At 56.0% G+C, this 111832-nt stretch carries 115 protein-coding genes, 4 tRNA genes and 2 riboswitches (1 of these 121 running past the window's edge); of the genes, 65 read left to right on the top strand and 54 right to left on the bottom strand.

Going from position 1 to position 111832, the window contains the following annotated elements:
* A protein-coding gene (xth, locus tag KO486_RS10440) for an exodeoxyribonuclease III (RefSeq protein WP_216037163.1) crosses the window boundary here: on the bottom strand, positions 1-379 show its 5' end (the start). The gene continues 422 nt to the left of window position 1, outside the view; 379 of the gene's 801 nt are visible here — the first part of the coding sequence; the start codon lies at positions 377-379; its stop codon lies beyond the left edge, outside the window.
* A 55-nt stretch (positions 380-434) separates the two neighbouring features.
* A complete protein-coding gene (locus KO486_RS10435; protein WP_216037162.1) occupies positions 435-761 on the bottom strand; it encodes an iron-sulfur cluster assembly accessory protein in 327 nt (108 codons plus the stop codon).
* 97 nt (positions 762-858) lie between these two features.
* Here KO486_RS10435 and KO486_RS10430 point away from each other — a divergent pair, with 97 nt between their 5' ends.
* On the top strand, positions 859-1995 hold the full coding sequence (locus tag KO486_RS10430; RefSeq protein ID WP_216037564.1) for a deoxyguanosinetriphosphate triphosphohydrolase: 1137 nt from the start codon (positions 859-861) through the stop codon (positions 1993-1995).
* Here the strand turns inward: KO486_RS10430 and KO486_RS10425 are convergent.
* Complete coding sequence (locus KO486_RS10425) at positions 1992-3086, bottom strand: hypothetical protein (protein WP_216037161.1); 1095 nt, start codon at positions 3084-3086, stop codon at positions 1992-1994. The genes KO486_RS10430 and KO486_RS10425 overlap by 4 nt on opposite strands.
* A gap of 62 nt (positions 3087-3148) precedes the next feature.
* Here KO486_RS10425 and argS point away from each other — a divergent pair, with 62 nt between their 5' ends.
* The 7 genes from argS to KO486_RS10390 all read left to right on the top strand — a co-directional run bounded on the left by argS (position 3149) and on the right by KO486_RS10390 (position 10302).
* Entirely contained in the window at positions 3149-4885 is a 1737-nt protein-coding gene (gene argS, locus KO486_RS10420) for an arginine--tRNA ligase (RefSeq protein WP_216037160.1), read from the top strand.
* Positions 4886-4952: 67 nt separating this feature from the next.
* Positions 4953-6023: an SPOR domain-containing protein gene (locus KO486_RS10415; RefSeq protein WP_216037159.1), complete on the top strand. Its 1071-nt coding sequence runs from the start codon at positions 4953-4955 to the stop codon at positions 6021-6023.
* Positions 6024-7013: a glycoside hydrolase family 3 N-terminal domain-containing protein gene (locus tag KO486_RS10410; protein WP_216037158.1), complete on the top strand. Its 990-nt coding sequence runs from the start codon at positions 6024-6026 to the stop codon at positions 7011-7013. It begins immediately after the preceding gene.
* A gap of 51 nt (positions 7014-7064) precedes the next feature.
* On the top strand, positions 7065-7847 hold the full coding sequence (locus tag KO486_RS10405; RefSeq protein ID WP_216037157.1) for a ScpA family protein: 783 nt from the start codon (positions 7065-7067) through the stop codon (positions 7845-7847).
* Positions 7844-8515, top strand: a complete 672-nt coding sequence (scpB, locus tag KO486_RS10400; RefSeq protein ID WP_216037156.1) for an SMC-Scp complex subunit ScpB — start codon at positions 7844-7846, stop codon at positions 8513-8515. The genes KO486_RS10405 and scpB overlap by 4 nt, the downstream gene beginning before the upstream one ends.
* 96 nt (positions 8516-8611) lie before the next feature.
* Complete coding sequence (locus KO486_RS10395; RefSeq protein ID WP_216037155.1) at positions 8612-8809, top strand: hypothetical protein; 198 nt, start codon at positions 8612-8614, stop codon at positions 8807-8809.
* Between the two features lie 68 nt (positions 8810-8877).
* Positions 8878-10302 (top strand): GGDEF domain-containing protein, encoded by a 1425-nt coding sequence (locus KO486_RS10390; RefSeq protein ID WP_216037154.1) that lies wholly within the window; start codon positions 8878-8880, stop codon positions 10300-10302.
* A gap of 12 nt (positions 10303-10314) precedes the next feature.
* Here KO486_RS10390 and KO486_RS10385 read toward each other — a convergent pair whose 3' ends face one another.
* The 8 genes from KO486_RS10385 to KO486_RS10350 all read right to left on the bottom strand — a co-directional run bounded on the left by KO486_RS10385 (position 10315) and on the right by KO486_RS10350 (position 15829).
* Positions 10315-11391, bottom strand: coding sequence for a 2'-deoxycytidine 5'-triphosphate deaminase (locus tag KO486_RS10385; RefSeq protein WP_216037153.1), 1077 nt, complete (start codon positions 11389-11391; stop codon positions 10315-10317).
* Positions 11392-11457: 66 nt separating this feature from the next.
* Positions 11458-11534 (bottom strand) — tRNA-Pro (locus KO486_RS10380).
* Positions 11535-11598: 64 nt separating this feature from the next.
* A complete protein-coding gene (locus KO486_RS10375; protein ID WP_216037152.1) occupies positions 11599-12366 on the bottom strand; it encodes a MerR family transcriptional regulator in 768 nt (255 codons plus the stop codon).
* Positions 12367-12377: 11 nt separating this feature from the next.
* Positions 12378-12677 carry an integration host factor subunit alpha gene (ihfA, locus tag KO486_RS10370; protein WP_216037151.1) on the bottom strand — a complete coding sequence of 100 codons (300 nt, stop codon included), beginning with the start codon at positions 12675-12677 and terminating at the stop codon, positions 12378-12380.
* Between the two features lie 94 nt (positions 12678-12771).
* The gene (locus tag KO486_RS10365; RefSeq protein WP_216037150.1) at positions 12772-13743 is read right to left on the bottom strand and encodes a beta-ketoacyl-ACP synthase III; all 972 of its coding nucleotides are present in this window, start codon (positions 13741-13743) and stop codon (positions 12772-12774) included.
* An 8-nt stretch (positions 13744-13751) separates the two neighbouring features.
* A complete protein-coding gene (gene plsX / locus KO486_RS10360; RefSeq protein WP_216037149.1) occupies positions 13752-14843 on the bottom strand; it encodes a phosphate acyltransferase PlsX in 1092 nt (363 codons plus the stop codon).
* 30 nt (positions 14844-14873) lie between these two features.
* Entirely contained in the window at positions 14874-15080 is a 207-nt protein-coding gene (gene rpmF / locus KO486_RS10355; protein WP_216037148.1) for a 50S ribosomal protein L32, read from the bottom strand.
* A gap of 185 nt (positions 15081-15265) precedes the next feature.
* Positions 15266-15829 (bottom strand): DUF177 domain-containing protein, encoded by a 564-nt coding sequence (locus KO486_RS10350; RefSeq protein ID WP_216037147.1) that lies wholly within the window; start codon positions 15827-15829, stop codon positions 15266-15268.
* Positions 15830-15918: 89 nt separating this feature from the next.
* Here KO486_RS10350 and bamE point away from each other — a divergent pair, with 89 nt between their 5' ends.
* From bamE to KO486_RS10335, 3 genes are all read left to right on the top strand, one after another.
* Positions 15919-16380: an outer membrane protein assembly factor BamE gene (bamE, locus tag KO486_RS10345; RefSeq protein WP_216037146.1), complete on the top strand. Its 462-nt coding sequence runs from the start codon at positions 15919-15921 to the stop codon at positions 16378-16380.
* A 42-nt stretch (positions 16381-16422) separates the two neighbouring features.
* Positions 16423-17199, top strand: coding sequence for a GNAT family N-acyltransferase (locus tag KO486_RS10340; RefSeq protein WP_216037145.1), 777 nt, complete (start codon positions 16423-16425; stop codon positions 17197-17199).
* 70 nt (positions 17200-17269) lie between these two features.
* The gene (locus KO486_RS10335; protein WP_216037144.1) at positions 17270-19078 is read left to right on the top strand and encodes an ATP-binding cassette domain-containing protein; all 1809 of its coding nucleotides are present in this window, start codon (positions 17270-17272) and stop codon (positions 19076-19078) included.
* Here the strand turns inward: KO486_RS10335 and KO486_RS10330 are convergent.
* On the bottom strand, positions 19075-19341 hold the full coding sequence (locus KO486_RS10330; RefSeq protein WP_216037143.1) for a hypothetical protein: 267 nt from the start codon (positions 19339-19341) through the stop codon (positions 19075-19077). The genes KO486_RS10335 and KO486_RS10330 overlap by 4 nt on opposite strands.
* Before the next feature lie 52 nt (positions 19342-19393).
* The gene (gene mazG, locus KO486_RS10325; RefSeq protein WP_216037142.1) at positions 19394-20212 is read right to left on the bottom strand and encodes a nucleoside triphosphate pyrophosphohydrolase; all 819 of its coding nucleotides are present in this window, start codon (positions 20210-20212) and stop codon (positions 19394-19396) included.
* A 63-nt stretch (positions 20213-20275) separates the two neighbouring features.
* Between mazG and KO486_RS10320 the strand changes: the two genes are divergently transcribed.
* The 7 genes from KO486_RS10320 (at position 20276) to KO486_RS10290 (ending at position 26427) form a co-directional block, all read left to right on the top strand.
* A complete protein-coding gene (locus tag KO486_RS10320; protein ID WP_216037141.1) occupies positions 20276-21445 on the top strand; it encodes a M20 aminoacylase family protein in 1170 nt (389 codons plus the stop codon).
* On the top strand, positions 21446-22408 hold the full coding sequence (gene speB / locus KO486_RS10315) for an agmatinase (RefSeq protein ID WP_216037140.1): 963 nt from the start codon (positions 21446-21448) through the stop codon (positions 22406-22408).
* The gene (gene speB, locus KO486_RS10310) at positions 22405-23352 is read left to right on the top strand and encodes an agmatinase (RefSeq protein WP_216037139.1); all 948 of its coding nucleotides are present in this window, start codon (positions 22405-22407) and stop codon (positions 23350-23352) included. Before speB (KO486_RS10315) ends, speB (KO486_RS10310) begins: the two co-directional genes overlap by 4 nt.
* Positions 23353-23371: 19 nt before the next feature.
* Positions 23372-23818, top strand: coding sequence for a DUF1499 domain-containing protein (locus tag KO486_RS10305; RefSeq protein WP_216037138.1), 447 nt, complete (start codon positions 23372-23374; stop codon positions 23816-23818).
* A gap of 17 nt (positions 23819-23835) precedes the next feature.
* On the top strand, positions 23836-24891 hold the full coding sequence (gene prfA / locus KO486_RS10300) for a peptide chain release factor 1 (protein ID WP_216037137.1): 1056 nt from the start codon (positions 23836-23838) through the stop codon (positions 24889-24891).
* The gene (prmC, locus tag KO486_RS10295) at positions 24888-25706 is read left to right on the top strand and encodes a peptide chain release factor N(5)-glutamine methyltransferase (protein ID WP_216037136.1); all 819 of its coding nucleotides are present in this window, start codon (positions 24888-24890) and stop codon (positions 25704-25706) included. The genes prfA and prmC overlap by 4 nt, the downstream gene beginning before the upstream one ends.
* 187 nt (positions 25707-25893) lie before the next feature.
* Positions 25894-26427 (top strand): DUF4167 domain-containing protein, encoded by a 534-nt coding sequence (locus tag KO486_RS10290; RefSeq protein ID WP_216037135.1) that lies wholly within the window; start codon positions 25894-25896, stop codon positions 26425-26427.
* A gap of 69 nt (positions 26428-26496) precedes the next feature.
* Here the strand turns inward: KO486_RS10290 and rsmA are convergent, their stop codons facing one another.
* From rsmA to lptF, 6 genes are read right to left on the bottom strand one after another with little or no spacing between them, the layout of a single operon-like run.
* The gene (gene rsmA / locus KO486_RS10285) at positions 26497-27336 is read right to left on the bottom strand and encodes a 16S rRNA (adenine(1518)-N(6)/adenine(1519)-N(6))-dimethyltransferase RsmA (protein ID WP_216037134.1); all 840 of its coding nucleotides are present in this window, start codon (positions 27334-27336) and stop codon (positions 26497-26499) included.
* Complete coding sequence (gene pdxA, locus KO486_RS10280; protein WP_216037133.1) at positions 27333-28292, bottom strand: 4-hydroxythreonine-4-phosphate dehydrogenase PdxA; 960 nt, start codon at positions 28290-28292, stop codon at positions 27333-27335. Before pdxA ends, rsmA begins: the two co-directional genes overlap by 4 nt.
* Before the next feature lie 2 nt (positions 28293-28294).
* On the bottom strand, positions 28295-29512 hold the full coding sequence (locus KO486_RS10275; protein WP_216037132.1) for a peptidylprolyl isomerase: 1218 nt from the start codon (positions 29510-29512) through the stop codon (positions 28295-28297).
* A gap of 28 nt (positions 29513-29540) precedes the next feature.
* On the bottom strand, positions 29541-31655 hold the full coding sequence (lptD, locus tag KO486_RS10270; protein ID WP_216037131.1) for an LPS assembly protein LptD: 2115 nt from the start codon (positions 31653-31655) through the stop codon (positions 29541-29543).
* Positions 31655-32749 carry an LPS export ABC transporter permease LptG gene (gene lptG, locus KO486_RS10265; RefSeq protein WP_216037130.1) on the bottom strand — a complete coding sequence of 365 codons (1095 nt, stop codon included), beginning with the start codon at positions 32747-32749 and terminating at the stop codon, positions 31655-31657. The genes lptD and lptG overlap by 1 nt, the downstream gene beginning before the upstream one ends.
* Positions 32746-33879: an LPS export ABC transporter permease LptF gene (gene lptF, locus KO486_RS10260; protein WP_354667493.1), complete on the bottom strand. Its 1134-nt coding sequence runs from the start codon at positions 33877-33879 to the stop codon at positions 32746-32748. The genes lptG and lptF overlap by 4 nt, the downstream gene beginning before the upstream one ends.
* A 144-nt stretch (positions 33880-34023) precedes the next feature.
* Between lptF and KO486_RS10255 the strand changes: the two genes are divergently transcribed.
* Positions 34024-35493 carry a leucyl aminopeptidase gene (locus KO486_RS10255; RefSeq protein ID WP_216037129.1) on the top strand — a complete coding sequence of 490 codons (1470 nt, stop codon included), beginning with the start codon at positions 34024-34026 and terminating at the stop codon, positions 35491-35493.
* A 6-nt stretch (positions 35494-35499) separates the two neighbouring features.
* Positions 35500-35955 carry a DNA polymerase III subunit chi gene (locus KO486_RS10250; RefSeq protein WP_216037128.1) on the top strand — a complete coding sequence of 152 codons (456 nt, stop codon included), beginning with the start codon at positions 35500-35502 and terminating at the stop codon, positions 35953-35955.
* Here the strand turns inward: KO486_RS10250 and KO486_RS10245 are convergent.
* From KO486_RS10245 to KO486_RS10235, 3 genes are read right to left on the bottom strand one after another with little or no spacing between them, the layout of a single operon-like run.
* Positions 35952-36515 (bottom strand): TIGR02281 family clan AA aspartic protease, encoded by a 564-nt coding sequence (locus KO486_RS10245; protein WP_216037127.1) that lies wholly within the window; start codon positions 36513-36515, stop codon positions 35952-35954. The two genes, KO486_RS10250 and KO486_RS10245, sit on opposite strands and share 4 nt — an antisense overlap.
* Positions 36516-36530: 15 nt before the next feature.
* Positions 36531-37154, bottom strand: coding sequence for a MarC family protein (locus KO486_RS10240; RefSeq protein ID WP_216037126.1), 624 nt, complete (start codon positions 37152-37154; stop codon positions 36531-36533).
* A gap of 44 nt (positions 37155-37198) precedes the next feature.
* Positions 37199-39061 carry an ABC-F family ATP-binding cassette domain-containing protein gene (locus KO486_RS10235; protein WP_216037125.1) on the bottom strand — a complete coding sequence of 621 codons (1863 nt, stop codon included), beginning with the start codon at positions 39059-39061 and terminating at the stop codon, positions 37199-37201.
* Between the two features lie 261 nt (positions 39062-39322).
* Between KO486_RS10235 and KO486_RS10230 the strand changes: the two genes are divergently transcribed.
* From KO486_RS10230 to KO486_RS10215, 4 genes are all read left to right on the top strand, one after another.
* Positions 39323-39661, top strand: a complete 339-nt coding sequence (locus tag KO486_RS10230; RefSeq protein ID WP_252734710.1) for an acyl-CoA thioesterase — start codon at positions 39323-39325, stop codon at positions 39659-39661.
* A 162-nt stretch (positions 39662-39823) separates the two neighbouring features.
* The gene (ndk, locus tag KO486_RS10225; protein ID WP_073141126.1) at positions 39824-40246 is read left to right on the top strand and encodes a nucleoside-diphosphate kinase; all 423 of its coding nucleotides are present in this window, start codon (positions 39824-39826) and stop codon (positions 40244-40246) included.
* Positions 40247-40419: 173 nt separating this feature from the next.
* A complete protein-coding gene (locus tag KO486_RS10220; protein WP_216037123.1) occupies positions 40420-40998 on the top strand; it encodes a hypothetical protein in 579 nt (192 codons plus the stop codon).
* Between the two features lie 56 nt (positions 40999-41054).
* Positions 41055-41879, top strand: coding sequence for a DMT family transporter (locus tag KO486_RS10215; protein WP_216037122.1), 825 nt, complete (start codon positions 41055-41057; stop codon positions 41877-41879).
* 5 nt (positions 41880-41884) lie between these two features.
* Here KO486_RS10215 and KO486_RS10210 read toward each other — a convergent pair whose 3' ends face one another.
* Genes KO486_RS10210 through KO486_RS10200 form a run of 3 tightly spaced genes read right to left on the bottom strand, consistent with a single transcriptional unit; the run spans position 41885 to position 43957 of the window.
* Positions 41885-43042, bottom strand: coding sequence for a cation:proton antiporter (locus KO486_RS10210; RefSeq protein ID WP_216037121.1), 1158 nt, complete (start codon positions 43040-43042; stop codon positions 41885-41887).
* Positions 43043-43073: 31 nt separating this feature from the next.
* Positions 43074-43571 carry a transglycosylase SLT domain-containing protein gene (locus KO486_RS10205; protein WP_216037120.1) on the bottom strand — a complete coding sequence of 166 codons (498 nt, stop codon included), beginning with the start codon at positions 43569-43571 and terminating at the stop codon, positions 43074-43076.
* Between the two features lie 59 nt (positions 43572-43630).
* On the bottom strand, positions 43631-43957 hold the full coding sequence (locus KO486_RS10200) for a TfoX/Sxy family protein (RefSeq protein ID WP_216037119.1): 327 nt from the start codon (positions 43955-43957) through the stop codon (positions 43631-43633).
* Between the two features lie 621 nt (positions 43958-44578).
* On the opposite strand from KO486_RS10200, the gene KO486_RS10195 reads away from it, so the two are divergent.
* The 10 genes from KO486_RS10195 (at position 44579) to KO486_RS10150 (ending at position 55052) form a co-directional block, all read left to right on the top strand.
* Complete coding sequence (locus KO486_RS10195) at positions 44579-45769, top strand: OmpA family protein (RefSeq protein ID WP_216037118.1); 1191 nt, start codon at positions 44579-44581, stop codon at positions 45767-45769.
* A gap of 187 nt (positions 45770-45956) precedes the next feature.
* Positions 45957-46451, top strand: coding sequence for a hypothetical protein (locus tag KO486_RS10190; RefSeq protein WP_216037117.1), 495 nt, complete (start codon positions 45957-45959; stop codon positions 46449-46451).
* On the top strand, positions 46448-47707 hold the full coding sequence (locus KO486_RS10185; RefSeq protein ID WP_216037116.1) for an imelysin family protein: 1260 nt from the start codon (positions 46448-46450) through the stop codon (positions 47705-47707). Before KO486_RS10190 ends, KO486_RS10185 begins: the two co-directional genes overlap by 4 nt.
* Positions 47708-47789: 82 nt before the next feature.
* Positions 47790-49325: a di-heme oxidoredictase family protein gene (locus tag KO486_RS10180; protein WP_252734642.1), complete on the top strand. Its 1536-nt coding sequence runs from the start codon at positions 47790-47792 to the stop codon at positions 49323-49325.
* Positions 49326-50294: an imelysin family protein gene (locus KO486_RS10175; protein ID WP_216037115.1), complete on the top strand. Its 969-nt coding sequence runs from the start codon at positions 49326-49328 to the stop codon at positions 50292-50294.
* Positions 50294-51361, top strand: a complete 1068-nt coding sequence (locus KO486_RS10170) for a DUF1513 domain-containing protein (protein WP_216037114.1) — start codon at positions 50294-50296, stop codon at positions 51359-51361. Before KO486_RS10175 ends, KO486_RS10170 begins: the two co-directional genes overlap by 1 nt.
* Before the next feature lie 104 nt (positions 51362-51465).
* A complete protein-coding gene (locus KO486_RS10165) occupies positions 51466-52260 on the top strand; it encodes an aspartate dehydrogenase (RefSeq protein ID WP_216037113.1) in 795 nt (264 codons plus the stop codon).
* 183 nt (positions 52261-52443) lie between these two features.
* The gene (locus KO486_RS10160) at positions 52444-53451 is read left to right on the top strand and encodes an ABC transporter substrate-binding protein (protein ID WP_216037112.1); all 1008 of its coding nucleotides are present in this window, start codon (positions 52444-52446) and stop codon (positions 53449-53451) included.
* 51 nt (positions 53452-53502) lie between these two features.
* The gene (locus KO486_RS10155; RefSeq protein ID WP_216037561.1) at positions 53503-54294 is read left to right on the top strand and encodes an ABC transporter ATP-binding protein; all 792 of its coding nucleotides are present in this window, start codon (positions 53503-53505) and stop codon (positions 54292-54294) included.
* Complete coding sequence (locus KO486_RS10150; protein ID WP_216037111.1) at positions 54294-55052, top strand: ABC transporter permease; 759 nt, start codon at positions 54294-54296, stop codon at positions 55050-55052. Before KO486_RS10155 ends, KO486_RS10150 begins: the two co-directional genes overlap by 1 nt.
* Before the next feature lie 168 nt (positions 55053-55220).
* Here KO486_RS10150 and KO486_RS10145 read toward each other — a convergent pair.
* Together KO486_RS10145 and KO486_RS10140 are read right to left on the bottom strand one after the other, a co-directional pair.
* A tRNA-Asn gene (locus tag KO486_RS10145) sits at positions 55221-55295 on the bottom strand.
* A gap of 64 nt (positions 55296-55359) precedes the next feature.
* A complete protein-coding gene (locus KO486_RS10140) occupies positions 55360-56271 on the bottom strand; it encodes an MBL fold metallo-hydrolase (protein WP_216037110.1) in 912 nt (303 codons plus the stop codon).
* 68 nt (positions 56272-56339) lie between these two features.
* Here KO486_RS10140 and KO486_RS10135 point away from each other — a divergent pair, with 68 nt between their 5' ends.
* Complete coding sequence (locus KO486_RS10135) at positions 56340-57656, top strand: ATP-binding protein (RefSeq protein WP_216037109.1); 1317 nt, start codon at positions 56340-56342, stop codon at positions 57654-57656.
* 184 nt (positions 57657-57840) lie between these two features.
* Here the strand turns inward: KO486_RS10135 and KO486_RS10130 are convergent.
* Positions 57841-57917: transfer RNA gene (locus KO486_RS10130), tRNA-Ile, on the bottom strand.
* Between the two features lie 115 nt (positions 57918-58032).
* Here KO486_RS10130 and purM point away from each other — a divergent pair.
* Both purM and purN read left to right on the top strand, forming a co-directional pair.
* Positions 58033-59079 carry a phosphoribosylformylglycinamidine cyclo-ligase gene (purM, locus tag KO486_RS10125; RefSeq protein ID WP_216037108.1) on the top strand — a complete coding sequence of 349 codons (1047 nt, stop codon included), beginning with the start codon at positions 58033-58035 and terminating at the stop codon, positions 59077-59079.
* Positions 59067-59669 (top strand): phosphoribosylglycinamide formyltransferase, encoded by a 603-nt coding sequence (gene purN / locus KO486_RS10120; RefSeq protein WP_216037560.1) that lies wholly within the window; start codon positions 59067-59069, stop codon positions 59667-59669. The genes purM and purN overlap by 13 nt, the downstream gene beginning before the upstream one ends.
* Here the strand turns inward: purN and KO486_RS10115 are convergent.
* On the bottom strand, positions 59666-60661 hold the full coding sequence (locus KO486_RS10115; protein ID WP_216037107.1) for a Hint domain-containing protein: 996 nt from the start codon (positions 60659-60661) through the stop codon (positions 59666-59668). The two genes, purN and KO486_RS10115, sit on opposite strands and share 4 nt — an antisense overlap.
* A 206-nt stretch (positions 60662-60867) precedes the next feature.
* On the opposite strand from KO486_RS10115, the gene rnd reads away from it, so the two are divergent.
* Positions 60868-62025, top strand: coding sequence for a ribonuclease D (gene rnd / locus KO486_RS10110; protein ID WP_216037106.1), 1158 nt, complete (start codon positions 60868-60870; stop codon positions 62023-62025).
* A 6-nt stretch (positions 62026-62031) separates the two neighbouring features.
* Here the strand turns inward: rnd and KO486_RS10105 are convergent, their stop codons facing one another.
* The gene (locus KO486_RS10105; RefSeq protein WP_216037105.1) at positions 62032-62520 is read right to left on the bottom strand and encodes a hypothetical protein; all 489 of its coding nucleotides are present in this window, start codon (positions 62518-62520) and stop codon (positions 62032-62034) included.
* Between the two features lie 118 nt (positions 62521-62638).
* Here KO486_RS10105 and KO486_RS10100 point away from each other — a divergent pair, with 118 nt between their 5' ends.
* Entirely contained in the window at positions 62639-63040 is a 402-nt protein-coding gene (locus KO486_RS10100) for a SufE family protein (RefSeq protein WP_216037104.1), read from the top strand.
* A gap of 49 nt (positions 63041-63089) precedes the next feature.
* Here the strand turns inward: KO486_RS10100 and KO486_RS10095 are convergent, their stop codons facing one another.
* From KO486_RS10095 to KO486_RS10085, 3 genes are all read right to left on the bottom strand, one after another.
* The gene (locus tag KO486_RS10095; protein WP_216037103.1) at positions 63090-63725 is read right to left on the bottom strand and encodes a DUF1638 domain-containing protein; all 636 of its coding nucleotides are present in this window, start codon (positions 63723-63725) and stop codon (positions 63090-63092) included.
* Positions 63718-64323: a glutathione S-transferase family protein gene (locus tag KO486_RS10090; protein WP_216037102.1), complete on the bottom strand. Its 606-nt coding sequence runs from the start codon at positions 64321-64323 to the stop codon at positions 63718-63720. Before KO486_RS10090 ends, KO486_RS10095 begins: the two co-directional genes overlap by 8 nt.
* A gap of 76 nt (positions 64324-64399) precedes the next feature.
* Entirely contained in the window at positions 64400-65101 is a 702-nt protein-coding gene (locus KO486_RS10085) for a B12-binding domain-containing protein (protein ID WP_216037101.1), read from the bottom strand.
* A gap of 165 nt (positions 65102-65266) precedes the next feature.
* On the opposite strand from KO486_RS10085, the gene KO486_RS10080 reads away from it, so the two are divergent.
* Positions 65267-66346, top strand: a complete 1080-nt coding sequence (locus KO486_RS10080; RefSeq protein ID WP_216037100.1) for a PA0069 family radical SAM protein — start codon at positions 65267-65269, stop codon at positions 66344-66346.
* Between the two features lie 8 nt (positions 66347-66354).
* On the opposite strand, the gene bmt is transcribed toward KO486_RS10080, so the two are convergent.
* From bmt to KO486_RS10065, 3 genes are all read right to left on the bottom strand, one after another.
* A complete protein-coding gene (bmt, locus tag KO486_RS10075) occupies positions 66355-67368 on the bottom strand; it encodes a betaine--homocysteine S-methyltransferase (protein WP_216037099.1) in 1014 nt (337 codons plus the stop codon).
* Positions 67331-69235, bottom strand: a complete 1905-nt coding sequence (locus tag KO486_RS10070) for a phosphatidylglycerol lysyltransferase domain-containing protein (protein ID WP_216037098.1) — start codon at positions 69233-69235, stop codon at positions 67331-67333. The genes bmt and KO486_RS10070 overlap by 38 nt, the downstream gene beginning before the upstream one ends.
* Positions 69236-69416: 181 nt before the next feature.
* Positions 69417-69731 (bottom strand): DUF1476 domain-containing protein, encoded by a 315-nt coding sequence (locus KO486_RS10065; RefSeq protein WP_216037097.1) that lies wholly within the window; start codon positions 69729-69731, stop codon positions 69417-69419.
* A gap of 150 nt (positions 69732-69881) precedes the next feature.
* On the opposite strand from KO486_RS10065, the gene purC reads away from it, so the two are divergent.
* The 7 genes from purC (at position 69882) to KO486_RS10030 (ending at position 78703) form a co-directional block, all read left to right on the top strand.
* On the top strand, positions 69882-70643 hold the full coding sequence (gene purC, locus KO486_RS10060) for a phosphoribosylaminoimidazolesuccinocarboxamide synthase (RefSeq protein ID WP_216037096.1): 762 nt from the start codon (positions 69882-69884) through the stop codon (positions 70641-70643).
* Between the two features lie 58 nt (positions 70644-70701).
* Complete coding sequence (gene purS / locus KO486_RS10055; protein WP_216037095.1) at positions 70702-70932, top strand: phosphoribosylformylglycinamidine synthase subunit PurS; 231 nt, start codon at positions 70702-70704, stop codon at positions 70930-70932.
* On the top strand, positions 70929-71597 hold the full coding sequence (gene purQ, locus KO486_RS10050; protein WP_216037094.1) for a phosphoribosylformylglycinamidine synthase subunit PurQ: 669 nt from the start codon (positions 70929-70931) through the stop codon (positions 71595-71597). The genes purS and purQ overlap by 4 nt, the downstream gene beginning before the upstream one ends.
* 99 nt (positions 71598-71696) lie before the next feature.
* Entirely contained in the window at positions 71697-73436 is a 1740-nt protein-coding gene (locus KO486_RS10045) for an ATP-binding protein (protein ID WP_303435553.1), read from the top strand.
* A 4-nt stretch (positions 73437-73440) separates the two neighbouring features.
* The gene (locus KO486_RS10040) at positions 73441-74775 is read left to right on the top strand and encodes a sigma-54 dependent transcriptional regulator (RefSeq protein ID WP_216037093.1); all 1335 of its coding nucleotides are present in this window, start codon (positions 73441-73443) and stop codon (positions 74773-74775) included.
* Complete coding sequence (locus tag KO486_RS10035; RefSeq protein ID WP_216037092.1) at positions 74768-75445, top strand: HAD family phosphatase; 678 nt, start codon at positions 74768-74770, stop codon at positions 75443-75445. The genes KO486_RS10040 and KO486_RS10035 overlap by 8 nt, the downstream gene beginning before the upstream one ends.
* 465 nt (positions 75446-75910) lie before the next feature.
* The gene (locus KO486_RS10030) at positions 75911-78703 is read left to right on the top strand and encodes an Rne/Rng family ribonuclease (RefSeq protein ID WP_216037091.1); all 2793 of its coding nucleotides are present in this window, start codon (positions 75911-75913) and stop codon (positions 78701-78703) included.
* A 67-nt stretch (positions 78704-78770) separates the two neighbouring features.
* Here KO486_RS10030 and KO486_RS10025 read toward each other — a convergent pair whose 3' ends face one another.
* Positions 78771-78989 carry a sulfurtransferase TusA family protein gene (locus tag KO486_RS10025; RefSeq protein ID WP_216037090.1) on the bottom strand — a complete coding sequence of 73 codons (219 nt, stop codon included), beginning with the start codon at positions 78987-78989 and terminating at the stop codon, positions 78771-78773.
* A 132-nt stretch (positions 78990-79121) separates the two neighbouring features.
* Between KO486_RS10025 and KO486_RS10020 the strand changes: the two genes are divergently transcribed.
* The 5 genes from KO486_RS10020 to KO486_RS10000 all read left to right on the top strand — a co-directional run bounded on the left by KO486_RS10020 (position 79122) and on the right by KO486_RS10000 (position 83862).
* Positions 79122-79877: a cytochrome c biogenesis protein CcdA gene (locus tag KO486_RS10020; RefSeq protein ID WP_216037089.1), complete on the top strand. Its 756-nt coding sequence runs from the start codon at positions 79122-79124 to the stop codon at positions 79875-79877.
* Positions 79878-79927: 50 nt separating this feature from the next.
* Entirely contained in the window at positions 79928-80605 is a 678-nt protein-coding gene (locus tag KO486_RS10015) for a hypothetical protein (RefSeq protein ID WP_216037088.1), read from the top strand.
* A gap of 61 nt (positions 80606-80666) precedes the next feature.
* Entirely contained in the window at positions 80667-81992 is a 1326-nt protein-coding gene (locus tag KO486_RS10010; RefSeq protein WP_216037087.1) for a hypothetical protein, read from the top strand.
* Positions 81961-83304, top strand: coding sequence for a cytochrome P450 (locus KO486_RS10005; protein ID WP_216037086.1), 1344 nt, complete (start codon positions 81961-81963; stop codon positions 83302-83304). The genes KO486_RS10010 and KO486_RS10005 overlap by 32 nt, the downstream gene beginning before the upstream one ends.
* A gap of 309 nt (positions 83305-83613) precedes the next feature.
* On the top strand, positions 83614-83862 hold the full coding sequence (locus KO486_RS10000) for a hypothetical protein (RefSeq protein ID WP_216037085.1): 249 nt from the start codon (positions 83614-83616) through the stop codon (positions 83860-83862).
* Here the strand turns inward: KO486_RS10000 and KO486_RS09995 are convergent.
* The 7 genes from KO486_RS09995 to KO486_RS09965 all read right to left on the bottom strand — a co-directional run bounded on the left by KO486_RS09995 (position 83850) and on the right by KO486_RS09965 (position 89643).
* Positions 83850-84071: a ribbon-helix-helix domain-containing protein gene (locus KO486_RS09995; RefSeq protein WP_216037084.1), complete on the bottom strand. Its 222-nt coding sequence runs from the start codon at positions 84069-84071 to the stop codon at positions 83850-83852. The two genes, KO486_RS10000 and KO486_RS09995, sit on opposite strands and share 13 nt — an antisense overlap.
* The gene (locus KO486_RS09990) at positions 84068-84247 is read right to left on the bottom strand and encodes a DUF4169 family protein (protein WP_216037083.1); all 180 of its coding nucleotides are present in this window, start codon (positions 84245-84247) and stop codon (positions 84068-84070) included. The genes KO486_RS09995 and KO486_RS09990 overlap by 4 nt, the downstream gene beginning before the upstream one ends.
* Before the next feature lie 21 nt (positions 84248-84268).
* Complete coding sequence (fumC, locus tag KO486_RS09985) at positions 84269-85660, bottom strand: class II fumarate hydratase (protein WP_216037082.1); 1392 nt, start codon at positions 85658-85660, stop codon at positions 84269-84271.
* Positions 85661-85746: 86 nt separating this feature from the next.
* Positions 85747-86268 carry a ClpXP protease specificity-enhancing factor SspB gene (locus KO486_RS09980; protein WP_216037081.1) on the bottom strand — a complete coding sequence of 174 codons (522 nt, stop codon included), beginning with the start codon at positions 86266-86268 and terminating at the stop codon, positions 85747-85749.
* A gap of 73 nt (positions 86269-86341) precedes the next feature.
* The gene (chrA, locus tag KO486_RS09975) at positions 86342-87580 is read right to left on the bottom strand and encodes a chromate efflux transporter (RefSeq protein WP_216037080.1); all 1239 of its coding nucleotides are present in this window, start codon (positions 87578-87580) and stop codon (positions 86342-86344) included.
* The gene (locus KO486_RS09970; protein WP_216037079.1) at positions 87577-88374 is read right to left on the bottom strand and encodes a chromate resistance protein ChrB domain-containing protein; all 798 of its coding nucleotides are present in this window, start codon (positions 88372-88374) and stop codon (positions 87577-87579) included. The genes chrA and KO486_RS09970 overlap by 4 nt, the downstream gene beginning before the upstream one ends.
* Before the next feature lie 105 nt (positions 88375-88479).
* A complete protein-coding gene (locus KO486_RS09965; RefSeq protein ID WP_216037078.1) occupies positions 88480-89643 on the bottom strand; it encodes a cytochrome P450 in 1164 nt (387 codons plus the stop codon).
* Between the two features lie 59 nt (positions 89644-89702).
* Between KO486_RS09965 and KO486_RS09960 the strand changes: the two genes are divergently transcribed.
* The 5 genes from KO486_RS09960 (at position 89703) to KO486_RS16535 (ending at position 96601) form a co-directional block, all read left to right on the top strand.
* The gene (locus KO486_RS09960; protein ID WP_216037077.1) at positions 89703-91478 is read left to right on the top strand and encodes an ATP-binding protein; all 1776 of its coding nucleotides are present in this window, start codon (positions 89703-89705) and stop codon (positions 91476-91478) included.
* Positions 91475-92713 carry a sigma-54 dependent transcriptional regulator gene (locus KO486_RS09955; RefSeq protein WP_216037076.1) on the top strand — a complete coding sequence of 413 codons (1239 nt, stop codon included), beginning with the start codon at positions 91475-91477 and terminating at the stop codon, positions 92711-92713. Before KO486_RS09960 ends, KO486_RS09955 begins: the two co-directional genes overlap by 4 nt.
* Before the next feature lie 215 nt (positions 92714-92928).
* The gene (locus tag KO486_RS09950; protein ID WP_216037075.1) at positions 92929-93939 is read left to right on the top strand and encodes a DctP family TRAP transporter solute-binding subunit; all 1011 of its coding nucleotides are present in this window, start codon (positions 92929-92931) and stop codon (positions 93937-93939) included.
* 110 nt (positions 93940-94049) lie between these two features.
* On the top strand, positions 94050-94787 hold the full coding sequence (locus KO486_RS09945; protein WP_216037074.1) for a TRAP transporter small permease: 738 nt from the start codon (positions 94050-94052) through the stop codon (positions 94785-94787).
* 2 nt (positions 94788-94789) lie between these two features.
* Positions 94790-96601 (top strand): TRAP transporter large permease subunit, encoded by a 1812-nt coding sequence (locus KO486_RS16535; protein ID WP_216037073.1) that lies wholly within the window; start codon positions 94790-94792, stop codon positions 96599-96601.
* A gap of 123 nt (positions 96602-96724) precedes the next feature.
* On the opposite strand, the gene tpiA is transcribed toward KO486_RS16535, so the two are convergent.
* On the bottom strand, positions 96725-97456 hold the full coding sequence (gene tpiA / locus KO486_RS09935) for a triose-phosphate isomerase (RefSeq protein WP_216037072.1): 732 nt from the start codon (positions 97454-97456) through the stop codon (positions 96725-96727).
* 65 nt (positions 97457-97521) lie between these two features.
* Here tpiA and KO486_RS09930 point away from each other — a divergent pair, with 65 nt between their 5' ends.
* Positions 97522-98433 carry a 2-oxoglutarate and iron-dependent oxygenase domain-containing protein gene (locus KO486_RS09930; protein WP_303435558.1) on the top strand — a complete coding sequence of 304 codons (912 nt, stop codon included), beginning with the start codon at positions 97522-97524 and terminating at the stop codon, positions 98431-98433.
* A gap of 3 nt (positions 98434-98436) precedes the next feature.
* Here the strand turns inward: KO486_RS09930 and KO486_RS09925 are convergent, their stop codons facing one another.
* From KO486_RS09925 to KO486_RS09900, 6 genes are all read right to left on the bottom strand, one after another.
* The gene (locus tag KO486_RS09925) at positions 98437-98763 is read right to left on the bottom strand and encodes a TfoX/Sxy family protein (protein WP_216037070.1); all 327 of its coding nucleotides are present in this window, start codon (positions 98761-98763) and stop codon (positions 98437-98439) included.
* A 4-nt stretch (positions 98764-98767) separates the two neighbouring features.
* Complete coding sequence (locus KO486_RS09920) at positions 98768-99133, bottom strand: iron-sulfur cluster assembly accessory protein (RefSeq protein ID WP_216037069.1); 366 nt, start codon at positions 99131-99133, stop codon at positions 98768-98770.
* Between the two features lie 45 nt (positions 99134-99178).
* Positions 99179-99877, bottom strand: a complete 699-nt coding sequence (locus KO486_RS09915; protein WP_252734640.1) for a DUF3307 domain-containing protein — start codon at positions 99875-99877, stop codon at positions 99179-99181.
* Positions 99870-100514, bottom strand: a complete 645-nt coding sequence (locus KO486_RS09910) for a hypothetical protein (protein ID WP_216037068.1) — start codon at positions 100512-100514, stop codon at positions 99870-99872. Before KO486_RS09910 ends, KO486_RS09915 begins: the two co-directional genes overlap by 8 nt.
* A 113-nt stretch (positions 100515-100627) precedes the next feature.
* Entirely contained in the window at positions 100628-101002 is a 375-nt protein-coding gene (locus KO486_RS09905; RefSeq protein ID WP_216037067.1) for an SUF system Fe-S cluster assembly protein, read from the bottom strand.
* A 216-nt stretch (positions 101003-101218) separates the two neighbouring features.
* Complete coding sequence (locus KO486_RS09900; RefSeq protein WP_216037558.1) at positions 101219-101878, bottom strand: DVUA0089 family protein; 660 nt, start codon at positions 101876-101878, stop codon at positions 101219-101221.
* 178 nt (positions 101879-102056) lie between these two features.
* On the opposite strand from KO486_RS09900, the gene tgt reads away from it, so the two are divergent.
* The 4 genes from tgt (at position 102057) to lon (ending at position 107537) form a co-directional block, all read left to right on the top strand.
* On the top strand, positions 102057-103187 hold the full coding sequence (gene tgt / locus KO486_RS09895) for a tRNA guanosine(34) transglycosylase Tgt (protein WP_216037066.1): 1131 nt from the start codon (positions 102057-102059) through the stop codon (positions 103185-103187).
* Entirely contained in the window at positions 103184-103732 is a 549-nt protein-coding gene (locus tag KO486_RS09890; RefSeq protein ID WP_216037065.1) for a hypothetical protein, read from the top strand. The genes tgt and KO486_RS09890 overlap by 4 nt, the downstream gene beginning before the upstream one ends.
* A 282-nt stretch (positions 103733-104014) precedes the next feature.
* Complete coding sequence (locus KO486_RS09885; protein ID WP_216037064.1) at positions 104015-104845, top strand: class I SAM-dependent methyltransferase; 831 nt, start codon at positions 104015-104017, stop codon at positions 104843-104845.
* 280 nt (positions 104846-105125) lie between these two features.
* A complete protein-coding gene (gene lon, locus KO486_RS09880) occupies positions 105126-107537 on the top strand; it encodes an endopeptidase La (protein ID WP_216037063.1) in 2412 nt (803 codons plus the stop codon).
* Between the two features lie 77 nt (positions 107538-107614).
* Here lon and KO486_RS09875 read toward each other — a convergent pair whose 3' ends face one another.
* A complete protein-coding gene (locus KO486_RS09875; RefSeq protein ID WP_216037062.1) occupies positions 107615-107806 on the bottom strand; it encodes a hypothetical protein in 192 nt (63 codons plus the stop codon).
* Positions 107807-107997: 191 nt separating this feature from the next.
* On the opposite strand from KO486_RS09875, the gene KO486_RS09870 reads away from it, so the two are divergent.
* Entirely contained in the window at positions 107998-108423 is a 426-nt protein-coding gene (locus KO486_RS09870; protein ID WP_216037061.1) for an HU family DNA-binding protein, read from the top strand.
* A 58-nt stretch (positions 108424-108481) separates the two neighbouring features.
* On the opposite strand, the gene KO486_RS09865 is transcribed toward KO486_RS09870, so the two are convergent.
* Entirely contained in the window at positions 108482-109729 is a 1248-nt protein-coding gene (locus KO486_RS09865; RefSeq protein ID WP_216037060.1) for a D-amino acid dehydrogenase, read from the bottom strand.
* Positions 109730-109781: 52 nt separating this feature from the next.
* A riboswitch (glycine riboswitch) is annotated at positions 109782-109884 on the bottom strand.
* 1 nt (position 109885) lies between these two features.
* Positions 109886-109974, bottom strand: a riboswitch (glycine riboswitch).
* Positions 109975-110067: 93 nt separating this feature from the next.
* Between KO486_RS09865 and KO486_RS09860 the strand changes: the two genes are divergently transcribed.
* Both KO486_RS09860 and KO486_RS09855 read left to right on the top strand, forming a co-directional pair.
* Positions 110068-110628 carry a histidine phosphatase family protein gene (locus tag KO486_RS09860; RefSeq protein WP_216037059.1) on the top strand — a complete coding sequence of 187 codons (561 nt, stop codon included), beginning with the start codon at positions 110068-110070 and terminating at the stop codon, positions 110626-110628.
* A gap of 41 nt (positions 110629-110669) precedes the next feature.
* A tRNA-Val gene (locus KO486_RS09855) sits at positions 110670-110745 on the top strand.
* A gap of 65 nt (positions 110746-110810) precedes the next feature.
* Here KO486_RS09855 and KO486_RS09850 read toward each other — a convergent pair.
* Positions 110811-111578 (bottom strand): polysaccharide deacetylase family protein, encoded by a 768-nt coding sequence (locus KO486_RS09850; protein WP_216037058.1) that lies wholly within the window; start codon positions 111576-111578, stop codon positions 110811-110813.
* Positions 111579-111832: the final 254 nt, after the last annotated feature.

Genomic DNA, 111832 nt, shown 5'->3' with positions numbered 1-111832 from the left:
ATTTCGGTCCCGGTGCTGGATTGCCGTTGGGCAAGTACAGGCCGCAGATGCGGATGGCTTTGTCGCCGATGACCGTCGCCTCGATGTAGCGGGCTTCGATGTCGTCAACGCCTTCGCGGCCTGCACCCTCACCACCGGGCAATCCACGGGTGACGTCTTCGAGCGGGAGTTTGGACAGGATCGCGACCCCGTTGAAACCCTTTTGGCCGTGGGTTTCGACAGTATATCCCATGTTTTCAAAGTGTTCGCGCGGGAAGCCTTCGTCGACGGATTTGATTTCTTGCAAAAGGGCAACGTCTGGCTGCGACCCTTCTAGCCATTCAGTCAGCGCGCCGATGCGCGCCTTGACGCCGTTGATATTAAATGTCGCGATTTTCATGGTGCAGCCCTCGGTTTGTGACGCTGTTTTGCCAGCCTCACGTCAAAGGCACAACCTACATCGAGAAACTGACGCCACAGCCACAAGAGCTGGATGCGTTGGGGTTTTCGATGACAAAGCGTGCGCCGATCAACTCTTCTGTGAAATCGATGGTCGCATCGGTCAGGAAGGGAAGGGAAATACTGTCGATAATGACTTTTTCACCGGCGCCTTCGAGAACCAGATCATCGTCTTTGGGGGTGTCCAGATCGATCTCGTATTGGAAGCCGGAACAGCCGCCGCCCTCAACTGCGATGCGTAGGGCTTTGCCGTCCGCATTCGCGCCGATCTCGGACAGGCGCTCAAAGGCGCGCGAGGTCACTTTAGGGGGAAGAGTCAGCATGATTGCGGCCTTTAGGTTGGATGATGGTTTCAATATAGGTGGGGCAGGCAGAGGCGACAAGGCAGTGTCGTCCATGACGCAACGATTGGGACAGATTATGACGGCGAGTTACGCTTGCAGTCCAGCGCAAACGCGCGGGCGGCTTTACCCTGAAGATGAAAGTGAATTTCGCTCTCCGTTTCAGAGGGATCGCGATCGGATCATTCATGCATCCGCATTTCGGCGGCTAAAGCACAAAACCCAAGTTTTTGTGGAACATGAGGGTGATTATTTTCGCACCCGTCTGACCCATTCGATCGAAGTTGCTCAGGTTGCCCGCACTATTGCAGGCACTTTGGGTCTGAACGGAGAACTGACCGAGGCCGTCGCTTTGGCCCACGACCTTGGGCACACGCCGTTTGGCCACACAGGCGAGGATGCGTTGGGCGAGCTGATGAAGCCTTACGGTGGCTTTGATCACAATGCGCAGGCGATCCGCATCGTGACGTCGCTTGAAAGGCATTATGCCGAGTGGGACGGGCTGAACCTGACGTGGGAGACCTTAGAGGGGATCGCCAAACACAACGGGCCTGTTGGCGAACCGGTGCCTTATGCGCTCGCCGATTATAACGAACGCCATAATCTGGAACTGCAAACCCATGCCAGTGCCGAAGCACAGGTTGCGGCGTTGGCGGACGATGTGGCCTACAATCACCACGATATTCATGACGGGTTGCGGGCGGAATTGTTCAGCACGGATGATCTGTTGCACCTGCCCATCGTCGGGGCCTGTTTTCGTGAAGTGGATGCAAAGTACCCGAGCCTTGATAAATACCGCCGTCGTCACGAAGCCTTGCGGCGCTTCTTTGGGGTGTTGGTTGAGGATGTGATCAACGTCAGTCGTGCCAACCTTGCCGAGCTTGGCCCGCAAACCTGCGCAGATATTCGCGGCGCGGGCCGGATGATGGTGCAGTTTTCACCTGAATTATGGTCTGATCTTAAGGTCGTGCGTAAGTTCTTGTTTACACAGATGTATCGCGCACCAAGCGTGGTGAAGATGCGGGCTGACGTGACGCAAGTTGTCGAAGACCTGTTCCCGCTTTTCATGACCCAGCCCGAGCATCTGCCAAAACAATGGCGCAAAGACGTGGCGGCGGCGGCGGATGAAACTGCTTTGGCACGGATCGTGTCTGATTACATTTCGGGCATGACAGACCGTTTCGCGATTGAGACCCATGAGCGCCTGATGGGTTAGGCGCGGCGGCGCAGGAGCGCCGCGATGACGGTAAGATAAATCATTGCGAAAACGGCTACGCCGATTGAGACCTCAAGGTTGAGAGGTGCGAAGGCGCTCGGGTAGTCAACGTAGTGCGCCGGCATTCCGATCCTGCCCAAGTGAAACAGCGGTATTACCCAAATACAGAGTGATGTGACGATAGTTGTTGGAATGGCCCAGACCTTCCACCGTTGAAGGGGGGCATCTCTCGTAAACAGCAGGAGCGCGGGGAGGGCAAACCATGCAAGCCCCATGGGGAACAGGTACTGAATGGCGATAATTGCCATGGTGCCGTTCAGCGCAAGACCATCGGTTGTCTGTGCGAGGGCGGCAGGCGTTACAGTGATAAAGACAACGCCAAAGGTCATAATAATCAGCCAAGGGCGGCGCTCGGCCATCAATGACAGCGCGGCGCAAACGAGAAATGGAACCACGAGGGCCGCAATCCAAAGCCACGCATATGGCACGGTGATCATATGCATTGAGCGGGTCGTGAGCAGCAAGGCGGCAATGACAGTCACGAGGCCAACGACGCTCATGAACCGGAATTTTGGGAGTGTCGACGCCATCGCGTAGACCCCGAGGTACAGCATGGCATTTGCGGGCAGGGCGATCATTTGCCCGACATGTCCGAGCAAGAACGGGTCGAGGCCGGGAAACATCTGAAGCAATAAAGACGTGGGTGTATAGAGCGGCGGATAGAGGATCCAGCCCACTCCTGCGCCGGGGGATTCAGCGGTTTCCAGTCCGATGGGCGGTAATGTGAGTAAGATCACCAAGACGGTAAGGCTGACGCTAAGAACAAGGCCCAACCACATAAACAGGGCTGATAAGAGCGCGCCTTTGTCACGCGATGCAGATGACAATGCAGTTCCGACAAGCATTACAGCCAGAAAACACGTCAATCTGTGGACCTGTACAAAGGCAAGGTACTGATATCCATCCGGCTGTGCGTCATGGGTCAGAAAAAGCGAAGCACCGGGGGATGCGAGTTCCCAACGGATGACGAATGCGGTGAGCGCAACACCAAGAGCTGCCAAACAAGATAGAGAGAACAAGATACGGGTCATGCAAGCCTCGTTGACGTTTGTTGCCATGGTGCTAAACGGACAGTTCCCAGAAAGGAAGCACCATGAACCTGTTCGCCGATATCCGCAGCACCGTGATTACCTGCCTTGAGGCTATGACGGCCGAAGGCATTTTGCCCGAAGGGCTTGATTTTGCCAACGTTGCGGTCGAACCACCACGCGATGCAAGTCATGGTGATATGGCGACCAATGCGGCGATGGTTTTGGCCAAGCCTGCCAAAGCCAAACCGCGTGACATTGCTGATGCGCTGGCCGCTAAGCTGGCCGCAGACCCCCGTATCGCGGGTGTCGAGGTCGCAGGGCCAGGGTTCTTGAACCTGCGTTTGAATGCGAACGTTTGGGCGGGGGTGGTTAAGGCCGCGTTGAGCGATCCTGCGTTCGGCAAGTCCACTTTGGGTGCGGATAAGAAAATTAACGTCGAATACGTAAGTGCGAACCCGACAGGGCCGTTGCACGTGGGTCACACGCGCGGCGCGGTTTTTGGCGATGCTTTGGCGTCTCTGCTGGATTACGCGGGCTACGACGTCACGCGCGAATACTACATCAACGATGGTGGCGCGCAGGTCGATGTTTTGGCGCGCTCCGTCTATTTGCGCTACCTTGAGGCCCACGGCCAAGAGGTGACGTTTGAAGATGGAACATATCCTGGTGAGTATCTGATCGAGGCTGGCGAGGCTTTGAAAGCCAAGGTTGGCGATGCTTATATCGACAAGGGCGAACAGTATTGGTTGGAAGACGTACGCGAGTTCGGCACCGACGCAATGATGCAGATGATCCGCGATGATCTGGCGTCTATCGGTGTGAAGATGGACGTCTTCTATTCCGAGAAATCACTATACGGCACCGGTCGGATCGAAGCTGCGATTAAGGATCTTGATGACAAAGGCCTGATCTATCGCGGCACGCTTGAGCCGCCAAAAGGTAAGCTGCCAGAAGATTGGGAAGCGCGTGAACAGACCCTGTTCAAGTCCACTGATTTTGGCGATGATGTCGATCGTCCGATCCAAAAGTCTGACGGCGCTTGGACCTATTTTGCACCCGATATCGCGTACCATTTTGATAAAGTTACCAGAGGCTTCGACGAACTAATTGATGTGTTTGGTGCCGACCACGGCGGATACGTTAAGCGGATGAAGGCGGCTGTTGCTGCGTTGTCTGGCAACAGCGTTCCGCTGGATATCAAGCTCACCCAACTGGTGAAGTTGTTCAAGAATGGTGAGCCGTTCAAAATGTCCAAACGGGCGGGCACGTTCATTATGTTGCGCGATCTGGTTGAACAGGTTGGCAGCGATGTAACGCGGTTCCATATGCTGACGCGCAAAAACGACGCGCCGCTTGATTTTGATTTCGACAAAGTCACGGAACAATCCAAAGACAACCCGGTTTTCTACGTTCAATACGCCAGCGCGCGGGTTCATTCTGTGCTGCGCAAAGCCGCTGAGGCGGGGATTGATACGTCTGATCTGGCGGCGGCTGACATGGCGCTTGCGGCGTCCGAGGCCGAGTTGACCCTTGCTGCGAAGATCGCGGAATGGCCGCGCTTGGTGGAAATTGCGGCTAAGGGCCACGAACCGCACCGTATTGCATTCTACCTGTATGATCTGGCGTCTGAGGTGCACGCACTTTGGAATCGTGGCAACGACGATGTGTCTTTGCGGTTCCTGCAAGAAGACGATGTCCCGGCGTCACAGGCGAAAATCGCCCTCATTCGTGCCGCCAGCGTTGTAATTTCTCACGGTTTGGGTATCTTGGGCGTAACTCCAGCGGAAGAGATGCGCTAAAGCGCACGTGTCTGGGGCCAAGAGGCGTTAAATAGTAGCGGATAAATCCGTTCAGTGAGGCAGACACATGGCAGATTTTACAGCGGGCCCAAATGGGGCAGGCTCAGGGACTCCGTCCGGTTTTGGAGCAGGCAAATACGTAAACGTGGCAGCCGCCGCGATTTCGGTTGCTCTCATCGGTGGCGTTGGAGTTTGGGGTTTTAAGCTTTTGATGCGGGATGTGACCGGGGTTCCGGTTGTTCGTGCAATGGAAGGCGAGATGCGTGTCGCGCCCGAAAATCCGGGCGGTGAAATTGCCAGCCATGTCGGATTGTCTGTTAACTCCGTCCCCGCAGAGGGGGGGGCCGCTGAACCCGAGGATCGTTTGGTTCTCGCGCCGAGCAACGTAAACCTTCAGGCCGAAGATATGGACGTCGCACCGACGATCGCAGAGGCAAGCGAAGTCGTTGTGGCCGACGCACCCGAAGCTGTTGACCCACTGGCCCAAGCCGTGCCCGCAACCTTGACCGAAACAACAGAAGTGGAATCTGAACAGATTGCTGCTTTGGCAACGCCTGTAGATCCGTCGACGCCGTTGACTGCCAATGACATTTTGGCACTGGCAGACCAGATCGCGGCAGGGGCCAACCCGATGACAGATTTGGCCGAAGGTCAGGATGTCCCGATCGAAGTCGCCGTGAATGGTGTGACTGTTGATCCCGACATTATTCCTGATGCGGTGCCAGGTGTGCGCCGATCTCCGCGTCCGACATCGCGCCCTGCAAACCGCCCAGTGGCCGCGGCGGTTATCCCTGCAGCCGCAACCGCGACAGCGGCGGCGCCGACAACTACGGTTGTGGCCTCCGCCAGCGGCATAACCGGCCAAGTCACAACAACACCGATCCCTGTTGGCACGAAGTTGGTGCAGCTGGGTGCCTTTGACAGCGCTGATATCGCAGCCGCGGAGTGGGTCCGTATGACGGGCCGTTTCCCGGACTTCTTTGACGGTAAGGAACAAGTTATCCAGCAGGCAACGTCTGGTGGCCGGACGTTCTTCCGCTTGCGCGCAACTGGGTTTGCAGACCTAAGCGATGCACGTCGCTTTTGTGCGGCAATGTCGGCTGAAGGTGCTGCCTGTATTCCGGTTGTGGTGCGTTAAGTGACCTTCGGAGCTGCGATCTTTGGCCCCGAAGGGCCAGAGATAACTGATTGGGAACGCGCGTATTTTCGCGACTATAAGCCGTTTGGCTTTATCCTGTTTGCCCGCAATGTGGAAAATCCAGATCAATTGAAACGCCTTTGCGGTGACCTGCGCGAGGCGGCGGGGCATGATGCGCCTATTTTGGTGGACCAAGAAGGCGGTCGCGTACAGCGGCTGCGTGCGCCTCATTGGCGCCAATGGTTGCCGCCACTTGAACAAATGGAACAGGCAAGCGATCCAATGCGCGCCATGTGGCTGCGCTATAGGATCATTGCAGAGGAACTGCGCACTGTTGGCATCGATAGCAATTGTGCACCGTGTGCCGATATTACGGCGCGGCTGACACACCCGTTTTTGCGTAACCGCTGCTATGGCGGCGATGCTGTGACGGTGATGGATGCGTCGCGGGCGGTTGCGGACGCGCATTTGGCAGGCGGGGTTCTTCCTGTCGTCAAACATATTCCGGGCCATGGCCGTGCGACGGTGGACAGCCATAAGAACTTACCGACCGTGACAGCGACCCGAGAAGAGTTGGATCGCGAAGATTTCGCACCATTCAAGGCGCTTGCCGATCTACCACTGGGAATGACCGCGCATATCGTGTTCGAAGACATCGACGATAGCGCACCTGCAACAACCAGCCGCGTGATGATGGATGTGATCCGCCATGACATTGGTTTTAATGGGTTGTTGATGACAGATGACATCGGAATGGAAGCCCTGTCAGGGGATGTGGCACAACGATCTTCGGCATCTATCGCGGCGGGATGTGACGTGATTTTGCATTGCTGTGGTGATGCTGCAGAAATCGTTCAGGTCGGCGAAGCCGCGGGTCAAATGACTGATGCAGCACAAGCCCGCGCAGAAGCGGCCTTGTTGATGCGCAAATCACCAACGCCCGTTGACATTGACGCCCTGTCAGAGGAATTTGACGACCTATTGAACTAAGCATCCAGTTTGAGGTGCTGGGGCCTGCGTTAGGCCCTTATATGGGGCGTTATGTCGGATACCACAGGCCAATTGACCATGGACGTAAGCGACCGCCTTGCAGCGGAAGCGCTGATTGTGGACGTGGACGGCTTTGAAGGGCCGCTTGATCTATTGCTAACGCTGTCACGGACCCAAAAGGTCGATCTGCGCCAAATCTCTGTGCTGGCCTTGGCGCAGCAATATCTGGCGTTTATCGACAAAGCGCGGGATTTGCGACTGGAACTGGCGGCTGATTACCTCGTGATGGCGGCATGGCTGGCGTTCCTTAAGTCTCGTTTGTTGTTGCCCCCCGATCCCAGCGAAGAGGGGCCAAGCGGCGAAGAACTGGCCGCGCATTTGGCGTTCCAGCTCGAACGGTTGTCTGCGATGCGCGATCACGCAGCAAAACTGATGGCCCGCGACCAATTGGGGCGTGACTTTTTCGCACGCGGCATCACCGAAGACGTGACCCGAACGCGCCGTGTGACATATACCGCGACACTGTTGGATTTGATGCAAGGTTATGCGCGGATCAGAACCAAAGACGAATTCCGCCCCTTCGTGATGGACCGCGACCGCGTGTTCACAATGGAAGAGGCATTGGGCCGTATGCGCGGGTTGATCGGCTTTGCGGGCGATTGGACCGATATTCTATCCTACCTGCCTGAAGGCTGGGAAATGGACCCTGTGAAACGGCGTTCAGCCACAGCCAGCACGTTTGCGGCGTCCTTGGAATTGGCCAAAGAAGGCAAGATTGAACTGCGGCAAGGCGATGTGTTCGCGCCGATCCAGATCAGAAAGAAAGACCGATGAGCGAAGATCAAACGCCAGCCAACATTGCGGAACAGCCCGAAGAAAGCCTGTTCGAAGCCCCGCCAATGGGCGAACAAGAACGCATGGTCGAAGCGATCTTGTTTGCGAGTGCGGAACCTGTGACCGTCAAAGAACTTGCTGGGCGGATGCCCCATGGGTGCGACCCTGCAGAAGCCTTGGTGCATCTCCGTAGACGCTATGAGGGACGCGGTGTGACCCTTATTAAGGTAGGCGATGCTTGGGCAATGCGAACGGCGCCTGATCTTGGGTTTTTGATGCAAAAGGAAACGGTTGAGACCCGCAAACTGTCACGTGCGGCCGTCGAAACATTGGCGATTGTGGCCTATCATCAGCCTGTCACCCGCGCAGAAATCGAAGAAATTCGCGGCGTAAGCGTGAGCCGCGGAACCGTAGACCAGCTGATTGAATTGGAATGGATCCGCTTTGGTCGTCGGCGCATGACACCTGGACGGCCTGTGACCTTTGTTGTCACGCAGGATTTCTTGGATCACTTCGGTCTGGAAAGCGCGCGCGACTTGCCTGGATTGAAAGAACTGCGCTCTGCTGGCTTGCTCGAAAGCCGCCCTGCACCAAGCTTGGCAACCGACGAGGAAAGCGAAGACGGGGACGACGATGAGAACCAGTCCGAGATGTTTGACGAGGCATAAGGTGGCTGTCGCCCTCAAAATGCCGAAATTTCCTGAGAAAACTTGGGAAATGGGCTGATTACGACTATGTAGGTCCCAATGATCGGAGAATGATCCATGGAACGACTTCTGAATATGATCCTGCGACGCCTTATGAATAAGGGCATTAACAGCGGTATGCGGGCGATGTCCAAGCGCGGACAAAGTGACAGTGATGAAAGCCAAGAGGCGCGTAAAATGAACCGCCAAGGCCAGCAAAACACCCGTGGACTGCGCCAAGCGACGCGCATGTTGCGCCGTATCAGTAAGTTCTAATTGCGCCATTAGTGATTTTTTCAGCATCGGCATTGCATAAAACCCCTGATTGAAATCAGGAGGCTGCCATGCCGTTCATTCAAACTGCAAATTCACATCCGAAAACTCGGTGCGATGGATCGGTTACCCTGATCCGTCAAGCATTACGGCTGCGCATTCCGCTGGCCGTTGCCGCGATGACGTTTGCAGGGCTTGGTTTGGTGGTCAATCGACTTGGACCAAATGTCCTTGGCGGCTTTTTTGACGGGGCGGCATCTACCCACCCCATGACGGCCTATTGTTTGTTCGCGCTTGGCTACTGGGTTGTGCGGATGAAACGGTTTGGTCATGTCTCGTTTGGGCGCAACCTTGTCGCGGGGATGGTTTTGATGTTCTGCACCGCGCGGGTGATGAGCGCGGCACTCTCGGCCTTGGCCGGCGCGCCTCCGCTTGCGGTTTTCGGGCCCGCGGGGCCCTTTAGTGGATATTTCAGCGTCGAAGCCGCCATGGCACTCGGGGCTTTTGCGGCAGCCGCCCTCGCGCGCCGCAACCATGGCCGTATTGGCATGGCGTTTCTGATTTGCGGCTTGGGTGTGGTTTACAACACCGTGGTTGAGGTCGCATATGGGGTGACCTTTTTCCGTGGTGAGGTCAGCTTGTTTACCCAGCTGGGGTTGATCGCAGCCGCAATTGCAATGCTGAGCGTTTATGTAAACCGCCCGTTTGTGCGCGTCTCGTTTTTGGTGGGGGATTTGGGCAGTCAAACCCGCATGATGGCAGCCGCAGCGACGGTGGTTCCGCTTTTGGGCGGCTTTGTTCTACATGCCATCATGCCGATTGGTACAAACGGGTTTCCCGCTGAGGCCGCGATGACGTCCGCGGTGACATGGACGCTGTTGGTGATCCTGTTTGGCTCGTCCGCGCGATTGGAAAGCACAGCGGCATGGCGCAGGCGCGTTGAACGCGAAATCGCCATGCAAAGCCGGATCGATCCGCTCACCAAAGCGTTGAATCGGTTTGGGATGATGGAAACCATGGAAGGTGCGTGGCTCAGCCATCGCAGTGCCGGAGAGATGTTTGGACTCATTCTTGTCGACCTGGATTATTTTCAGCGCCTGAATGACACGTTTGGACATGACACAGCAGATGACGCGCTTGCGCGGGTCTCGGCGACGTTGTTGCCGCAACTGCGTGACACCGATGCAATGGGGCGTTGGGGGCAAGGTGAGTTCATGATTCTTCTCAAGATCAAGGAACCAAGCGATCTTAAGATCGTGGTTACACGCTTGCGCCGCGCCATTGAAAACATGGAAAGCCAGTTTGCTGCGGGGCTTGATGGAATGCCAGCTCAGATCACGGCCTCTTTCGGGGTGAGCGAGATTCTTGAAAGTGATCATGGACCATCAGACGCCGTCAGCCGTGCGGATCTTGCCCTTACATGGTCTAAAGACGCGCGTGATAAGGCTCTTGATCGTCAGATCGAACGGCCAACCGCGCACGCGGCAGTTGCTTAATAGAATGTCTTGTTAGGATTTGAAATGTTTAGATAATTTTAGGCCCTGGCCTTGATAGTTTGATTTGATGTCTTGGCCATAAAGCGCCGCAGGTGTCTGAGACATGTGCTCATAGACCAAACGCCCGACGACCTGACCGTGTTCCAACACAAAAGGCGCCTCATGGCAGCGGACTTCAAGAACGCCGCGTGATCCGGATCCTCCGGCGCTGTCCCATCCAAAGCCGGGGTCAAAGAAGCCCGCATAATGGACGCGAAATTCACCAACCATCGCAAGATAGGGAGCCATTTCCGCTGCGCAATCTGGTGGGATGGCGATGGATTCTCGGCTGACCAGAATATAAAACGCACCGGGGTCGAGGATGATGCGCCCCTCAGTCGTGTGCACTTCTTCCCAAAAATCTGCGGGGTCATAGTGGTTCAGCTGCGACAGATCGATGACGCCTGTGTGGGGTTTCGCGCGATACCCGACGAGGTCCCCTTCGTGTGGCAAAAGGTCGACCGAAAACCCGAGGCCGTCGGAGATGACGGCGTCACCGTCTACGATTGGGGTCTTGGCGTGCAAGGCGACGAGTTCTTCATCAGACATAAAGGATTTGCCCTGACGAAAGATGATCTGATTCAACATCAAGCCGGGTTTTACCAAAACAGAAAACGAACGGGGGCAGATTTCTACGAACAACGGGCCGTCATAGCCCTCTGGCACGCGATCAAATTCAACGCCGTTGTCCGTAATGATCCGCGTCAACAGATCGAGCCGCCCAATTGAGGATTTGGCGCTGGCGGCGGCGGTCATGCCTTGGGGCAGGGACAAGCGTTCCATCAGGGGAACGACATAGACGCAGCCTTTTTCAAGGACCGCCCCATCTGTCAGGTCAATCTCGTGCATGGTGAATTGCTCAAGGCGTTCGCTGACATTGTGGCCGCGCCCCGCAAGGAAAGACGCGCGCACACGGTAAGCGCGGGTCCCAAGACGTAGATCAAGGGACGCGGGTTGCACCTGACCGGTCTGAAACACGTCGGTCGCGCCAATTGCGCCCGTTTGCATGAGCATTTCGATTTGGGTGTCAGAAAGAACGCCTGTTTTCATGTCAAACCTTTGATCTTGGTGCAAAAACGCCCACCAACGCAAAAGCGTGGCGGGCGGTTTTGAAGTTGGTCGGGCTAGCAGGACTCGAACCTGCGACCTTCCGTCCCCCAGACGGACGCGCTACCAGGCTGCGCCATAGCCCGACTTGGAGCACGTCATATCGCATATGTGCGGTAGGGCAAGGCGTAAAACGCACCAATCGCACGCCTAGCGCGTCTCGATACGGTCGCGCAGTTTCTGCATCCGTGTAAGCAGTGGCGCAATTTCACCAGCGCGTTTGGACAGGCTATCAGCTTGGGTCTTTTGCAGGAGATGGAAGATCCGCGCGGGCGCTTTGCTGTCGCTGTCTGACGGATCAGACGGGATGTCCAGTTTGACGACAGGGACAGGGGTGGGCTCTGGATCCGCTGCTGGTTCATCGTCTTGTGCTTTGGCTGGTGTGCTCGCGGATAGGTTCAGAGACAAAGCTGGGCCTTTTGTGTCTTCGGCGGCGGGCGGCAGGCTTACGACATTGGTGGTTCCAACGTCCTTCGATTCTGCCTGTGCCTTCTCGGGCTCAGGGGTCGCTTCTGGCTTTGCGTCGTCTTCAGACGTAGCTTCAACCGGAGCGGCGTCTTCGACGGGAGCCGGTTTATCTGGAGCGGCCTCAACGGGGGTCACATCGACCACGTCTTCTTCTTTTTGGGCTTCGATGGTTTCCAAGATGTCTGCGCCGATAGCGGTTACGTGTTTAACGCCCTGTTCACGCAGAGTTTTTTGCGCACCTTTGATGGTCATTCCATCTTCGTGCAGCAGCTTTTTGATGCCAGCCAGCAGGTGCAGATCACCAGGGCGATAATAGCGTCGCCCGCCCGCCCGCTTTACGGGTTTCACTTGGCTGAATTTGCTTTCCCAAAACCGCAGCACATGCGCAGGGGTGTCCAGCGCATCAGATACTTCGGAGATGGTACGAAAAGCGTCGCGGGATTTAGACATCCCAGCGCCCCTTACTTATTGCCCGCTGCGACGCGGTCTTTCATAAGGTGGCTTGGGCGAAAACTCAGCACGCGGCGTGGTGTGATTGGAACCTCTTCACCAGTCTTTGGGTTACGACCAACGCGGGCAGCTTTGTCGCGAATAGAGAATGTTCCAAACGAAGAAATCTTTACGCTGTCGCCGTTCGCGAGTGCATCCGACATATGTGTCAAAACGCTTTCAACCAGATCGGCGCTTTCGTTGCGCGACAGGCCTACTTCTTCGTGGACGGCGTCGGCAAGATCCATACGCGTAAGTGTCTTATCAGTCATCGTGTCCCCCTGATGTTTCAGCAACATTAGGCTAAGGGGAAAAGATAAGTCAATAACAGGGGCTTGCCTGATGTTGGTTACATCGGAAATCTGCTTACCAGCGTAGAACGACCGCGCCCCATGCCAAGCCACCGCCGATGGCTTCGGCGACGGTCAGGTCACCCTGTTTGATTTGGCCTCGCTCAACCCCGACCGACATGGCGAGAGGGATAGACGCAGCGGATGTATTGCCGTGATCTTGGACTGTGACGACGACTTTATCCATGGAGACGCCAAGCTTCTTAGCCGTGCCTTGGATGATGCGGATGTTTGCCTGATGCGGGACGATCCAGTCAACGTCATCGTGGCCAAGCCCGGCTTTCGTGAGGGCTGTATCGGCAGTTGATGCAAGCTTTTCAACGGCTTGGCGGAAGAGGGCGTTGCCTTGCATTTTGATGAAGCCGGTCTGGTTGGACACCATCCCACCGTCCACATATAGCATATCGCGGTAGCGCCCATCCGAGTTGAGGTCGACGCCAAGGATGCCGCGGTCGCTGGAATCGCCTGTTCCTGACACACCCTCGAGGATCAGCGCACCAGCGCCATCCCCGAACAGCACACAAGTGCCGCGATCCGTGAAGTCCAAGATGCGAGAAAACGTTTCTGCACCAATCACCAAGACGCGTTTGGCCTGACCGGAAATAATCATGCCGTTGGCATTGGCCAAGGCGTACACAAAACCCGCACAGACGGCCTGAATGTCGTAGGCAAACCCTTGGGTCATCCCGAGTTTTTGCTGAATCATCGTGGCGGCAGACGGGAATGTCAGGTCCGGCGTAGAGGTCGCGACGACTACAGCGTCTATGTCGTCGGGCTCAAGCCCCGCCATTTCTAGCGCTTTTTGAGCCGCTTTGGTGCCAAGGTCGGACGTGAATTCGTCGTCGGCTGCAAAATGGCGACGTTCAATACCGGAACGGGTTTTGATCCATTCATCAGTGGTGTCGAGCGTGTCTTCAAAATGGCTGTTTGGAACAACGCGGTCAGGCAGGTAGTGGCCTACGCCACGAACGATTGCACGGATGGTCATTGTATTTGTCAGTCCTTTGCCGCGCTCAGGGCGGTTTCTTCCGTAGCGGCATCTTGGGCAAGGACAGCGGCTGATGCAACCCGCGCGGCCAGCTTGTCTGAAAATCCAGACCGCCCGAGTTGTGCTGCAAGCGTTACAGCGGCGGCAACGCCTGTCGCATCGGCACCTCCGTGGCTTTTGACGACAGTGCCGTTCAGGCCCAGGAAAACCCCACCGTTCACACGGCGCGGGTCGATTTTCTTCTTCAATCGGCCCAAGGACGTTGCGGCGAGCAGGGCGGCAATGCGCGAAAAGGGTGTGGCTTTGAATGCGGAGCGTAGGGAATCAGAAATAAAGTTCGCTGTTCCTTCGCCGGTTTTGAGCGCAATATTGCCGGTGAACCCGTCTGTCACGATGACATCGGCGCGGTTTTTGGGCAAGTCGCCGCCTTCAACGAATCCCACATATTCAAATTCACCACGCGGTGCTGCGTCGCCAATCATTTCATGCGCGACTTTAAGCTCGGCGCGGCCTTTGTGTTCTTCGGTTCCGACGTTCAAAAGACCGACTCTCGGCGTTTCAAGGCCAAGGCCATTTCGCGCGTAAGAGGCTCCCATCAAGGCGTAAGTCAACAAGTCTTCTTCGTCGGCGCGAATGTCAGCGCCCGCATCCAGCATCACATTGAAGCCGACTTTGTTGGTGGAAGGCCATAGGCAGGCAATGGCAGGGCGGTTCACGCCTTCTGCTTTGCGCAGGCGGATCATCGACACCGCCATCAACGCACCGGTGTTGCCGCAGGACACACAAACAGAAGCCGCGCCATCGCGGACGGCGTCAATTGCGGACCACATTGACGTCTTTTTGCCGTGGCGCATCACGTGGGACGGCTTATCGGTCATCGAAACCACATCAGGCGCATCTACGATGGTCACTGAGTCTGAGATTTTTCGCTTGGATACCAAAGGTTTGAGCTGTGGCTTCGGGCCGTGCAGCAAGATTTCAACGTCAGGGTTCTTACGCAAAAACTTAGCAAGGCCCGCGACTACTGGCGCGGGCCCTTCGTCGCCGCCCATGGCGTCGACTGATAATACTAGTGGTGACGTGCTGTCAGAGGCGGACATAGATATCCCTTTCTGACCAAAGCCTATGGCTTATGCTGCGTCGTCGTCCAGATCGATTTCGTCTGCTTGCGCAATAACTTCACGATCAGCGTAAGACCCGCAGGATGGGCATACGTGGTGTGGGCGCTTCAGTTCACCGCAAGATGTGCATTCGTTCGGGTTCGCACCATCAAGAGCGTGGTGGGACCGACGATTGTTGCGGCGGGAGGTAGAGATTTTATTCTGTGGGACAGCCATTGTGACAACCTCGGAGTAGTGGGGCGTATCAAGGATAGACCCGTTTGAATTTCGTTTTCGTATGACGTTCGGACGGGCTTTAGGCCATATGGCGCAACCTGTCGAGTGTCATTTGAAGGAAGGCGCGAACATACTGCGATTCCATTATTTGGCAAGTTCTTTTGCGCGGGTGCGCAGGTGGCGGTTCAACTGTCGTCTTCAGCCTTCTTTTCAAGGCTATCACGCAGCGCACCAAGGCCTGCAAAGGGGCGGGCTTGTTCGTCCGTCATTGCGGTTTTACCTGGTTCGGTAAACATCGCCCGCCCGTCCACGCCGGTTTCAGCGCCGTCTTTGCGCGGATATGCGGGTAGGGACAGTGCGAGTGCCTCGAGTGCGACGTCATAAAGGTCCAGAGTCGCAGGCAGCGGATCGGCGGTGTCATCTTCTGAGATTTGAATTTCATCCTCATCGGGGATGTCGATTTCAGCCGTGTAGCTGCGGATCACTTCTTCGTCGATGCGGGTCGTGACAGGGTCCAGTGTTACAACGCAGGCCTGATGGGCAGTCGCGCCCAAGGTCGCCTCAAGGGCCCAGTCGCGTTTGCCCTTTGGAATAAGGGCGCCTTCGAAACGCAACTTGCGCAGGGCCAGCAAATCCAAAGTTTGTGCCAGTGCTTCGCGCTCTGCCGCATCAGGCGTCAAAGTGAACTGTGTGCGCTTGCGTGAAGGTAGGTCTGCAAATCGAATGGGGTGCCTTGGAAGGTCGGTCATGTGTTGAACCCTTGAATAACGTCGCGTGTTGGCTGTAAATGCGTTAAAAGCCGATAGAAGCCAAGGTGAGATCACAGGTGGGAAATATCATGAGCATTACAACACGCAAAACGCGCGCAGTATTGGCGGGCTGTGTTTTGCTGATGTCGGTCGGCTGCACGACGCTGTACCGCAATCATGGCTATGTCCCAACGGATGAGCAATTGGCCGAAATTTTGGTGGGTGTCGACACACGCGACACCGTGGCAGATGTTGTTGGCCCGCCCACGGCGGCAGGAGTCGCAAACGGTGGCGGGTACTTTTACGTTGAAAGCCGATTCCGTCTGTACGGGCCGCTTGAACCCAAAGAGATTGACCGTGAAGTGGTTGCGATCCGTTTTGATGAAGACGGCGTTGTCAGCAATGTAGAACGCTTTGGTCTCGAAAACGGGCGCATTGTTCCGTTGTCGCGGCGCGTCACACAGGACAACATCCGCGACACCACCTTTATTCGCCAGCTGTTCGGATCACTTGGCCGCTTTAACGCCGGTGACTTCCTCGGTGACAGCTAAGGGCCGTGGCCCGAAGCGGCGTCCGGTTTTGGCGCATGTGAGATGACAAAGCGGTCCTCCACACCGTTACTGCCCGCTTTTGAGCGCAACGGTTATGTTGTTCGGTTTGCCGTAAGCGACGCTGATTTGCGGTCCGCCCAAAAGCTACGACATCTATGTTTTGTTGAACAAGCCGGTTTGCCAGCCCGCGCTGATGGGCGTGACACCGATGGTTTTGATGCGTCCTGTGATCATGTTCTGGTTGAGGATTCGCACGGCCAAGTTTTGGGATGTTTTCGGGTGCAGGTGTTTGGGTCGGGTGCGGCGCTTGGTGATTGCTATGCCTCGCAGTATTATGATCTGGGTCGCTTGTCTCCCTATGATGCGCCGATGGTTGAACTGGGCCGTTTTTGCATTCACCCCGCGTCGACGGATGGCAATGTCGTGCGCATGGCATGGGGCATGTTGGCTGCTTTCGTGGATGCACAAGGGGCGGGGATGTTGTTTGGGTGTTCGTCCTTTGAGGGGGTTGAGGGCACTCGCTATCGCGATGCGTTTGATCTGCTGGCGGACAACTACCTTGCGCCAGCTAACCAAATGCCAAAGGTCAATGCCCCTAAGACATTGTCCTTTGCCAACGATGCAAAACCTATTCAGGATCAACGCAAGGCGCTCGGCCAACTGCCGCCCTTGTTAAAGACTTACCTGACGATGGGCGGCTGGGTCAGTGACCACGCGGTGATCGATCATGAGATGAACACCACCCACGTCTTTACCGGCCTTGAAATCGCATCGATTCCCCCAGCACGGGCGAAAGCACTGCGCGCGATTTTGGGGTAGGCGATAATTAGCCGTTAGATGATGCCGAACTGGGCCTTGCGTGTCGCGTGGCGCGGCGGTAGCAAACCCCATGGCACGCGCACCCCTTTTACAGCTTTCCGAAATCGCCCTGACCTATGGCGGCGATCCTGTTTTTGAAGACCTGTCTTTGGTCGTTCAACCTGGCGACCGAGTCGCTCTGGTAGGGCGCAACGGATCAGGTAAGTCCACGCTTTTGAAAGTGATGGCCGGATTGGTCGAACCAGACAAAGGCGCAGTCACTGTCGCTCCGGGGATGTCCGTTGGCTACATGGAACAGGACCCGACGATGGAAGGGCATGCCACGTTGGGCGATTACGCCTCTAGCGGTATGGATGCGACTGACTCTTGGCGGGTGGATGCTGTGGCCGAGGGTCTTAAATTTGACCCCGCTCGTGATGTGAACGTTGCCTCTGGTGGGGAACGCCGTCGCGCTGCTTTGGCAAAACTCATGGCAGAAGCGCCAGGTTTGATGTTGCTCGACGAGCCGACAAACCACATGGACATCGAAGCGATCCGCTGGCTGGAACGCGAGTTGAGCCAGACCCGCACCGGTTTTGTGCTGATTTCGCACGACCGTGCCTTCCTGAATGCGCTGACACGCGCTACGCTTTGGATTGATCGCGGGCAGGTGCGCCGGCAGGAAAAGGGCTTTAAGCACTTTGAGGAATGGCGCGACAAGGCGTTTGAAGACGAAGACATGCAGCGCCATAAGTTGAACCGTAAAATTAAAGAAGAGGCCCGCTGGGCGGTTGAGGGTATTTCAGCCCGCCGGACCCGCAACCAAGGGCGCCTTCGGGCGTTGCAGGATTTGCGCGCGGAACGGTCTTCGCAGATCAAACGCCAAGGCACGGCGGCTATGGCGCTGGCGGGTGGGGCGAAGTCCGGTAAGAAAGTCATTGATGCAAAAGGTCTGACAAAATCCTTTGATGGAAAGCAGATCGTGAAGGGGTTCGATCTGGATATACAGCGCGGCGACCGGATTGCGTTTGTTGGGCCGAACGGTGTGGGGAAAACCACACTTATCAAGATGTTGTTAGGTGAAGTTGAGCCTGATGAAGGCACCATCAAACTGGGTACTAACCTAGAAATCGCAGTATTCGATCAGGCGCGCGCGCAACTCGATACCGAGCGATCCTTGTGGGACAACCTGACAAGCGATCCAAGCATGGCCGTGAGCGGCAAGTCGGACCAGATTATGGTGCGGGGCCAACCCAAACACGTTGTTGGCTACCTCAAGGAATTCCTGTTTGACGAAGGTCAGGTGCGGGCGCCTGTACGGTCTTTGTCCGGTGGTGAGAAGGCGCGGTTGCTGTTGGCGAAACTTATGGCACAGCCGTCAAATGTGCTGGTTTTGGACGAACCGACCAACGACCTCGACATCGAAACACTGGACCTGTTGCAAGACCTTTTGGGCGAATATGACGGCACTGTTATGCTGGTCAGCCACGATCGTGACTTTATCGACCGCGTGGTGACAACCACGATCGCGATGGAAGGCAACGGGCGCGCCGTGACTTACGCTGGTGGTTGGAGCGATTACCAGGACCAAAAGGCCGAAATCGAAGCCAGCGCACCCAAAGAGACGAAGTCCAAATCGAAGGCCGAGAAAACGACCGCCAAGGAAGAACCAACAACGGGGCTAAGCTTTACTGAAAAGCACCGCCTTGAGGCGCTTCCAGCCGAAATCGCACGCCTTGAGGCAGAAATCGGCAAGCTGGGCGAGCTGATGGCCGATCCGGCATTGTTCACGGATCATCCGGTGAAGTTCCAGAAGGCGACGGATGCCTTGCTGGAACGTCAGGCGAAACTGGATGCCGCTGAGGAAGAGTGGTTAGAGCTGGAAGAGAAGGCGGGTTAGTCGCCTTGCTGCCAAGGTGCTGCGAATATGACCATCAAAGTCATATAAAGCGGGACGAATACCAAGCAGATCATAACCAGTGCCGGAAGCCCCCACGTTGCGGTCGCGAGAACGATGAATGTGGCGAGGATGATCAGGAAGTAGTAAATGTTATCCGCATCGCCAAAGGCGACATCGCGGGCCAACCATCCGAGCAGCGGGATTGAATAGAAGGCACGTTGGTGGAACGGCAAGGCGGGCGGGAGGGGTGTCAGAATACTCATATCGTGGATGTAACTTTAAATCCGACAGGTTGAATGCGGCGCGGCGCCGCATCTACTGCTTTTCGATCTGTTTCGCCTCGTCCCAGAGGGCATCCATTTCAGCCAAGTCACTTTCTGACGGTGTTTTCCCACGTTTGGCCAGTAAATCTTCGACGGTTTCAAACCGCCGTTGGAATTTTGCATTGGCGGCGCGCAAGGCATCTTCGGGGTTTACGTTGAGGTGACGGGCAAGGTTGGCCATCACGAACAGCAAATCGCCGACTTCTTCGGTGACTTCTTCGTGTGTCAGGCTGTCGCGCGCTTCGACCACTTCGGCGGCTTCTTCGGCGATTTTATCAATCACATGCCCCACATCAGGCCAGTCAAACCCAACCCGTGCCGCACGTTTTTGCAGCTTGAGCGCCCGCAGCAGCGCAGGCAGGCCGATAGCGACACCGTCTAGTGTGCGGTCCTCATTGCGATCTGCACGTTCTGCGGCTTTGATCTTTTCCCAATCGGCGGTTTGTTGGTCGGCAGATTTATCGCGGGATTCGTCGCCAAACACATGAGGGTGACGCGCGACCATTTTGTCAGACATCGTGCGGGCCACATCGCTGAAATTAAATGCACCGGCATCATCCGCCATCTGGGCGTGAAACACCGACTGAAACAGCAAATCCCCCAGCTCTCCGCGCAGATCATCCATGTCGCCACGCTCAATCGCATCCGCGACCTCATAGGCTTCTTCAATCGTGTAGGGGGCGATGGTTCGAAATGTTTGTTCGATGTCCCAAGGGCACCCTGTTTCTGGGTCGCGCAGGGCGCGCATGATCGCCAAGAGGCGGTCCATTTGCTGTTCGGGATCGGTCGAATAAATCAGGTCGTCGGCCATATTGTGAGTGCGCTCCATAACTGTCAGAGTGACGCTATCCAGCCCGTGAACGAAGGTCCACCCATGCCCATCATCAACCGTATTTCCGCCTTTTCCGAAGACATGACTGAATGGCGCAGACACCTGCACAAGCATCCCGAATTGGGACAACAATGCCATGAAACCGCGGCTTACGTCGTGGATCGGCTACGTGAATTCGGGATTGAGGAGATCCACGAGGGGATCGCCATTTCGGGGGTTGTTGCGATTATCCAAGGGCGCTCTGAGGGGCGCACTATTGGATTGCGTGCGGATATGGATGCGCTGCCGATTACCGAAACCACAGGGGCTGAATGGGCGTCTGTGAATGACGGTAAAATGCACGCATGCGGCCATGATGGACATACCACGATGTTGCTTGGTGCGGCGAAATACTTGGCCGAAACCCGCAATTTCGCAGGCCGCATTGCGCTGATCTTTCAACCCGCCGAAGAAGTCGGCGGTGGCGCTGAACTGATGGTCGAAGAGGGTGTGTTAGAGCGTTTTGACATTTCCGAGGTCTATGCGCTTCATAATATGCCAGGCACGCCCGTGGGCCAGTTTTACACCACGCCAGGGCCGATTATGGCGTCCGTTGACACGTTTCATGTGGACATCAAGGGCGTCGGGGGGCACGGGGCCTATCCGCACGAAACCCGCGACCCGATCACGGCTGCGTTGTCGATTGCGCAGGCGATGTCCACCATCGTCAGTCGGAACCACTATGCGCTCAATGATTTGGTCGTGTCGGTGACGATGATTCATGCTGGGACGGCCGATAACATCATTCCAGAAACCGCCTATTTGGGCGGGACCGTTCGCACGTTCGACAAAGACGTCAAAGCAATGGTGAAACACCGCATGAGCGAAATTGTTGCGGGGCAGGCGGCGTCTTTCGAGGTTGAGGCCACATTGCGCTACGACGAAGGCTACCCGGCAACGATTAACGCGCCAGATCAGACAGCCTTTGCGACCGAGGTGGCCCGTGAGGTCGCGGCAGAAGGGCAGGTTTGCGATACGGCCACGCGGGAAATGGGCGCAGAGGACTTCGCGTATTTCCTTGAGAAAACGCCGGGGTCTTATTTGTTTATCGGCAACGGGGACACGGCGGGACTGCACCAGCCTGATTTTGATTTTGATGATGCGACCGCGCCCTACGGTGCGTCGTTCTTTGCACGCATTGCGGAACGCGCTTTGCCGCTGGAGGGTGCGTAATTGGCTTTGGAAGATGCGAAAGGTCAGATTGATCTGGCGTTCACCCGCGATGATCTGAAGGGTGCTGCGTTCGAGAATACATTTGGCGGTGCGACGTCGTTTCTGCGGCGCAAATACACCAAGGATTTGCAGGGCGCTGACCTTGCGGTGACGGGTATTCCGTTTGATCAAGCGGTCACAAACCGCCCCGGCACGCGGTTTGGTCCGCGCGCGATCCGAGAGGCGAGCACATTGCAGCCATATGATCCGCCCTATGGCTGGGGCTTTGATCCACTAGCAGAATTCGCCATCGCGGATTACGGCGATCTGGCGTTTGATTATGCCAATGTCGCGGGCACGCCAGCCGCGATTGAGGCGCATATCGCCGGCATTTTGGCACAAGATGTGGGTACGGTAACGCTGGGCGGGGATCACTTTATCACCCTGCCAATCCTGAAAGCCTACGCTGCGAAATACGGCCCCCTTGGAGTGATCCAGTTTGATGCGCATTCTGACCTTTGGGCAGATGACGACATGGATCGCGTCGATCATGGGACGTTCATGTATAAGGCGGTGAAATTGGGTTTGGTGGACCCCGCGCGATCTGTGCAGATTGGCATTCGCACGGAATGCGATGACTACCTTGGTATTCGATACCTTGATGCCCGAACGTGCCACGAAAAAGGCACTGATTGGGTGGCGCAAACGGCAAAGGATATCGTAGGCGACGGCGCGGCCTATGTGACTTTTGATATCGACGGTCTGGACCCTGCATTTGCCCCCGGAACGGGGACGCCTGTTTGGGGCGGATTGGCGAGCTGGCAGGCTGCCGCGATCTTGCGGGACCTTGCTGGCATTAACATGGTGGGCGGCGATGTTGTTGAGGTGTCTCCGCCCTATGATCCCTCGGGCATCACCGCCGTGGCGGGGGCGCATGTGGCATTTGAATTGTGTTGTCTCAATTTGTGGAACAAAAGAACATGAATGAATTCAATCAACCTGTAAGCGGTAATGACCTTGCGCGGTTTTCTGGGCCGCAAACATTTATGCGATTGCCCGAAGTCGAAACCGCCGAAGGGCTGGATGTCGGGTTCGTTGGCATTCCGATGGACATCGGTACAAGCTGGCGATCTGGCACACGGTTTGGGCCCAAACAACTGCGCCAAGAAAGCGCGATGATCCGGCCTTATAACATCCAGACGGGGGCTGCTCCGTTTGACAGTTTGCAGTGCGCGGACCTTGGCGACATTGCGATCAATACGTTTTCTTTGGCGGATAGTTTGTCAATTATTCAAAAGACTTACGAAGATATCCTAAAGTATCCGGTCATCCCTATGGGGCTGGGTGGCGATCATTCTATGACGCTGCCAATCCTGCGCGCGATGGCCAAAAAGCACGGACCACTCGCGCTTGTGCATGTTGATGCACACGCTGACGTGAATGACGAGATGTTCGGCGAACGTGAAACCCACGGCACAGTGTTTCGCCGTGCCTATGAGGAAGGTATCCTTGTGCCCAACAAGGTCTGGCAAATCGGCCTACGTGGCACGGGGTACACCGCCGAGGATTTCACCGAGGCTGCAGGTTGGGGCTTTAACCAACGCCTTGCCGCGGATCTTTGGCACAAGCCGTTGGATACGTTGGGCCGCGAAATCGTGGCGTCGATCGGGGACCAGCCGTGTTATTTCACCTATGATATCGACAGCCTCGACCCTAGCTTTGCGCCCGGAACAGGCACGCCAGAAATCGGCGGGCTGACGACAATGCAGGCGATGCAATTGATCCGGAACCTTAAGGGGTTGAATATCGTCGGCGGTGATCTGGTTGAGGTGTCGCCCCCCTATGATACGACGGGCAACACCGCGTTGACGGGGGCCAATATCATGTTCGAGATGCTCAGCATTCTACCGGGTGTGAAGTACCGCTAGATTTACGAAGGACGGCGATATGAAATGGATTGTCTTCGGGCTCCTCTGGGCCCTGCTTGGATCTGTGATCTACATTCGTATGAAACGGATCAAGCCTGAGGTTTGGCATGACACCAAACTGCCTGTCATGAAACCCGGTGAATACCCAAAGGACAGCGGCATTGTCGTGCAACGCCCTTTGGAGGGCGATGGTCTTGCGACACTGGCGGCGCTGGATGAAATCATTCGCGCAACGCCACGCACCCACGCCATCGCGGGGCAGGTGGCTGAAGGCAAGATAACTTATGTCACACGCAGCCGCGTTGTTGGGTTTCCAGATTTTACGACTGTGACGCTTGCTCAGCTTCCGGCCACGCAGACAAGTAGCTTGCAGATTTTTGGGCGGCTGCAATTCGGGCAGAAGGATTTTGGCGTTAACGCTGCGCGGGTTAAGGGGTGGTTGGCCCAGCTTGACGCCACGCGATGAACCGCTAAACCCAAGCTATGATACCTAATGAACGCCTCTTGCAAATCACCGAACGTTTCGAATTCCTAGAAGCCCGCATGGGCGAGGGGCTCGGCGGGGATGAATTCGTCGCCGTCAGCCGCGAGTACGCCGAATTGCGCCCCGTGGTTGAAGTCGTGCGTGAATATCAGGCGCTGACAAGCGAGATTGAGGGGGCAGAAGCAATGCTGTCAGACCCCGAGATGAAAGAGCTCGCAGAGATGGAACTGCCGGACCTACGTGAGCGGTTGCCCGAGGTTGAGCAGGCCGTAAAGCTGGCGTTGATCCCGAAAGATGACGCGGATGGTAAGCCTGCGCTGCTTGAAATTCGCCCTGGAACAGGCGGCGACGAAGCGGCGCTGTTTGCAGGCGATTTGTTGAGAATGTACAACCGCTACGCTGAAAACCGTGGTTGGAAGTTTGAAATTATTGAAGAAAGCCAATCGGAATTGGGCGGCATCAAGGAAGCGACCGCGCGCATTTCTGGGGCTAATGTCTTTGGTCGGATGAAATACGAAAGCGGTGTGCATCGTGTTCAGCGCGTGCCTGAGACCGAAAGCGGCGGCCGGGTGCATACATCGGCGGCGACGGTTGCGGTGCTGCCTGAAGCTGAAGATGTGGACATCCAGATCAACGCAAATGACATCCGTATTGATACAATGCGCGCATCTGGGTCAGGCGGCCAGCACGTGAACACGACCGATTCCGCCGTGCGCATTACCCACTTACCATCGGGTATCGTGGTGACGTCATCCGAGAAATCCCAGCACCGCAACCGCGAGATCGCGATGCAGGTTCTTAAGACACGGCTTTATGATGCAGAGCGCCAAAAGCTGCATGACGAACGAAGCGCGGATCGCGCATCGCAGGTGGGGTCAGGGGATCGCTCTGAACGCATCCGTACCTACAATTTTCCGCAGGGGCGCATGACGGACCACCGGATAAACCTGACGCTCTATAAACTGGACGCCGTGATGCAAGGTGATCTGGACGAAGTCATCGATGGGCTTATCCAAGACGCGCAAGCCACCGCGCTGGCGGAGATGGGCGGGTGAACGAAGCTGCGCTGCTTGCAGAGGCTAGGCAGGTTTTGCAGGACGCAGGCATCGGCGATCCTCTGCGTGAAGCGCGCCTGTTATGGCGGGCCTCCTTCCCAAAGCGATACGAGGATTATGATGACGCAATGGCTGGGGGGCGGATCGCGACATTTCGAGATTTAGTCGCACGCCGCGCAGCGCGTGAGCCGATGTCGCACCTTACGGGGCGCCGCGATTTCTACGAGCATCAGTTTGAGGTCAATGCCAACGTGCTGGACCCACGCCCCGACACCGAAAGTTTGGTCATCGCCGCTTTGGAACAGCCGTTTGAACGGGTGTTGGATATGGGCACGGGGTCGGGCTGCATTTTATTGAGCCTGTTGGCCGCGCGGCCTCAGGCGACAGGCGTCGGATCAGACCTAGCAGACGAAGCCTTGGTTGTGGCCGCTCGCAATACAGCATCGCTGGAGTTGGATCACCGGACCAGTTTGATCGTTTCGGACTGGTATGGTGATGTGGAGGGACCGTTTGATCTGATTGTGTCTAATCCACCCTATATCGCGGCGGACGAAATGGCGGGGCTGTCGCCGGAGCTGTCTTATGAGCCGCGCATGGCGCTGACGGACGAAGGCGACGGGCTGTCTTGTTATCGGACTATTGCAGCGGGAGCGCCGGAGCATTTGAACGCTGGTGGCTGGCTTATGGTCGAGATCGGGCCGACTCAGGCGGAGGCTGTCATGGCGATGTTTAGAGCCGCCGGATTGCTGAACGTAGAGATTCGCCAAGACCTTGATGCCCGTGACCGTGTGATTTTGGGCCAAAAGCCGCTTTAACCGCAGGAAATATTGCCAGATTCAAAGAATCTACTTGCGATTAACCCCTTGTGGGGCATAGTCAAAGGCGTCCGAAGGGCTGGGCTGCTCGCCCCTTTTCGGACTTAGCCAGAACATCGCCGGCACATCATTGCGTTTCACATGAGGTGAGACCAGGCCGCGACAGAGAATAAGCTGGAATTTCTGTATGAAGTCTTCTCGATCCCGTTCGCGGAATAAGAACCGCAACAACAATCGCCCGTCAGGCGGCAATATCGTCAACCGTGTGTTTGACAGCAGCGGCCCTGAGGGGAAGGTGCGCGGCACGCCGCAGCAGATCGTTGAGAAGTATACGCAGTTGCACCGCGATGCGATCCTGTCAAACGACCGTGTGAACGCCGAGAATTTCGCCCAGCACGCTGAGCACTATACGCGCATGCTCGCCGAGGCTCAAAAAGAGATCGACGCAAAGCGCGAAGAGCAAGAAAAGCAGAACCGTGACCGCCAAGTGGAACGGGACCGTGAACGCAATGAGCGTTTGAAGGCCCAAGAAGAAGCCGCAGCCGCGGCGCCTGCGCCCGCAGAGGGCAGCGAACAACCGGCCGTCGAAGACGCGGGCCTGGTCGAAACACCAGAAGAAGCACCCAAACGGCGCCGCACGCGCAAGCCTAAACCAAAGCCCGAGCAAGGCGAGCTTCCCGTAAGCGATGCCCAGCCGGACGCACCGGAAGCCGCAGAATAGCAAAAAGGCCCTCAGTTTCTGGGGGCCTTTTTTAGTTGGGGGCGGGCAGGCTCAAAATGGCCGCTGTGCCTATTCGGATTTGAGGCTGCGTGCCAAGGCGCAGAACCGTTCCACGTCTATCTGTTCTGCTCGATCTGTTGGCTTGATATCAGCGGCGATAAGATGGTCTTCGATATCCGCGCTGAGCCCCTTCAACGAGGAACGCAGCATCTTACGACGTTGGTTGAACGCTGTGGCGGTGACGTGTTGCAACATCTTCGAGTCCGCCGGAAAGCGCGGTTCTGGCAGGGCGGTCAGGTGAACCACGGCGCTGGACACTTTCGGAGGAGGGGAGAATGCTTCCGGTGGGAGGTTCATCACGATCTTCGCATCCGTGCGCCACTGAGACAGAATCGCAAGGCGACCGTAGGCTTTGGACCCTGGTTCGGCCGTGATGCGTTGCGCGACTTCGCGTTGGAACATCAGTGTCAGGCTGTCCCAGAACGGTGGCCACTCTGGCGGCGTAAGCCAGCGCACCAGCAGTTCGGTTCCGATGTTGTAGGGCAGGTTGGCCGCAACGCGGATCGGGGGCGTCAGGTGGTCAAGCGGATTGATGTCCAACGCGTCGCCCAACATGACCGAAAAGCGGTCGGGGTAGGCCGCCTCGACCTCGGCCAATGCGGGCAGGCAGCGTTCGTCTTTTTCGATGGCTAGGACGCGGCGGGCGCCTTCGGACAATAGGCCACGTGTGAGGCCGCCGGGGCCGGGGCCAATTTCCAGGACGTCATGATCTTCGTTGCGGCCCGACAAGCGCGCAATTTTGGCCGTGAGGTTGAGATCGAGCAGAAAGTTCTGCCCGAGCGACTTTTTCGCGGCGAGCCCGTGCGTGTCGATGACGTGTTTCAGTGGGGGTAGGTTGTCGATGCTCATGTGCGGGCCTCACCCATTTGTGCAGCCATGCGCAGCGCGGCAATCATTGATGTGGCGTCGGCTTGCCCTGTGCCTGCGATGTCAAAGGCGGTGCCGTGATCTGGTGATGTGCGCACAAACGGCAGGCCTAAGGTCACGTTCACGCCGCCTGAGAAATCCAGTGTCTTGATCGGGATCAGCGCTTGGTCGTGATACATGCAGATCGCAGCGTCATAGGTTGCGCGTGCGCCTGCATGAAACATCGTATCGGCGGACAGTGGTCCTGCGATGTCCAGACCTTCGGCGCGCAGGGCGTTCAGGGTCGGGGTAATCATCTCGATCTCTTCCATGCCCATCTTGCCGCCTTCGCCTGCGTGGGGGTTTAGCCCCGCAACGGCAAGTCGTGGTTTAGCAATGGCGAAATCGCGGATCAGCGCCGCGTGGGTGATCAGGATCGTGTCCGTCAGCAAGGCCGCCGTCAGTTGTTCAGGAACGTCTGCAACGGGAATGTGGATCGTCGTTGGAACCACGCGCAACATGTCCGAGGCGAGCATCATCACGACGTTGTCGCGCCCTGCCAATGCAGCCAGATATTCAGTGTGACCGGGGTAGGCGAAACCCGCCCCGTCAATCAGCGCCTGTTTGTGGATCGGGGCTGTGCAGACCGCAGAGGCCTCACCGGATTGAACCAGCGCCACGGCATCGGCAATCGCATCAATGACACCTTGAGCGTGGGCAGGATTGGGTTGGCCTGCGACAGCGGTGGGGCCAAAATCCCGTTGCAGAACAGGAAAGCGCGTGGCTGCCGCCGCGTCCGCAACATTGGTGATGGCCTGCCACGGCGTGCCCGTTGGCAGGTGGGTCGGATCGCCGATCCAGACCATCGGAACATCTGCACCGATTGCGTTCCATGCCGCAACGGCGATTTCAGGACCGATACCGGCCGGTTCGCCGCAGCTGATGGCAATGGGGCGCATGGCTATGGGTAGCTGATGTTGGCGGCTGCACGCAGATCTGCCAATAGGGCATCTGCGTAGGTCGTCAGGCGCTGGGTTTGAATCTGATTGCGGATCGTTTCACGATCCACGCCCTCGCCCAATACAGGGGTGCGGCCACACATCATCAAGAACACCAATGTTTCACCGTCAGAGCGGGTCAACACGTATGATGTTTCACCCACGTCCAACTTGGCGAGCTCCATTGCAACATCTTGCGGGATGTCGGAGGGGGGCAGCACGTCCCGTTGCAGTTGTTCTTCTGGCAACCCACGGGCAATGCCGTAAAGGTCATCACAGGTGTCCACACGAGCGTCTACCCGACGGGCCTCAGCAAGGCCGCGGTCGCTCAACCCGCCCGCGATGTAGAATGCGGCATATTCGATTGCGGCGGCTTCGACCGCAGGGCTGGGCACTTCGCGCACACCGCGCATCTGGAACAGGGCCACGCCGTTTGTGATCGGGATCGGGGCGGTGACTTCGCCGGGGGCGAGGTCCAGCAAGAGACCACGCAAGGCGGCGGGGTAGTTGGCGATTGGCAACCAATCCAGGCGTCCGCCATTGGCGCGGGACGGCAGTGCCGAAACGCGGCGCGCTTCGGCCTCGAATGTTGCGGTGGATGTGGTCTGTGCGATGCGGTTTGCCGTGGCAATCGCGGCTTGGGCGCGTGGGGGTGGTGCCGGAATGATGATTTCAGACAAGAGCACTTCGATGCTGGATGCGCCGCCAGATTGGCCCAAAGCCTGATCGATGTCGGCTTCGCTGACTTGTGCACGGTTTGAATAGCGGTTGCGGATGTAGTCGCGCCAACTGACGTTCACGCGGACAAAATCGCGGAAGGTTTCTTCGGCGACGCCGGACTGGTTTAGCAGCGTAAGAAACTGGTCAAGCTCAAGATTGGCGCGGCCCGCAAATTCCGCCATCGCACTTGTCAGGCTTTCATTTGAGATGCTTAGGCCGGCGGCGTTCAACGCTTCTAGCTTGAGGCGGTCCTCAACGAGCTGATCGCGGGCGGTTTGTTCCAGATTGCCCGGCGTGCGAAAGGCACGCAGCATGGCAATCCTTTGGTCGATCTCAAATTCGCTGACGACGCTGTCATTGACGACAATGGCGGGCGCAAACTGTGCACTGCCAACCGTTGGAGACAAAAGGGCAGTCGTTGTGGTGATCACACAGATCAAAGCGGGGATCAAAGCGCGCATAGAAAACCTCAATTCTTTCTACTCGGGTCTAGTTCGTGCAGCGGTGAGATGGAACCCCAGCAGAGTTTCCGGCGCTAAAGCCGTGCAACCCGACCGAGAGACCAAAGTCCGTGCTTGGAGTAACTGTAGTGGAAGACGTGAAGCGGCGCGACACCGAAAAATCAACGGAGACGCATTCGTTCTGCCAGCCGATTTCCAAACCCGTCTCGGAGGGGGAATTCGCGATAACGTCATAGCGGGCATCAAAGCCCACCGACCACATGTCGTTAAACTGGTAGGTGGAATCGACGACCCACTCAGATGCATCTGTTGTGCGGGATTCTGACTCGTCTTCTGGAAGGAAAATGTAGCTGGCGGTCACATCCAGTTTTGTGCCGGACCAGCCTGCACGGGTTTCCAGTTTTGAAAAGCTAAGGCTGTCGTCAATCAGGGCACGGCTGTCCAGATAGATACCGGCAGGCGTGCGCAATTGGCCCACAACTAACCAGTCAGATTGCGTTTGGCCAAGGCTGGAGGTGGACGAGAAATTTGAATCCTCATCCGCACGAAAGACGCGACCAACGGTCAATGTGCTGTCCCAGCCACCATCGCCGACGCGGGTCCATCGCAGGCCCGCGGCCCCTCTTAGGCCGGTTTCGACAGCATCTTCGCCGGAAAACCGTGACACGGCCAAAAGATTGGCTTGGTCAAATTCCACAGCGGTACTGTCTTCATTGGTCACGTCGTCGCCGTGCACATCCGACCAGGCCAGTTGGACCATGGGTTCCAAAACATGCGTGGCCAGCGCCGTGCGGCGCATCAGCGGGTAGCGTAGGGTCGTCTGCACATAGGTTGTCGTGCGCAGCGTGTCATCGACAACATCATCATCGCTGACGTTGTAATAATCCAGATCAAACCCAACGGAGCCATCCACCACCAGACCGTAGCCCGTAACATGGTCGCGGCGCCATGCCGCCCCAAGTCCAAGGCGCGCCACATCGCGCCCCTCAAAATCGTCGACAGTTGTGCGGGTTGTGTTTGTGGTGCGGTAGTGGCTTTGCATGTCGGTGGTCATGGTTAACGTGCCGCCCCAAGACGGCGTGACACGGCGTTCCCAACTGACGTCCGCATGAAGGGGGGGCAGTTCTTGTTGAACTTCGCCATCGCGCAGGGTCGTGTAATAGGTCAGCGACGCCTGCGTCAGGTCGCGATCACGGACCCGTTCTAGAGAGACCTCGCTGTCCAGTCGGTCTTTGTCGGAATAATCATATTCCAGCAGGTAGGAATCATCGGAGACATATTCGATGTCAAAGCGCAGGATCACCTCATCTCCGAGATCGAAGATGCCATCGACAAAGGCGTAGGCGCGATTGTCATCAACAAGATCATCATGGGTGACGGCGGCGTCAACGGTTATGTCCCCACGCAGGAAGGCTTGCCGATAGGCGGCTTCCAAGGTTGCGGTTTCTGACGACACATACGGGGTTAGGGTCAGATCACGATGATCGTTCAATCGGATGAAATAGGGTAGTTTGATCCCCGTTCCCAAATTGTCGGTGGATTCCAAATTGGGCGCCAAAAGGCCCGATGCGCGCTCCAAGGTCGGGTCGGGCAGGCGCATCCTTGGCAACCAGAAGATCGGAACGCCAGCCACGCGGAAAGACGCGTCGTCAAAATAAAGCTGTTGTTTCTCTGTGTCATGGATGACCCGACGGGCGCGAATTTCCCAAAGCGGCGTCTCTCCGTCTTCGCAAATCTGGCAGGAGGTCGCGGCAACCCGATAAAGTTGGGTATAGCGGCCATCTACTCGATCGATCTGGGTCGCGGCCAGTTGCAACTGGTCTTCCAAGACCAGACGAGCACCGCGCAGAATGCCGTTTTGCAATTGCGGATCAAGAGAGGCGGTATCGGCGGTAAAGATCGTACCATCGCTTGCGACAATAAAGATCGGGCCATCAATTGTCAGGCTGTCGCTTGCCCGATCAAAGGTGACGCGCTGCGCCGAAAGACGGGTTCCGTCAAAGAAGACCTCGACGTTGCCTTCGGCCACCAAAGTTTGCCCACCGGCTGGCACATAGACGTTATCCGCCACTAACGTCGCCGCTCCCTGTGCAGAGGCCACAAGGGGGAGGAACATCAAAAACAGGGCCAGAAGAAATCGCATTAACCGTCCTCGAGGTGTAGCAGCAAGCCAAGCGAGGCACCGATTGCAGCAAGGGGCGGGGCCCATGCTGCAAGCACTGCGGGAATCTGGCCATTTTCACCTAAGATTTGCGCGAAATTTCGCAAAAAGAACAGTGCAAAACAAAGCATCACGGCGATCAGCACCATCACGCCCGTCTTGCCGCCGCGCTGGTGGCGCATCGTAAAGCCGGACCCGATCAAGACCATCGCCAGTAAGAACGCCGGAAGCGCTAGCTCCATTTGCAACCAGACCTCATGGCGTGTGGCAGAGAAGCCCGCCACTTCGAGGCGGTCAATGAAGGCAGGGAGTTCCCATATTGGGATTGAGGACGGTTCGCCAAAGCTGTCTCGGATTTCGTCGGCGGTTAGGGTTGATGGAATTCGCAAGGTTTGGTGTGTCGTCGCGAACTGCTCCGAAATGATGCCTTCATTCAAAGGCCATGCCTTTGCGTCGATCAAATTCCAGCCGCCATCGGTTAGAGTTGCGAAAGCAGATTCAATACGGCGCACGGGGCCGCCGTCGGGGGTGAATGTGATAAAGGTGACGCTTTGCAGTTGGGTGCCGTCCAAATTGGAGCGATCCGCACGGATGACCGTTTGGCTAAAGTCATTCCCCTGACGTAGCCATAGCCCCGTGTCCGAGATCGCCAGCACCGAAGCCCCACCGGATCGCAGCTCTGTTTCGCGGGTTTCGAACTCTTTGGACGTGGCAGCCACGATTGGGTTAAACACGCCAACGGCAATCGCTCCAATGACAAGAGTTACTATCATAGGAGCGATAAGTGCCTTTAACGCGGACCGGCCAGCCGCCCGTGTGACAACCATTTCTGAAGATCGCGCAAGGCCCAAGAACATAGCGATTGTCGCCAGCACCATAATCAATGGCAGAATAGTATAAAGCGCAGCAGGCAAGTTCAGAAGGCTGAGCTGCACCAAATCCCCGAACGGCGCGATAGATCCAAATCGACGCATTTGTTCCACGAGATCGATAAGGATCATAAGGGCAAAGAACGCTCCCAGAGTGCCAGCAAAGCTCCAGGTGAATCGACGGGCAAAATAACGATGCAGGATCATGTTGCCCCCACTGTTCTACGGGACCGTCGCTTTAGCGCGTAGGGGTGGGCTGCAATCCACAACAAGACATAAGACATGCCAATGCCAGCAAACCCCGCCAGATAGACAAACGGCCACAGTTCGGGGGCGTTGCGTGCGATGCCCGCGCCAAAACCTTCGATGATCTTCACCGCAATGACCAAGCCGATAGCGAGTGCGATGTTGCGCCACAAACCGAAACGGCTAAATCCGCCGGCCACCAAAGACGAAAACCCGATAAGCCCTGCGATGAATCCCAAGAAGGATTGCGCAAACCTGTCATGGGCAAGCAATGCCATGTCAGCGGCGTTCTTGCCGGTTATATCCTGAAGCTCTTGCGTGGGGTTCAGCAGTTCCCAGGTGTTTAGACCGCTGATCGTTCGCTCTCGAATTGCCTCATCGCTCATGAGGGAGCCGATATCATAAACAAAGTCGTCAAAACCGGTGGTCGTTAAGCGATCTGTTTGCATATTCAGATCTTGAGCCAACCCATCGACCATCACCAGCTGTGGCCCGCCGTCTGTGCGCACCAGATAGGCCTGCGCTGCGGTATATGTGATCCGTCGCTGCGGGCTGACGTCTTCGGAGATAAAGACATCCAGCATTTCACCGGCCTGCGAGATTTCACGAATGTAAAAGGTGATCCCGTCAGCAGGTGTCATGAATTCACCAGCCGTCAGTAGAGCTGCTGTCAGATCTTGAGAAATCTCACCGGAGCGTTGGGCCAGCCGTTCAGTCGACATTGGGACCAGAAAATGCGTGAGCACCGACATCATCGTGGCCACGATCAGGCCAAAATAGATGACGGGCCGTGCCAATCGGTAGGGGGAATAACCCGTCGCCTGCACGACCGACAGTTCTGAGTCCGATGACATGCGGTTGGTGACATAGACCGCCGCCACAAAGGCAGACAAGGGCAGCACCATGCGGATCAGTCCCGGCAAAGACAAAGACGTCAGCTCTAGAAAGACCCAAGCAGATTGACCATCCGCGATCAGCTGATCAAACAAGCGAACCGCGCGATTGATCCAGTAAATCATCACCAAGATAAGCGAAAAGAATCCGAACAACACAAGGAGTTGGCCAAGCATATAACGATCAAATCGAGCCACCGGCGCATCCCCCCTTATTTGATGATCCAAGCGTTGAGTGTTGCTACCTCATTTGAACCACGGACCCAAGTGCTGTCTGGTCATTGCCAAAGCGGCAGGCTAGCTATTGCCGAACAGGAAAACACACAGCCCAAAGGTGCCCCTATGACCGATCTTGCACAACTGACCATCACCGAGACAGACCTGACAACGCTTGCTGAACGCGAAGGCGCGATTGTGGTCTTTGCGACGCCAGACGGTGCATTGGATGCAGGTGCCCGCAAAATCAATTCTCTGACACGAAAAGGCGTGATGCGCACCATCGACAATCCGCAGTTCGCTAAAGCCAAAGAGGGCGACGCGGTTGTAATGAGCTACCCGTTCGGTGTTGCGGCGTCCAAGGTGATTGTCGTGAAACTGGCGCGCCGTCCGTCTGTTACGCAAGCCCGCAAGGCAGGAGCCTCAATAGCGAAGGTCCGTGGCGAAGCAGATGTGCTGATCTTGGGGGGCAACATCAAACGTATGGCCGACGTGGCACTGGGCTGCGTGCTGCGTGGGTACACGTTTACGCCGCACAAAACCGGTGACAAAGACGTATTGGGTGCAATCGAAGTCATGGTGAATGAAACCGCTGAGGTGAAAGCCGCCGCAGATGTGCTGATGGCAGTTGCAGAAGGCGTCGTGTTTACCCGTGATCTGACGAATGAGCCTGCGAACGTCCTGACAACCACTGAATTCGCCAATCGTCTGAAAGACATGGAAAGCCTTGGGCTGAGCGTTGAAGTGCTGGAAGAAGACGAACTTGAAAAGCTCGGCATGGGATCGTTGCTGAGTGTTGGTCACGGCTCTGCATCGCCCTCCAAGGTGGTTGTCATGCAATGGAACGGCGGCGGCGACGAAGCGCCGTTTGCTTTGGTCGGGAAAGGCGTTGTGTTCGACACAGGCGGTATTTCATTGAAACCCGCCGCTGGCATGGAAGACATGACCATGGATATGGGCGGTGCTGGTGTTGTGTCTGGTGTCATGAAGACACTGGCGCTGCGCAAAGCAAAGGCCAATGTTGTGGGTCTGGTTGGTCTTGTCGAAAACATGCCGTCTGATCGCGCTACACGTCCGGGCGATGTTGTGACGTCCATGAAAGGCGACACGATCGAGGTTATCAATACCGACGCTGAGGGGCGTTTGGTGCTCGCGGATGTGCTTTGGTATGCGCAAGAACGGTTCAAGCCTACGGGCGTGATCAACCTTGCGACGCTGACAGGGGCGGTCATCATCGCGCTGGGCCATGAGAACGCAGGAGTATTTTCCAACGATGACACGCTGAGCAAAGATTTCCTAAAGGCAGCGGATGCAGAAGATGAAGGCGCATGGCGCTTGCCACTTTCGCCCGCTTATGACGCTAAATTGAAAAGCCGGATCGCAGACATGAAAAACGTCGGCGGGCGTGATGCAGGCAGCATCACCGCGGCGCAATTCTTGCAGCGCTACATCAAAGACGGCATGCCTTGGATGCACCTCGACATTGCGGGTGTGGCTTCTGTTAAGGCGGAAACAGCACTGGCACCTGCGGGCGCGACGGGCTGGGGTGTGGCCGCGCTGAATCGTTTTATTGCAGACACTTACGAGGCGGAGTGAACCTAAGTGGGGGCCGCGTATTTCTACCATCTGACCAGTGCATCGCTTGAGCAAACGCTCCCGATGCTTCTGAGCAAATCCCGCGATGCTGGATGGGCGGTAGAAGTGCGCGGCGTCGACAAATCGGCCATGGAACGTCTGGATCAAGCGCTATGGAACGGGCCGCCAGAGGGGTTCTTGCCCCACGGGATGGCGGGCGGAGATCATGATGCAGATCAACCGATTTTACTGACCACGGGGGGCGGCGGCACCGCAGCAACCTGTGTGATGTCCGTCCATGGTGCTGATGTCACCCCTGAAGAAGTAGAAGCCGCAGACAGGGTTTGCGTCTTGTTTGACGGTTATGATGGTGAAGCGTTGGACAAGGCGCGCGGCCAATGGAAAGCGCTCACGGGGGCGGGGTGTTCGGCGCAATACTGGTCTCAGGACTCGGGGCGCTGGGAAAAGAAGGCCGAATCCTAGCGGTTTAATATCAACAGGTTCTGGCGAATTTCGATGCTTTCAAACCGGCTCAGATAGGACATCCCCAAAAGCGACTTGTCCATGTCACCGGAATTTACCGACGCCCGAACACGTCGATCCCGAATATCACCCAAGTCAACGGTATCAAGGCGAACAGGCGCTGTCGCGACCTCTCCGTTGGCGGTGTAGGCGATGCCGATATAGGACAGTTCATCCGCATCAAGTCCAACACGCGCAGCGTCTTCTTGCGTCAGCACCATTTGGCTTGCTCCGGTATCGACAAGAAAATCCACTGGCACCGAGTTGATTATCAAGGTCAGGTGAAAATGGTTGTCAGGCCCTTTGGGCACCTCAATGCGGTCGCCGATAAAGCTGGCTTGCGGCTGGACGAAACTGCTTTGGATGCTGGTCCAATTGTTCGCGATGCCTATACCGCCAAGGAATATCACGACCCAAAGCAGCGCATTGCGCAGTTGTGTTGATGAACTGAACATTGAGGCCAGCAAGGGCAGGCCGACGATGATCAGCAGAATGATTGCTATGATTTGTTCGGTTTCCATGACCCTAATATAGGGTCAGCCGCCCAAACCAAAAGAGGCAAGTCCGTCCAATACGAATTGGACGGACAACGCAGCCAGAAGCATCCCGAGCAGTCGCGTCACAACTGTGATTCCTGTCTTGCCGAGCAAGCGTTCGATTGTGCTGGCACCAAGGAACATTACAAATGTCATCGCGAAGACTGCCAATAAAACGCCCATGACGGCGAAGTAACCTGCTGTGCCTTCGGTTTGTCCGACCAAAAGAATGATAGTGGCAATCGAACCTGGACCCGCAATGAGTGGGATCGCAAGCGGAAACACAGATGGATCATCCTCATGTTGTTCGTCTTCTTCAGCCTGATCTTCACGACGCTTTTGACGGCGTTCAAACAACATATCCAGCGCCGTGATAAACAGCAAAATGCCGCCCGCAATGCGGAAGGCGGGCATTGAGATACCAATGAATTCAAGGATACCTTCGCCAAACAGCGAAAACACCAAAAGGATGCCAATGGCCACCAAAGACGCGCGGATCGCGATGGATCGGCGCTTGGCGGGGGACATTCCGACGGTCAGGGCGACAAACAGGGGCGCCAGTCCAATCGGGTCGATGACCACAAAGAGCGCGAAGAACGCGGTAATGAGGAAGTTGGGATCCATATTGGCGATCCTTTAGGGCTGTGCCACAGAGCGCAAGAGGGCGTTTACGCCTTTTCTGCTTGGTCGAGCTTTTCGAGTGCGACCATCCAAAGGCCTTCGGCCTTTTTCAATGCAGCACGAACCTCGGCATATTTACCGTTCCACGTATCAAGCTCACCTTTACGTCCGTCTTCGTACAGCACAGGATCGGCGAGCTTCTTGGACAGTTTTTCGGCCATGTCATTGATTTTGTTGACGCGCTCTTCGCATTTTCGCACGTCCGCCTTCAATGCCAACAGCTGGTCGCGGGTGATTTTTGGCTTCACAGGCTTTGGCTTGGTAGCCTTTTCCTTGTCGGCTTTGCGTGTGTCGGGCGTCAGCAGCATTTTGCGATAGGCTTGCAAATCGTCGTCGTAGGTTTTGACGCGCCCGTCTTTGACCAGCCAAAGGCGATCCGCCACGAGGGAGAGCAGGTGCATATCGTGAGACACAAGGATCACAGCGCCCGTATAGGCGGTGAGCGCCTCAACCAAGGCTTCGCGAGATTCGATATCAAGGTGGTTGGTCGGCTCATCGAGGATCAGCAGGTGCGGGGCGTCGAGCGTTGCCAGCAGCAGCGACAGACGCGCCTTTTGCCCACCAGACAGGCGGCCCACTTCGGTTTCGGCTTGGTCCGCGCCAAGGCCAAAGCCAGCAAGACGAGCCCGCAGTTTTGCGCCACCTTCTTTGCCGCGTTCACGGAACAGGTGATCGAGAGGGGTCTCATCGACGTAAAGTTCGTCCACTTGGTGTTGGGCAAAGAACCCGATGCGCAATTTGTTGGACGACGCGAATTTACCGCCCATCTTTTCCAAACGGCCCGACAACAGCTTGGACAGCGTGGATTTACCTTCGCCGTTGCGGCCCAGCAGGGCGATGCGGTCGTCTTGGTCGATCCGCAGGTCGAGCTTGTCGAGAACAATTGTGTCGCCGTAGCCCACAGAAACGCCTTCGGTGGCGATAATAGGGGGCGACAATTCTTCTGGTGTTGGGAATGTGAAAACCGTGCGTGCCGCATCTTCGGGCGCGCGGATTGTTTCCATCTTTTCCAGTTGCTTAACACGCGATTGCGCCTGTTTGGCCTTAGACGCTTTGGCCTTAAAGCGGTTTACAAAGGCCTCGAGGTGAGCGCGTTTGGCGTCTTGTTTCTTCGCAGCAGACGCCAAAAGCGCGCGTTTCTCGGCGCGTTGTTTGACGAACATGTCGTAGTTGCCTGTGTAATAGATCAGGCCCTTGTCCTCTAAGTGCAGAATGCCACCGACCGAGCGGTTCAACAGTTCGCGGTCGTGGGACACGATCAAAACCGTGTGCGGATATTTGACGAGATACGCCTCAAGCCAAAGTGCGCCTTCAAGGTCAAGATAGTTTGTCGGTTCATCGAGCAGCAGCAGATCAGGTTCGGAGAACAACACTGCGGCCAAAGCCACACGCATACGCCACCCGCCAGAGAATGCAGAGCACGGCTCAAGCTGTTCGGCGGCGGTAAAGCCAAGGCCTTTCAGGATCGCAGAGGCGCGGGCTTCGGCGGACCATGCATCGATATCGGTCAGGCGGGTCTGAATGTCGGCAATGCGGGTTGGGTCCGTGGCGGTTTCGGATTCGGCCAGCAGGTTGACGCGTTCCACGTCAGCGGCAAGCACCGTGTTGATGAGAGAAACCTCATTTCCGGGAACCTCCTGAGAGACGCCGCCGATTTTCCAGCCCTTGGGCAGAGAGATATCGCCGGTATCCAGCACCATCTCGCCACGGATGATTTTGAACAGGGTGGTTTTACCCGTCCCGTTGCGCCCCACCAGACCAACCTTGTGGCCTGCAGGAATGGTGACGGATGTGTTTTCCAGCAGCGTGCGGCCGGAAACCGAATAGGTGATATCTGAAATGCGTAACATAAGGGGGCAGTGCCACGGGGCGCGGGGGGCGTCAATCGCGTAGCGGGTGAATGGGCACCGATTATCTGCCTGCGATGCGTGCAATGGTGCGTGGTGCTGTGTATGCAGTGACGAAAGTGCGCCTAGACGACAGTTTGGCATTATGGCGAAGGGAAAAACACGATGAGCAACGATGACGCGGATATTCTTGCACGAGCCAAAAGCCGTGGGTCCCATGGTCGCCAACAAGACGAGGGCGTTTTGGTCATCCGTACGATTGCAATGCCAGCGGATACGAATCCGGCGGGGGATATTTTCGGTGGCTGGTTAATGTCGCAGATGGATTTGGCAGCCGGGAATTTGGCGGGCCGCGTGTCGCAAGGGCGCGGGGCTACGGTCGCTGTCGAGGGGATGCAGTTCTTGCGACCTGTTAAGGTGGGCGATGAAGTGACGCTTTACGCCACCTTGGTAAAAGTGGGCCGCACGTCCATGCGCATTCACGTGGATGTTTGGGCGCGGTCGCGGTTTTCCAATGACGGGGCCAAGGTTACAGAAGCAGAGTTTGTGTTTGTCGCTTTGGATGAGAGCGGCAATCCGAGAGCCTTGCCAGATAGTGAGTAAAGGTTTGCAGAGTAACGGCGATCCGTCACCCGTCAGGCGAGGGCGGCGATTCCAAGATGTCTTGTTAGGCTTGGCGCTTTATTGCGCAGAACACGGCTTTTCAACGCATCGCACCCATGCTAGCAGCGCCCCAAATCATTCAACTCTTATGAGGTATCTCAAATGGCTATCCAGCGTACTTTCTCCATCATCAAACCAGACGCAACTAAGCGTAACCTGACTGGTAAAATCGCAGCTAAGTTCGAAGAAGCAGGCCTGCGCATCGTCGCGTCCAAGCGTATTCAGCTGACATTGGCTCAGGCGCAGCAGTTCTACGGTGTTCACTCCGAGCGTCCATTCTTTGGCGAACTGTGTGAATTCATGATCTCCGAGCCAATCGTTGTTCAGGTTCTGGAAGGCGAAGACGCAATCGCGAAAAACCGCGAAGTTATGGGCGCAACGAACCCAGCAGACGCAGCAGACGGCACAATCCGTAAAGAGTTCGCACTGTCCATCGGCGAAAACTCCGTACATGGGTCCGACGCTCCTGAGACAGCTGCAGAAGAAATCGCATTCTTCTTCTCCGGTCTTGAGCTGGTTGGCTAAGCCACACGGCTTTCAAATTGAGGCCCCGTCGGAGCGATCCGGCGGGGCCTTTTTTGTTTGATGGTCAGCCCAGCGATGAGAATTTGGTGAACAGGCTTCAATGGCCTTTGAACATCGTGTTGTTTTCCCACTAGAGTGTTTCATCTCGTGACAGCATCCTAGGAGAGTTTTCGTTGACGGATAGAATTGCCCAACTTCGTGACCAACTACGCCACGCGCAAGAAGAGCTCGAGGCAGAACTCGAACGAAGTCGCACGTCTTTGGGTTACACCTTGCACAAGAGGCGCGTGGTCTTTGAAGCGAGCGTAAAGAAACAGCATGCCGCCCTAAAGCAACGGCTCGCGCCGTATCTGGCCGAGGCCCGCCCGATGGTCGTTCTCACGGCGCCTATCATTTATTCTATGATAATCCCGTTCGTCATTCTGGATATCTTCTTGTCGATCTATCAGGCGATTTGTTTTCCAGTTTACCGGATTGAAAAGGCGCGCCGCAGGGACTTCATCACGTTTGACCGCAAACATCTGTCCTACCTCAACGGGCTAGAGAAATTTAACTGCATCTATTGCAGTTACGGCAACGGGCTGTTGGCCTATGCCAGCGAGATCGCGGGCAAGACAGAAAAGCACTGGTGCCCGATCAAACACGCCAAACGGATGGCGGCGACACATGCCCATTATCCGGAGTTTCTCGAATATGGTGACGCCGAGGGCTACCAGCAAACCAAGCAAGAGTTGCACACCTCCACCAAATAATACCGTAAATCACGCCGGAACGACTGGCCGTACGACCCTTTATGGAAGGCGAAAGAATGCAGATTGCCGTGCTAATTGCGATAACCATGTGCGCCTTTGCGGCGAATTCTGTGCTGGCGCGGGCGGGTATCTACACGTTCGAAATGGAGCCCCTGTTGTTTGCAGGGCTAAGGCTGGCCAGCGGGGCGGCTATGTTGGCGCTTTTGATGTCACTTCGTCGGGGTTGGGTTCCCGTTAGTCGGGCGCGGGTCATCTCGGCTGGGACGCTGTTGTTGTATCTGGTCCCGTTTTCCATCGCTTATCTCACCTTGCCGTCAGGTGTCGGGGCGTTGGTATTGTTCGGGATCGTTCAGATCACGATGTTTGCCGGCTCGTGTTTGGCGGGCAACCTGCCGACATCGCGCCAATGGGGCGGAATGGTATTGGCGATGGTCGGGTTAGGGTGGCTGCTTTGGCCGTCAGAACAGCTGACGCTTGATCCTATTGGCGTGATGTTCATGATCTTGTCTGGATTTGGTTGGGGCGTGTTTTCCCTGCGCGGGCGCGGGTCCAAAGATCCGCTGGGGGACATGACGCTAAGCTTCATGCTCTGCCTCCCTGTGGCTGTGCTCTTGATCGTTTTCGGGGGCGGATGGTCACTTGGTGGTGTGGTCACGGCAGTGGTCAGCGGGGCGTTGATGTCGGGGCTTGGCTATGCGCTTTGGTATCATGTGTTGCCGCAGATATCGGCGACGACGGGGGCTGTGGCACAGCTGAGCGTTCCGGTCATTGCGTTGATTGCAGGAGCGATGCTGTTGGGTGAAGGCGTCACGCTGAGTGTGGTTGGCGCGACGGCTGTTGTTTTGTCGGGCATCGCGGTTGCAGTGCTCAAGCGCCAATAGGGGTCCTAGTCTGGGACCTTGGACAAGGCCCTTTGTGTCAGCGGCGGGCCGATGATCTCAAAGAAGATGGTCGAGGCCACTGTGATGGCCAGAACGGTCTCACCGTGGTCCGGAAAACGTTCGGCGGCAACAATCGCCATGCCCACAGCCACACCAGCCTGCGGCATGAGAGCGGCCCCGATATGACGGGCCTGTTCAATGGGCAGCCCCGCAAGCTTGGCCCCCAAAGCCCCCGCGGCCAAGCGAGCCGTGAAACGCAGGATCACAAAGGCGACCCCGATAAGACCCGCCTTGAGCAATTGTGACACGTCAAGGGACGCGCCTGCCATCACGAAGAACAGCAACAGGAACGGCCATTCAATGCTATGTATGGCTTGGAAAGCCCGTGTGTGGTGGGTTGCGAAATTTGCTATCACAGCACCCGTTGTCATGCCTGCAATCAGATAGGACACATCAAGCATCAACCCGATGCCTGCCACGAGAAAGACCAATCCGAGCGCTTCGATCAGGGTTGGCTCGCCTGGTTTGATGCGGCCCGATAAATATGCGCCGGGGACGCCGATCAAAACGCCCAAGGCAACCGCGCCACCTGTTTCCCAGAGCGCGTCCAGTATTGCATGGCTGCCGTCCGTTGCAGTCAACAGACCGGCAAGCGCCATCATAGCGGAAAATGCCAGCAGGCCCCATGCGTCATCAATCGCGACGATACCGGTCAGCAGGCGAGTAAAGGCGTTATTGCGGCCACTTTCATTGACGACATCCATGGTTGCAGCGGGGTCAGTAGCGGTCGCAATCCCGCCAAGCAAAAGCGCCGTTACAACAGACGCACCGATCAACCAAAGCCCTGCACTGACAAGGATCGCGGTGACGATGACTATGACGATAGAGACAATCATTATAGCTCGCCCCTGAGCTGCCAGCGTGGTCTTGTCCAAAGCGCCGCCCATCAAGAAGGCCACCATCGTAAGCGCCGTGGGCGCTACGATTTCATGGGCGGAAGTGATGTCAAAGGGCAGAATGTCCAACACGGGCGGGCCAAGCACGACACCGAGCAAGATCAATAATGTAACACGCGGCACATGAACAATGTGCCCAACCTTGTCGAGAGCAAGCCCCGCAAGGAACAGAATGCCAATTGAGAGAAGGCCAATTTCAGGTGTCATAGGAAACACTTACGCCTGCTGGCGTTAGGCTTCAAGCGGGACAGTCGCGGCGGACTTCGCGGTCTCGAAGACCCGTTTTAACCAACATGCAACGGTCGCGGGCCTCATAGTAGTAGCCCCGCGCATACCACATGACGGCGGTCTGAATGTTCCCATCCGACAACAACCACGCCCCGCGCAGATAGCGCCCCGCATAAAGCAGGCTCGTCTCCGCATCGAGCAATCCGTTTGGTGGGCCCGAAAACCCCATCTGTCCCGCGGTTTCCGGAAGGATTTGCATCAAACCATAGTAGGGACCGTTACGGGCTTCGGCGCGGTAGTCGCTTTCACGTTGAATGACGGCATGTAGCAACGCTTCGGGGATGTCGTGGATTTCAGCGTATTTGACGACCAGTGCCCGCATTTGCGGTGTCTCGCCCGGGTTGAGGGCAAGCTGGGCAGCGTGCTGTGCCGGTTCAGTCTGGGGGGACTGGCGGGTGGCTCCGCACGCGGCCAAAACGAGGATTAGTGTAAGCGCGACAGGTTTCATAGGGCAGGGGTAGCGCGGCCAACGCTCTTGATAAAGCGGCGCAGGGCGACACACGCGGCTTACCGCCGATCAATCAGCCCGATTTCATCCATGAACGCGTCGATTTCGGATTTCTCAACATTGAAATGCGCCGCCTTAAGGGCGTCGAATGTCTTGCGGAGCGCCTTCTTTTCCTCGCCTTGGCAATCGTTCCAAGGGCGGCCCTGTAGGGCCATGTGCAACGCGTAATAGCCGATGAAATGCGGACGGTTTCCGTGACTTAGCAGCTTTGCATAAGCGGCATCTGCCCCCATCTCGTGGAGGGCCTCGGCGGTCATGATGCCCGCCGCGTTATAAAGCGCTTCGGATGCTGGTCCGATATTACGAATGGTTGAGATTGCAGCCATTGCACCACTCTAGCCCGAGCACAAAAAAAGACCAGAGGTGCGACGCGAGAAGTCTTTCAACTTCGACGGGCCTGCGCCGCTGGTCATTGAGACCGCGCACCGAGGGGGGAGGAAGAGGGCGCGGTATGTCGTATGCGTTTAGATGCTCGCGAAGTCCTTGAAGACGACGGGTTTTGGCGGCCCAGGGCGTCGTCGCGTCCCGTTGGGGGTCGGTTGCTGGGGCGCGGGCGGTGTTACTGGTGTCTGGGTCGGCATGGGGCCGCTCCTTGGTCTGCCTCGGTTGGTGGTCCACACTTTAGTGCGTTTGCGCTCTCCCAGAGCGAGAATTCGGGTTTGGTTAACGAAAACCTAAGCTGGCGTTTGCGGCACCAACGAGACGCAATTGTGGCGGAAATGAGGCGGGGCGAGTGGTGCGCGGGGGGCGCTTTGACAGCGTTCTGTCCGTTGTTCTGAGACCAATTTGTTGCGAAAAGGCGTAAACTAATCTCAAAAATAGGCTTATTTGGTGTGAATGGGTGGAATATTCACAAGATACCGTGTTAAGAGCGCATATATAGATATTGCACGCTGCGATTTCGTTTTGGCCGTAGATAACGGCCCTAGGTCTTTTGGGGGAAAGACATGAATTTATTGAAACATCTACCTTGGGTTGCGCCGACAGTGGCGATTTTAGCTGTGGGATCCGGTTTTATGGATCGAATCGGATTGGGGTTCAGTAGTCAGGATGCCGATGTATCCGCACAGGCTGACGCCCCATTTGTGACAACAGAACAGGAAGACGTTGCCATTGCCGCGCTGGCAGCGGTGACGGAGGCGACAACGCTAACGCCTTTAGAAGAGCTAGAGAACGTGTCCGATACGTTGGCCGCTATGCTGGTCGAAGATGGCAATGGCGAAGATGTTCAGGCTACGCGGACGCAGGGCTTGGATCTGAGTGCGGTGCAAGAGGTGGAAACGCAAGTAACGCCCGTTGCAGCGCCGCTTGCGCCTGTCACAACGAGCTTTTTTTCCGCCGCTCAAGAGAACCTTGCCCAAGCAACGTCTTGCGCAAACGATCTGCGCAATCTGGCATCCCAGTCGCGGGTGTATTTCCCAAGTGGGGCCTTGAGTGGTGAATCTGCAGGGCTCGCTCAGGCGCGCCTTATCGGGACCATTGCGCAGCGCTGCCCCGGTGTGACCATTCAGGTTGAAGGGCATTCCGATCCATCTGGTGACTCGGTGATTAACCTACGTCTGAGCCAAGAACGGGCTGAGGCCGTGATTACCCGCGTCGCAGCGGCTGGGATTGATACATCCAAGATGGTTGCCATCGGCATGGGTGACGGTTTCCCGTCTGGTGTGACTGGGGCAGAAGATGCGGCCTATTATGACCGTCGTGTCGAGTTCCGCATCGTTGATACGCTCGAAACAGCCTTTGGAGCACAGCCGGTGCCGAATGCGGGCATCGTGACGGCGCGTGTGACAGAATGCGTGACCACCTTGCAAAAAGCCGCACAGGATACGTCGATCATCTATGCACCCGGATCAGCTATTGTGTCCACGGATGCGATGGGGGCTGCTTTCGTTCTGGCCGAAATGGCGATGGACTGCCCTGAGGCACGTTTGCGTGTGATTGGTCAGCACGCGGACGAGTATGGTGGTGTTGAGGATGCAGCGACGGCCCGCTTACGGGCGATTGCGCTGATTTCTTCAATGGACAGTGCTGGTTTTGAAACGTCCGAGATCATCATGGTTGCGCCGTCAGGGCCGACACACGTTGAAGGTCTTAGCAATGCACGCGTCGATTTTGATGTGATCCTCGAAGAATTATAGCGGACCAAACCTTGTTGGTCTGCTCAAACGCCCGGCCATTTGGTCGGGCGTTTTTCTTTGTTTAGGCGAAGGGCGTAGGGCAGGGTGAGAGAAAAAGCCCCGCCTTTTGAAAGCGTTGCTAGATTTTATTAGTTGAGTCTTTTTATCGGGATTGACGGTTCTGACTAAATTTGTCAGGTATTGCCGCATGAAACATGAACCTATTCCACGCGGCGGCGCACCTGTTGGCTATCTTGGCGAACTCAGCACGATTGAGGCCAGTGCAATCATCTATTGGCGGCTCTGGGCAAGCGGCGCAGATGGGCAGCGTCGTGTGCAGTCTGACTTTAACACTGCCTTGGGCGAACGCGGTGGGTTTGAAGCCGTTGAGGCCCTCGCGCAGATGTTCGATCTTTGCGCCCGTCATGGTCGCCGCCCGCTTATGCGGCACCATCTGGACTGCAAATGTATCGGCGCAGATGAAAGCTGTCTGGCAAACTTCATAGGTTATGCTTCGGAATGCCAAAGCGAAGATGCGGCCTTGCTCGCGTCGTTGATGGTTAATCCGAACCTATGCATGCCGCTGGCTGCAATGGCGCAGACGCTGGGCCTTGCGCTACGTCGGATCACGCTTTCGCCGCCGTCTGCGGCAGAAATTCAAGATTTACAAACAAAAAAACGATCCACTAAGGGACTGACATGAAAAATTTCCTACTGACAACGACACTTTGCGTTACTGCGCCAGCTGTCTTCGCCGAAACCCACGCCGCGGATGTGCTGACGACCTATTCCAACATCGCGGAGGCCGGTTATCAAGACAGCCTTACAACTGCGCAGACCCTGCAAGCGGCTGTTGATGCTCTCATTGCGGATCCCTCCGAGGCGAACCTGACTGCAGCCAAAGCCGCTTGGCTTTCTGCGCGCGTGCCGTATCAACAGACCGAGGTTTTCCGTTTTGGCAACGCCATCGTTGACGACTGGGAAGGCAAAGTGAACGCATGGCCACTGGATGAGGGGCTGATTGATTACGTTGATGCGTCCTACGGTGGCCCAACAGATGGCAATGAATATGCCGTGCTAAACGTCATCGCGAACCCGATGTTCAAATTGTCTGGTGAAGACATCGACGCCTCCGAAATCACATCTGATTTCCTTGAAGGTCAGCTTCATGAAGCCGACGGCGTTGAAGCAAACGTTGCCACTGGCTACCACGCGATTGAATTCCTTTTGTGGGGGCAGGACCTGAACGGTCACAGCGCTGGCGCGGGCAACCGTCCTTGGACAGATTACGCAGCAGGCGAAGATTGCACCAACGGCAACTGTGATCGCCGTGCGGACTATCTAAAGGGCGCGACAGACCTTCTGGTCGGCGATCTTGAGTGGATGGTAGGCCAGTGGAGTGAGGGCGGTGAGGCGCGCGCGGCTGTTTTGGCTGATGATAACACTGGTATCTCTATCATCCTGACAGGCATGGGGTCGTTGTCTTACGGCGAAGTCGCAGGTGAACGCATGCGTCTTGGCGTCATGTTGAACGACCCCGAAGAAGAGCATTCCTGCTTTGCCGACAACACGCACAACGATCACTTCTATGATGGTCTGGGCGTTCAGAACGTTTATCTGGGCAGCTACACGCGCATCGACGGGTCCGTCGTGTCTGGTGCGTCCTTGGCCGATTTCGTGGCAGTACAGGACGTCGCATTGGACGGCGAAATGCAGACAAAATTGTCAGCAACCATGCGAGAACTGGGCGACATCAAACACGCTGCGGAAGCAGGTTTTTCCTATGACATGATGCTCGAGGCTGGCAATGCGTCCGGTGAGGATCTGATCATGGGCGGTGTGAATGCCTTCATCGATCAAACCCGCACAATCGAACGTATTGTGGCTGCGGTTGGTCTTGATGTGCTTGGCATTGAAGGGTCAGACAGCCTTGATGATCCGGACGCTGTCTTCCAGTAATCGTCTGATTGGATTACAGAACGGACATGCGCGGAATCTAGGTGTAGCGCATGTCCAATTTTAACTTGGATGCTCGCTTAAAATGAAACCTCGTTCTCTTTATTTTGCCTTCATGGCAGTTTTGGCGGCACCTTTTGCTTTGGCCGAAGCGGACCTTTACGCATCGATCTCGCAAGATTTTCATCTTAATGTTGTTGCCCGAACGCCGGCGGAACTAACGCGCATTGAGAATGTCTTGGCGCTCCCGGATGATTTCAGCGTTCCGCAGCGATTTGAGGATTTGTCAGCTGGTGCTGCAACAGTCCGTGTGGTGCCCGATTCCAATGCTTTCAGCCAACCGTCGGAAAACCTGTCCTTTGATGGCGAGTTGTCGTTTCGGGTGGGCAACGGGCTGTTTCGCAAGATCTGGGTGTCTTCGCCATCCTCAACGCTTGCTTCGGATGGTTTGGGGCCGTTGTTCAATGCGCGGTCCTGCCAGCGGTGTCATATCAAAGACGGGCGAGGGCACGTGCCCGAGGGCGATGACGACAATTCAATTTCAATGTTTTTGCGGATTTCGATCCCCGATGATGCGGCTGCCATTGCGGGCATCGAAGGGTATCACGGAACTGCGCCTGACCCGAATTACGGCGGCCAACTACAGGACTTTTCTTTGGCCGGAATCGCGGCGGAAAACCGTCTTTCGATTTCTTATGAAGAGATCGAAGTCTTTTTAGACGGCGGGGAGAGGGCAAGCTTAAGGTCCCCGACTTACGCCGCCGTCGATCTTGGATACGGTCCGCTGCACCCTGACGCCATGTTGTCCCCTCGTATTGCGCCACAGATGATTGGTCTTGGCCTTTTGGAGGCGATTGGCGCGGCTGATATCCTGTCGTGGGCTGATCCTGATGACGCGGATGGGAACGGTATTTCGGGGCGGCCAAATGTCGTTTGGTCGCTTGAATATGATCGCCCGATGCTGGGCCGTTTCGGGCTGAAAGCTGGGGAAGCGACTGTGTTGTCGCAGTCGGCAGGTGCATTTGCCGGGGACATCGGGATTTCCAATCCCTTGCATCCTTCTGCCGCAGGCGATTGCACGCCGGCCCAAACCGCCTGTCAGAATGCGCCCCACGGTGACGGCGATGTCCGCGGCCTTGAGGTCGACCAAGAGGGTCTTGATCTGGTGACATTCTACAGCCGCAACCTTGGCGTGCCTGCGCGGCGCGACGTGGATGATCCGCAGGTTTTACGCGGCAAAGAGGTGTTTTATTCCACGGGCTGTATCGATTGTCACAGACCGTCTTATGTGACCCAACGCCTGACGGATCGCCCAGCCCAAAGCTTTCAACTTATCTGGCCATATACCGACATGTTGTTGCACGACATGGGTGAAGGGTTGGCTGATAACCGACCAGAAGCTGTCGCCAATGGGCAGGAATGGCGCACACCGCCGCTCTGGGGGATTGGGTTGACCGAACAGGTTTCCGGACACACGCAATTTCTACATGACGGCCGCGCGCGCTCTTTGTTAGAGGCGGTGTTATGGCATGGTGGTGAGGCCCAAGGCGCGCGGGATCGCGTGGTCGAAATGCCGCCCGAAGACCGCGCCGCTTTGATCACATTTTTGGAAAGCCTGTAGATGAAATTCGCATTCCCTGTCTTGCTTGCAACCACTCTTTTGACGCCTTTTGCGGTGTTCGCTGATCCGCGTGTCGATGCCGTTCTGGACCAACATGTCCTGCCAAGGTTTCACGCCCTTACGGATGCGACCGCCGCTCTCGCGAACGCCGAAGATTGCGATGTCGTTGCTGAGTGGGATGCAGCGACCGAGGCCTGGATCGCCGTGTCTCATTTGCGGTTTGGCCCGACTGAGGTCGACAACCGTGCGTTTTCACTTGCGTTTTGGCCTGACCCGCGTGGGTCAACTCCGTCCGCGTTGACGACGCTGTTGTCGGATGATGCACCTGCAATTGCGGATGTGTCTATAGCAGGGCGCGGGTTCTATGCGCTTGAGTATCTGCTGTTTGATGACGCGTTCAGCGACGTCGACGGGCGATGTGACCTTATCGCAGGACTGGCGAAGGATGCGAACGCAACCGCACAGGCGATCGAGGCCGACTGGATCGATCACTACGCCGACCTGCTGCGCACCACAGGCAATGACACCTACCGTGATGACACCGAGGCCTTGCAGCAACTTTATGGTGCGATCACAGGCGGGCTGGATTTTGCGGTTACGAAACGGCTTGGCGTTCCTATGGGCACGTTCGAGCGGCCCCGACCACGTTTGGCAGAGATGCGGCGTTCTGGGCGGTCGTTGGACAATGTTGCGGTGGTTCTAGAAAGCCTTGAAGAAATGACGCTACTGCTTGCGGGGGGTGACTCAGATGGCGTGATCGCAGATCAGTTTGCTGCGGCGCGTTTGGCCTTGGACAATGTTGGCGAAATCGAAGGCGGCGCTGATTTTAGCATCGTTGCGGATACGTCGGGCCGCTTTAAGGTCGAAGTGCTGCAAAACCGTATTTCTGAAATTCGCACCTACCTGAGCGAAGAGCTCGGCCCGCAGATCGGTGTCATTGAAGGTTTCAACGCGGATGATGGCGACTGATGGCAACGCGGCGCGGGTTTCTTGCTGGGTTGATTGCAACGGGTCTTGCGCCTGTTCCCACGTGGGCGGATGCAGGCAATCCGTCGTTCCTGTCGGCTGCACGCACACCTGAGGGTAATTTTGTGTTGGCGGGTTTGGATGAGAGCGGCGGGATCCGGTTTTCTATTCCGTTGCCGACCCGCGGCCATGCCGCTGCGGCCCATCCACACCGCCCAGAGGCCGTGGCGTTTGCCCGCAGGCCCGGGGTCTTTGCGCTGGTGCTTGAGTGTCAAACCGGTGACGTGCTGGCGCGGTTGGATAGCCCCGAGGGACGCCATTTCTATGGTCATGGCACGTTTGATCCGTCTGGGGACCTCTTGTTCACCACCGAAAATGATTTCGAAGTTGGGGAAGGGCGTATCGGGATTTGGGACGCACGCCGTGGCTACGTCAGGATTGGCGAGATTGCGTCACATGGCGTGGGCCCGCACGATCTGCGTTTGATGCCGGACGGATCATTGGTTGTTGCCAATGGCGGGATTGATACCCACCCCGCGTCGGGCCGTGAAAAGCTGAACATTCCAACGATGCAACCGAACCTGTGCTATTTGGATATGGATGGGCACTGCTTGGATCAGGTTACTCCAGCCTACCACCAAGCCAGCGTGCGCCACCTGAGCATTCGGGCCGATGGGATGGTCGGCATCGCGATGCAATGGCAAGGCGAGGTCCGCACATCGCCCCCACTTGTTGCGACCCACATGCGCGGAGAAGCGATGCGTGAATTGGGGGCAGGGCTGGACCTTGCGGGGTACGTCGGAAGCATTGATTTTTCAGGCGATGGGACGCGGCTTGCGGTGACATCGCCGCGTGCAGGTGTTGCGGCTGTCTTTGACACCACAAGTGGCGATCTGGTCCTTGCGCTGGAAAACGATGACGTCTGCGGAATTGCGGCATCCAAAGGGGGCATGATGTTGACCAACGGAGGAGGGCGCGTGTTTGAGGCCCACCATGACACAACAGAATTGGCGGCTCATGATCTGTCATGGGACAACCACCTGATCGCGATCCCGCAGGGATTGACGTAGGCACAGTCGCTTCGGGGTTTGGTTCCCATTTGCGCGCTTTCACTTTAGTATCGGCCCATTACGTTGGCCTTGGCATAATTGCCGTCTTCACGACAGGACCCCCCATGCGATCAGTTGCTTTGATAGGCTACGGTGCAATGGCACATTACGTTTCCCTGCATCTCAAAAGAAGCCCTTGGCGCGTGAGCAACTGCGTGATCCGGCAGGGGCGTGAAAGTGCCGCAAGGGACGCCGTTGGAGAAGGGATTGCGTTTGTTCGCCATGCCGATGAAATAAACAAACTGCCCGACTTAGTGGTTGATTGCGCCGGTCATCTTGGGTTGCAGGCGCATGGTGCTGCGTTCTTGCGAAAAGGGGTTCCTTTGATCAGTGCGTCGCTTGGCGCTTTGGCTGATGAAAAGACCTACCGCGCACTGGAACAGGCAGCACAGGATGGCGGCACGAGCCTGCACTTGGCCTCTGGTGCAATCGGTGCTTTGGACGCTTTGTCGGCCGCCAAGATTGGCGGGCTTGAGACCGTTCGCTACACCGGCATTAAACCACCCGCGAGCTGGCGCGGGACACCCGCTGAAACCGCTGCCAACCTTGACGCGTTGGGCGATCCCTTGATCCATTTCGACGGCAACGCGCGTGACGCCGCGCTGCGCTACCCCAAAAACGCAAACGTCGCGGCTGCTGTGGCTTTGGCCGGCGTGGGGTTTGATTTGACCCGTGTGCGTTTGATCGCCGATCCAAAGGCTGACGGTAACAGGCATGAAATTACAGCCAAGGGCGGATTTGGGACCTTTGAGTTTACAATCAATGGCGCCAGCCTGCCTGATACGCCGCGCACATCTGCGCTGGCGGCGATGAGCGTGGTGGATCGCATTCTTCGTCATGGTGCACCAATCGTCTTCTAAGGGTGTGTTGTCTTGGGTTGAGTTGAGCGGCGGCGTAAGAAATAGGCACAATTGGATATTTAGGCTAATTTTTAGCACCGTGCTGGTTTTTGCGCAGTGCGTTGGGGGCGTGGTCTGGGAACTCGACCGCGTCTTTGGCCTTCTTGGGTGCGAAGCTTTTACGCTGAAACCTGAGGACATCTAATGAAATTCGACAAAACATTGCTTGCTGCTTTTGCCGCAGTTCTTACCACCCCCGCGTTTGCCCAAACCGAGATCCCGTTTGCACTGGACTGGAAATTCGAGGGGCCGTCTGCACCTTACTTCCATGCTTTGGATGCCGGTTATTTCGCAGATGCTGACCTGACAGTGACCATCAGCGAAGGGGCCGGTTCGCTGGATGCCATTCCAAAGGTTGCGACTGGCGCGTTCCCGATTGGCTTTGCTGACATCAACTCCTTGATGCGCTTCCTTGACCAGAACCCGGGCGCGCCTGTCACGGCAGTGATGATGGTCTATGATAAGCCACCTTTCGCAATTGTAGGGCGTCCGTCTTTGGGCGTGAGCGAGCCATCTGACCTTGAGGGCAAAATCCTTGGCGCTCCCCCCCCGGATGGCGCATGGGCACAGTTCCCGATCTTTGCCGCTGAGACCGGTATCGATGTTGACGCGATCACTGTTGAACCTGTTGGTTTCCCAACGCGTGAGCCAATGCTGGCCGAAGGCAACGTCGCTGCGATCACGGGCTTTTCGTTCTCCTCTACGCTGAACCTGAAGCGTTTGGGCATTGAAGAAGACGACATCTCCGTGATGTTGATGGCAGATTACGGCGTGGACCTTTACGGCAACGCGATCATCGTCAACACAGACTTTGCAGAAGCCAACCCTGAAGCGGTCACAGCGTTCCTTGGCGCGGTTGCTATGGGCTGGACAGACGCCATTGCCTCACCTGATGCCGCGATTGCGGCGCTGATGGAACGCAATCCTGCCGCTGAGGCAGCACTCGAAACCGAGCGTTTGCAGATGGCAATCGATGCAAACGTCTTGACAGACTACGTCATTGAGAACGGCATGGGTGGTATCGACGCGGACCGCATGGCCAATGCAATCGAGCAGACCAAATCGGTTTATGAGTTCGAAAATGCGCCTGACGCGGCTCTTTATTTTGACCCAAGTTATCTGCCGACAGACGGCAGCTTGATGTTGCAATAAAAACTTGCGGGGTCGCCGTGTTGGCGGCCCCCACACCCCGAAGGCAATCCCATCGAAAATCTCATAGAAATTAAAGGTGCGCGGCATGCGTATCAGACGGCAAGCGGGCCATTGCCTGTGCTTGACGGTCTGGATGTAGCTGTTCCCGCGGGCACCTTCGCGGCTGTCGTCGGCCCCTCTGGTTGCGGCAAGTCCACTCTTACCAAATTGGTCGCTGGCCTGATGAAGCCCGACGAGGGCGAGGTCTGGTTGCACGGCGAGCGCGTCACAGGCCCCCGCAAAACTGTGGGCATGGCGTTTCAAAATCCGGTGCTGCTGGAATGGCGTACCATTCTGGATAACGTGATCCTGCCGCTCGAAATCGTAGCGCCCAAGATGCCGACCAAAGACCGCATCGCCCGCGCGATGGACCTGCTTGAGATGGTCGGGCTGGCGGGTTTTGAAAACAAACGCCCCTCTGAGCTGTCAGGGGGTATGCGCCAACGGGCGTCTTTGTGCCGTTCTATTGTGCACAAACCTGATGTGCTGATCCTTGATGAACCGTTTGGGGCGCTTGACGCATTTACCCGCGAAGATTTGTGGCAAACCATGCGCGACCTGCGTGCGGCTGAACCGTTCACCGTTGTGCTGATCACCCATGATTTGCGCGAGAGTGTTTTCCTTGGCGATCAAGTCATCGTTTTGTCCGGTCGTCCTGCACGCACGCAATTTGTTATGGACGTTGACCTTCCGGAGGATCGCACGCTGGACGTTTTGTTCACGCCCAAAGCCGCTGACATGCTGCATACCCTGCGCGACCAGATCAAAATTGCCCAAGGGCGCACTGTAGAGGGGGATGCTTGATGCTTTATAAGATCGCGACACCGGTTCTGGCGATCCTTGCGTTCCTCGGGTTGTGGGAGCTGCTGGTCTGGGCCAACGGCTGGCCCAACTACAAAATGGCATCGCCGTCTGATCTACCGCCTGCATTCTGGAAGTACAAAGAGCTGTTCTTAATCATGGGGTGGCAAACACTCTGGCGGACGGTTGTGGGGCTGTTTCTGGCCGTCATCGTCGGCACGCTGATCGGAATGATCATTGGCTTTTCAAAGCTAGCACGCGACGCTCTGTATCCGTTGCTGGTGGGCTTCAACGCCATCCCAAAGGCGACACTGGTGCCTGTTATCTCGCTTATCTTTATTGGGCAGCACGATTTTAACACCATTCTAATGGCGTTCATGATTTCGTTCTTCCCGATTGCTGTATCGGTTGGCATTGGCCTGTCGACGTTGGAACCTGAATACCGCGATATTTTGCGTGCGCTTGGGGCCTCTCGGTTTACGATCTTTCGCAAGATTGCCCTCCCAAAAACACTGCCGGAATTTTTTGGCGCGCTTAAGGTGTCTGCGACCTTGGCCTTTATCGGCACCAACCTTGTTGAGATCGTCAGCCCGCACGGGCGCGGCCTTGGCGCGTTGTTCAAATCCGGCGAAACCAATGGCGACTATCCGTTGATGTTCGCCGTGCTGATCGCCTTGGCTGTGCTTGGAATTATGCTGTATTACGCGGTGATATTCTTGGAGAAAACCTTTGCAGGCTGGGCCGATCGCGAAGGCGGCTAAAGGGGGAAGCTGCGGACCTGTAGCTTTCCCTCATCATAAACCCCAGTCGCATTCCTGCCGTTGCCGCCAACAAAGGCACGACAGCACGATTGCATCGCGGCCATCTCGGAACAAGCCAAGCATGGCGTCGCATCGCGACGTCTAAGTTTCTGTATTAAGTGAAGATATTGGCTCCGGCGGTAGGGATCGAACCTACGACCAATTGATTAACAGTCAACTGCTCTACCGCTGAGCTACGCCGGAAAACCTCGCACCGTATAGCCACAGCAATTCGGGGCGTCTAGTGGGTTTCGACGTTTTTTGTTGTCTATTTTAGCGCGAACAATGTGGTGGCCGAAAGTTGCGGGTTTTCGCCGTCTAATAGGGTCGCAATGTTGCGTGTTGTGAGGTCGATTAGGTGGGCCAGAACGTTGCGCTGCGCCATAGGAAAAAGGGCGGGGGCGACATCTGAATAGATTTTTCGGGTCAGTGTTTCTGGATCGGCCGGGGCGGGTCGTAGCGCCGCGATTATTTCCGCCTCGCGGGTTTTCCTATGGGCAATCAGTTCGGCGAGGCGGAATTGGGCATCGGGAATCGGCGCGCCGTGGCCGCAATAGGCGCGTTTGATGCCGGTTTGGGCCAACGTGGTGCAGGACGCCATGAAATCGGTCAGATCCCCATCGGGAGGAGACACCAAGGATGACGCCCATCCCATCAAATGATCACCGGTAAAGCCCACGTCGCCACTGATAAAACAAAGGTGATTACCAAAATGGCCCGGCGTGTGGTGTGCCGTGAGAGACCAGCCATCGCCCTGAACCGTGTCACCATCCGCCATGATATGATCGGGCTGAAAATCGTGATCAACACCTTCGCCACCTGCCATCTGGCCCGTGGCTGCCAGCGAATTCATAATGTCAGAACGCCCCGCGCTGCTGTCCCCGAAGGCTAGAATCTGCGCGCCCGTGGCCTCTGCCAGTGGCTTTGCCAGTGGGGAATGATCAAGGTGGCTGTGCGTAACTAAAATATGGCTGACGGGGCGATCTGCAATCGCGGCCCGCAAGGCGCCAAGGTGGGATTGATCAAATGGGCCGGGGTCAATCACGATGAGGCTGTCTGTGCCCAGCAGATAGGTGTTCGTGCCCCAGTAGGTCATTGGCGACGGATTGGGCGCCAGAACGCAGGTCAATCCGGGTTCAAGCTCTATCGCTTTGCCTGCTGTAGGGCGGTTATCTGTCATCGCGCGTTCCCTTGGCGGTCGTTTCCCAGTAGCAATAGGGCAATTAGCAATCGGAAGTAGCGTATCGCATGTCTTTTAAGTGGCTCAAACGATATTTGCCGCGCAGCTTGTATGGGCGGGCCGCGCTGATTTTGATTCTTCCGGTGATTACGCTGCAATTGGGCATTTCTGTTGGTTTCATTCAACGCCATTTTGAACGCGTTACCACCCAGATGACAGAGTCCATCGTGCTTGATTTGCGGTATCTTCTCGAAACGGTGAATGCGGCCGAGACTTTGGATGCGGCACAAACCGCTGGGGAGTCTATCGCGGACCCGCTTGAACTGATGATGGTTCTACCAGCGTCGGATTTGCCGACCGAAGGGATGCGGGTTTGGTATGATCTTACGGGGCGCGTGGTCGAGCGAACATTGAAAGACAATCTTGATGGCCTCGGGCCGGTTGTCTTGCCCAATAGTGGCAGTGTCCAACTGTGGCTGTACACGTCCCACGGGGCAATGATGGTCGAATTTGACCGCGTGCGGGTGTCAGCGACAAACCCGCATCAGCTGTTGGTCTGGATGGTGGCGCTTGGGGCCTTCATGACTTTGATTTCCTTTATTTATCTTCGAAACCAGTTGCGCCCGATCACACGTCTGGCCGCGGCGGCGACGGATTATGGCCGTGGCCGTATTGTGCCATACCACCCGTCTGGCGCCAACGAGGTCCGTGCCGCGGGGCATGCGTTCTTGGATATGCGCAACCGGATCGAACGCCAGACCCAAACCCGTACGATGATGTTGTCTGGGGTTAGCCATGACCTGCGCACACCTTTGACCCGCTTGCGGTTGGGCCTTGGGTTGCTGGACGGGGATGAGGTCGAACCTTTGGTGCGCGATGTGGATGATATGGAACACCTGTTGAACGGGTTTCTTGATTTTGCACGCGGGGACGCGGAAGACGGAACAGAACCGACAGACCCGATCGCGCTTGCTGAACTGATTCTCGCGGATGCCAAACGCATGGGGCAGGCGGTCCATGCGGGCGAGATGAGCGGTGAGGGGCATGTCGATGTGCGCCCGATGGCCCTGCGCCGCGCAGTGGAAAACTTGATCGGAAATGCGCTGCGTTACGGGGCAGAAGCACGGTTGAGCGTGTCTCTCACGCCGCGGGCGTTGGTCATATGTGTCGAAGACGACGGTCCGGGTATCCCGCCAGAACAGCGCGAAGATGCTGTGCGCCCGTTTACCCGGCTAGACCCCGCGCGCAATCAAGACCGTGGATCTGGTGTCGGTCTAGGGCTTGCCATCGTTGAGGATATTGCACGGGCCCATGGCGGCGCGTTGCGATTGGGTGAAAGCGAGGATCTTGGTGGTCTAAAGGCTGAGATCGTTCTGGCGCGGTAATAGGGGGCTCGTTGATGCGTGTGTGTGCCACAGGTTTGCTGCGCAAACATGTTTTGCACAGACTTTCAAAAAGTCTTCGCTTTTTGCCCCCATGTTTGCGTCCAGTTGGTGAGGGTGTGTGCCACACGTTTGCTGAGCAAACATGTTTTGCACACACTTTCAAAAAGTCTTCGCTTTTTGAAAGTGGTAGGCCCGGCAGGACTTGAACCCGCAACCAAAGCGTTATGAGCGCTCTGCTCTAACCAGTTGAGCTACAGGCCCCCCGAGGCACGTGGTATCAGAGCGAACAGCACCGTCAAGTTCTGACACGCAAGTTGTCACTGGAAGATTGGGCGTAAACGGGCTAGGACGCGGGCGTGAATGACGGGGATGCACGATGACTCAGAAAAATGGCCTAACTTACGCAGACGCAGGCGTTGATATCGACGCGGGCAATACATTGGTAGAACGGATCAAACCCGCCGCAAAACGCACCGCCCGACCGGGTGTCATGTCAGGTCTTGGCGGCTTTGGCGCGATGTTTGACCTCAAGGGCGCGGGTTACAATGACCCTATCCTTGTAGGGGCCACGGACGGCGTTGGCACCAAGCTGCGCATCGCGATTGATACCGGACTTGTGGACGGCGTCGGCATTGATCTGGTTGCTATGTGCGTCAACGATCTGGTGTGCCAAGGCGCTGAGCCACTGTTTTTCCTAGACTATTTCGCGACGGGGAAGCTTGAGCTCGATCAAGCGACACGCATCATCAATGGCATCGCCAAGGGGTGTGAGCTGTCTGGCTGTGCTTTGATCGGCGGTGAAACTGCCGAGATGCCGGGCATGTATCCCGAAGGGGATTTCGATCTTGCAGGCTTTAGCGTGGGCGCAATGGAACGTGGGACCGACATCCCGCGCGATGTCAGTGAGGGTGATGTTCTGATCGGGCTGTGGTCCAATGGCGTGCATTCAAACGGCTATTCGTTGGTGCGCAAGATTGTTGAACAGTCCGGCCTTGGCTGGGATGACGCATCGCCGTTTGGTGATGGAACATTGGGCGAAGCGCTGCTCGCGCCGACGACCTTGTATGTCAAAGGCTGCGTTGCGGCGTTGAAAGAAACGGACGCCGTGCATGGGTTTGCCCATATCACGGGTGGGGGTCTCACGGAAAATCTGCCACGCGTTTTGCCTGACGGGCTCGGCGCGCGGGTTGAATTGAACGCATGGCCATTGCCACCCGTGTTCAAATGGCTGGCCGAACAGGCGGGCCTTGAAGAATCCGAAATGCTCAAGACGTTTAACTGCGGTATCGGCATGGTGGCGGTGGTCGCGCGCGATCAGGCGCAGGCCGTCGGGGATATTTTCGACGCAGCGGGGCACGATGTCTGCGTGATCGGCGAGGTCATCAAAGGCGACGGCGTGGACTACACTGGATCGCTTCTGTGAAACGGGTCGCCATTCTGATTTCGGGTGGCGGATCCAACATGGTGGCGCTGGCTGAAAGCATGATGGGTGACCATCAGGCGCGGCCGGTTTTGGTGCTGTCTAATGACCCCGATGCGGGTGGTTTGGCCAAAGCGCGCGATATGGGGATTGCTACCGCGGCAGTTGATCATCGAGAATTTGGTAAGGATCGCAGTGCCTTCGAGGCTGTTCTTCAAGAAAAACTTGAAGAAGCACAGCCCGATATCATTTGCCTTGCTGGGTTCATGCGTATTCTGACCGAAGGGTTCACCGCGCAATATGACGGGCGGATGTTGAACATCCATCCATCCTTGCTGCCGAAATACAAAGGCCTGCACACACACGCGCGAGCACTTGAGGCGGGCGACAAGGTGCACGGCTGTTCGGTTCACGAAGTGACAGCGGCCTTAGACGATGGTCCGGTGCTGGGCCAAGCCCAGATCGATGTTTTTCCAGATGACACGCCAGAAACATTGGCGACACGGCTCTTGCCGATGGAACATAAGCTCTATGTTGAGGTCTTGCGGCGCTATGCGGCAGGGGATCGATCCTTGCTGAAGATCACAGGCTAGCCCGTTTTCAACAAACGGCCTTCCCAGCGGCTTAAACAGGCGTGGGCGATGGGTGGGGGACCAAGAGTGTCTAGCTCAGTGAAGATATTACGCACCTCTTCTTGTGCTGCGCGATCCAGCGCATTCAGTGTCATTGATCCTAGATGAAGGCTTTCTGAGGGGCAGCCTTCGGCAAAGACCACTTGGTGATCATCGAAGGTCATATGGACATATGTGATGGCGTCACACGGCGTTTGGATGATCGTGTCGCCGTTGATCAAATGCTTGGCAGCCACTAAAACTTGGGGTTCTCCGAAATACACCTCGCTTTGCCAATCATTAACTAACATGCGGTGCTGAGGCGAAACCATGAGGTCGCGGTAGTTCCCGAGCGCGCCAGCCTTGATTAGAATCGGTGCCATTTCACCGCGTCCGCCGATTTTGCGTGAACCGATCCAGCGCACGGGCTGCAAACCGTCGTCTTTTGTCTGAACCAAATCGCCGATTTGTAGGCTGTCGATTGCCAATGGGCCCGTGTCCGTTTCGATCAAGGTGCCTTTGGCAAAGCAGGGAAAGACGGGTGGGGTGTCCGAAAACGCAGAAAAATCGAGCTGTTCAGATCGCAGTGGGGCGAGGCCGGGCCCGTATTGAACCGTTCCATTGGTCAGCCCGTCGATGTCAAAGACGATATTGGCTGGATTGGTAATGACCTGATGCTCCCCTGAAGACGCACGCCCTTGGAACTGATCATGCTGTGGGTTCAGGTTGGAATAAAGCGCCGGTTCTGGTGGGTCGCTTTCGGGATAGGCGTAAATGCTGACAAATTGCCCGTTGGAAAAGCTGTCTTGGCCAGAGTTCACCTGCGTGATGACGATTTTGAACACATCCGTAGAGGAGCCGAGCGTTTCAACGTCGTTCAGCGTCAGCTTTACGCCGTTGTTATTGCCCGACATATTCCAGCTGGAATAGGTGCCAATTTCATCACCGGTCGCATAGACCGTCACAGTGGACATGTGCCCGACCTTTTGTTGTCTGTCCCCCAGGAAAGCAACAGCCTGCAGAGTCGCAATAACTGCGCGTCAAAGCAATCAGATTTGAATTAATTGTATTGGGACTGTGGCGAATTTGGCAGTCCAATGGCCTTTAACTTGGCAATTTGTTCCCTTACGATTACTGGATATGCGTGGCGGGCCACGCCAAGAAGTAGAAAAAGAAAAATATGAGAACAATCACAACCACTGCTGATCTCGAGACATTTTGCAAAGAAGCCGCGAATTATCCGTATGTTACAGTCGACACAGAATTCTTACGCGAACGTACGTATTATTCGAAGCTTTGCCTGATCCAACTGGCCTATATGGGCGATGGCAAGGACGATGCGGTCCTAGTTGATCCGCTGGCCGATGGGCTGGACCTTGCGCCGTTGTATGAATTGTTTGAAGACGCCGGCGTTGTGAAAGTGTTTCATGCTGCACGCCAAGACCTTGAGATTTTCTATGTGGATCAAGGGATTATTCCTTCACCGCTCTTTGATACTCAAGTTGCGGCGATGGTTTGTGGGTTTGGTGAACAGGCCGGTTACGAGACCTTGGTGCGTAAGATCGCCAAAGACAGCGTCGATAAGTCATCGCGCTTTACGGATTGGTCTCGCCGCCCGTTGTCCGATGCCCAGAAAACCTATGCCTTGGCAGACGTGACCCATCTTCGGGTGATTTATGAGTTCTTGTCAGACCAGCTCGATAAATCTGGCCGCAAGAAATGGGTCGCTGAAGAGATGGCTGTTTTGAATGATCCAGCGACCTATCAGGCCGACCCTGACAACGCGTGGAGACGCGTAAAAACCCGCACCAATTCAGGTAAATTTCTTGCAGTCGTGCGAGAATTGGCGCGGTTTCGCGAAGGTTACGCGCAGTCACGTAACATTCCGCGCAACCGTGTTTTCAAAGATGATGCTTTGGTTGAACTTGCTTCGACCAAACCTGCCAATGAGAAAGACCTCGGGCGATCTCGCCTGTTGCTGCGCGAAGCGCGGCGAGGGGAGATCGCGGAAGGGATTTTGACGGGGGTCAAAGTCGGGCTGGCCGTGAAGCCTGAAGATCAGCCAAAGCCGGATGTGCGCCGCGAGAAATTGCAGGTCAATCCAGCATTGGCAGACATGCTGCGGGTCTTGGTCAAGGCGAAGGCCGACAATGAAGGCGTGGCGCAAAAGCTTATTGCGACCAGTGCGGATTTGGATGCGCTGGCGGGCGGGATGCGCGATGTCGCGGCCTTGCGCGGATGGCGCAAAGAGGTGTTCGGCACAGATGCCCTGCGTCTTTGCGACGGAGAGATTGGCCTTGCGGTTAAGGGCGAAAAGGTCGTGACCTTCGAGATCTAATCTGGATTAACGTCCGGATGTTCGGGCGTTTGTCTGGGCTTGAACACGCACGCTGCGAATGCCGGAAAGATCAGCGCTATCGATGATGTAGGCGGCGCTGATTTGGCGCGTACGGGTGTTACCTTGCGCTTCAAAGCTGCTCGGCGCTTGGGCGCGGAATTCTAAGGTCAGAACCCCATTGCTGACACCTGCATTCACCAGTTCGGCGTTGTAGTAGCCTTGCGTTGGTGCGATGCCCGTTGCGCGAACGATTGCACCAGTGGCTGAACGTTCAATGCGAAGCTCCGTGACGCTGTGTAGCAACTCGCGGCCATCAACAGTTATGGTGCGGTTGCTTTGGTTTACCAAAGGACGAACATCCTGCGGTGTGCTGGCCTCGGTGACTTCGCGGCTATTGCCGAACCAATTGAACGGGTTCATGCGGCTTTCGGAAAGCCGCGCACAGCCTGACAGTGTGATCAGAACAGCGACGCTAAGAAGTGGTGTGCGAAACATTGTGGCCCCTTTGCCGAACGTGTTGGTCCTGAGTAGCCCAAAGCGACGCGCAAGAAAAGCGGGCTCTGGACGTTTGCGGGGTGGGAGCCTAAATCACGAATAAGAAGAGGAACGCACCATGGCCACCGAAGCCTTTGAAGAAATCGCCGAGACATTCGAGTTTTTGGATGATTGGGAAGATCGTTATGCGCATGTGATCGAGATGGGCCGCGAGATGGCGCCGCTGGATGATGTGTTCAAAGTGCCTGCGACGAAGGTCGATGGCTGTGCTTCTCAGGTCTGGCTCGTACCGTCTGTGGAGGGCGGGGTGTTTACGTTTCAGGGCGCAAGTGATGCGATGATTGTGAGCGGGTTGATTGCGATTTTACACGCGCTTTACAACGGACTGCCTGTTGCCGAGGTCGCTGGCGTTGATGCGCGGGCTGAATTTGAACGGCTTGGGCTAAACGATCACCTGTCAGCACAGCGCTCCAACGGGTTGCGCGCGATGATCGAGCGGATTCGTTCTGTAACAGCGTGAGGAGACCGACGCTGTTTGCCTTCGCAAACGCGCCCCGCCCTCCGTCCCGTTAGGAGAGGGCGCTGAGGGTCGTTTCCAGATCACCGTAACCCGTAAGGCGCCGTTCAAAGGCGAGGCCAAGACGTTCTGCGTGTTCCTTGGCTTTTTCGGTAAGGGCAGGGTCGTCGGTTTGCGCCTGATAGACCAACGTCTTGTAATTCCCGAAATACATATCGCGCAATTCAGGGTGGCGATCCAACCCCAGCGGTTTAACGATGAAGGCGTCGAATTGGCGCACAAGGAAATCAGTGAGATAGAAGCAGTCGATCTCGTCGGTTTTGGCGAAAGCATCATTGCCTTCAAAGAAAGAATAGCAGTGGGGGCCTTCCACCATGGCCACGCCAAGATCGTCACAAAGGTTCTGGAGCAACCCGCCCGTACCGCAGTCCGCATAGACGACAAAAATCTCATCATAAGCAGCGCGGAATTTCGAAACGGCCGTTTCAACGGCGTCGGGGATTTTTTCAGGGTGTACGTGCAGGATCGCAGGGAGGCAGTGCAGATCCATATGGGACCAGCCGTTCACTTTGATCAGGTCAAGGATCTCCCGCGCTAAAGCCCCGCAGGCCAGCAAAAGGATGCGACCTTTGCCTGTCGCAGTCAGGCCGTCGGTCGTCAGGGTTTGATCGTTCAGGGGCTTATTCATGGGCTTTAAAGATTTTGGCCACAGCTGGGCGGGATTTCATCGCGGTAAAATGCGCGGCGAGTTTTGGGAAGGTGTTGATATCGACATTGTCCGCGGCAAGCCACCGACAGACGGAAACCATGTGAATGTCCGCGATCGAGTATTCGCCAAGCAACCAACCGATGTCGGGAAGTTGGCTTTCGAGGTAGGCGCAGCTTTCGGCCATGGTTTCTGGGACTTTGACGACCATCGTCGCGTGGGCTGCGGGATCATCCGACCACCGTGCGCCGCGAAACTTATGCGCATGATTCACATGCATTGTGGATGCGAGATAGCTGAGCATTTCCCGCACGCGAGCCCGTTCAATTGGAGTGTCGGGCATCAGCTTTCCGGAAAGATCCGAGATATATTCGAGGATCGCTGGCGTTTCCGTTAGAGGCCCAAAGTCTGTTATTAGAGCAGGGACGCGCCCTTTTGGATTCAGTTCCCGAAACGGGGCTGCGTGTTGGTCACCGTCGGCAAAGCTGATCCAGCGTGTGTTGTAGGGCAGCTCGGCCTCTTCCAAAGCGATCTGGCTGGCGACGGCAACAGTGCCTTTGGCTGCAAAGAGAGTGAGCATATCGACCCTTTCAAATGAAAACGCGTTCGGCGGCATTGGGCCACCGAACGCGCATGTTCGTCAAGTTTGACGCGTTTTAGGCGGTTGCACCCTGATTGTGCTTACGCGCCATAAAGGTCTTGGCCGTTTCGACCGCCACGGCCGCATCACGACAATAAGCGTCAGCGCCGATGGCTTTGCCGAACTCTTCGTTCAAAGGCGCGCCGCCGACCAGCACCGTGTAATCATCACGGATGCCTTTTTCGATCATCGTGTCGATAACGACCTTCATGTAAGGCATGGTTGTCGTGAGAAGGGCGGACATTCCAAGGATGTCAGGCTGTTCCGCATCGATCGCGTCGAGATAGCTTTCAACGGCGTTGTTGATACCAAGATCGACGACCTCAAACCCAGCGCCTTCCATCATCATGGAGACAAGGTTTTTGCCGATGTCGTGGATGTCGCCCTTAACCGTACCGATCACCATCTTACCAACGCGCGGGGCACCGGTTTCAGCAAGCAGGGGTTTCAGAATGAACATCCCGCCTTTCATGGCGTTGGCCGCCAGCAGGACTTCTGGCACGAAAAGGATGCCATCGCGGAAATCGTGACCCACGATTGTCATACCGCCAACAAGCGCTTTCGTCAGGATGTCATAGGGCACCCATTTGCGTTCAAGCAGAATGTTTACGGCTTCTTCGATCTCTTCTTTGAGCCCGTCGTAAAGATCGTCGAACATTTGCGCGACAAGGTCGTCGTCGTTCAATTCGCTCAAGATGATGTCGTCTTCTTCGGACATGTTGGAATCCTTTGTTGTCTACCCTGATTTGGGCTGAAACCACTACTTTGGTCTGGACCGATTGCGACATTGAGTGCCTGCAGAGCGACTTGGATGCAAATGAATACTTTGCGCTATCAATGTGAGGGGTGTTCATTTGTTCTGTATTTGTTCTACATTCGGCGAATGAGAGAGACTCAGGACTTACAACGCGGCCAAGCGCGCGGACGTGGTGCGATCAGCAATACCGTTGGTCGATTTGAACCCTATGCGCGGATTGCAGTCGATGATGGTTGGGATGCCCCAGAGGAGGGGACCTTGCGCACCGAGGTTGCTGTTGAAGTGCCACGAAAGGTTATCACCCGAAACGCATCACCAGATGTGCCGTTTGATCGTTCGATCAACCCGTATCGGGGATGTGAACACGGGTGCGTCTACTGTTTTGCAAGGCCTGGTCATGCGTGGTTGGGGATGTCGCCCGGTCAGGATTTTGAAAGCCGCCTGATCGCACGCCCAACAGCACCACAGGTTCTGGAAGACGAGTTGCGAAAGAAGTCATATCGGCCAGACGTTCTGGCGATTGGAACCTACACCGACCCGTATCAACCGATTGAAAAGACGCATGGAATTATGCGTGGGATCTTGGAAGTCTTGCGCGATTTCCACCATCCGGTCAGCATTGTCACCAAAGGAAGCTTGATCGAACGCGACATCGATATCCTAAAAGAAATGGCCGGCGATGGTTTGGCGCGGGTTGGCGTGTCGGTCACAACGTTGGACCCGCAGATTTCAAGGGCAATGGAACCCCGCGTTCCAAGCCCTAAGCGGCGGCTTTTGATGATTGAGCGTCTGGCGGCTGCGGGCATTCCTGTCACCGTTTCAGCAGCGCCTATGGTTCCGGCTTTAACGGACCATGAATTGGAATCGATTCTCGAGGCGGGGAAAGAGGCGGGGGCCACATCGGCGACGGCAATCATGTTGCGCCTACCGCTTGAGGTCGCGCCGCTGTTTGAAGAATGGGCGCAGGTGCATTTCCCAGACCGCGCGAACCGGATCATGAACCGGGTGCGCGAACTTCACGGTGGTAAGCTTTATGAAGCGGATTTCGGGACCCGTATGACGGGGCAGGGCATCTGGGCACAGCAGATGAAACAACGCCTTACCATTGCCCGTTCGCGTTATGGGTTGGACGGCGTACGCATGCCGCTGCGACGGGACCTGTTTTCGGTTCCGCCACGCAAGGGCGATCAGATGAGCCTGTTTTAGCCGCGGTCTTAGCTGCGACGACGTCCGCGACGTGGTGCGCGGGTTGGGCCACCGCCGTCCGTGCCATCGGATTCCGAAGAGAACCCGCCAAGAGCTTCTGCAATCGCGTCCAGCGTCGGGGCTGGGCCCTTGGGACGTGTTTCCAGTGCTTCGCGCATGGCGCGCAGGTGTTCTGGGGTCGTGCCACAGCAGCCGCCGATAATTGTCGCGCCACTGTCGCGCGCAAGGCAGGCATAATCAGCCATCAGTTCAGGTGTGCCATCATAGTGGATGTGGCCGTCAACGTATTTCGGAATGCCAGCGTTGCCTTTGGCAATGACTGGTTGTTCTGGGCCCGCGGCCTGAAAGCCAAGCACAGTGCGCAGCAGGTCAGATGACCCGACACCACAGTTTGCACCAAATGCCAGCGGGGCATTGGGCAGTTTGCCGACCAGTTTCACCAATTCGGCGCTGGTTAGGCCCATCATTGTACGACCCGCGGTGTCAAAGCTCATGGTGCCACACCATGGCATGTCGGCCAGCGCAAAGGCGGCTGCCGCGGCTTTGAATTCTTCTGCAGCCGAGATCGTTTCGACCCAACACACATCCGCGCCGCCCGCTTTCAGACCTTCGGCTTGTTCGTGAAACATCTCAACTGCGGATTCAAACGTCAGTGACCCCATGGGTACCATGATGTCGCCCGTTGGTCCTACGGATCCAGCAACGACAACCTTGCGGCCGGATTTGTCTGCAACTTCGCGGGCGATCTCTGCGCCGGCTTTGTTGATCTCATGCACCTGCTTTTCGCCACCGTGCAATTTCAACCGCGATGCGTTGCCGCCGAATGTATTGGTCAGGAACATGTCCGAACCTGCGTCTACAGCGCCTTGATACAGGGCGGTGATGCGGTCGACGTGATCAAAGTTCCAAAACTCTGGGGCATCGCCTGATTGCAGACCCATGTTGAACAGGGTCGTGCCAGTGGCGCCATCGGCCAAAAGCCAGTCACGTGTTGAAAGCAGTTCGCTGAGGGCGTTTGTCATGGGTCAGGGCTCCGTTGATGCGAGACTGCGCTTCGCACGGGGGGGCAATAGGTGCAATTGAATAATCTTCATCATGTCGCTGAATGGAATTGTAGTCAGGCTCTGTGGGTTGGATTTTTGCAGGAAAGTGAATGCTGTAGGTCAGCGACGCCCCCGCAAGGATCAGCCGCAGTGGCCCTTTGGCGCAGATGTAACGGGACTTCCATTCAGGCCCAAACGACGCCTTAAAACGCCGCAAACCTGCGGAAGACTCCATAATCCGGTTCGCGAACGGAAGATCGGCGTTGAATGCGGGAACCGAGGCGAGCGACAGGAACGCGGCCTTGCCCTCGCGCGCCGCATGAATGGCCGTAACGATAAGGGCATGCATCGTACCATCTGGGATCGCATCTTCATGGCGCATGAGATCAAGCGTCCAGACATCGCCCGTATGAAAGCTGACAAAGGCGACCGGGGTGCTGCCATCAAATGCAGCAAACACCCGTTGTGAGGAGAGGTAGTCAGGGCAATATAGCCCCATGGAGTGGCCTTTTTCGCGCCCGTGGGAGGCCACCCAGTTTTCGGCGACGGGGCGCAGGTGGGCCATATCGCGCACTTCGGAAATTGTTAGACCGGAGGTCTCAAAGTGGCGCAGCGCGCGGCGCAATTGGCGGCAGGCGGGGCGGTCGGGCGACCATGTTTGCGGGCGGATCACAGCGTCTTGGGCGCAACGCAATACGGCCCACCCCGCCGCGCGGGCCTGTGACGCTTGTTCGGGTGAACATTTATACAATGTTTTCGGGTGCTTGAACGGTCGAGCTGCGAGGGCTGCGCCAGCTGGCAAATCCCCCAGCACAGCGCCGCCGCCCAAACAGGGCAAGGTTAGAACAGAGGTTTGTCCATATTGGGATAGCTGCGCCGATTGTTTCAGCAACCCCGCCTCCGGGTGATCTGGCGTGATGTCTTGCACGACAGTGTTCGGGCGCAAAAGGCCGATCAGGGCAATCGCAGCGGGCAGTGCGTAGTACAGAAGACGGAACGCAAGAACGGCGGCCATGGCAGAGGCATCATCGGTGACAGGCAACATCGCCAGAAGGGACAGATCAAAGGCCCCGACGCCGCCCGGCGCGTTGGACAAAAGACCCGCCCCCAGTGCCACAAGGTAGGCGGCAAACAACAAGTGGTAGGGGACCGCGTCGGGCCATAAAACCCAAAGTGCACCAGCCGCAAAGGCTGTGTCTGCAAAGGTTGCCGTGAGCAGCGCGATCAGCGTGCCCGCCCCAACGGGTGCCGGGATCCAACGCAGGTGATGCGCAAGGCGTGCCAGAGCGATCATTGCAGGAATTGCAAGAATTCCCGCAAAGAAAACGGCGCTGTTTGACACCAAACGTGCGTCCAACAACCCAGACAGCGGCACGACTAGGGCGCAGACAACAGCCAGTGCTGCCAGAAAGGACAGGCTGACGACTGCGGACAGGCGCAGAACCTTGCCGAGAGGGACGTCCGGAAGGCAACGCCACCGCACGAGTGCTCCGGTCAACGCTCCGAATCCCAACGTTTGGGACAGGGCAATGGCCTTGATTCCTGCAGCGCGGGCGGCTTTTGGGCGTTGACCCGTGCGCAAGACGGCGTGAACCAAAACATCATATGTGCCCACGGCGCGAAAACTGAGCGCGGTAAAGATCAGCGCAACGAGCCATTGCCACGGTGCCATGGCATCAATCGCGGCCCAAATCATAACGGGGTCTAGGCCCGAAATATGTTTGATAAAGAGAGTCCCAAACAAAACCAGTGCCGCCAAGGGCAGCAGATTTGTTATCATTGATCCGGACGTGACCCGATCAAATCCCGTGCGAATAGGGCCCGAAGGCACTTCACCTGTCGCCATGATATTTCCATTCCCAATACCGGCCCAATTTGGGGCCAGTCACCAAGGTCAGGCTAAACGAAGGGTGGTTTTGGAAAGGTAAAGGCCAAGGTGAAATCAATCACCTTGGCCTGAAACCTTGTTGAACTTTGAAGGGTATTTCCTTCAAATTGTTCGGTAAATTCAAACTTTTGGGGAAACCTTAGGCTTCGTCCATCAGCTGTGCTTTGGCTTCTGCCATGCACTCAGCCATTTTGGCGCGGATCGCGGCTTCGTCTGTCAGGTGGCCAACGTCGTTGAACAGCTTGCGGTAAACATCTTCGTGGCCCGCTTCTTCAAAATCGGATTTAACGACCTCTTTGGCGTACTCGGCAGCGGCATCCGCATCTTTGCCAAGCAGACCAGCAGCCCAAAGGCCAACCAGTTTGTTGCGGCGTGCGTCGGCCTTGAACTGCATTTCTGCGTCATGGGCGAATTTGTTTTCAAAAGCGTTTTCGCGGTCATCAAAGGTGGACATTGTCTGCTCCTCACAGGGAATGTTTCGTGGTCTCCCTAGATATGCCCCTCGCGGCGCTTGCCCGCAAGGGGGGCTTGGCTTATGACGCGCGCAAGTGGCCACTACAGACACCTTTGATCCCCCAAGGGCAGGGCCAAGCAAGGAGACAGCATGGCACGTCGCAAACTGGTTTATGAAGGCAAGGCAAAGATCCTCTATGAGGGCACTGAGCCCGGGACGTTGATCCAGTACTTCAAAGACGATGCCACGGCGTTTAATGCTGAAAAGAAAGACGTGATTGACGGCAAAGGCGTGTTGAACAACCGCCTGAGCGAGTTTTTTATGCTTGGTCTGCAACGCATCGGCGTTCCGACCCATTTCATCAAACGCATCAACATGCGCGAACAACTGATCCGTCAGGTCGAAATTATTCCGCTCGAAGTGATCGTGCGCAATTTTGCCGCAGGCACCATGGCCAAGCGTCTTGGCATGGAAGAGGGCACACCTTTGCCGCGTCCGATCGTTGAATTCTCCTACAAAGATGATTCTCTGGGTGATCCGTTGGTTCCTGAAGAATACATCATTGCGTTTAACTGGGCCTCTCAGCAGGACTTGGATGATATGGTCGCGCTGGCTTTGCGTGTGAATGATTTCATGGCCGGTGTGATGCACGGTGTTGGCATCAAGCTGATCGATTTCAAAATCGAGATTGGCCGTGTTTGGGACAATGACTTTATGCGTCTGGTTATTGCCGACGAAATCAGCCCTGACAGCTGCCGCTTGTGGGACATTGAGACGGGCCGCAAGCTCGACAAGGATGTGTTCCGTCGCGATCTGGGCGATTTGGCGGATGCCTATACGGAAGTCGCCAAACGTCTTGGCGTGTTGCCACAGAATGCACCACCTACGTCCAAACCGACGTTGATCAACTGAGTTAACTGAACGAAGTGCGCAATTGCGCAACTGCCGAACGAACAAAAGGAATTACCATATGAAAGCCCGTGTCCACGTGATGTTGAAAAACGGTGTTCTGGACCCGCAGGGGGCCGCGGTAAAACACGCGCTTGGCGCGATGGGTTTTGAAGGCGTCAACGGTGTGCGTCAGGGCAAGGTGATTGAACTTGATCTGGCGGACGGCACGACCGAAGCACAGATTGGTGAGATGTGCGAAAAGCTTCTGGCGAACATGGTGATCGAAAGCTATCGGATCGAAGTGCTATGAAGGCGGCGGTCATCCAATTCCCCGGATCCAACTGTGATCGCGATATGGCCGTTGCGCTTGAGAAATCTGGCGCGGACGTTGAGGTCGTTTGGCACAAGGATGCAGCACTTCCCAAAGGTGTCGATCTGGTCGCGATCCCCGGTGGGTTTTCGTTTGGCGATTACCTGCGCTGCGGTGCGATTGCTGCGAACTCTCCGATTTGTAAGGCGGTCGTCGATCACGCCAATGCGGGCGGCTATGTTTTGGGCGTCTGTAATGGGTTTCAGGTCTTGACTGAAACAGGTTTGCTTCCGGGTGCTTTGCTGCGCAATGCTGGGTTGAAATACATCTGCCAAACCGTTGGTTTGAAAGTGGAAACGTCAAATAGCGGCTACACTGAGGGCTACAACGCCGGTGCCGAAATTGGCATTCCGATCGCGCACCACGACGGCAACTATTTTGCTGACGATGAAACGATTGCGCGCCTGCAGGGCGATGACCGTGTGGCCTTTACCTACACAGATAACCCGAACGGCAGCCGCGCTGATATCGCTGGTATCCTTTCAGATAACCGCCGTGTGCTTGGTATGATGCCGCACCCAGAACGCGCCTTTGAAGAGGCTCATGGCAATACAGACGGTCAGCGCCTTTTCGCTGGTCTGCTGAGCCAATTGACAACGGCCTAAGCCAAAAGATGGACGGTGCAAGTTGTGCGCTGTAGTCTTACCTGATGTAGCGGGGCCAGGTGCGGCTGTGCCCCGATGTTGCTGGGGGTAATGTAAAAGGTGGCGGGACGATCCCGAATTTCGTTTGTTTGGTGGACGCGCGGTTTGGTTGTCGCGCTGATCCTGTTGGCTTGTACTGTTATCTACGTGTCCAACACCTTGCTTACAGAACGTTTTACGGAACGAACGCGCAGTTCTGCTGAAGTGCGTTTGGCGCTTTATTCTGCCAACCTTTTGAGTGAGTTGCAGCGTAATTCAATTGTGCCGCAACTGTTGGCCCGTGACCCTGCACTGATTGGCGCGCTCAATTCCGGTGACTACACACAGTCCACGGCACGGCTGTTGTCCTTTGTGGATGAGATCGGCGCGGCTTCTTTGTTGATGATGGACACGGACGGGCGCGTTGTCGCTGCCACAGACCGCGAACGTTTGGGCGAAAACCGCCGCGATCAAGAAGCATTTGTGCAGGCGCTGCGCTCGAATACCACGACATTCACTGTGGATGAGCGCGAAGAGGGCGGATTTGATTTTAGCTATTCCCGCCGCATTGAAGATGGCGGTCTAGGCATCGGCGTTGTGTCGGTCGCTGTTGATCTGGCGAAACTTGAACGGTCTTGGGCCGGTATTTCGGATGCGGTGATGGTGCTCGACGCGGACGGCCGCGCGATCCTTGCGACCGAACCCCGTTGGCGCGGACGCACGGAAGAAGAAGGGATTGCGCTTCTCGAACCGCAATCCGCGATTGAGCGTGCATTGCGCGGCGCGCCGGATTGGTCTGCTTTGCCTATCGATGCGTATCTGCGCGGGGACGGCGTGATGCGCCAAGAAGTCCGCGTGCCGTTCCAAGGCTGGCAGGTCATCAGTTTCACCACGTTTCAGTCGGTTCGCGAACGGGTAAACGCGATCCTTGCACTGGAAATTATGGGATTCGCTATTCTTTTGGCGGGGCTGTTCTGGTTCCTGTCGCGTAAATCTAATCTCGCGGCGCGCATGTTCCAGTTGGAATCGGCGGAGCTTCGCCAGTTGAATATCCGCCTACAGCGGGAAGTTGCCGAACGCGAAAAGGTCGAAAAGGACCTTGAGGTGGCGGAACAAACGATGGCGCAAACCAGTAAGCTGGCCGCCTTGGGCGAAATGTCCGCAGCCGTCAGCCACGAGTTGAACCAACCACTTGCCGCAATGAAAACCTATCTGGCGGGGGCGCGTCTGTTGATTGCGCGTGAACGTCCTGAAGAAGCGGTTGTTGCCGTGGCGCGTATCGACAGCCTGATCGAACGCATGGGCGCAATTACCAAGCAGTTGAAGTCCTATGCGCGAAAAGGGTCCGATAACCTCGAACCCGTTGATGTTAAGGACGCTGTGCTGTCTTCACTGTCGATGATGGAACCTCAATTGCGTCAACGTCAAGTGGCTATTACGCGCACTTTGCCTGATGGCCCTGTGATGGTTCACGGGGACCGCATGCGGCTGGAACAGGTGATTATTAACCTGCTGCGAAACGCCTTGGACGCCACCAAAACTGCCAATGAACCCCGCGTCGAAATCCTGCTTGCCCAAGGGGACGTGGCGCGCCTGACGGTGCGGGACAATGGCCTCGGCATTGAGGATTTGGACGAGCTGTTTGAACCGTTCTACACCACAAAGCAGCCCGGCGACGGCACTGGGCTGGGGCTTGCTATCTCTTCGGGGATCGTAAACGACTTCGGCGGACGGCTCACCGCGCGCAATTCTGATAAGGGCGGGGCTGTATTTGAGGTAGAACTGCCCATATTGGGTTCAGACATGGAAGCAGCGGAGTAACGCTATGGCGCAAGCTATGAAAATCGCGATCGTTGATGACGAACAGGACATGCGGCAATCGATTAGCCAATGGCTGGCGTTGTCAGGGTATGACACTGAAACCTTCGCCAGCGCTGAGGACGCGCTTAAGGGACTTGGTCAAGATTATCCGGGGATCGTTGTAAGTGACGTGAAAATGCCGGGCATGGACGGAATGCAGTTCCTGAAAAAGCTCAAGGGTGTTGATAGTTCTCTGCCGGTTATAATGATCACGGGCCACGGCGATGTGCCGATGGCGGTTGAGGCAATGCGCATTGGTGCGTTTGATTTCCTTGAAAAGCCGTTCAACCCAGATCGCATGACCGAACTGGCCAAAAAGGCGACCGTTGCACGGCGTTTGACGCTGGATAACCGTGAACTGCGCCGTGAACTGTCTGACGGCGGGGCCTTGCTGAAGAAACTGATTGGCGCGTCGCCTGTGATGGAACGTCTAAAGGAAGACATTCTCGATCTGGGGCAAGCGGATGGCCATGTCCTGATCGAAGGCGAAACAGGCACAGGTAAAACGCTTGTGGCGCATGCTTTGCATGCTGTTGGGGCGCGGGCGAATAAGAAATTCGTTTTGATTTCCTGTGCGGCCTATGAAGACGACGCATTGGCGAAACGATTGTTTGGTCCAGCAGGGCAGGATGATCCGATCCCCGCGATCGAAGAAGCCCGCGGTGGGACTTTGGTTCTGGAAGACATCGAAAGCCTGTCGGACACCAATCAGGCCCGTCTGACAACGGCGATCAATGATCAAGGCACGCCTGCGGAAACCCGCATAGTCGCGATCTGTAACCTTCAGGATGAGGGTAAGACCTGCGAAAGCGAGTTGCGCGCAGATTTGTTCTACCGCCTTGCTGCTTTGCGCATGACGGTGCCGCCATTGCGGGCACGTGGTGAAGATATCCTGACGTTGTTTACCCGCCTGAGCGAACAGTTCGCCGAAGAATACGGCTGCGAAGCGCCCGAAGTCAGTGCACAGGAAGCAGCCCAATTGTTGCAAGCCCCGTGGGCGGGCAATGTGCGCCAACTATATCACGTGGCAGAACGTGCGGTGCTTCAGAATCGCCGCGGGTCAGGCACTATCGCATCCTTGTTGATGAATGAGGACGACGAAGCGCAACCTGCCATCACCACCGAAGGGAAGCCGCTGAAAGAATTCGTTGAAGCGTTCGAGCGGATGTTGATCGACAACACCATGCGCCGCCACAAAGGCAGCATCGTGAGTGTCATGGACGAGTTGTGCTTGCCGCGTCGGACCTTGAACGAAAAGATGGCCAAGTACGGGCTGCAAAGGTCTGACTACCTTGGCTAATCCATTTTCGGCGTTGCTGTTTGATATGGATGGTTTGCTGCTGGACAGCGAACGTCAGTTCATGGAAGCCTTGGTCGAAATTGGCACGCCCTTGGGGTTTGAGGCTGCAACGCTTGAGGCGTTTTTCCTAACGCTAGTCGGTACATCGTCCGCGCAAACGTCCATTCGGTTGGCTGAGTTTTTGCCATCAGGCGTGGATGCTACCGCCTTTGAAAAACAATGGCGCTTGGTCAATGCCGCCCGTCGAAACGGTCCTGTGCCGTTGCGGCCTGCGGTGGGCCACGTTCTTCCAGCTTTGGCGCGGGCAGGGCATCGCATGGCGGTTGTCACATCGACAAAACGTGCGCCCGCACTTGAGCACCTCAAACATGCGGGGCTGCTATCTTACTTCGAACTTGTCGTTGCCGGGGATGAGGTAAGCGCCAACAAGCCTGATCCTGCGCCTTACCTTCATGCGGCAAAGGCATTGGGTGTTGATCCACGCACCTGTGCTGCGTTTGAGGATAGTGACACGGGCACGCACGCGGCTGTCGCTGCCGGATGCATCACCACACAAATTCCTGATCTGCGCCCAGCGGGTTTGCCATTGCCGGACCTCGGCCAGCATATCGCACAGGACTTGGCCGTGGCATTGCAACAGATCCGAGTGCTCGATCATACGGTGGCATAGTGGGTTTATTGCGCATTAGCGGTCTAAATCGGCACTCAATTCCAAGATGTCGCAGTTTGACATTGTAATGTGACCATGACCTCCCCTATGTATGAGGGACGGGCGGTTGCCATGACGCTATGCGCAAAATCCCGGGAGTTTTTCTGTCTGCGGTTGCAGTGGTCCGATTTTGTTAAATCCCTCCATCCCCGCGACAGACCGAAATTTGGCCCCTCGGGGTCACTTGAACAGCCCTCGTCGGTGTTGGAAATCCTATATCGCGGGGCCTTGAACGGGCCGTGTTTTCACGCGGTCGGAGACCAACGCGATGGATCGCGCGACACTGAATAGCGAGAAAGTGACGAACCCTTTGGTTCGCCCATCCGCTGTCGCGCATATCGCCTTTAATAATCACGTATCAGGGACACAGATGCCCCCCGAGTTAACCTCTGGGGCACCACCGTGCCGTGCGTGGAACAGGAATATATGGCTAAGAAAATGCTTATCGACGCCACCCACGCGGAAGAAACCCGCGTTGTGGTGGTTGACGGAAACAAGGTCGAGGAATTCGACTTTGAAACCCAATCTCGCCGCCAGCTTGCCGGCAACATCTATCTCGCAAAAGTAACACGGGTCGAACCATCGCTTCAGGCAGCGTTTGTTGACTATGGCGGCAACCGCCACGGTTTCCTTGCGTTCAACGAAATCCACCCTGATTACTATCAGATTCCGGTTGCTGACCGCGAAGCCCTGATGGCTGAAGAAAAAGCCTACGCCGAAGCCATGAAAGCAGAGGCTGAGGCCGAAGCGGAAAAGCCAAAGCGTTCGCGCCGTCGTCGCAAGCCCAAAGCGGCCGAGGTCGAAACCGAAACGCAAGATGCAGTCGCAACAGCAGAACCGGCTGACGCTGATCCAGCTTTGGCGGAAGAAGACGTCGTGTCTGGTGACATCGCAGGCATGGAAACCATCGACATTGATCCTGAAGAGGGATCGTCGCCAATGGAAACTGTGGCTGAGACGCCAGTTGAAGAGCCCGCTGACGATGATGACAGCGATGATGATGACGACACTGGCCCAGATGCGACTGCCAAAGATGATTCCATCGAAAGCGTTGCAGATGAAGACGAACGTGCTGATGTTCGCCCAGTCCGCAAGCCACGCCCTAAGCGCTACAAGATCCAAGAAGTTATCAAGGTTCGCCAAATTCTGTTGATCCAAGTGGTCAAAGAAGAACGCGGCAACAAGGGCGCGGCCTTAACAACATACCTGTCTTTGGCGGGGCGTTACTGCGTTCTGATGCCAAACACCGCACGTGGTGGTGGCATCTCCCGCAAGATCACCAATGCCGCTGACCGCAAGAAACTCAAAGCGATTGCCAATGAAATGCTGGTGCCAGAAGGCGCAGGCCTGATCATCCGCACCGCAGGCAGCCAGCGCACCAAGACCGAGATCAAGCGCGACTACGAATACTTGCAGCGCCTTTGGGAACAGATCCGCGAGTTGACGCTGAAATCCTCCGCTCCGGCGCAGATCTACGAAGAAGGCAACCTGATCAAACGTTCGATCCGCGACCTTTATTCTAAAGAGATCGACGAAGTGATCGTTGAGGGCGAAACGGGCTACCGCACCGCCAAAGACTTCATGAAAATGATCATGCCGTCCCACGCCAAGAACGTGAAACACTACCAAGAACAGATGCCGCTTTATGCGCGCCATCAGGTCGAAAGCTACCTCAGCGGTATGTTCAACCCGACTGTGCAACTGCCCTCAGGTGGTTACATCGTGATCGGCATCACCGAAGCGCTTGTTGCGATCGATGTGAACTCTGGCCGTGCGACCAAAGAAGGCAGCATCGAGCAGACAGCGACCAAGACCAACCTTGAAGCCGCCGCCGAAGTTGCACGCCAACTTCGCCTGCGTGACTTGGCAGGTCTGATCGTGATCGACTTCATCGACATGGACGAGCGTAAGAACAACGCTGCCGTCGAAAAAATGATGAAGGACAAGCTCAAGACGGATCGCGCCCGCATTCAGGTCGGTCGGATTTCCGGCTTTGGTTTGATGGAAATGTCGCGTCAGCGTCTGCGTCCAGGCATGTTGGAAAGCACCACACAGGAATGCCCACATTGCCACGGCACAGGGCTTTTGCGCTCTGATGACAACGTCGCTTTGGGAATTCTGCGCCAGCTCGAAGAAGAGGGCGTGCGCGGTCGGTCCAAAGAAGTGTTGGTGAAAGCACCTATCGCGATTGCCAACTACCTGATGAACCAGAAACGCGAACATATCGCGCAGATCGAAGCCCGTTATGGGCTGTCGGTTCGGATCGAATGTGATCCGCATCTGGTCTCGCCTGACTTCGCGCTTGAGAAATTCAAGACAGCGACACGGGTCGTTGAAGTCACAGCACCTGCGGTGATTTCATCTGAAATGGCGGTTCTGGCTGATGTCGATGAGGCAGAAGAGGACGCCGAAGGTCAGGAAACTAAAGAAACCGAAAGCACCTTCGATGGGGATAGCGAGCAGCCGACCAAACGCCGCCGTCGTCGTCGTCGCCGCCGTCGTGGTGGCGCAGGAAACGCCGAAAACGCCGAGGCCAATGGCGAGGAGAACACAGCAAACGGTGAAGACGCTGTAGCTGCGGATGCTGTAGCTGCGGAAGCCGCACCTGAGGGTGAGGTAATGGAAGCTGCCCCTGTGGCGGAAGACGCGCCAAAGCCTAAGCGTAAGCGCACACGCCGCAAGAAGACGGATGACGATGCCCCGAAAGAAGCAGCAACGGCGGAAGAGGGCGCTGAGGCACCTGCTGAAACTGCGCCAGAGGCAGAGGTGCCCGCGGATGCACCAGTTGAAAAGCCAAAGCGCACTCGTACGCGCCGTAAAACGGTCGCCGACACACCAGCCGAAGATGCCACAACAGCTGAGGCAGAAGCGAAAGCGGACGCTCCGGCCGAAGAAAAGGCACCTGCTGAAAAGCCAAAGCGCACACGGGCCCGTAAAAAGCCTGCTGCTGCAGCGGCTGTGGAGGGTGACGTTGTGGCCGAAAAGCCAGAGGTCAGCGAAGCTGTAAAAGAGGTGGAAGCCCCTAAAGAGGCGGAAGCCCCTAAAGAAGTCAGCGAAGCACCTGCGGAAAAGCCCGAGCCCGTCGCGACCGAAAAGCCAAAGCGCCGCCGCAAGACGACGTCAAAGGTTACACCTGATCCTGTGCCTGCACCCGAAGAGGCCGCAGCAGAGGGCGATAAGCCTAAGAAACGTGGCTGGTGGTCACTGGGCGGACGTTAATCTGTCAGGTGAGTATGGTGCCTTAAGGCATTGAAATAAAACGCCGCCCCAGATTGGGGTGGCGTTTTTATTTGCGCTCAATGATGTAGATTTGAAAGTCGTCCTCATCACTCTGAGACAGCAGTTCATGGCCGGATTCAGCGCAGAAATGCGGGATGTCGATGACCGCGATTGGGTCGTCGGCCCAGATGGTCAGTTGCGTTCCTACGTTCAGTCCTCGCAACACCTTAGCCAGCCGCAATACGGGCAGCGGGCACATCAATCCTCTGGCGTCCAATACTTCCATACTCAAGATGTGCCGTGGAGAAGCACGAATGTCCATCTCGCTGAAACATCGATGACGGCTTTGAAATACATTCAAACGTGGATGTGACATTTGGTGTCGTGACGCGGTTCACTGGTCGCGCTAAGAGGAGGCATGTTTGAGACAGAAACCTTCCTCGCCGCATCGCTCTTGCCAGCCCTGATGATCGCCTTTTCGGCGGGCATCTTGTCGTTCCTCAGTCCATGCGTCTTGCCGATCGTGCCGCCGTACCTTGCCTATATGGGCGGTGTCAGCGTCACCGACATGGAAGGCGATAAGGCAGCCCGCAGACGCGCCGTTGTGGCGGCGCTGTTCTTTGTGTTGGGCCTGTCGACGGTGTTTTTGATCCTGGGGGCGGGGGCATCTGCCCTTGGTCGCATGTTGGCGTCTTATCGCCCCTACATGGAGATCGCGGCAGGGATCGTTGTGATTATCTTTGGTTTGCACTTCATCGGGCTATTTCGGTTGAAATTCCTTGATCGTGAAATGCGGGTAGAAGCAGGGGACCAAGGCGGGTCTGCCTTTGGGGCTTACTTCCTTGGCCTCGCGTTTGCTTTTGGCTGGACGCCGTGCCTTGGCCCGATCCTCAGCGCGATCCTCAGCCTTGCCGGGAGCCAAGCTGACGTTGGCAAAGGCGTTGTTTTGCTTGGCGTTTATGCCATGGGCCTTGGCGTGCCGTTTCTTTTGGTTGCTGCCTTCTTCCCGCAGATGAAACGTCCAATGGCATGGATGAAACGCAACATGGGTATGATTGAAAAGACGTCAGGGGTTTTGTTGATCGCGGTCGGTTTGGCGATGGCGACAGGGTTCCTTTCGGTCTTTGCATTCTGGTTGCTCGAAGCATTTCCTGTGCTGCAAATTTTCGGCTGACGTCGCTGCCTTTACCCCCTAAGTTCAGCCCAAATAGTAGGGGTATGGCGATGCGATTTCTTTTAGGTTTAGGTTTCAGCTTTATGGCGAGCGTCGCAACGGCGTGTCCGCTGATGACGCATACTGGGTACGTGTCGCCGTCGGTGATGGTTAACTCGGTTAAGATATGCAGCGACGAAGGCGTTGATTTTAACGCAGGCCCTTCAGGTGGAGACGCGATTTTTCGACGTGTCATTGTGTCAGGGTGGTCCGCCGAAGCTGTCCAGCTCGGGCTAGAGGCCGGTGGAAATCCGAACATCCAAAGTCGCCACGGTTCGCCTGCCTTTGTCGATCTGGTGAATTTCGCAGATCAAGACAGCGAGCCTGTCGTGGTGGAAATTCTTGAGGTGTTGGGGGCAGCTGGCGCAAATTTTTCTACACCTGATAACAATGGCGATTTGGCCTTGTCCAAGGCCGCAGGCGGTGGAGAGTTGGATACCGTGCGTGTTTTGCTTCGGTGGCGCGCTGACCCGAATGGGCTCAACACCTATAACCGCTCGCCATTGTTTGAGACGGTGTTCGGGCGCTGTTCGCCCGATGTTGGCCGAATGTTGATCCAGAATGGCGCTCGCATTGACGTCATGCCGCAAGACCAGATCGAGCGGATGTTCGTTGAGGCGGCCGAGACCTGCACCAATAGGCAGGGGCGAGCTTACGTTCGTGAGCTTGAAACGCTGGACGGCCGTTAAGGTTTTCTTATTTCTGCCCGAATTTTCGGTATAGTAGCCGCAAACCAGAGGCAGAAGAGCAATGGAACAGTCAGAGCAATCAGTCGAAAACCGTCAGGTTAAGCGTCGGCGTGTGTTTTACATTCCAGGCTATGATCCGATCCACCCGCGCCGCTACCGCGAGTTGTATCGCACTGAATCGACCGCTCAGGCCGAAATTTCAGGCTATGATATCGGCATTGCCCCCAAACAAGGCGAAAACTACGGTTGGCGTGTTGAATCCCGTATGGATGGCCAGTCCGTTGATGCCGAAGTTGAGGTATTGGTCTGGTCTGACATCGTGCGCGATTCCATGGCGTCTTCAATCCCTGCAACCTATCTGCAACTCGTGCGCACAGCGTGGACCTACATCACTACAGGCGCTTTGCGCCGGTTGATGTGGCTGCGCAAGGGGCCGGTGATTGCGGCGCTCTATCCGGTTGGCATGCTGATCTTACAGTTCTTGTTGGCGCTTCTTGCGGGATACGTTGCCGCCCGCGTGTTGGGATGGGCGTTGGATTTGATAGGCGGAGCGATGATGTTTTTGCTCGGAGAGGCTGACGATCTGGATTTTACGATATTCGCCTCGGGCAAAAAGGTGGTGATGTTCATTCTTGCAGCTTGGGTGATCGGCTACGTCTTACGAGCGTTCAAAGCGAAAGACGGCAAGTTTTTCGCCTATTACCTGATGCATGATTACGCTTATTCCGCACAATGGAAAGGCGCCAACCCACCTGAATTAGAAGACCGGATGGCTGTTTTTCGCGCTGTGATTGGTGACGCCTTGAAAAGTGACATTGATGAGGTTCTTGTTGTCGGCCATTCGTCGGGGGCACATCTGGCGGTGTCGATCCTTGCGGATCTGATCCGCGAAGGCGGCGTGCCCAAGACGGGCCCTGCGCTAGGGTTCTTGAGCCTCGGACAGGTGGTGCCGATGATGAGCTTCCTACCCAAGGCCGACCGTCTGAGGGCTGACCTGCACTTTCTCTCCACGCGCAATGAATTGGCTTGGATCGATGTTACAGCCCCCGGTGACGGCTGTGCATTTGCGCTGTGCGATCCTGTTGCGGTGTCTGGCGTGGCACCTGAAGGGCATAAATGGCCGTTGGTGATATCTGCCGCCTTTACTCAAACTCTCAGCCCTGAACGTTGGAAAGAGCTGCGGTGGAAGTTCTTTCGCCTGCATTTCCAGTATCTGTGTGCCTTTGATCAGGTGGGGGACTACGACTATTTCCGCATCACGGCTGGGCCGATAACACTCGGTGATCGGTTCCGCGACCGCGCGCCGTCCAAATCGCGCATTGACGTTGCGGCCTCCAAGTTTACGAGTATGTCTCATGATCCCGCCGAAGCCCCCGTCGCGTCCTGAGAAAGTATCGCTTTGGCGGTATTTGAAACTGTTCCGGCAGGACATCCTGTCGGCGCAACCTGCAAAGCTTTATCGTGCGTGGATGGCGGAGTTTAAGACGCCGTTCTTTCGTAGTTATTTGGCCAACGATCCCGAACTGGTGAAACGCGTCCTAAAGGATCGCCCCGACGATTTCCCAAAGTCTGATCGCATTGGCGCAGGGTTGCGACCCTTGCTTGGCAATTCGGTGTTCCTGACCAATGGAGAGGCTTGGAAACGCCAACGCCGCATCATTGATCCTGCGTTTGAGGGCGGTCGCCTGCGCGAGATCTATCCAGCAATGTACGCCGCAGGAGAAGCCGCCGTGACCCGAATGGCAGCCAACACAGGCGTTCAGGACATTGAACCCGAAACCAGCCACGCTGCCGCAGACGTTATTTTTCGCACTTTGTTTTCGATCCCGATTGAAGACGAAACCGCAACGGCCGTGTTCGAGAAATTCCGTGACCACCAGCGCACGCAGCCGATCCTGAACCTCGCGGCGTTCATTCCCGGGCCGCGCTGGATGCCGCATTTCTTTAAGCGGGCTACTAAGGATACCGCTGCCGATATCCGTGGCCTTATCACCGGACTGACTGAGCGCCGCATGGTCGAGATCGACGCAGGCACAGCGCCCGATGATCTGGCGACCAAGATCATGACGACCGCCGATCCCGAAACAGGCGAGACCTTTAGCACTGACGAAATGGTCGATCAGGTCGCGATCTTTTTTCTGGCAGGGCACGAGACCTCGGCCTCTGCGCTGGCGTGGACGTTTTATTTGATGGCGATGTTCCCTGAGTGGCAGGACAAGGTTGCGGCAGAAGCACAGGACGTGTCAGCGGATTTCGCAAGCGTGTCAAAGCTGCGCACGTCCCGTGATGTGTTCCGAGAGGCCCTGCGGCTTTATCCCCCCGTTCCGATGATGGTGCGTGAAACGACCTGTCCCGAGACCATGCGTGGACGCGATGCGCCCAAAGGTAGCCAAATCGTTCTTAGCCCGTGGCATCTGCACCGCCACGAACGGCTGTGGGATAAGCCTGACGACTTCGACCCAACACGATGGGGCACAGAGAATGGCAAAACATGCCAGCGGGACGCCTATATCCCGTTTTCCGCCGGACCACGGGTTTGTACGGGGGCTGGGTTTGCCATGATCGAAGGAGCCTTGTTGCTTTCAATGCTTGTGCGACGGTTCAAGTTTGAGCTTACGGATCGCACGCCGGTTCCCGTGGCACATTTGACGGTTCGATCAAAGGATGGAATCTGGCTAAAGGTCACGGAACGCGGCTGACTCTCGTTAACGAGAATCGCTTTATCGTTGAACGTTTCGATCGTAATCCTCGCGCAGGTTCAAGATTGTTCTGCTTTTAAGAACGCGTGTGATGGTGGAAACTTTGACTGGGGCAAAAGTTTGACACATTTGGTTTTAAACTAATTGTTTTATTTCAGCGACTTACGTTCTTTGTTTCCTCGAGTAGGGCAGAATGTGTCCAATTTGCCCTATTTCAGGCGGGCCCCAATTTAGTTAATAATGTGTTGTGGGGGCTTCAAAAGGATCATTTCGATGATGATTGCGAAGCCAAAAAATATATCTTCGTTCATGCCTTTGGGTGTCGTGAACGCGATGCGTTCGTATTTTACGCAGTCTGATGCCGTCGATTATTCTGCGTCGGAGCTTGTGGTGCGGACCGCATCCACAGTTTCGACACCTGATCGGGAAAGATCTGGCGACAGAGCGCGCTATGAACGTTTGCTTGAAAAAGAGCTCGATCAGCAGCATTTGACCGCGGTTGAGCGCGAAGATACCGAGATGCTGAGCCGCGTGCGCGCTGCTCTCTATGAGGAGTGATCCTTTAGGGTGTTCAACACGAACACCCTGATTGCTGAGGCAAGGCCCACATCGCCGCGGGCCTCGTCTATCTCAATTGCCAACCCGTTGAGCGTTTGATCGCGGGCACTGGCAATGCGGCGAAACTCTTCCCAAAACTCCGGTTCCAAAGAAACACTCGTGCGGTGTCCGCGTAGGGTGAGGCTGTGTTTGACGGGGCGGGTGCTCATTCGTCTTCGAATTTTTGCTGATCTAGGTGCCGCTGAAGCGCTGTCTCTCGGGCGGCTTCGGCCAATCTTTCGGCCTTAGTCCGCCCGAATTTGCGTGCGTTTTGGTCAGCCTCAAGCTTTTTCGCTGTCAGATTGCGATCTTTGCGGAATTTGTTGAGGTTGACGATTTCAGTCACTGCCACGCTCCTTTGGTGCGATCATTTCGGGCCGATCATGTCTTCTGGGCGCACAACGCGGTCGAATGTTTCTTCGTCAACGAAACCCAATGCAACGGCTTCTTCACGCAGTGTCGTGCCGTTTTTGTGGGCCGTTTTCGCGACCTTGGTTGCGTTGTCGTAACCGATTTCGGGGGCCAATGCTGTGACCAGCATCAGGGATTCTTTCATCAGCTTGTCAATGCGGGCCTCGTTGGCCTGTGTGCCTGCCAGCATACGATCCGTAAAGCTGTCGGTGACGTCGCCAAGCAACTGCATAGATTGCAGAAGGTTGTAGGACATCATCGGGTTATAAACGTTCAGCTCAAAATGACCCTGTGAGCCAGCAAAGCCGATCGCCGCGTCGTTGCCCATGATGTGCGCGCATACCTGCGTCATGGCTTCGGCCTGTGTCGGGTTCACTTTGCCCGGCATGATGGAGGAACCAGGCTCGTTTTCTGGCAGGATCAATTCACCCAGACCAGAGCGCGGGCCAGAGCCCAAGAAGCGCATGTCGTTGGCGATTTTATAGCAGGCCATTGCGGTCGTTTTGATCGCGCCGGACATGAAGACCATCGCATCGTGCGCTGCAAGTGCTTCGAATTTGTTCGGCGCAGTCACGAAGGGCAGGCCCGTAATGTCAGCCATGTGGCCCGCAACAGTTGTGTCCCAACCTTTGTCGGTGTTCAGACCTGTGCCAACGGCTGTGCCGCCTTGTGCCAGTTCATAGATGCCGGGCAGGGCCATCTTAATGCGTTCGATCCCGTTGCGGATCTGTTTGGCGTAGCCCGAGAATTCCTGACCCAATGTCAGCGGTGTGGCGTCTTGGGTGTGGGTGCGACCAATTTTGATGATGTCTTTGAACTGCTCGGCTTTGCTTTCCAGCTCGGCTGCGAACTTTTCCAAACCCGGAAGCATCACGTCACGCGCTGTCATTGCGGCGGCGATGTGCATGGCGGTGGGGAAGGTGTCGTTGGACGACTGGCCCATGTTGCAGTGATCGTTCGGGTGAACTGGTTCTTTAGAGCCGATCACGCCGCCGAGGATTTCAATCGCACGGTTTGATATCACTTCGTTGGAGTTCATGTTGGACTGAGTGCCAGACCCCGTCTGCCAAACAACCAGCGGGAAGTGGTCGTCAAGCTTGCCGTCAATCACTTCGCCTGCGGCCTCGATCATGGCATCCGCTAGTTTCGCGTCCAGTTTGCCAGATGCCTTGTTGGCCATTGCACAGGCTTGCTTGATCACACCAAGGGCGCGCACGATCGCAACTGGCTGTTTTTCCCAACCGATCGGAAAGTTCATCAAGGAACGCTGCGTTTGCGCACCCCAGTAACGGTCGGACTGAACTTCAAGTGGGCCAAAGCTGTCGGTTTCTGTGCGTGTATCGGTCATGGTGCGTCCTTGCAGAATTGTCAGTATACGGTTGTATGCCGTTTATCGCCACGCGCGGCGCGGAGCAACTGCGCAATCGCCGCAGGTTATTTCCGGAATTTATCCAAGCTGACGACTTCGGCGTCCTGATGGGGTTTGTCTTCTGGTTCGGCCATGACTTCCATCGGGGCTTCCGGGGCGTCGTCTTGATCGCCGTCATCGTCGTCTTCTTCTTGCGACTCAAACCGAAGGCCGAATTCAACAGAAGGATCAACGAAGGTTTTGATGGCGTCATAAGGCACATAAAGAGGTTCAGGCGCGTCACCAAAGGACAGTGTGATCGAGAACCCTTGGTCCGTCACCTCAAGGCTGTCGTATTGGTGCTGGATCACGATTGTCATCTCACCCGGGTAGCGGTCAGACAGCCAATCGGCGATCTCGACGTCGGGGTGCATGGTGTCAAAGGTGATGAAGAAATGGTGATTGCCCGGCAATCCCTTGTCTGCAACATCGGTCAAAACCTCAAGGATCAGCCCGCGCATCGCTTTGTGCATCAGGTTGCCGTAATCGATGGTTTGGTTTGGGTCAGACACGGGCAGCGTTCTCCGAAGTAAATCCGCCTTTAGCATACGAGATTCGGGAGAGGATTAAAGGGGCGGATTGACCTTTCGGTAAGTTAGGCCGCCCCTTTATGAGATGTGGTCAAATTGCTGCCGAAAATGCGATGCCTGCAGCGGCCATGACTGCAAGCGTCGGGATCATGGGGAGCTTGCGTTTTAAGAGCAACAAGGCGGCGAGGGCGGTGAGGGCGAAAGCTGCCACGTTGAAGGATGACCAGTCAGGGGACAGGGTTCTTAAAAGCCCTGTAGAGGTGTCGACTTGGTCAAACATCACATGGGCAGCAAACCAAACAGACAGGTTGGCGATTACGCCTACGACCGCTGCCGTAATCGCCGCCAGTCCCGCACGAATACGGGGGTATCCGTCCAGCCAGTCGATGAGCGGAGCGCCCGCAAAGATCCAGATAAAGCAGGGGACGAAGGTGACCCAGAGTGTCATCACACCCGCCAACAGACCCAGTGGCCAACCTGACTGTGCAATCCCTGCCGTTATCCCAACGAACTCAGTGACCAAAATCAGCGGACCAGGGGTGGTTTCTGCAAGACCCAAGGCGTCTATCATTTGTGCCGTGCTAAGCCAGCCGTGATCGGTCACCACCGCTTGGGTCATATAGGCAAGGACGGCGTAAGCGCCGCCAAATGTCACCAGCGCGAGTTTTGAGAAGAACAGCCCGAGCGCCAGCAGGAACGTTGCACCCGCTGCCCATGCCGCCAGCAAAGGTAACCCCCATAGAACCCCGCCAATAGCGATAGGGGTGATGGAGCGGCGCCATGGCAGTGCTGTCTTGATTGTGCTGTGATCCGAACAGGTCAGCGCGCCATACCCCGCAGCCAGTACGATCACCAAAGGAAACGGCAGGTTAAACAAGAACAGCGCAAGGAACGCGAGAACTGCGATAATACGATGGTCGCGCCGTTCCAACGCACGGCCGAGTAGTTTCAGGATGGCCTGCACAACGATGATGATGACCGCCGCTTTGATACCGAGGAATGCCGCCTGAATAAGCGGCAAGGCCCCGAAAGAGGCGTAGGCGAAGGCCAGCACAGCGATCAACAAAGCCCCGGGCAGGATGAAGAGCCCTCCGGCGATGAGGCCCCCACGCATGCCGTTTAGCTTCCAGCCCGCGTAGGTTGCCAGTTGCATGGCCTCTGGGCCGGGCAGCATCATGCAAAATGATAGTGCCTTCAGGAAGTCGTCTTGCGACAGAAGCGGGCGATCATCGACCAGTTCTTTTTGCATGAGGGCGATTTGGGCCGCTGGTCCCCCAAAGGACAAACAGCCGATGCGCCCAAAAACGCGCAACATCTCTGCGGTGTTCATGGGGCGTCCTGCAGGCTGGCGTGGGTTTCCGCCACTCCGTCACGGGCCCAACGATAGAGGGCATCGTAAAGCGGCATGGCGGCATCCAGCTGTGCGTGATCGTCGCGTTGCATGCGCGACAGACCCACGGACATTGCCAAAAGCCCCGCCGCTTGCGGGGTGTCGTCGCTGCCCGTGTCTGCGGCGCGGATGACTTCTGATAGGCGGTTCAAGGCTTCGGTCCGTAAACCAAACAGATCAAGCATCGCATCAAATGTGCAGTGATCGCCTTTGTGGGTCAGGGGGACGTCTGGAATATCAAAGGGCGTGGCCGTGTAGCGGTCTGCGACTCCGGTCACCCATTCGGGGCTGACGAACATGAATTCGGCGTCAGCATCCACAAAACGGCGGATCAGCCACGGGCAAGCGATGCGGTCAATCTTCGGACGGTGACGTGTGACGAATAGGTTGGTTTCGGGCAGGGCGGCAAAAGGAATGCGCGGTGCGCCCGGTTCATCACGCCAACCATACATGCCGCCTTGTAAATATTGCGCATCAATGCCGAGGCCTCGCAGGCGCGATGTGAGGCCTTGGCTCAGCTTGATCCCGCGTTGGCAGGTAATGATGCAAGCTCGCCTATCAAGGCGAATGATCAGCCCTTCAAGATCAGTGTGCGGGTGGCGAAATGATCCGGGGATCAGAAACGGGTCTTCGGCAAAGTCAGGATCAATTGAAATATCGACGATCACGGGGCAATCGGGCGTGCCGATCAGGCGAAGCAGTTGTTTGCAGGTGATTTCGTTTGGGGCAGCCATAGCGCATGCTTCCTTTCGGTGAACATGCGAACCTTCGGCCTAAGCCTTACGGGGGTGTTCGCGGTGCGCCCCATACCCCGTTTGTGCCGTGGTCTAGGGCGAGGGTCAAGTCGTGACGCGCAATGCCTCTAATCCGTGGAAATGATAGGTGTCGCCATAAAGTGGCGCAGCTGAGAGGACCAAATCGGGACAACGATCAAACAACACCTTTAGTGCAACGCGCAGTTCCAGTCGTGCCAATGGGGCGCCGACACAGAAATGAATGCCGCCGCCAAAGGCAACATTGACCGGACCTTTGCGGGTTGGATCAAAGGTATCTGGGTTAGGGTAGGGTGCTGGATCACGATTGGCCGCCCCTAGAAGACATTTTACAGTGTCGCCTCGTTTAAAGGTATGACCGAACAGCTCACAATCCTCGATCACGTAACGATCAAACATATGCAAGGGCGGATCAAACCGCAGCGCTTCTTCTACCACGGCGTCATCTATCGTCTTGATGTCACGTTCCAGCAGAGTTTTCACCGCGTTGCCCATCGTATGCACCGTGGCTTCATGGCCCGCATTGAGCAAAAGAATACAGGTGGTGATAAGTTCATCTGTGCTGAGCTTTTCACCGCCTTCTTCTGCGGCAATCAGATGGGACATCAAATCATCTGCTGGGGCTTTGCGTTTCTCATCCACATAAGATCGCATGAACGCCACAAAGCTTTCGGTTGCGGCAATGGCACGATCTTCAACGGCGCGGGTGCGCCCAGAGACATACATGGCCACCATTGCATTGGACCACGCCAAAAGATCATCGGCCCGCGTCTCAGGAACCCCCAGCAGGCGGGCAATGATGATGACGGGCACAGTGCGGGCATAAGCGTCGAGCAGTTCAAATTCGTCGCTTGGAAAGGCGTCGATCAATTGATGGCACAGCGTTTCAATCTCTGGTTCCAGTTCGGCGATGCGGCGCGATGTAAACGCCCGCAGGACCAACCCACGCAACCTTGTGTGACGGGGCGGGTTCAGTTCCAGCATGGAGTGCGCTTCGACCGCATAAAACGGCGCGAGGTGTTCTGGAATGTCAGGCGCGAATTCGGCCGGGATTTCGCGGCCAAGGCGCTTGTCCTTCAGGCAGGCTGCAACAGCGGCGTGAGACACGGCACAGACCGCGCCATAGTCGTCCCAATAGAACAAATCGCCAAAGCTGCGCGCGCGATCATAGAACGCATAGGGGGTCTGAACAAAAGACGGGTCCGTCGGGGATTGGGATAAACGTTGCATATGGCGTTGATGGCGATGGCCACTGGTCAATGCAAGCGCAGCTTCGTAAATTGACCGCTATGTTGAACGCATTGCAAACACGCATCGTCGCGATCGCGATCTTTTTGACGGCGGTTGCCGGATTTTCAGCCGTTGTGGGTGTGCTTGGCTATATGTCCGCACTTGACCAGCTGGAACAGCGGGGCCAGTCCGATCTGGCTTTGGCGTCTGACCGCCTAACGGGGGAGCTGCAACGCTACCGTGAGCTCGCGGTTTTGATGGCGGATCATCCAGTGGTTGCTGCGACCGTCATGGGCAATGCGGATGGTGCGGCTGATCTGTTGCGCCGCACCGCTGACAAAACAGGGAGCTTGGATATTCTGGTCGTGTCGGGGGACGGGCGCGAGTTGTCATCCGCCACAGACGGGGACCCTACAAACCACGCCTATTTGCCCTATTTTGAACGGGCTAAAGACGGGGCGATGGGCGTCTATCATCTAGTGCATGATCGCTACGATCAACGGACATTCTTATTTGCGGCGCCTGTCTTCTCAGACGCGGGTCCTGTTTTAGGGGCGGTCGTGGTTGTCGTGAATGTGGACGCGGTTGAAGCTGTCTGGCGGGGCGCCAACCCAACGGTGTTCTTTACAGACGATCTTGGGGTGACGTTTATTTCCAACCGCTCTGAACTTGTTTTCTCAGCGCGTGATGTAGACGTCGTTCCGCAGACAACGTCCGCCGAGTATTCTTCAGATATTTTGAAGCCGTTCATGACCCACAGCGTGAGCGAATGGACGGGTCTACCTTTGTGGTCCGTGCAGGATCAGCCCTATGTTCCTGAAACTGCGCTCCATCTTTCACTCCCTTTGCCGGTGATCCAGATGACCGGTGAGGCGTTGTTGAACGTTGCGCCAGCCCGCACGCTTGCGTCACTTCAGGCGGGGGTTGCGGCTGCGATTTGCCTTGCGTTCGGAGCAATGCTGTTTCTTGCAACCGAACGCCGCCGCACTTTGGCTGAGGCCAACGCCCAGCTTGAAGGGGCCGTGGCCGAGCGAACCGTTGAGCTGTCCGACATTAACGCGCAGTTGCGACAAGAAGTGAGCGAACGCATCGCCACAGAGGCGCAGCTGACCAAAGCGCAAAGCGACCTTGTGCAGGCGGGAAAACTCAGCGCGTTGGGCGAAATGTCAGCGGGGATTAGCCATGAGCTGAACCAGCCATTGATGGCTATTCGTAGCTATGCAGAGAACGCCGAGGCGTTTTTGGAACGCGGAAAAACCGACGTCGCTGGGCAAAATCTGGGCCGCATCGCGGAACTGTCGCGCCGTATGGGGCGCATTATCCGCAACCTGCGGGCCTTTGCGAAACAAGAAAGCGAAGGGCTGACAGACGTTGACCTTGGAGGCGTTATTTCCGCAGTGTTGGAAATTACCGAAGCGCGCACCAAGGCCAGCAATGTCACGGTTGAATGGGTTCCGCCCGCGAGGCCCATCATCGTGCGCGGCGGCGAAGTGCGTTTGCAGCAAGTTGTTCTCAACTTGGTCAGCAACGCCATGGATGCCATGGAAGGGCAATCACAGCCCCAGCGCATTGAGATCGACATCGACACGGTAGACGGACGGGTTGAACTATACGTCCGCGATTCCGGCCCTGGGTTGGATGAGCCGGACCGAATTTTTGACCCGTTCTATTCAACCAAACAAGTTAGTCAGGATGGCATGGGTCTAGGGCTGTCCATTTCCTACGGGCTGGTGCAAAGTTTTGGCGGTATGATCCGCGGGCGAAACCATCCGCGTGGCGGGGCTGTGTTTACGGTTACGCTTGATCCAAGCAAGAACGCCGAGAGGGCCGCATGAACCAACATGTTTTGATCGTGGATGATGAACGTGATGTCCGCGAAGCGCTGGGGCAGACCATTGAGCTGGCTGATCTTGTTCCCGTGCGGGCTGGCTCGTTTGTTGAGGCGAAGGACCATATCACCCCGAGTTTTGACGGGGTCATCATCACTGATATTCGGATGCCGGGGCGTGACGGGTTTCATTTGCTGGATTACGTGCGCCAGATCGATCCAGACCTGCCAGTGATCCTGCTGACAGGCGAAGGCGATATACCCATGGCCGTCAAAGCCATGTCGGACGGGGCTTATGGCTTTCTTGAGAAACCCTGCGGGGCCAAGGAGCTGCTGGCGGTGGTGCAAAAGGCGATCCACGCGCGGTCACTGGTGATCGAAAACCGCCGTCTTAAGGTGGAGCTGAACCAAGGGGATGCGGCGGCGCGTATGTTGGTCGGGGTGTCTCAGGCGGCATCCGATTTGCGAAATAGTGCACGCACGGTCGCGCGCGCCAGTGCAGAAGTGTTGATTACGGGTGAACCGGGGACAGGCACACCCAAGATTGCCGAGGTTATTCACCTGTTGTCTGGCGCATCTAACCGACCATTTGTGAAACGACCAGCGGCGCAACTGTCGGCGGACGCGCTCTTGGCAGCTATCGAAGAGGCGGAATCGGGGACGCTTTATCTGGATGAGGTCACCGCACTTGCGCCCGCCGTGCAGTTTGCATTGCTGGAAATGCTTGAATCCGGAAGCACGGTGCGCGTTCTTGCTGGCACAACACGAGACATCCAAGATGAAGTCGGGCAGGGACGGTTTAGCACGGATCTGTTTTACCGCCTCGACCTGATGCGGGTCCACATTCCGGCATTGCGCGATCGGCCAGAAGATATTCCTGTCCTGTTCCGTCATTACGTTGGGCTTGCCTGTGAACAGGCAAACCTACCAGTGCCCGAGATCAATCAAGGGGTCATCGCGGGTTTGATGGCGCAAGATTGGCCGGGCAACGCGCGTGGTTTGATGAACGCTGCGATGCGGTTCTCTATGGGGATGGGAGAAGATGCAGTTTCAACCGGCGGGGATCAACAGATAGGGCTGGCAGAACAATTGGCACAGGTTGAACGGTCTCTTTTGATTGAGGCGTTGCAGCGGGCTGGAGGGCGATCTGGCGAAGCGGCTGGCGCGCTTAAACTGCCGCGCAAGACATTCTACGACAAACTGGCACGTCACGGCATCAAGCCCGAGTCCTATCGCAACTAACATGTGTGGAAATCCGCACAGTTGGCGGTAACATACATGTGACATGTCGCCCTCGCGGGGGTGGGGTAAGGCTGGGTTTCTAATTTTTGTGTTATAAACCAATAGCTTTCATGAATTTTGGGAAACTTGGTTTGGTGTGGGCGAAAAATCACCTCTTATACCGACGTGGTCCACCCGGGAGGGGTGAACCGATTCAATTTTATGGGAGGAAACCAATGAAGTTTCTCATGAACGCAGTATCAGTTGCTGCTTTGACATTGACTGCTGGTGTAGCATCTGCGGACACTGCAGGCTGTGACGAAGGCGAAATCGTTGTAAAATTCAGCCACGTTACAAACACAGACCGCCACCCTAAGGGTATCGCGGCAACCCTGTTGCAGGAACGCGTAAACGCCGAAATGGACGGCGTGATGTGCATGGAAGTTTTCCCACAGTCTTCGCTTTATAACGATGACCAAGTTCTTGAAGCGATGCTTCAGGGCGATGTTCAGCTTGCGGCACCTTCGTTGTCCAAGTTCGAAGCCTTCACACGTCAGTTCCGTATCTTCGATCTGCCTTTCATGTTCACAAACATCGAAGCAGTTGATGCGTTCCAAGCATCTGATGCGGGTCAGGCAATGCTCGATTCCATGCAGCGTCGTGGTCTTCAGGGTCTTGGCTACTGGCACAATGGCATGAAGCAGATGTCTGCAAACGTTCCATTGGCTTTGCCAACAGACGCTGATGGCCTCAAGTTCCGCGTTCAGAACTCTGACGTTCTGGTTGCGCAGATGGAAGCGATGGGCGCATCCCCACAGCCAATGGCGTTTTCCGAAGTTTACGGCGCGCTGCAAACTGGTGTTGTGGACGGTCAGGAAAACACATGGTCCAACGTTTGGGGCCAGAAGTTCTTTGAAGTTCAGGACGGCGTGACAGAAACCAACCACGGCATCATCGACTACCTTGTCGTGACATCCGTTGATTGGCTGGACGGCCTTGAGCCAGAAGTCCGTGACCAGTTCCTGACAATTCTTGGCGAAGTGACTGAAACACGTAACGCCGAAGCGTTTGCAGTGAACGAAGCAGCCAAGGCGTCTATCCTTGAAGCTGGCGGCACAATCCTTGAGCTGACAGATGAGCAGCGTGCGGCATGGGTTGAAACCATGCGTCCTGTTTGGGACCAGTTCGTTGACGATGTAGGTCAAGAAAACATCGACGCAGCGCAAGCAATCAACGCAGCACTGTAAGGGATGAGGTGGCGCGCGTTCCGTAAAGGAACGACGCCCCACCCACCATCCCACGCAATTGGGCCGGCTACGTTCGTGGCCGGCCCTTTCTAAAATATGAGGGGGACAACATGTCCGGTGCATTTCAGCCCAAGGGGCGTTTGGGTGCTATTGTTCACAACATCGAAGAAAGCTTGATCGCGGTATTGCTGGGGTTGATGACCCTTGTGACGTTTATCAATGTTGTGATGCGCTATGGCTTTAACAGCCAGTTGATTTGGGGGCTTGAGGTCACACTCATCCTGTTTGCTTGGTTGGTTTTGTTTGGCATTGCTTATGGGTTCAAGGTCGTTAGCCATTTGGGTGTTGATGCGGTCATAAATCTCGCGAGCCCATCGGGTAAGAAGATCCTTGGGATCATCGCAGCGGCGGCTTGTATCCTTTATGCGGCATTGCTGTTGAAAGGCGCTTGGGATTACTGGGCACCGTTCGCGGGGCTTGATGCGACGACAGGTCGGGTTATTCCAGGCATCGTGGCAGCCGACGAGGGCTCTGGTTTCTTTGGCCTGACGTTTGCGGATGGTATCTTTGCCAATTCACGCGATCAGGGCTGGTATGAAACCGACCACGTGCCAATTCCGTTTGCCCAAACGTGGCTTGAGAACACGTTCAATCTTGGGGAGCCTTATGAAAAGCTCCCTCGTTTTATTCCCTACGCTATGTTGCCGTTTGCCGTTGGCTTGATGCTGTATCGGTTGGTTCAACTGATGGTGCGTCTTGTGCGCGGTGAGATCGATTCACTGATCGTCAGCCACGAAGCCGAGGATGCTGTTGAAGACGCAGGCGCAAGCCTGTCTGAGGAGACTTAATCATGGATGTCGCAATTCTTTTCGGCATGGTCATTGCCTTGCTGGCAATTGGCGTGCCCATCGCGGTGGCGTTGGGGCTTTCGTCCACACTTTTCTTGTTGGCGTTTTCTGACAGCTCTTTGGCGTCGATTGCGCAAAGCATGTATCAGGCGATGGCGGGGCACTACACGCTTTTGGCGATCCCGTTCTTCATTCTTGCGTCGTCGTTCATGTCGACGGGTGGGGTGGCGCGCCGCATCATCGAGTTCGCCATTGCCGTCATTGGCCATGTGCGCGGCGGTTTGGCCATTGCAGGCGTTTTGGCTTGTATGTTGTTTGCTGCGCTGTCTGGATCATCCCCAGCGACCGTTGTCGCGGTCGGGTCGATCGTGATCGCGGGGATGGTTAAGTCCGGTTATTCCAAAGACTTCGCCGCGGGCGTTATCTGTAACGCGGGTACGCTGGGGATCTTGATCCCGCCGTCCATCGTTATGGTTGTTTATGCGTCGGCCACGGATGTATCTGTGGGCCGGATGTTCCTTGCAGGCGTTATTCCGGGTCTGTTGGCTGGTATCATGTTGATGGTGACGATCTATGTCATCGCCCGCATAAAGAACTTGCCAAAGGGTGAATGGCTGGGCTTTGAGCAAGTGTTCTCGACGATCCTCGATGCGTCATGGGGCCTGTTCTTGATGGTCGTTATTCTTGGCGGCATCTACGGTGGTGTCTTCACGCCAACCGAAGCGGCCGCAATTGCATCTATATATGCTTTTATCGTTTCGATCTTTATCTACCGCGATATGGGGCCGCTTAAGGGTAAGTCATGGTTGCCGGAGGGTGAGGCAGACCTTGGTCTGCTTGGCCTGCGGGTGTGGGGCTTTACGCTGGTGACGTTCATCCTTTATGCGATTGGGTGTTTCATGTTCGGGGCACCGATGTGGATCGCATTCGCGGCCGCTGGTGCATTCTTTGTCGTCGCATTGGTTTTGGCATTGCTGATGTCCAAGGCGGTTCCTGCGGGGCAGGGCATGAAGCTTGCGTTTATTGCGGTTGCACTATTGGGCGTGGTCCCGATGATCTATGCGATCTTCAAGGTTATCGCGTCTGATGCGACGGTGTTGTTTGCGCTTATCCAATCCCTTGGTGCGGTGTTTATTCTGCTTCTTCCTCCTGCGGTATTTACGTTCTCACTGGTGCGCGGTGCGCAGCGGTTGGATCATGCAGGCGGCAGTTTTGGCCAGTCGATGATTGTTGGTGGGCGTAACCTTGTGCGTGCGAACGTCGAGAACGTGATTTATGCGATCCCGTCGCTGTTTCACCGTGATACGAAGGCGACCCTGCTTGAGGCGGGTAAGCTGACGATCATGCTGATGTTCATCATCGCCAACGCTTTGATCCTGAAGCACGTTTTGACCGATGAGCAAATTCCACAGCACATCACTGAGGCTATGTTGGCCGCAGGGCTGGGGCCGATTACGTTCCTGATTATCGTGAACATCATCCTGTTGATCGGTGGTCAGTTTATGGAGCCATCAGGCTTGATCGTGATCGTTGCACCGCTGGTGTTTCCGATTGCAATTCAGCTTGGGATTGATCCGATCCACTTGGGCATCATCATGGTGGTGAACATGGAAATCGGGATGATCACGCCGCCTGTTGGTTTGAACCTGTTCGTGACATCTGGCGTCGCCAATATGTCCATGATGCGGGTTGTGCGCGCGGCGTTGCCATTCTTGGCGGTGTTGTTCGTGTTCTTGATCATGGTGACCTACATTCCGTGGCTGTCCACGATGTTGCCAACGGCCTACATGGGTCCTGAGATCATCACCAACTGATCCGAAGGTGCGCTTCCGCGCGCCCTTGATCCTGAAAACTGAAAAGCGACGCCCTATGGTTAGGGCGTCGCTTTTTGTTTTGGTCGGAGCCTCCGGCGGAGGTATTTGGGAAACAAAGGTAGACTAGGCCTTTTCAAGGGCCGTGATGATTGGCGAAAAGTCGGTCGCCTTGAGGGACGCGCCCCCGACAAGGGCGCCGTCCACGTTGGCCAGTGCAAAGATTTCATCCGCGTTTGAGGCTTTGACCGAGCCGCCATAGAGAAGACGCATGGCGCTGCCTTCGGCCCCAAAGCGTGTTTCAAGGTGGGTACGAAGGGCTGCGTGAACCGCGCCGATTTCGTCGGCTGTCGGTGTTAGGCCCGTGCCGATGGCCCAAATCGGTTCGTAGGCGATCGTGGTGGTTTTAGCCGTCGCCTCGTCTGGAATGGATTGATCCATCTGTGCGCGTAGAATGTCGAGCGTTTTACCTGCACGATACTGAGCTTCGCTTTCGCCGATACAGATGATGACATGCAGGCCTGCATCCCAGCCAGCAGTGGCTTTTGAAGCGATTAATGCGTCGTCCTCATTGTGGTCGGTGCGACGTTCCGAGTGGCCGGTAATGACGTAGGTTGCGCCAGTGTCCGCGATCATCGTCGCTGAAATGTCTCCTGTATATGCGCCCGATGAGGAAGGGTGGCAATCTTCTCCACCGATGCTGAGGCCCGTATCGGCCATCCGGCTCAAAAGCGTTGCGGGACCACAGATCACCACATCAACAGATGCATCGCCATGTTGATCCGCCAAGGTGTTCAGTTGCGGCAGGTCCGCACTGGTGCCGTTCATTTTCCAATTTCCTGCAACAAGTTTGCGCATCTCACTCTCCCCATTCTGTTTGTCATGATGTAGCAAGCCGCAAGCAAAGACGAAAGGGCCGGCCCGTGACAGAGACATCAATCCCCAGAATAGACGCAGAAGCATTTCTTGCCGGAGATTTGGCGGTGATCGAAGAGGTCCGCGTGGCCGCAAAGGAAATTGGGTTTTTGACGTTGTACAACACGCCAATTCCGACCACTGATATTGCCGAGGTTTTTGCGACCTATGCGGCGTTCTTCAAGCAGCCAGCGGCGCAAAAAGAAGCGGTCAACATGGCGAACACGGGGTCCAACCGCGGGTGGGGCGCTGCTGGATCAGAACAGGTCGATCCGGATGCGAATCCTGATTATAAACAAGTGTTTGATTGCGGGTTTGAGGTTAAGGGGTCCGATCTTCCTAGTTATGCGCCGAATTTGTGGCCTGAAGAACCGGCAGAGTTCAAGATCATCATTGAGAACTACTACGCCCGTGCGTTGGCATTTGCAGGTGATCTTTTGGCGGCGCTTGCTGGCGCAATTGGCGAAGACGCGGGTTACTTCAAAGAACAGTTCGATCAGCCCATGGCTTTGCTGCGCGGGAATTATTACCCACCACGGCCGGCTGATGCTGGCGCAAAGGACTTCGGGATCGCAACACACACGGATTACGGCTGCCTGACGCTTTTGGCGATGGATGGCACACCAGGTCTTGAGGTGCGCAAACGGGGCGGGGGCTGGTATCCTGTGTCTGCACCTGTCGGTGAATTCGTGATCAACTTCGGCGAGATGTTAGAAATGTGGACCCAAAAGCGCGTTGTCGCCACACCGCACCGCGTGATTGGTGGAACGCAGGAACGCCTATCTATCCCACTGTTCTTCAACCCGAATGCCGATACCAACGTCGCGCCGACTGGATCGGGAGAGGTCATTCGTGCGGTTGATCATTTGCAAAAGCGTTTCGATGAAACCTACCTGCATTTGCAAGATGACGACGACTAAACGTTAAAGAAACGCCAGCGCGCGGCGTGCAAGATCGCAGGCTTCTTCGGGGTCATCGAGTGCGCTGTCTGGCAGTTTCCAATAGGGCATCGCCGTTGGTTTCGCTGCGCCGTCGCGCTGATAGGTCCAACGGGTCAGGCCCATGGCATCAAGTTCGTCTTTGAACGCGCCGTCACCTTTGATCATGACGCCGAAATCCGAATGCACGATCGCAAAGATGGTGCCCTCAGAATAGAGACACAACCCACCCATCATTTTGCGGGTTGTTAGGGGGCCAAGGCCCAAGAAAAGATCCGTCGCAAATTGGATGTCTTCCTCGGAAACGGCCATGTTGTTATCCGTTTTGAGCGAGGCTGTCGTCGAACTTGATCGATTCACCGCAGCCGCATGCTTCGGAGACATTGGGGTTTTTGAATTTGAAACCCGCTTCGAGAAGGCTGACTTCGTAATCAATCTCTGTGCCGAACAGGAACATTTGCGCCATGGGGGCGATCATAACGCGCGCGCCTTCTTGTTCGACAACTTCGTCGAGTGGATCAACGTCGCTGACGTATTCCATGGTGTATTCCATGCCAGCACAGCCGCCCTTTTTGACGCCAATGCGCAGTCCCTGCGTGCCGTCTTTGGCCATAAGTTTGGCGATCTGTGTGGCGGCTTTGTCAGTTATTGTGACAGCCTGTTTTCCGGGAATGCCAAACATGCGCGGTCTCCTTTGGGTGTAATCTAGGGTGCGAGGCGCGCTATCTCAAGAGGGGGAAAGCAGGGTGAGGGCGTATTGCGTGAGCAAGGCCGCGACAATGGCCCAGCCAAACGAGGCCAATGTGCCGATAATAACATATTCTGCCGTGCGTTGATCGCGTGACGCGGTGCCAAATCGTAATACGGATTTGGCCCCGACAAGAAAGCCCACGCCAAGGGGCAAGCCGGTGAGGATGAACACGAAGATCAGGCCACGTTCCAGCAGGCCAATTTGGCGTCCGCCATCGCGCAACCCGTTGTTGCGGATGCGCATGCTGTGCGGTTTCATCAACAAAGCAACGGCGTGTTGCCCGGCGATAAGAGACACGATGGCTCCGGTTGCGAGGATCATCGCGGGCAGGGCCTGCGGGTAGGCGGCCCATTGGCCCGTTGCCCAGAGATCAGGCGCATAGCAGGCCACCGCTGCTAATGTGGCGATATGGGCGGCTTGATCGACGGCAAAGGCCGTTATGCCGCGGAAATTTCCGTAGGTTTTAATGCAGTCTATGGCGATGTGAGCGGCGGCGAGGACCAGTAGTTCCGGCGCTGCAAGCTGGCCTGTAGCGGCTTGGGCGGTGACCAGCACGAGAGCGGCGTGCAAGGCGAGTGTCGCGGGGTGGCGTTTGGTGTCGACCATGCGTTTCGTCTGGAATACGAAATCCGCAAGAACATGGGCAAAGATCAGGGCGGTGACGGTCTCAATCATGTGTCAATTCCCGTTCCTGTGAGTGAAGCGCCATTATGAAGGCATCGCGCCCTGCCGCGTCGAGCGATTTTGCTATGGTTTGTCGCGACTTACCGAAAATCTCCGCCAATTCAGTGTAAGGCATATCTTCATTCTGTGGCGAGAGGACAACGCGCATGAGTTCGGCTTGTGTCGGTGTCCAAGACTGAGAGATGTGGTCGGCTAGGATTAGGGTCGCATTCTCAGTCCTAGCCTCTCTATAGTCCATGCGAATTGATGGGTTCGAGGCCTTTATCAACTCAAGTGCAGCGCCAGACAGTGTGAAGACTGCTCCAGTCATCTTGTTGAGATCGGTCTTGATCACGTCAGGTGACGTGCCTTCTGCCAGACCTATATACGTATCGAATTCGCCGCCCAAGCTGCGCAGCGCTGCGCGAAACATGAGGGCTGCGCGGATCGCCAATTTTGGTTTTTCAACAACAGCTTGCCAGCCGTCCCCGCGATGTCGGGTGAAGCGCAGGGGTGATCCGGTCCAGCTTTCCATCCCCTTGGCGGCGGTTTCCAGTGCGGCCATTGCCTGCTCGACCTTTTCGGGGCCAAGGGTGACGGACCCGACGAGGTCACCGGTCAATACTGTAATGCGTCTATCGCTGTTCATGCACCCATTATAGGGTGCGAACCGTAAAAAGCAACTTAAATGGATTGCATATGGATTTCGCAACCTTAAATGGTTGCATATGGGTTTCGCAGCCCAAAGGGTCTACGCCCCTCCTACATAAAGCCGAGTTCCAGCCGTGCCTCATCAGACATCATTTCCATGCCCCATTGGGGTTCCCAGACGAGTTCAACGTCAACCGTTTTCACACCTGCCAGCGGTTCAATCGCTTCCGCGACCCAACCTGGCATTTCGCCCGCTACAGGACAGCCCGGCGCGGTAAGGGACATGAGAACCTTAACTTCGTTCTCGTCATTGATCTGGATCGTATAAATCAAGCCAAGATCTTGAATGTTTACAGGGATTTCAGGGTCATAGACCGTGCGACATGCTTCGACGATGTTGTCATAAAGCGGGTGATCCGTGCTTGACGGCTGGATCAGCGGTGTGCCTTCCATCGGGTCGGACTGAGGCGCGGTTTGATCGGTCATTTGGTTGGTTCCTGTAATTCCTGACAGAACATATAGGGATTAGGTTTGGCCTCGTAAAGGAGGGCAGATGAGACCAAAGATGTGTTTCGTACAAAATACTCAGACACATCATCCGTTTTGAGCAAAAGCTGACCGCGCTTCAAGCTGGCCCCATAAAAAAAAGAGGGGCAACATGATTGTTGCCCCTCAAGCTTAACATAGGTTCGTTTGCGATACTCAGACGCGGTTCTTGCGACGGCGAAGCGCCGCGAAAGCACCGATGCCCGCAAGCATCAACGGCATACCCGCCGGAAGCGGTACAACGTTGGGCGTCGGATCGACTACGATGATCGCATCATCAACGCCGGAGATGTCAAAGGCGAAGGCGCCGGTGCGATTTGTATCGCTCACATCACAGAAGATAGCGTTGGAACATGATGCGATACCCGCAGTGAAGTTCTCGTTTCCGGCACCATCATAGAAGAAACCGTCCGACAAATTACCACCAGCATTAAAGTTATCGTACTGCGAAACGGCGACAGAATATGTGCCGGCGGCGAGGGCAAAAACATCTAGGTTTACATCGTACGTATTCCCAGTGATTGGGTCAGGCGTCGTATTTGAGCTGTCATCCTGAGAGTTGATCAAGCCCCCTGTGCTGTTGAAAAGTGTCAAGATCGGATCGAAGCCACCGGCTGCAACCACATTTCCGTCTGCTTGCGTTCCGCCACCGTACGAAAAGCTGCGTAGATTGATGTCAGAAAGCGCACCAACTTGGAACTCGAAAATCACGACGTCGTTGTCATTCACAAACTCGCCAGAAAACGAAAACGTCGCTGCGTGTGCGGCACTTGCCATAAGGGCGGTCGCCGCGATCGTCGATAAAAATTTCTTCATTTAAGCATCCCTAGAATTAAAAATATTAAGTGATATTAATGTGACGTTAACCTTACGGCAAGTTATCGTCAACTTATTGTAGCCGATGCGTCCTACGCGAAACGGATTGTTTCCAATGGCTTTATAATCCTGCGCGGACTGCTTGTGTCGCTATGAAACGCACGGTATCGCATGCCCTATGACTGATACGTTTTCATTCCAGTTGAACAAGACTGATGGTGCAGCGCGGACCGGTGTGATGAAGACACCACGCGGTGATATTCGCACGCCTGCGTTTATGCCTGTGGGCACTGCTGCGACCGTAAAGGCGATGATGCCTGAAAGTGTGCGCGAAACCGGGGCCGACATTCTGCTTGGCAATACCTATCACTTGATGCTGCGTCCAACGGCGGAACGAATTGCCAAGCTGGGTGGATTGCACAAGTTCATGAACTGGGAACGCCCAATCCTGACGGACAGCGGGGGGTTTCAAGTGATGAGCCTATCTGGAATGCGCAAGCTGACAGAAGAAGGTGTTGTGTTTCAAAGCCACTATGACGGATCCAAACACAACCTGACGCCTGAACGGTCCATGGAAATTCAAAAGCTTCTCGGCTCTGATATTGTGATGTGCTTTGATGAATGCCCGGCACTCCCTGCTGATCGTAAACGCCTTGAAGACAGCATGCAGATGTCGATGCGGTGGGCGAAGCGTTCAAAGGATGCCTTTGGGGATCGTCTGGGTCATGCGCTGTTCGGTATTCAGCAAGGCGGGCTTGAGGAAGATCTGCGCAGGCAATCGGCAGACGCGCTGCAAGAGATCGGGTTTGATGGATACGCGGTTGGCGGCCTTGCTGTCGGCGAGGGGCAGGAGGCGATGTTTGACACGCTTGAATTCGCGCCGAGCCAGTTACCCGTTGATAAGCCGCGTTATTTGATGGGCGTCGGTAAACCTGATGACATCGTTGGCGCCGTAAAGCGCGGCATTGATATGATGGACTGCGTGCTGCCATCCCGTTCTGGGCGCACTGGCCAAGTGTTTACCCGCCACGGTGTCGTGAACATCAAGAACGCACGCCATGCGGATGATCCGCGCCCCTTGGATGAGAATTGCCGTTGTCCGGCCTGTTCGAACTATTCACGCGCTTATTTGCATCATGTGTTCCGCTCTCAGGAAATGATTTCCGGGATGTTGCTAACCTGGCATAACCTTACATATTTTCAGGATATTATGCAGGGCATGCGCGACGCCATCAGTGCGGGAACCTTTGCTGCGTGGGAGTCCGATTTTCATGCGGGCCGCGCGCAGGGCGACATTGCCCCGCTATGAGATACGTCGCCTCATTTTTGATTTGTCTAACGGGCACGGCGCAGGCCGAAAGCATGTGCGGTTGGGACGAACCGACCGAAATTCGCGCCGCCCTTGCGGGGGATTGGATTTACAAAGGGGCGGGGTCTTTCGTCACGGCGTCACTGGATGACCAAGGCGAGATCGACGGGGCTGCCAACATTACAGAGGCAGGCGACGTCGCGGTCGATGAAATCACTTATACCCTGATGCCGCTGCTTCGCCCTGAATTGGGGGATGTGGTTTATGATGTGGATCAGGTCGATGACCTGCTGGAAACCGTAGAGGCAGAGTGGATCGCGGATGCAGTGTCGATGACACCCTGCGGCCCCGACGACCTACCACAACTGAGCGCGACCTATCAGATCACCGAAGCGCTCAATGGCCAACTGACGGTGCTGCCTTATGCCACTGATCAAGTTGTCTTGATGCTTGAGGCGGAATGGCGCGGGGATTGGGGGCTCGCGTTTGTTACCATAGCCGCGCTTTTGACGCCCAGCGAAGAGCTGCTCCCCGAAAGCGATTAATAAGAGATGGCGGGGAAATGCGCGAAATACAGCGATCAGGGCCTAAAAATGTCCGAAATTACACAATTGACACGGTTATCCCCAAATTTGACTAATTACTGCCTTGCAGCAACTACGACACACAGGCGACGTGTCGTGAACATCTTGACCCGGCATGAGATTGGCGCGGGCACCTTCTGCGCAGGAGGGGGACGTACCAAGCAAGTCGCCCGTAAAGGGGTATTGAACCGTTGTAAGCCGGAATTGCACAAGATATGCCGGTTCGGGATAAAGGATCTTGGTATGTGGGAAAACTCTATGTTGCGGTTGGCTGTTCGCCGTGTCGGTGCCGAGGCGCGTATGATGCTGCGTGGATTAAAACCGCGACAAGCTCCGAAATCGTTGTCTACATCGCGCGATGATGCCGCGAGCGAACCTGTTACCATCGCCGTTTCTGACGCGCTTCCGGGGTGGTTGTTGCCGCAGGCGGCTCGTGTGTCATATCGTTTGATGCATGAGATTCCCGCTGGTCCAGCGGTTGAAATCGGCGTGTTTCGCGGCAAATACCTTGCGGTGATCCGTGGCGCGATGGGCCGTAGCAGCCGCATCGTCGGATATGATTTGTTCACACGTGCGCAGGCCCCGTTGGTTGAGCGGGATCTGCAAGAAGGCTTCGGTGACGGGGAAGTCGCGCTTTACCGTATGGATAGCACGCGTTTGACGCCCGAACGTGTCCTGAGTGACTGTGGCGCAGCGCCCGTTTTCATTTCCGTAGATGGCAGCCACGATGGTGATCCCGTCCTTAGCGACATGCGTCTGTGCGACAAGGTTCTGCACCCCAAAGGCATTGTGGCGATGGATGATTTCTTGAATCCGTTGGCCTTGGGCGTGAACGAGGCTGTCGGTCGGTTCATGACGCAGAAGCAAGGAGATTTGGTGCCATTCCTATATGTGTCCAACAAGTTGTTCATGTGCCGTGCGGCCGCGTTCGATGAAATGCGGGCTGTGGCCCTGGAAATCCTGAATGCGCGGCTGATCGATCCGTTGTTTGACTACTTTGCGCGAACGTCCGCAGCAGGAGAAGATCTGGATCGCGAGTTCTATGGGTATAAAGTCCTGATCGGCAGCCCGTAACGCCGACCGCTGGGGGAGGGCGGTTAACGATCGGCCTGACGGGCCATTTAACGGGTATTTCTGTCAAAACCTTAAAAGAACAGCGAATTTTGCCCAGTTATCCCCAATTTTGACAGATTGCTGCCTTGCAGCGACCACGCCACACAGGCACAGTGTCGTGAACCTGAAACGGAGTTGGTTGAAAGCGGGCAAAAGACCCCCACATCTATAAGCCAAGACCGGAGATCGGTGCGTTGCCTACCAATAGGGACCGCTGATCTTGCCAACAAAGGAAAAGAGCATGCAAGAACCATTGAGTTCATCCTATCCCGTCCTGCCATTGCGCGACATCGTTGTGTTTCCACACATGATCGTGCCGCTTTTCGTGGGCCGTGAAAAGTCCGTCAGCGCGTTGGAAGAAGTCATGCAGGACGACAAGCAAATCTTGCTGTCCAGCCAGATTGATCCAGCGATAGATGACCCAGACCAGAACGGAATTTACAAAGCAGGTGTGCTGGCCAATGTGCTACAACTGTTAAAATTGCCCGACGGCACCGTTAAAGTGTTGGTCGAAGGCATTGCGCGTGTGCGCATCACTGAATTCCATGAGAATGCGAATTATTTCGAGGCGTCGGCAGAATACCTGACCGAGATGCCCGGTGACATGACCACAATCGAGGCCCTGACCCGTTCTGTGTCCAAAGAATTCACCCGCTATTCCAAAGTGAAAAAGAACGTTCCCGAAGAAGCCCTGTCTGCGGTATCTGAGGCGACAGAGCCTGCGAAGCTGGCGGATTTGGTTGCTGGTCACCTCGGGATTGAGGTCGAGCAGCGTCAGGAATTGCTTGAGACGCTGTCCATTTCTGAACGTTTGGAAAAGGTCTATGGCCTGATGCAGGGCGAAATGTCCGTTCTGCAGGTCGAGAAAAAGATCAAAACGCGCGTTAAGACCCAGATGGAACGCACCCAGCGCGAATACTATTTGAATGAGCAAATGAAGGCCATTCAGAAGGAACTTGGCGACGGAGAAGAGGGCGAGGGCGAAATGGCCGAGCTTGAGGCCAAGATCGCTGAAACCAAACTGTCCAAAGAAGCGCAGGAAAAGGTCGACGGTGAGCTTAAAAAGCTCAAGAACATGTCGCCGATGTCCGCCGAAGCGACTGTCGTGCGCAACTACCTAGACTGGATCTTGTCCATTCCGTGGAACAAGAAATCCCGCACCAAAAAGGACCTTGGCAAAGCCGAGGCGATTTTGGACGGCGATCACTACGGCCTTGAAAAGGTTAAAGAACGCATCGTTGAATACCTTGCCGTGCAGCAGCGCAGCCAAAAGCTAAAGGGGCCAATCATGTGCCTCGTCGGTCCTCCGGGTGTGGGTAAGACGTCGCTTGGTAAATCTGTGGCCAAGGCGACGGGACGTGAATTTATTCGTATTTCCCTTGGCGGCGTGCGTGATGAATCTGAAATCCGTGGCCACCGCCGGACGTATATCGGCTCTATGCCGGGTAAGATCATTCAGGCGTTGAAAAAGGCGAAAACCACAAACCCGCTTATCTTGCTCGATGAGATCGACAAGATGGGTCAGGATTTCCGTGGCGACCCTGCATCCGCGATGCTTGAGGTGCTTGATCCAGAACAGAACGGCACATTCGTGGATCACTACTTGGAAGTCGAATACGATCTGTCCAACGTGATGTTTCTGACGACAAGCAACTCCTACAACATGCCGGGCCCATTGCTGGACCGGATGGAGATCATCCCGTTGTCTGGTTACACCGAGGACGAAAAACGCGAAATCGCAAAGCAGCACTTGCTGGATAAAGTGATGAAAAATCATGGCCTTAAGGCTAAGGAATTCACACTTGAGGATTCTGCGCTGACGTCCATGATCCGTTATTACACCCGCGAAGCCGGTGTGCGGAACCTTGAGCGTGAGATCGCAAAGGTCGCCCGTAAAGCAGTGACAAAGCTGGTGAAGAAAGAAGCTGAGACGATTGTCGTCAACGAGGACAACATCGAAGAGTTCTTGGGTGTCAAAAAGCACCGCTTTGGTCTTGCCGAAGAGAGCGATCAGGTCGGTGTTGTCACAGGCTTGGCCTATACGTCAGTGGGGGGCGAATTGCTCAACATCGAAGCACTGCGTCTGCCAGGTAAAGGCCGGATGAAGACCACAGGTAAGCTTGGCGATGTGATGAAGGAATCCATCGACGCCGCAAGCAGCTATGTGCGTTCGATTTCACCGCAGATCGGGGTGAAACCGCCTGCGTTTGATAAGTTGGACATCCACGTTCACGTGCCTGACGGAGCTACGCCAAAGGATGGTCCATCTGCCGGTCTGGCGATGGTCACTGCGATCGTTTCTGTTCTGACAAAGATCCCAGTGCGCAAAGACATCGCCATGACGGGTGAAGTGACCTTGCGTGGCAATGCGTCTGCGATTGGTGGTCTGAAAGAGAAACTTTTGGCGGCCTTGCGGGGCGGCATCAAAACGGTTCTTATCCCAGAAGAGAACGTCAAAGATTTGGCCGACATTCCGGACAATGTGAAAGAAGGACTGGAGATTATTCCCGTCACGCACGTCACAGAAGTCTTGGAGCATGCGCTTGTTTCATCGCCTAAGGCGGTTGAGTGGGACCAAGAGGCCGAGGATGCAGCCGCAGCTGAAGCCGCCTTGCGCGCGCGTGATGGCGGGGCAGGGGCGACGGCTCACTAGCCTCTTAAAAATGTAAAAACAATAAGGGCGCCTGAGAGACCTCAGGCGCCCTTATTGTAAGAAATGACTGGCGCAGCTTAGTTGGCAGACGCCACCGCAACCAGAGCTACGAAAACCATTAGCGGTACAAGGCCAGCACTGCTGGACGAGGTTTCGGCTTCCTGAACGATGATGTGTGGCTCCATCACAGGTTCGCCCATACCGCCGGCAGTGGCAGTCAGTGTTGTTGTTGCAGACAGAAGTGCTGCGATTGCAAAAATCTTAGTCATAGTAACATCCCCATTTAAAACGCCTTATTTGTCTTGGTTTTGGCGGATGGGGTCAAGCGACATTGGGGTGTTGGGCGCGGCAAACGCGCCGCAAGGGCCACTTTTTGCAAGAATCCCCATGGGAATAATAACATTTTCAGGTTATTGTTTCTCAAAGGGCCACAATCAAGTGGCTTTGATCGGAGAGAGCAATGGCCACCCGCAGCACAAAAACCACGACGCCAAAGGCAAAAACAACAACAAAAACTGCCGCCGCGACGACGAAAACGACAACCACAGCCGCGGCTAAAGCTGCCCCTGCGCCCGCCACAAAGGCAACGATTGTTGAATCCGTAACGCCAGTCGTGACCGCGACCCCGATCAAAAAGCCCGAGCTGATTGACCGTGTGATGGCTGAAACTGGAATGAAAAAGAAAGACGTCAAGCCTGTGGTTGAGGCGATGTTGACCGTCTTGGGCCGCACCTTGGCTGACGGTGAAGAATTAACAGTGCCGCCTCTTGGCAAGGTTATGATCAAGCGCGTCAAAGACGTAGCCAATGCAAAGATCATGACCCTGAAGGTGCGCCAACCTAAAGGCGACAATGGCCCCTCAAAAGCGCCTGTCGCCGCTGAATAAACTCGCAGCTGGTCAGCGAGGAGACGGCACGTGGGGGAAACCTCACGTGCCGTTTTAATTAGCTCAGGTCTGCGCCGACAGAATTGCTTTGCGACGCTTGCAGCACGGCATCTGCGGCAAGTTCTGCGGTCGCGGCTGACAGAGTGAACCCAAGGTGCCCGTGGCCTGTGTTGTAAAACACACCGGGTGTTTTGCCGGCTCCGACGCGGGGCATCATGTTTGGCATCATCGGGCGCAACCCAGCCCACGGCACCGCATGTTCGGTGCTGACGTCTGGAAATAGATTTTCAACCCATTTCACCAAAGGTTCGATCCGATCGTTGCGGATATCTTTGTTATAGCCGTTAAATTCAGCCGTTCCCGCCACGCGAAACCGATCGGGCCCAAGGCGCGATGTGACGATTTTGGCTTTGTCATCCAACAGGGATACCCAAGGGGCCGCTGCGCGGCTGTCGTCATCGTCCATCTGGACTGTGATTGAATAGCCTTTGACGGGATAGATGTTCACGCGGTCCCCAACTTGTGCCGCCAGATCGCGGCTTTGGACACCAGCACAGATGACAACCCCGTCAAAGTGGTCGGACCCTTTGCCATCCTTGTCATGCCACCCCACGTCTACACCAGGATTGCGCGCGGTGAGGGTGTCCACTCCGCAGCCGTAATGGAACGCCGCGCCACGCTTTTCACAAGCTTCGGCGAGGCCCTTAGCATAGGCGTGAATGTCGCCGGTGAAATCGGTTTCGGTGTAGTAGCCGCCGTACAAATTGCCCTGCAACGCGGGCTCGAGCGTTTTCATTTCCTCGGGCGTGACCGCATGGCGTTCCAACCCGCCTTCCTTAAGCAGCGCGTTGACCTTGGCAGCACCATCAAAGTCTGGCTTGCAGTCGTAAACATGTAAGATACCACGCTTTTCCAACGCAAAATCAAAACCTTCTGTCGCGGCGTGGGAGATGAAATGTTCACGTGCCATGATCGCAAGGCGCACAGTTTCGATCGTGTTTTTGCGGTAGTTAGGGATGTTGGACATGAATTCCGCCATCCAAGAATACTTGTGCCAGCTTGGTTTCGGGTTCACCAACAAGGGCGCGCCGCGCTGTGTCATCCACTTGATCCCTTTGAGGATCGTAGACCATTGGGTCCAGACTTCGGCGTTGGAGGCGCTCAACTGCCCGCCATTGGCAAACGACGTCTCCATCGCGGCATAGCGGTTCTTGTCATACACGGTGACGTCAAAGCCCCGGTTGATTAGGGCATAGGCTGTGGTGATTCCGGTGATGCCAGCACCGATTACGGCAATCTTATTCATGAGTTAGGTCCCCTCAGACGTTCAAATAGGCCAGCAAAAGCCAGCGATGAACCCATCTGTCAGGGAACCTGAGAGTTTCGCCGCATGCCCATTAGGGCGCAGATCGCGACTTCTCCTTCGGTGGGCAGCAATATGTGCCGCCGCTCTCCAGATTGCTATTCACCCGCGGTCCGTGTGCCTGAGAGTTTCCGGGTCGTTGCTCCTTCGGCGCTGGGTCAAGGCCCAGACTCTCCCGCGGGCGAGAGATGCATTTCTTCTATCGGGCTATTTGGTTTTCTAATCAATGATTCTATCGGGCAGGGCTTTTGATCTTTGCGCGTGCGAGATAGGCACTGCACATGACTTATCCAGACTTATATATCCTTCGCCACGGTGAAACCGAATGGAACGCAGAAAACCGCATGCAGGGGTGGCTGAATTCCCCTTTGACGGCCAAAGGGCAGAGAGATGCGGCGCGCCAAGGCGAAATCCTACGCGGTCTTGATCTGGAAGGATTCGCATTTTGGTCCAGCCCATCGGGGCGTGCCTTCCAAACGGCGGGGCTTGCCTGTGGGGTTTTAGCAGAATCGATTCATACAGACATCAGATTGCGCGAAATTGGCGTCGGCGAGTGGTCAGGCCGCTTGCGGAATGATTTGCCGATGCCGGACGGGCCGGATCCTGAATTGGCCCAATACGAGATGGCCCCAGGAGGGGAAGGGTTTGCCGCCGTAACGGCCCGTGCGGCTGCGTTTTTAGCCGATCTTAAAGGGCCTGCGGTCTTGATCACCCATGGAATCACCAGCCGTGCGATCCGCAGTATTGTCGCCGGAGAACACGCCTTGGCCAACCCGTCGATCCACGGCGGGCAGGGCTGTGTTTATCATTTAAAAGACGGTGTGCAAAAATTGCTAACATGAGGCTTGCACCCCGCGAAGAGGGGCGCTAAACGCTGCTCATCGGGTCGTTAGCTCAGTTGGTAGAGCGCTTCGTTTACACCGAAGATGTCGGGAGTTCGAGCCTCTCACGACCCACCATTCCCCCCGATTGCCAAACAGAGTTCCGCCTCCGGGACACCGGTTCGCGATGGCGTCCTGTGGTGTTAGCCCGATTCCGTAACCATGCGGAAATTTCGCGACTGCCACAGGGGCCAGCCGAGAATTTGGCTTACGGTTACAAAGTGCAACCCGCGCGCTGTCAGCCCGTCTAGCGTTTGCGGCATGGCGTCAACGGTCCCGCGGTGAATGTCATGGCTGAGGATGATTCCACCTTGCTGCGTGTGGCTGAGGATTCGGTTTGCAACGACGTTCGACCCCGGGCGACGCCAATCTTGCGGGTCCACGGACCACAGGATCGTCGGAAGGCTGCGCGTGTCATGAAGCAATGTGCGTTGGCGCCGCGTGAAAGCCCCGTAGGGCGGGCGGAACGTCACGGGGGGACGACCTGTGACTTGAAAAATCGCGTTGGTGGTTTGATCGATCTCTAGGATCGCCGATCGGTCGCTATAATTGTTCAAAAACGGGTGCGACCAACTGTGGTTGCCGATCTCATGGCCTTCTTCGGCGATCCGGCGGGCGATCTGGGGATATTGAACAACCCGATTCCCGATGAGGTAGAAGGTCGCGCGAAGGCCACGTTCGCGCAGCATGTCCAGTAAACGCGGCGTATGGGTCGGGTGGGGCCCGTCATCAAACGTCATTGCAACAACTGGGGAAGGGGTCCGCACGGCCGTAATAGTGGCAGCATCTGACAGCACCAGATCATCAGGAAGCCGGATCAGGGGGCGCGCAGACGCGCGAGACCCCGCCAATGTGGCGGCACCAAAGCCAAGACCGGCCGCCAATGCATGGCGCCGCGACAGATTAACCATAAGACCCTCCCCAGGGTGTAGATAGCGAGCATCAATAGGATTGCGGGGATTCTGCAGTGAAATCAAAGGGTTTTTGAATTATTTGTACCCACGTTGCGGTCTGAAACCCTTGTCCTACTGCATGTTGTAGCCACGCCATTGCGAAAAGCTGCAAATCACTGTTGCTTGTGGCTTGACGGGGTAGGCTGTCACACCTAGAAGCACCTCACGTTGATGCAAATCAGCGGACAGTGGGCGGTTGTAGCTCAGTTGGT

Origin of the sequence: Octadecabacter sp. B2R22 (assembly GCF_018861045.1) — a bacterium.
Classification (GTDB): domain Bacteria; phylum Pseudomonadota; class Alphaproteobacteria; order Rhodobacterales; family Rhodobacteraceae; genus Octadecabacter.
Note: the sequence above shows the minus strand (reverse complement) of the source record. Positions and strands in the feature narration are given on the sequence as shown.

Bases quoted from the DNA above. Each gene is read 5' to 3' on its own strand.
- KO486_RS09890 (WP_216037065.1), top strand. From the start codon at position 103,184: ATGAGATACGTCGCCTCATTTTTGATTTGTCTAACGGGCACGGCGCAG.
- KO486_RS10425 (WP_216037161.1), bottom strand. From the start codon at position 3,086: ATGACCCGTATCTTGTTCTCTCTATCTTGTTTGGCAGCTCTTGGTGTT.
- KO486_RS10365 (WP_216037150.1), bottom strand. From the start codon at position 13,743: ATGACCATCCGTGCAATCGTTCGTGGCGTAGGCCACTACCTGCCTGAC.
- KO486_RS10010 (WP_216037087.1), top strand. From the start codon at position 80,667: ATGGAACAGTCAGAGCAATCAGTCGAAAACCGTCAGGTTAAGCGTCGG.
- KO486_RS10080 (WP_216037100.1), top strand. From the start codon at position 65,267: ATGAGAGAGACTCAGGACTTACAACGCGGCCAAGCGCGCGGACGTGGT.
- KO486_RS10165 (WP_216037113.1), top strand. From the start codon at position 51,466: ATGCGATCAGTTGCTTTGATAGGCTACGGTGCAATGGCACATTACGTT.
- KO486_RS10210 (WP_216037121.1), bottom strand. From the start codon at position 43,042: ATGACACCTGAAATTGGCCTTCTCTCAATTGGCATTCTGTTCCTTGCG.
- KO486_RS10140 (WP_216037110.1), bottom strand. From the start codon at position 56,271: ATGACAGATAACCGCCCTACAGCAGGCAAAGCGATAGAGCTTGAACCC.
- KO486_RS10385 (WP_216037153.1), bottom strand. From the start codon at position 11,391: ATGAAAACAGGCGTTCTTTCTGACACCCAAATCGAAATGCTCATGCAA.
- KO486_RS09960 (WP_216037077.1), top strand. From the start codon at position 89,703: ATGTTGAACGCATTGCAAACACGCATCGTCGCGATCGCGATCTTTTTG.
- KO486_RS10195 (WP_216037118.1), top strand. From the start codon at position 44,579: ATGAATTTATTGAAACATCTACCTTGGGTTGCGCCGACAGTGGCGATT.
- KO486_RS10070 (WP_216037098.1), bottom strand. From the start codon at position 69,235: ATGGCGACAGGTGAAGTGCCTTCGGGCCCTATTCGCACGGGATTTGAT.
- KO486_RS10320 (WP_216037141.1), top strand. From the start codon at position 20,276: ATGCCCATCATCAACCGTATTTCCGCCTTTTCCGAAGACATGACTGAA.
- KO486_RS10150 (WP_216037111.1), top strand. From the start codon at position 54,294: ATGCTTTATAAGATCGCGACACCGGTTCTGGCGATCCTTGCGTTCCTC.
- KO486_RS10405 (WP_216037157.1), top strand. From the start codon at position 7,065: ATGTCGGATACCACAGGCCAATTGACCATGGACGTAAGCGACCGCCTT.
- KO486_RS10105 (WP_216037105.1), bottom strand. From the start codon at position 62,520: ATGTTTCGCACACCACTTCTTAGCGTCGCTGTTCTGATCACACTGTCA.
- KO486_RS10375 (WP_216037152.1), bottom strand. From the start codon at position 12,366: ATGTCTAAATCCCGCGACGCTTTTCGTACCATCTCCGAAGTATCTGAT.
- KO486_RS09970 (WP_216037079.1), bottom strand. From the start codon at position 88,374: ATGGCTGCCCCAAACGAAATCACCTGCAAACAACTGCTTCGCCTGATC.
- plsX (WP_216037149.1), bottom strand. From the start codon at position 14,843: ATGTCCGCCTCTGACAGCACGTCACCACTAGTATTATCAGTCGACGCC.
- KO486_RS10330 (WP_216037143.1), bottom strand. From the start codon at position 19,341: ATGAGTATTCTGACACCCCTCCCGCCCGCCTTGCCGTTCCACCAACGT.
- KO486_RS09870 (WP_216037061.1), top strand. From the start codon at position 107,998: ATGGCCACCCGCAGCACAAAAACCACGACGCCAAAGGCAAAAACAACA.
- KO486_RS10395 (WP_216037155.1), top strand. From the start codon at position 8,612: ATGGAACGACTTCTGAATATGATCCTGCGACGCCTTATGAATAAGGGC.
- KO486_RS09995 (WP_216037084.1), bottom strand. From the start codon at position 84,071: ATGAGCACCCGCCCCGTCAAACACAGCCTCACCCTACGCGGACACCGC.
- KO486_RS09925 (WP_216037070.1), bottom strand. From the start codon at position 98,763: ATGGCCGTTTCCGAGGAAGACATCCAATTTGCGACGGATCTTTTCTTG.
- KO486_RS09865 (WP_216037060.1), bottom strand. From the start codon at position 109,729: ATGAATAAGATTGCCGTAATCGGTGCTGGCATCACCGGAATCACCACA.
- bmt (WP_216037099.1), bottom strand. From the start codon at position 67,368: ATGACAAACGCCCTCAGCGAACTGCTTTCAACACGTGACTGGCTTTTG.
- KO486_RS10000 (WP_216037085.1), top strand. From the start codon at position 83,614: ATGCCTTTGGGTGTCGTGAACGCGATGCGTTCGTATTTTACGCAGTCT.
- KO486_RS10430 (WP_216037564.1), top strand. From the start codon at position 859: ATGACGGCGAGTTACGCTTGCAGTCCAGCGCAAACGCGCGGGCGGCTT.
- KO486_RS10185 (WP_216037116.1), top strand. From the start codon at position 46,448: ATGAAAAATTTCCTACTGACAACGACACTTTGCGTTACTGCGCCAGCT.
- KO486_RS10245 (WP_216037127.1), bottom strand. From the start codon at position 36,515: ATGGAAACCGAACAAATCATAGCAATCATTCTGCTGATCATCGTCGGC.
- KO486_RS10100 (WP_216037104.1), top strand. From the start codon at position 62,639: ATGGCCACCGAAGCCTTTGAAGAAATCGCCGAGACATTCGAGTTTTTG.
- KO486_RS10230 (WP_252734710.1), top strand. From the start codon at position 39,323: ATGCCAGCGGATACGAATCCGGCGGGGGATATTTTCGGTGGCTGGTTA.
- KO486_RS10435 (WP_216037162.1), bottom strand. From the start codon at position 761: ATGCTGACTCTTCCCCCTAAAGTGACCTCGCGCGCCTTTGAGCGCCTG.
- argS (WP_216037160.1), top strand. From the start codon at position 3,149: ATGAACCTGTTCGCCGATATCCGCAGCACCGTGATTACCTGCCTTGAG.
- KO486_RS10235 (WP_216037125.1), bottom strand. From the start codon at position 39,061: ATGTTACGCATTTCAGATATCACCTATTCGGTTTCCGGCCGCACGCTG.
- KO486_RS10015 (WP_216037088.1), top strand. From the start codon at position 79,928: ATGCGATTTCTTTTAGGTTTAGGTTTCAGCTTTATGGCGAGCGTCGCA.
- KO486_RS09860 (WP_216037059.1), top strand. From the start codon at position 110,068: ATGACTTATCCAGACTTATATATCCTTCGCCACGGTGAAACCGAATGG.
- scpB (WP_216037156.1), top strand. From the start codon at position 7,844: ATGAGCGAAGATCAAACGCCAGCCAACATTGCGGAACAGCCCGAAGAA.
- fumC (WP_216037082.1), bottom strand. From the start codon at position 85,660: ATGACCGATACACGCACAGAAACCGACAGCTTTGGCCCACTTGAAGTT.
- KO486_RS10175 (WP_216037115.1), top strand. From the start codon at position 49,326: ATGAAATTCGCATTCCCTGTCTTGCTTGCAACCACTCTTTTGACGCCT.
- purM (WP_216037108.1), top strand. From the start codon at position 58,033: ATGACTCAGAAAAATGGCCTAACTTACGCAGACGCAGGCGTTGATATC.
- KO486_RS10180 (WP_252734642.1), top strand. From the start codon at position 47,790: ATGAAACCTCGTTCTCTTTATTTTGCCTTCATGGCAGTTTTGGCGGCA.
- KO486_RS10350 (WP_216037147.1), bottom strand. From the start codon at position 15,829: ATGACCGACCTTCCAAGGCACCCCATTCGATTTGCAGACCTACCTTCA.
- KO486_RS10335 (WP_216037144.1), top strand. From the start codon at position 17,270: ATGGCACGCGCACCCCTTTTACAGCTTTCCGAAATCGCCCTGACCTAT.
- KO486_RS09920 (WP_216037069.1), bottom strand. From the start codon at position 99,133: ATGTTTGGCATTCCCGGAAAACAGGCTGTCACAATAACTGACAAAGCC.
- KO486_RS10205 (WP_216037120.1), bottom strand. From the start codon at position 43,571: ATGAAACCTGTCGCGCTTACACTAATCCTCGTTTTGGCCGCGTGCGGA.
- KO486_RS10390 (WP_216037154.1), top strand. From the start codon at position 8,878: ATGCCGTTCATTCAAACTGCAAATTCACATCCGAAAACTCGGTGCGAT.
- KO486_RS10090 (WP_216037102.1), bottom strand. From the start codon at position 64,323: ATGCTCACTCTCTTTGCAGCCAAAGGCACTGTTGCCGTCGCCAGCCAG.
- purS (WP_216037095.1), top strand. From the start codon at position 70,702: ATGAAAGCCCGTGTCCACGTGATGTTGAAAAACGGTGTTCTGGACCCG.
- tgt (WP_216037066.1), top strand. From the start codon at position 102,057: ATGACTGATACGTTTTCATTCCAGTTGAACAAGACTGATGGTGCAGCG.
- KO486_RS10005 (WP_216037086.1), top strand. From the start codon at position 81,961: ATGATCCCGCCGAAGCCCCCGTCGCGTCCTGAGAAAGTATCGCTTTGG.
- KO486_RS09905 (WP_216037067.1), bottom strand. From the start codon at position 101,002: ATGACCGATCAAACCGCGCCTCAGTCCGACCCGATGGAAGGCACACCG.
- KO486_RS10340 (WP_216037145.1), top strand. From the start codon at position 16,423: ATGACAAAGCGGTCCTCCACACCGTTACTGCCCGCTTTTGAGCGCAAC.
- KO486_RS10200 (WP_216037119.1), bottom strand. From the start codon at position 43,957: ATGGCTGCAATCTCAACCATTCGTAATATCGGACCAGCATCCGAAGCG.
- purC (WP_216037096.1), top strand. From the start codon at position 69,882: ATGGCACGTCGCAAACTGGTTTATGAAGGCAAGGCAAAGATCCTCTAT.
- rnd (WP_216037106.1), top strand. From the start codon at position 60,868: ATGAGAACAATCACAACCACTGCTGATCTCGAGACATTTTGCAAAGAA.
- KO486_RS10085 (WP_216037101.1), bottom strand. From the start codon at position 65,101: ATGTCCGAAGAAGACGACATCATCTTGAGCGAATTGAACGACGACGAC.
- tpiA (WP_216037072.1), bottom strand. From the start codon at position 97,456: ATGCGCAAACTTGTTGCAGGAAATTGGAAAATGAACGGCACCAGTGCG.
- KO486_RS09950 (WP_216037075.1), top strand. From the start codon at position 92,929: ATGAAGTTTCTCATGAACGCAGTATCAGTTGCTGCTTTGACATTGACT.
- KO486_RS10305 (WP_216037138.1), top strand. From the start codon at position 23,372: ATGAAATGGATTGTCTTCGGGCTCCTCTGGGCCCTGCTTGGATCTGTG.
- ihfA (WP_216037151.1), bottom strand. From the start codon at position 12,677: ATGACTGATAAGACACTTACGCGTATGGATCTTGCCGACGCCGTCCAC.
- KO486_RS10215 (WP_216037122.1), top strand. From the start codon at position 41,055: ATGCAGATTGCCGTGCTAATTGCGATAACCATGTGCGCCTTTGCGGCG.
- KO486_RS09850 (WP_216037058.1), bottom strand. From the start codon at position 111,578: ATGGTTAATCTGTCGCGGCGCCATGCATTGGCGGCCGGTCTTGGCTTT.
- KO486_RS10025 (WP_216037090.1), bottom strand. From the start codon at position 78,989: ATGGAAGTATTGGACGCCAGAGGATTGATGTGCCCGCTGCCCGTATTG.
- KO486_RS09900 (WP_216037558.1), bottom strand. From the start codon at position 101,878: ATGAAGAAATTTTTATCGACGATCGCGGCGACCGCCCTTATGGCAAGT.
- lptG (WP_216037130.1), bottom strand. From the start codon at position 32,749: ATGATCCTGCATCGTTATTTTGCCCGTCGATTCACCTGGAGCTTTGCT.
- KO486_RS09955 (WP_216037076.1), top strand. From the start codon at position 91,475: ATGAACCAACATGTTTTGATCGTGGATGATGAACGTGATGTCCGCGAA.
- KO486_RS09885 (WP_216037064.1), top strand. From the start codon at position 104,015: ATGTGGGAAAACTCTATGTTGCGGTTGGCTGTTCGCCGTGTCGGTGCC.
- bamE (WP_216037146.1), top strand. From the start codon at position 15,919: ATGAGCATTACAACACGCAAAACGCGCGCAGTATTGGCGGGCTGTGTT.
- KO486_RS09910 (WP_216037068.1), bottom strand. From the start codon at position 100,514: ATGAACAGCGATAGACGCATTACAGTATTGACCGGTGACCTCGTCGGG.
- KO486_RS09965 (WP_216037078.1), bottom strand. From the start codon at position 89,643: ATGCAACGTTTATCCCAATCCCCGACGGACCCGTCTTTTGTTCAGACC.
- KO486_RS10095 (WP_216037103.1), bottom strand. From the start codon at position 63,725: ATGAATAAGCCCCTGAACGATCAAACCCTGACGACCGACGGCCTGACT.
- prfA (WP_216037137.1), top strand. From the start codon at position 23,836: ATGATACCTAATGAACGCCTCTTGCAAATCACCGAACGTTTCGAATTC.
- KO486_RS09980 (WP_216037081.1), bottom strand. From the start codon at position 86,268: ATGCTAAAGGCGGATTTACTTCGGAGAACGCTGCCCGTGTCTGACCCA.
- KO486_RS10030 (WP_216037091.1), top strand. From the start codon at position 75,911: ATGGCTAAGAAAATGCTTATCGACGCCACCCACGCGGAAGAAACCCGC.
- KO486_RS10170 (WP_216037114.1), top strand. From the start codon at position 50,294: ATGGCAACGCGGCGCGGGTTTCTTGCTGGGTTGATTGCAACGGGTCTT.
- KO486_RS10255 (WP_216037129.1), top strand. From the start codon at position 34,024: ATGACCGATCTTGCACAACTGACCATCACCGAGACAGACCTGACAACG.
- purQ (WP_216037094.1), top strand. From the start codon at position 70,929: ATGAAGGCGGCGGTCATCCAATTCCCCGGATCCAACTGTGATCGCGAT.
- lptD (WP_216037131.1), bottom strand. From the start codon at position 31,655: ATGCGATTTCTTCTGGCCCTGTTTTTGATGTTCCTCCCCCTTGTGGCC.
- chrA (WP_216037080.1), bottom strand. From the start codon at position 87,580: ATGAACACCGCAGAGATGTTGCGCGTTTTTGGGCGCATCGGCTGTTTG.
- ndk (WP_073141126.1), top strand. From the start codon at position 39,824: ATGGCTATCCAGCGTACTTTCTCCATCATCAAACCAGACGCAACTAAG.
- KO486_RS10135 (WP_216037109.1), top strand. From the start codon at position 56,340: ATGTCTTTTAAGTGGCTCAAACGATATTTGCCGCGCAGCTTGTATGGG.
- KO486_RS09945 (WP_216037074.1), top strand. From the start codon at position 94,050: ATGTCCGGTGCATTTCAGCCCAAGGGGCGTTTGGGTGCTATTGTTCAC.
- KO486_RS09915 (WP_252734640.1), bottom strand. From the start codon at position 99,877: ATGATTGAGACCGTCACCGCCCTGATCTTTGCCCATGTTCTTGCGGAT.
- lon (WP_216037063.1), top strand. From the start codon at position 105,126: ATGCAAGAACCATTGAGTTCATCCTATCCCGTCCTGCCATTGCGCGAC.
- rpmF (WP_216037148.1), bottom strand. From the start codon at position 15,080: ATGGCTGTCCCACAGAATAAAATCTCTACCTCCCGCCGCAACAATCGT.
- KO486_RS09875 (WP_216037062.1), bottom strand. From the start codon at position 107,806: ATGACTAAGATTTTTGCAATCGCAGCACTTCTGTCTGCAACAACAACA.
- KO486_RS10290 (WP_216037135.1), top strand. From the start codon at position 25,894: ATGAAGTCTTCTCGATCCCGTTCGCGGAATAAGAACCGCAACAACAAT.
- KO486_RS10065 (WP_216037097.1), bottom strand. From the start codon at position 69,731: ATGTCCACCTTTGATGACCGCGAAAACGCTTTTGAAAACAAATTCGCC.
- KO486_RS16535 (WP_216037073.1), top strand. From the start codon at position 94,790: ATGGATGTCGCAATTCTTTTCGGCATGGTCATTGCCTTGCTGGCAATT.
- pdxA (WP_216037133.1), bottom strand. From the start codon at position 28,292: ATGCGCCCCATTGCCATCAGCTGCGGCGAACCGGCCGGTATCGGTCCT.
- KO486_RS10160 (WP_216037112.1), top strand. From the start codon at position 52,444: ATGAAATTCGACAAAACATTGCTTGCTGCTTTTGCCGCAGTTCTTACC.
- KO486_RS10040 (WP_216037093.1), top strand. From the start codon at position 73,441: ATGGCGCAAGCTATGAAAATCGCGATCGTTGATGACGAACAGGACATG.
- KO486_RS10190 (WP_216037117.1), top strand. From the start codon at position 45,957: ATGAAACATGAACCTATTCCACGCGGCGGCGCACCTGTTGGCTATCTT.
- rsmA (WP_216037134.1), bottom strand. From the start codon at position 27,336: ATGAGCATCGACAACCTACCCCCACTGAAACACGTCATCGACACGCAC.
- mazG (WP_216037142.1), bottom strand. From the start codon at position 20,212: ATGGCCGACGACCTGATTTATTCGACCGATCCCGAACAGCAAATGGAC.
- KO486_RS10020 (WP_216037089.1), top strand. From the start codon at position 79,122: ATGTTTGAGACAGAAACCTTCCTCGCCGCATCGCTCTTGCCAGCCCTG.
- speB (WP_216037139.1), top strand. From the start codon at position 22,405: ATGAATGAATTCAATCAACCTGTAAGCGGTAATGACCTTGCGCGGTTT.
- KO486_RS10240 (WP_216037126.1), bottom strand. From the start codon at position 37,154: ATGGATCCCAACTTCCTCATTACCGCGTTCTTCGCGCTCTTTGTGGTC.
- KO486_RS10275 (WP_216037132.1), bottom strand. From the start codon at position 29,512: ATGCGCGCTTTGATCCCCGCTTTGATCTGTGTGATCACCACAACGACT.
- KO486_RS10115 (WP_216037107.1), bottom strand. From the start codon at position 60,661: ATGTCCACTGTGACGGTCTATGCGACCGGTGATGAAATTGGCACCTAT.
- KO486_RS10415 (WP_216037159.1), top strand. From the start codon at position 4,953: ATGGCAGATTTTACAGCGGGCCCAAATGGGGCAGGCTCAGGGACTCCG.